Source organism: Paraburkholderia sp. BR14374 (assembly GCF_040948685.1).
GTDB classification, from domain to species: Bacteria; Pseudomonadota; Gammaproteobacteria; order Burkholderiales; family Burkholderiaceae; genus Paraburkholderia; species Paraburkholderia youngii.
Genome location: NZ_JBFPKF010000012.1, coordinates 1 through 115,077 on the forward strand (window position 1 = coordinate 1; position 115,077 = coordinate 115,077).

General features: G+C 63.6%; 103 protein-coding genes and 1 pseudogene (1 of these 104 only partly in view). 43 read left to right on the top strand and 61 right to left on the bottom strand.

Annotated features, from left to right (window positions below):
• Positions 1–91: 91 nt before the first annotated feature.
• The 6 genes and pseudogenes from AB3X86_RS24545 to AB3X86_RS24570 form a co-directional block, all read right to left on the bottom strand.
• Positions 92–928: a filamentous hemagglutinin N-terminal domain-containing protein gene (locus AB3X86_RS24545; RefSeq protein WP_368598027.1), complete on the bottom strand. Its 837-nt coding sequence runs from the start codon at positions 926–928 to the stop codon at positions 92–94.
• Between the two features lie 745 nt (positions 929–1,673).
• Complete coding sequence (locus AB3X86_RS24550; protein WP_368598028.1) at positions 1,674–3,347, bottom strand: O-antigen ligase family protein; 1,674 nt, start codon at positions 3,345–3,347, stop codon at positions 1,674–1,676.
• Between the two features lie 58 nt (positions 3,348–3,405).
• A pseudogene (locus tag AB3X86_RS24555) lies at positions 3,406–4,354 on the bottom strand (POTRA domain-containing protein).
• On the bottom strand, positions 4,351–5,127 hold the full coding sequence (locus AB3X86_RS24560; RefSeq protein ID WP_368598029.1) for a class I SAM-dependent methyltransferase: 777 nt from the start codon (positions 5,125–5,127) through the stop codon (positions 4,351–4,353). Before AB3X86_RS24560 ends, AB3X86_RS24555 begins: the two are co-directional and overlap by 4 nt.
• Before the next feature lie 543 nt (positions 5,128–5,670).
• A complete protein-coding gene (locus AB3X86_RS24565; RefSeq protein ID WP_368598030.1) occupies positions 5,671–5,949 on the bottom strand; it encodes a polymorphic toxin type 22 domain-containing protein in 279 nt (92 codons plus the stop codon).
• Positions 5,861–6,046: an ESPR domain-containing protein gene (locus AB3X86_RS24570; protein WP_368598031.1), complete on the bottom strand. Its 186-nt coding sequence runs from the start codon at positions 6,044–6,046 to the stop codon at positions 5,861–5,863. Before AB3X86_RS24570 ends, AB3X86_RS24565 begins: the two co-directional genes overlap by 89 nt.
• Before the next feature lie 341 nt (positions 6,047–6,387).
• Here AB3X86_RS24570 and AB3X86_RS24575 point away from each other — a divergent pair, with 341 nt between their 5' ends.
• Positions 6,388–7,368 carry an aldo/keto reductase gene (locus tag AB3X86_RS24575; protein ID WP_368598032.1) on the top strand — a complete coding sequence of 327 codons (981 nt, stop codon included), beginning with the start codon at positions 6,388–6,390 and terminating at the stop codon, positions 7,366–7,368.
• A gap of 82 nt (positions 7,369–7,450) precedes the next feature.
• On the opposite strand, the gene AB3X86_RS24580 is transcribed toward AB3X86_RS24575, so the two are convergent.
• From AB3X86_RS24580 to AB3X86_RS24600, 5 genes are all read right to left on the bottom strand, one after another.
• Positions 7,451–8,356 (bottom strand): cation diffusion facilitator family transporter, encoded by a 906-nt coding sequence (locus AB3X86_RS24580; protein ID WP_368598033.1) that lies wholly within the window; start codon positions 8,354–8,356, stop codon positions 7,451–7,453.
• 168 nt (positions 8,357–8,524) lie between these two features.
• A complete protein-coding gene (locus tag AB3X86_RS24585) occupies positions 8,525–13,363 on the bottom strand; it encodes an NAD-glutamate dehydrogenase (RefSeq protein ID WP_368598034.1) in 4,839 nt (1,612 codons plus the stop codon).
• A gap of 198 nt (positions 13,364–13,561) precedes the next feature.
• Complete coding sequence (locus AB3X86_RS24590) at positions 13,562–14,410, bottom strand: alpha/beta fold hydrolase (protein ID WP_368598035.1); 849 nt, start codon at positions 14,408–14,410, stop codon at positions 13,562–13,564.
• A complete protein-coding gene (locus tag AB3X86_RS24595) occupies positions 14,407–15,444 on the bottom strand; it encodes a M14 family zinc carboxypeptidase (RefSeq protein ID WP_368598036.1) in 1,038 nt (345 codons plus the stop codon). Before AB3X86_RS24595 ends, AB3X86_RS24590 begins: the two co-directional genes overlap by 4 nt.
• A gap of 395 nt (positions 15,445–15,839) precedes the next feature.
• Entirely contained in the window at positions 15,840–16,148 is a 309-nt protein-coding gene (locus AB3X86_RS24600; RefSeq protein WP_368598037.1) for a hypothetical protein, read from the bottom strand.
• 53 nt (positions 16,149–16,201) lie between these two features.
• Between AB3X86_RS24600 and AB3X86_RS24605 the strand changes: the two genes are divergently transcribed.
• Entirely contained in the window at positions 16,202–16,420 is a 219-nt protein-coding gene (locus AB3X86_RS24605) for a hypothetical protein (RefSeq protein WP_368598038.1), read from the top strand.
• 250 nt (positions 16,421–16,670) lie between these two features.
• Here the strand turns inward: AB3X86_RS24605 and AB3X86_RS24610 are convergent, their stop codons facing one another.
• From AB3X86_RS24610 to AB3X86_RS24620, 3 genes are read right to left on the bottom strand one after another with little or no spacing between them, the layout of a single operon-like run.
• Positions 16,671–17,123: a lysozyme inhibitor LprI family protein gene (locus AB3X86_RS24610; RefSeq protein WP_255208746.1), complete on the bottom strand. Its 453-nt coding sequence runs from the start codon at positions 17,121–17,123 to the stop codon at positions 16,671–16,673.
• A 16-nt stretch (positions 17,124–17,139) separates the two neighbouring features.
• Positions 17,140–17,700, bottom strand: coding sequence for a lysozyme (locus tag AB3X86_RS24615; RefSeq protein ID WP_368598039.1), 561 nt, complete (start codon positions 17,698–17,700; stop codon positions 17,140–17,142).
• 39 nt (positions 17,701–17,739) lie between these two features.
• Positions 17,740–18,204, bottom strand: a complete 465-nt coding sequence (locus tag AB3X86_RS24620; protein ID WP_368598040.1) for a hypothetical protein — start codon at positions 18,202–18,204, stop codon at positions 17,740–17,742.
• Positions 18,205–18,873: 669 nt separating this feature from the next.
• Between AB3X86_RS24620 and phnC the strand changes: the two genes are divergently transcribed.
• The 7 genes from phnC to AB3X86_RS24655 all read left to right on the top strand — a co-directional run bounded on the left by phnC (position 18,874) and on the right by AB3X86_RS24655 (position 26,921).
• On the top strand, positions 18,874–19,788 hold the full coding sequence (phnC, locus tag AB3X86_RS24625; RefSeq protein WP_368598041.1) for a phosphonate ABC transporter ATP-binding protein: 915 nt from the start codon (positions 18,874–18,876) through the stop codon (positions 19,786–19,788).
• Positions 19,789–19,846: 58 nt separating this feature from the next.
• Positions 19,847–20,824, top strand: a complete 978-nt coding sequence (phnD, locus tag AB3X86_RS24630) for a phosphonate ABC transporter substrate-binding protein (RefSeq protein WP_368598042.1) — start codon at positions 19,847–19,849, stop codon at positions 20,822–20,824.
• Positions 20,821–21,660: a phosphonate ABC transporter, permease protein PhnE gene (phnE, locus tag AB3X86_RS24635; RefSeq protein WP_368598043.1), complete on the top strand. Its 840-nt coding sequence runs from the start codon at positions 20,821–20,823 to the stop codon at positions 21,658–21,660. Before phnD ends, phnE begins: the two co-directional genes overlap by 4 nt.
• Before the next feature lie 337 nt (positions 21,661–21,997).
• A complete protein-coding gene (locus AB3X86_RS24640; protein WP_176110461.1) occupies positions 21,998–22,276 on the top strand; it encodes a hypothetical protein in 279 nt (92 codons plus the stop codon).
• Positions 22,273–23,322, top strand: coding sequence for a multidrug transporter subunit MdtN (gene mdtN / locus AB3X86_RS24645; protein ID WP_368598044.1), 1,050 nt, complete (start codon positions 22,273–22,275; stop codon positions 23,320–23,322). The genes AB3X86_RS24640 and mdtN overlap by 4 nt, the downstream gene beginning before the upstream one ends.
• Position 23,323: 1 nt before the next feature.
• A complete protein-coding gene (locus AB3X86_RS24650; protein WP_368598178.1) occupies positions 23,324–25,333 on the top strand; it encodes an FUSC family protein in 2,010 nt (669 codons plus the stop codon).
• 7 nt (positions 25,334–25,340) lie between these two features.
• Positions 25,341–26,921 (top strand): TolC family protein, encoded by a 1,581-nt coding sequence (locus tag AB3X86_RS24655; RefSeq protein ID WP_368598045.1) that lies wholly within the window; start codon positions 25,341–25,343, stop codon positions 26,919–26,921.
• A gap of 94 nt (positions 26,922–27,015) precedes the next feature.
• On the opposite strand, the gene AB3X86_RS24660 is transcribed toward AB3X86_RS24655, so the two are convergent.
• A complete protein-coding gene (locus AB3X86_RS24660) occupies positions 27,016–27,327 on the bottom strand; it encodes a hypothetical protein (protein WP_368598046.1) in 312 nt (103 codons plus the stop codon).
• A 236-nt stretch (positions 27,328–27,563) separates the two neighbouring features.
• Here AB3X86_RS24660 and AB3X86_RS24665 point away from each other — a divergent pair, with 236 nt between their 5' ends.
• Together AB3X86_RS24665 and AB3X86_RS24670 are read left to right on the top strand one after the other, a co-directional pair.
• Positions 27,564–28,100, top strand: a complete 537-nt coding sequence (locus tag AB3X86_RS24665) for a thioesterase family protein (RefSeq protein WP_368598047.1) — start codon at positions 27,564–27,566, stop codon at positions 28,098–28,100.
• A complete protein-coding gene (locus AB3X86_RS24670) occupies positions 28,093–29,085 on the top strand; it encodes an alpha/beta hydrolase (RefSeq protein WP_368598048.1) in 993 nt (330 codons plus the stop codon). The genes AB3X86_RS24665 and AB3X86_RS24670 overlap by 8 nt, the downstream gene beginning before the upstream one ends.
• Positions 29,086–29,128: 43 nt before the next feature.
• Here AB3X86_RS24670 and AB3X86_RS24675 read toward each other — a convergent pair whose 3' ends face one another.
• Positions 29,129–30,091, bottom strand: a complete 963-nt coding sequence (locus tag AB3X86_RS24675; protein ID WP_368598049.1) for a response regulator — start codon at positions 30,089–30,091, stop codon at positions 29,129–29,131.
• Positions 30,092–30,707: 616 nt separating this feature from the next.
• Here AB3X86_RS24675 and AB3X86_RS24680 point away from each other — a divergent pair.
• On the top strand, positions 30,708–31,580 hold the full coding sequence (locus AB3X86_RS24680) for a hypothetical protein (RefSeq protein ID WP_368598050.1): 873 nt from the start codon (positions 30,708–30,710) through the stop codon (positions 31,578–31,580).
• Between the two features lie 12 nt (positions 31,581–31,592).
• Here the strand turns inward: AB3X86_RS24680 and AB3X86_RS24685 are convergent, their stop codons facing one another.
• Both AB3X86_RS24685 and AB3X86_RS24690 read right to left on the bottom strand, forming a co-directional pair.
• On the bottom strand, positions 31,593–32,267 hold the full coding sequence (locus AB3X86_RS24685) for an HAD family hydrolase (RefSeq protein WP_176106585.1): 675 nt from the start codon (positions 32,265–32,267) through the stop codon (positions 31,593–31,595).
• 335 nt (positions 32,268–32,602) lie between these two features.
• On the bottom strand, positions 32,603–33,484 hold the full coding sequence (locus AB3X86_RS24690) for a LysR family transcriptional regulator (protein ID WP_176379305.1): 882 nt from the start codon (positions 33,482–33,484) through the stop codon (positions 32,603–32,605).
• 120 nt (positions 33,485–33,604) lie between these two features.
• On the opposite strand from AB3X86_RS24690, the gene AB3X86_RS24695 reads away from it, so the two are divergent.
• Complete coding sequence (locus AB3X86_RS24695) at positions 33,605–34,357, top strand: TerC family protein (RefSeq protein ID WP_368598051.1); 753 nt, start codon at positions 33,605–33,607, stop codon at positions 34,355–34,357.
• A 58-nt stretch (positions 34,358–34,415) separates the two neighbouring features.
• On the opposite strand, the gene AB3X86_RS24700 is transcribed toward AB3X86_RS24695, so the two are convergent.
• The 4 genes from AB3X86_RS24700 to AB3X86_RS24715 are packed head-to-tail and all read right to left on the bottom strand — an operon-like array spanning position 34,416 to position 39,084.
• A complete protein-coding gene (locus AB3X86_RS24700; protein ID WP_368598052.1) occupies positions 34,416–35,048 on the bottom strand; it encodes a DUF2894 domain-containing protein in 633 nt (210 codons plus the stop codon).
• Positions 35,041–35,694: an OmpA family protein gene (locus AB3X86_RS24705; RefSeq protein ID WP_368598053.1), complete on the bottom strand. Its 654-nt coding sequence runs from the start codon at positions 35,692–35,694 to the stop codon at positions 35,041–35,043. The genes AB3X86_RS24700 and AB3X86_RS24705 overlap by 8 nt, the downstream gene beginning before the upstream one ends.
• A complete protein-coding gene (locus AB3X86_RS24710; RefSeq protein ID WP_368598054.1) occupies positions 35,691–38,309 on the bottom strand; it encodes a DUF802 domain-containing protein in 2,619 nt (872 codons plus the stop codon). Before AB3X86_RS24710 ends, AB3X86_RS24705 begins: the two co-directional genes overlap by 4 nt.
• Positions 38,310–38,319: 10 nt before the next feature.
• Complete coding sequence (locus tag AB3X86_RS24715) at positions 38,320–39,084, bottom strand: DUF3348 domain-containing protein (protein ID WP_368598055.1); 765 nt, start codon at positions 39,082–39,084, stop codon at positions 38,320–38,322.
• Between the two features lie 252 nt (positions 39,085–39,336).
• Here AB3X86_RS24715 and AB3X86_RS24720 point away from each other — a divergent pair, with 252 nt between their 5' ends.
• From AB3X86_RS24720 to AB3X86_RS24735, 4 genes are all read left to right on the top strand, one after another.
• Positions 39,337–40,569, top strand: coding sequence for an NAD(P)/FAD-dependent oxidoreductase (locus tag AB3X86_RS24720; RefSeq protein WP_368598056.1), 1,233 nt, complete (start codon positions 39,337–39,339; stop codon positions 40,567–40,569).
• Between the two features lie 430 nt (positions 40,570–40,999).
• Positions 41,000–43,246, top strand: a complete 2,247-nt coding sequence (locus AB3X86_RS24725) for a TonB-dependent receptor (RefSeq protein ID WP_368598057.1) — start codon at positions 41,000–41,002, stop codon at positions 43,244–43,246.
• Positions 43,246–44,082: a tetratricopeptide repeat protein gene (locus AB3X86_RS24730; RefSeq protein ID WP_368598058.1), complete on the top strand. Its 837-nt coding sequence runs from the start codon at positions 43,246–43,248 to the stop codon at positions 44,080–44,082. Before AB3X86_RS24725 ends, AB3X86_RS24730 begins: the two co-directional genes overlap by 1 nt.
• Entirely contained in the window at positions 44,079–44,762 is a 684-nt protein-coding gene (locus AB3X86_RS24735) for a Fe2+-dependent dioxygenase (protein ID WP_368598059.1), read from the top strand. Before AB3X86_RS24730 ends, AB3X86_RS24735 begins: the two co-directional genes overlap by 4 nt.
• A 90-nt stretch (positions 44,763–44,852) precedes the next feature.
• Here the strand turns inward: AB3X86_RS24735 and mctP are convergent, their stop codons facing one another.
• Together mctP and AB3X86_RS24745 are read right to left on the bottom strand one after the other, a co-directional pair.
• Positions 44,853–46,334, bottom strand: a complete 1,482-nt coding sequence (gene mctP / locus AB3X86_RS24740; protein ID WP_176366006.1) for a monocarboxylate uptake permease MctP — start codon at positions 46,332–46,334, stop codon at positions 44,853–44,855.
• Positions 46,331–46,528, bottom strand: coding sequence for a DUF3311 domain-containing protein (locus tag AB3X86_RS24745; RefSeq protein ID WP_018434172.1), 198 nt, complete (start codon positions 46,526–46,528; stop codon positions 46,331–46,333). The genes mctP and AB3X86_RS24745 overlap by 4 nt, the downstream gene beginning before the upstream one ends.
• A 205-nt stretch (positions 46,529–46,733) precedes the next feature.
• Here AB3X86_RS24745 and AB3X86_RS24750 point away from each other — a divergent pair, with 205 nt between their 5' ends.
• From AB3X86_RS24750 to AB3X86_RS24780, 7 genes are all read left to right on the top strand, one after another.
• Positions 46,734–48,149, top strand: a complete 1,416-nt coding sequence (locus AB3X86_RS24750; RefSeq protein ID WP_368598060.1) for a cache domain-containing protein — start codon at positions 46,734–46,736, stop codon at positions 48,147–48,149.
• A complete protein-coding gene (locus AB3X86_RS24755; protein ID WP_368598061.1) occupies positions 48,146–48,799 on the top strand; it encodes a response regulator in 654 nt (217 codons plus the stop codon). Before AB3X86_RS24750 ends, AB3X86_RS24755 begins: the two co-directional genes overlap by 4 nt.
• 51 nt (positions 48,800–48,850) lie before the next feature.
• Positions 48,851–49,393, top strand: a complete 543-nt coding sequence (locus tag AB3X86_RS24760) for a hypothetical protein (RefSeq protein ID WP_368598062.1) — start codon at positions 48,851–48,853, stop codon at positions 49,391–49,393.
• Positions 49,394–49,535: 142 nt separating this feature from the next.
• Positions 49,536–51,506, top strand: coding sequence for an arylsulfatase (locus AB3X86_RS24765; RefSeq protein ID WP_368598063.1), 1,971 nt, complete (start codon positions 49,536–49,538; stop codon positions 51,504–51,506).
• A 7-nt stretch (positions 51,507–51,513) separates the two neighbouring features.
• Positions 51,514–52,605: a formylglycine-generating enzyme family protein gene (locus AB3X86_RS24770; RefSeq protein ID WP_368598064.1), complete on the top strand. Its 1,092-nt coding sequence runs from the start codon at positions 51,514–51,516 to the stop codon at positions 52,603–52,605.
• Positions 52,602–53,396, top strand: a complete 795-nt coding sequence (locus tag AB3X86_RS24775) for a MetQ/NlpA family lipoprotein (RefSeq protein ID WP_368598065.1) — start codon at positions 52,602–52,604, stop codon at positions 53,394–53,396. Before AB3X86_RS24770 ends, AB3X86_RS24775 begins: the two co-directional genes overlap by 4 nt.
• Positions 53,397–53,452: 56 nt before the next feature.
• Positions 53,453–54,343: a hypothetical protein gene (locus AB3X86_RS24780; protein WP_368598066.1), complete on the top strand. Its 891-nt coding sequence runs from the start codon at positions 53,453–53,455 to the stop codon at positions 54,341–54,343.
• A gap of 34 nt (positions 54,344–54,377) precedes the next feature.
• Here the strand turns inward: AB3X86_RS24780 and cls are convergent, their stop codons facing one another.
• The 4 genes from cls to AB3X86_RS24800 all read right to left on the bottom strand — a co-directional run bounded on the left by cls (position 54,378) and on the right by AB3X86_RS24800 (position 57,731).
• Complete coding sequence (cls, locus tag AB3X86_RS24785) at positions 54,378–55,652, bottom strand: cardiolipin synthase (protein WP_368598067.1); 1,275 nt, start codon at positions 55,650–55,652, stop codon at positions 54,378–54,380.
• Between the two features lie 151 nt (positions 55,653–55,803).
• Positions 55,804–56,310, bottom strand: a complete 507-nt coding sequence (locus tag AB3X86_RS24790) for a hypothetical protein (RefSeq protein ID WP_368598068.1) — start codon at positions 56,308–56,310, stop codon at positions 55,804–55,806.
• A 22-nt stretch (positions 56,311–56,332) separates the two neighbouring features.
• Entirely contained in the window at positions 56,333–57,184 is an 852-nt protein-coding gene (locus AB3X86_RS24795) for an H-NS family nucleoid-associated regulatory protein (protein ID WP_368598069.1), read from the bottom strand.
• Between the two features lie 208 nt (positions 57,185–57,392).
• Entirely contained in the window at positions 57,393–57,731 is a 339-nt protein-coding gene (locus tag AB3X86_RS24800) for a hypothetical protein (protein WP_368598070.1), read from the bottom strand.
• Positions 57,732–58,095: 364 nt separating this feature from the next.
• Here AB3X86_RS24800 and AB3X86_RS24805 point away from each other — a divergent pair, with 364 nt between their 5' ends.
• Entirely contained in the window at positions 58,096–58,347 is a 252-nt protein-coding gene (locus AB3X86_RS24805) for a hypothetical protein (RefSeq protein WP_176120148.1), read from the top strand.
• Positions 58,348–58,368: 21 nt separating this feature from the next.
• Here the strand turns inward: AB3X86_RS24805 and AB3X86_RS24810 are convergent, their stop codons facing one another.
• The 3 genes from AB3X86_RS24810 to AB3X86_RS24820 all read right to left on the bottom strand — a co-directional run bounded on the left by AB3X86_RS24810 (position 58,369) and on the right by AB3X86_RS24820 (position 60,588).
• Positions 58,369–59,442: a DUF6765 family protein gene (locus AB3X86_RS24810; RefSeq protein WP_368598071.1), complete on the bottom strand. Its 1,074-nt coding sequence runs from the start codon at positions 59,440–59,442 to the stop codon at positions 58,369–58,371.
• Positions 59,443–59,672: 230 nt separating this feature from the next.
• Positions 59,673–60,134 (bottom strand): DUF488 family protein, encoded by a 462-nt coding sequence (locus AB3X86_RS24815; RefSeq protein WP_368598072.1) that lies wholly within the window; start codon positions 60,132–60,134, stop codon positions 59,673–59,675.
• Between the two features lie 103 nt (positions 60,135–60,237).
• Positions 60,238–60,588 (bottom strand): FKBP-type peptidyl-prolyl cis-trans isomerase, encoded by a 351-nt coding sequence (locus AB3X86_RS24820; protein WP_368598179.1) that lies wholly within the window; start codon positions 60,586–60,588, stop codon positions 60,238–60,240.
• A 251-nt stretch (positions 60,589–60,839) separates the two neighbouring features.
• Here AB3X86_RS24820 and AB3X86_RS24825 point away from each other — a divergent pair, with 251 nt between their 5' ends.
• The 5 genes from AB3X86_RS24825 (at position 60,840) to AB3X86_RS24845 (ending at position 69,447) form a co-directional block, all read left to right on the top strand.
• On the top strand, positions 60,840–63,482 hold the full coding sequence (locus AB3X86_RS24825) for a ligase-associated DNA damage response DEXH box helicase (protein ID WP_368598073.1): 2,643 nt from the start codon (positions 60,840–60,842) through the stop codon (positions 63,480–63,482).
• Positions 63,479–64,141, top strand: coding sequence for a ligase-associated DNA damage response endonuclease PdeM (gene pdeM, locus AB3X86_RS24830; protein WP_368598074.1), 663 nt, complete (start codon positions 63,479–63,481; stop codon positions 64,139–64,141). The genes AB3X86_RS24825 and pdeM overlap by 4 nt, the downstream gene beginning before the upstream one ends.
• Positions 64,142–64,401: 260 nt before the next feature.
• Positions 64,402–66,297: a hypothetical protein gene (locus tag AB3X86_RS24835; protein ID WP_368598075.1), complete on the top strand. Its 1,896-nt coding sequence runs from the start codon at positions 64,402–64,404 to the stop codon at positions 66,295–66,297.
• An 891-nt stretch (positions 66,298–67,188) separates the two neighbouring features.
• The gene (locus AB3X86_RS24840) at positions 67,189–68,577 is read left to right on the top strand and encodes an FAD-binding oxidoreductase (RefSeq protein ID WP_368598076.1); all 1,389 of its coding nucleotides are present in this window, start codon (positions 67,189–67,191) and stop codon (positions 68,575–68,577) included.
• A 279-nt stretch (positions 68,578–68,856) separates the two neighbouring features.
• Positions 68,857–69,447, top strand: a complete 591-nt coding sequence (locus AB3X86_RS24845; RefSeq protein ID WP_176106616.1) for a YSC84-related protein — start codon at positions 68,857–68,859, stop codon at positions 69,445–69,447.
• A gap of 259 nt (positions 69,448–69,706) precedes the next feature.
• Here AB3X86_RS24845 and AB3X86_RS24850 read toward each other — a convergent pair whose 3' ends face one another.
• Positions 69,707–71,266, bottom strand: a complete 1,560-nt coding sequence (locus AB3X86_RS24850; RefSeq protein WP_368598077.1) for a methyl-accepting chemotaxis protein — start codon at positions 71,264–71,266, stop codon at positions 69,707–69,709.
• Between the two features lie 125 nt (positions 71,267–71,391).
• Complete coding sequence (locus AB3X86_RS24855) at positions 71,392–71,931, bottom strand: YbaK/EbsC family protein (protein WP_368598078.1); 540 nt, start codon at positions 71,929–71,931, stop codon at positions 71,392–71,394.
• Positions 71,932–72,104: 173 nt separating this feature from the next.
• Here AB3X86_RS24855 and AB3X86_RS24860 point away from each other — a divergent pair, with 173 nt between their 5' ends.
• Positions 72,105–73,376, top strand: coding sequence for a YhjD/YihY/BrkB family envelope integrity protein (locus AB3X86_RS24860; RefSeq protein WP_368598079.1), 1,272 nt, complete (start codon positions 72,105–72,107; stop codon positions 73,374–73,376).
• Between the two features lie 386 nt (positions 73,377–73,762).
• On the top strand, positions 73,763–74,968 hold the full coding sequence (locus AB3X86_RS24865; protein ID WP_368598080.1) for a porin: 1,206 nt from the start codon (positions 73,763–73,765) through the stop codon (positions 74,966–74,968).
• A gap of 145 nt (positions 74,969–75,113) precedes the next feature.
• Here AB3X86_RS24865 and AB3X86_RS24870 read toward each other — a convergent pair whose 3' ends face one another.
• The 6 genes from AB3X86_RS24870 to AB3X86_RS24895 all read right to left on the bottom strand — a co-directional run bounded on the left by AB3X86_RS24870 (position 75,114) and on the right by AB3X86_RS24895 (position 82,126).
• Positions 75,114–75,986, bottom strand: a complete 873-nt coding sequence (locus AB3X86_RS24870) for a peptidase (protein WP_368598081.1) — start codon at positions 75,984–75,986, stop codon at positions 75,114–75,116.
• A gap of 118 nt (positions 75,987–76,104) precedes the next feature.
• Positions 76,105–76,905: a transglutaminase domain-containing protein gene (locus AB3X86_RS24875; RefSeq protein ID WP_368598082.1), complete on the bottom strand. Its 801-nt coding sequence runs from the start codon at positions 76,903–76,905 to the stop codon at positions 76,105–76,107.
• A 12-nt stretch (positions 76,906–76,917) separates the two neighbouring features.
• A complete protein-coding gene (locus AB3X86_RS24880) occupies positions 76,918–77,868 on the bottom strand; it encodes an alpha-E domain-containing protein (protein WP_368598083.1) in 951 nt (316 codons plus the stop codon).
• A 118-nt stretch (positions 77,869–77,986) separates the two neighbouring features.
• Positions 77,987–79,396, bottom strand: a complete 1,410-nt coding sequence (locus tag AB3X86_RS24885; protein WP_368598084.1) for a circularly permuted type 2 ATP-grasp protein — start codon at positions 79,394–79,396, stop codon at positions 77,987–77,989.
• Positions 79,397–79,810: 414 nt separating this feature from the next.
• The gene (locus AB3X86_RS24890; protein WP_368598085.1) at positions 79,811–80,263 is read right to left on the bottom strand and encodes an HU family DNA-binding protein; all 453 of its coding nucleotides are present in this window, start codon (positions 80,261–80,263) and stop codon (positions 79,811–79,813) included.
• A 375-nt stretch (positions 80,264–80,638) separates the two neighbouring features.
• Positions 80,639–82,126 carry a PLP-dependent aminotransferase family protein gene (locus tag AB3X86_RS24895; RefSeq protein ID WP_368598086.1) on the bottom strand — a complete coding sequence of 496 codons (1,488 nt, stop codon included), beginning with the start codon at positions 82,124–82,126 and terminating at the stop codon, positions 80,639–80,641.
• A gap of 118 nt (positions 82,127–82,244) precedes the next feature.
• Between AB3X86_RS24895 and AB3X86_RS24900 the strand changes: the two genes are divergently transcribed.
• Positions 82,245–82,682, top strand: a complete 438-nt coding sequence (locus tag AB3X86_RS24900; RefSeq protein ID WP_368598087.1) for a carboxymuconolactone decarboxylase family protein — start codon at positions 82,245–82,247, stop codon at positions 82,680–82,682.
• 21 nt (positions 82,683–82,703) lie between these two features.
• On the opposite strand, the gene AB3X86_RS24905 is transcribed toward AB3X86_RS24900, so the two are convergent.
• The 9 genes from AB3X86_RS24905 to AB3X86_RS24945 all read right to left on the bottom strand — a co-directional run bounded on the left by AB3X86_RS24905 (position 82,704) and on the right by AB3X86_RS24945 (position 90,466).
• Entirely contained in the window at positions 82,704–83,003 is a 300-nt protein-coding gene (locus AB3X86_RS24905; protein WP_176106626.1) for a hypothetical protein, read from the bottom strand.
• A gap of 86 nt (positions 83,004–83,089) precedes the next feature.
• Positions 83,090–84,025, bottom strand: coding sequence for a 2-dehydropantoate 2-reductase (gene panE, locus AB3X86_RS24910; RefSeq protein ID WP_368598088.1), 936 nt, complete (start codon positions 84,023–84,025; stop codon positions 83,090–83,092).
• Between the two features lie 210 nt (positions 84,026–84,235).
• Positions 84,236–84,538 (bottom strand): hypothetical protein, encoded by a 303-nt coding sequence (locus AB3X86_RS24915; protein ID WP_368598089.1) that lies wholly within the window; start codon positions 84,536–84,538, stop codon positions 84,236–84,238.
• Positions 84,535–85,014, bottom strand: a complete 480-nt coding sequence (locus AB3X86_RS24920) for a DUF2778 domain-containing protein (protein ID WP_368598090.1) — start codon at positions 85,012–85,014, stop codon at positions 84,535–84,537. Before AB3X86_RS24920 ends, AB3X86_RS24915 begins: the two co-directional genes overlap by 4 nt.
• A 333-nt stretch (positions 85,015–85,347) precedes the next feature.
• Positions 85,348–86,769 (bottom strand): efflux transporter outer membrane subunit, encoded by a 1,422-nt coding sequence (locus AB3X86_RS24925; RefSeq protein ID WP_368598091.1) that lies wholly within the window; start codon positions 86,767–86,769, stop codon positions 85,348–85,350.
• Between the two features lie 9 nt (positions 86,770–86,778).
• Positions 86,779–88,350, bottom strand: a complete 1,572-nt coding sequence (locus tag AB3X86_RS24930) for a DHA2 family efflux MFS transporter permease subunit (RefSeq protein WP_368598092.1) — start codon at positions 88,348–88,350, stop codon at positions 86,779–86,781.
• Between the two features lie 7 nt (positions 88,351–88,357).
• Positions 88,358–89,458, bottom strand: coding sequence for an HlyD family secretion protein (locus tag AB3X86_RS24935; protein ID WP_368598093.1), 1,101 nt, complete (start codon positions 89,456–89,458; stop codon positions 88,358–88,360).
• 79 nt (positions 89,459–89,537) lie between these two features.
• Positions 89,538–89,960 carry a MarR family winged helix-turn-helix transcriptional regulator gene (locus tag AB3X86_RS24940; protein WP_368598094.1) on the bottom strand — a complete coding sequence of 141 codons (423 nt, stop codon included), beginning with the start codon at positions 89,958–89,960 and terminating at the stop codon, positions 89,538–89,540.
• Positions 89,961–90,043: 83 nt separating this feature from the next.
• Positions 90,044–90,466, bottom strand: a complete 423-nt coding sequence (locus AB3X86_RS24945; RefSeq protein WP_368598095.1) for a MarR family winged helix-turn-helix transcriptional regulator — start codon at positions 90,464–90,466, stop codon at positions 90,044–90,046.
• A 423-nt stretch (positions 90,467–90,889) separates the two neighbouring features.
• On the opposite strand from AB3X86_RS24945, the gene AB3X86_RS24950 reads away from it, so the two are divergent.
• The 4 genes from AB3X86_RS24950 to AB3X86_RS24965 are packed head-to-tail and all read left to right on the top strand — an operon-like array spanning position 90,890 to position 95,011.
• Complete coding sequence (locus AB3X86_RS24950) at positions 90,890–93,235, top strand: TonB-dependent receptor (protein WP_368598096.1); 2,346 nt, start codon at positions 90,890–90,892, stop codon at positions 93,233–93,235.
• Positions 93,236–93,256: 21 nt separating this feature from the next.
• The gene (locus AB3X86_RS24955) at positions 93,257–93,880 is read left to right on the top strand and encodes a MotA/TolQ/ExbB proton channel family protein (RefSeq protein WP_368598097.1); all 624 of its coding nucleotides are present in this window, start codon (positions 93,257–93,259) and stop codon (positions 93,878–93,880) included.
• Positions 93,877–94,275: an ExbD/TolR family protein gene (locus tag AB3X86_RS24960; RefSeq protein WP_368598098.1), complete on the top strand. Its 399-nt coding sequence runs from the start codon at positions 93,877–93,879 to the stop codon at positions 94,273–94,275. Before AB3X86_RS24955 ends, AB3X86_RS24960 begins: the two co-directional genes overlap by 4 nt.
• Positions 94,268–95,011, top strand: coding sequence for a TonB family protein (locus AB3X86_RS24965; protein ID WP_368598099.1), 744 nt, complete (start codon positions 94,268–94,270; stop codon positions 95,009–95,011). The genes AB3X86_RS24960 and AB3X86_RS24965 overlap by 8 nt, the downstream gene beginning before the upstream one ends.
• A 4-nt stretch (positions 95,012–95,015) precedes the next feature.
• On the opposite strand, the gene AB3X86_RS24970 is transcribed toward AB3X86_RS24965, so the two are convergent.
• Complete coding sequence (locus AB3X86_RS24970; RefSeq protein WP_176369154.1) at positions 95,016–95,981, bottom strand: GlxA family transcriptional regulator; 966 nt, start codon at positions 95,979–95,981, stop codon at positions 95,016–95,018.
• Positions 95,982–96,091: 110 nt separating this feature from the next.
• Here AB3X86_RS24970 and AB3X86_RS24975 point away from each other — a divergent pair, with 110 nt between their 5' ends.
• Positions 96,092–96,382 carry a hypothetical protein gene (locus tag AB3X86_RS24975; protein ID WP_176106638.1) on the top strand — a complete coding sequence of 97 codons (291 nt, stop codon included), beginning with the start codon at positions 96,092–96,094 and terminating at the stop codon, positions 96,380–96,382.
• 58 nt (positions 96,383–96,440) lie between these two features.
• Here AB3X86_RS24975 and AB3X86_RS24980 read toward each other — a convergent pair whose 3' ends face one another.
• Positions 96,441–97,253, bottom strand: a complete 813-nt coding sequence (locus AB3X86_RS24980; RefSeq protein WP_368598100.1) for a DUF4377 domain-containing protein — start codon at positions 97,251–97,253, stop codon at positions 96,441–96,443.
• A 275-nt stretch (positions 97,254–97,528) separates the two neighbouring features.
• A complete protein-coding gene (locus AB3X86_RS24985; RefSeq protein WP_368598101.1) occupies positions 97,529–98,062 on the bottom strand; it encodes a hypothetical protein in 534 nt (177 codons plus the stop codon).
• An 87-nt stretch (positions 98,063–98,149) separates the two neighbouring features.
• On the opposite strand from AB3X86_RS24985, the gene AB3X86_RS24990 reads away from it, so the two are divergent.
• Positions 98,150–99,079 carry a LysR family transcriptional regulator gene (locus AB3X86_RS24990; protein WP_368598102.1) on the top strand — a complete coding sequence of 310 codons (930 nt, stop codon included), beginning with the start codon at positions 98,150–98,152 and terminating at the stop codon, positions 99,077–99,079.
• Positions 99,080–99,136: 57 nt separating this feature from the next.
• Here AB3X86_RS24990 and AB3X86_RS24995 read toward each other — a convergent pair whose 3' ends face one another.
• Positions 99,137–99,706 carry a phosphatase PAP2 family protein gene (locus AB3X86_RS24995; RefSeq protein WP_368598103.1) on the bottom strand — a complete coding sequence of 190 codons (570 nt, stop codon included), beginning with the start codon at positions 99,704–99,706 and terminating at the stop codon, positions 99,137–99,139.
• A 286-nt stretch (positions 99,707–99,992) separates the two neighbouring features.
• Here AB3X86_RS24995 and AB3X86_RS25000 point away from each other — a divergent pair, with 286 nt between their 5' ends.
• The gene (locus AB3X86_RS25000; protein WP_368598104.1) at positions 99,993–100,676 is read left to right on the top strand and encodes a winged helix-turn-helix domain-containing protein; all 684 of its coding nucleotides are present in this window, start codon (positions 99,993–99,995) and stop codon (positions 100,674–100,676) included.
• Here the strand turns inward: AB3X86_RS25000 and AB3X86_RS25005 are convergent.
• The 5 genes from AB3X86_RS25005 to AB3X86_RS25025 form a co-directional block, all read right to left on the bottom strand.
• The gene (locus AB3X86_RS25005; RefSeq protein WP_368598105.1) at positions 100,673–100,972 is read right to left on the bottom strand and encodes a hypothetical protein; all 300 of its coding nucleotides are present in this window, start codon (positions 100,970–100,972) and stop codon (positions 100,673–100,675) included. The genes AB3X86_RS25000 and AB3X86_RS25005 overlap by 4 nt on opposite strands.
• A 248-nt stretch (positions 100,973–101,220) precedes the next feature.
• Positions 101,221–101,448, bottom strand: coding sequence for a hypothetical protein (locus AB3X86_RS25010; protein ID WP_368598106.1), 228 nt, complete (start codon positions 101,446–101,448; stop codon positions 101,221–101,223).
• A 75-nt stretch (positions 101,449–101,523) separates the two neighbouring features.
• On the bottom strand, positions 101,524–102,414 hold the full coding sequence (locus tag AB3X86_RS25015; protein ID WP_176125908.1) for a transglutaminase family protein: 891 nt from the start codon (positions 102,412–102,414) through the stop codon (positions 101,524–101,526).
• A complete protein-coding gene (locus AB3X86_RS25020) occupies positions 102,411–105,002 on the bottom strand; it encodes a circularly permuted type 2 ATP-grasp protein (RefSeq protein ID WP_368598107.1) in 2,592 nt (863 codons plus the stop codon). The genes AB3X86_RS25015 and AB3X86_RS25020 overlap by 4 nt, the downstream gene beginning before the upstream one ends.
• Before the next feature lie 68 nt (positions 105,003–105,070).
• The gene (locus AB3X86_RS25025) at positions 105,071–108,556 is read right to left on the bottom strand and encodes a DUF2126 domain-containing protein (RefSeq protein ID WP_368598108.1); all 3,486 of its coding nucleotides are present in this window, start codon (positions 108,554–108,556) and stop codon (positions 105,071–105,073) included.
• Between the two features lie 285 nt (positions 108,557–108,841).
• Here AB3X86_RS25025 and AB3X86_RS25030 point away from each other — a divergent pair, with 285 nt between their 5' ends.
• Positions 108,842–109,942 (top strand): putative zinc-binding metallopeptidase, encoded by a 1,101-nt coding sequence (locus tag AB3X86_RS25030; RefSeq protein WP_176106648.1) that lies wholly within the window; start codon positions 108,842–108,844, stop codon positions 109,940–109,942.
• Positions 109,943–109,996: 54 nt separating this feature from the next.
• Here AB3X86_RS25030 and AB3X86_RS25035 read toward each other — a convergent pair whose 3' ends face one another.
• From AB3X86_RS25035 to phaP, 3 genes are all read right to left on the bottom strand, one after another.
• A complete protein-coding gene (locus AB3X86_RS25035; RefSeq protein WP_368598109.1) occupies positions 109,997–111,286 on the bottom strand; it encodes a DUF3443 domain-containing protein in 1,290 nt (429 codons plus the stop codon).
• 11 nt (positions 111,287–111,297) lie between these two features.
• The gene (locus tag AB3X86_RS25040; RefSeq protein WP_368598110.1) at positions 111,298–111,756 is read right to left on the bottom strand and encodes a DUF2844 domain-containing protein; all 459 of its coding nucleotides are present in this window, start codon (positions 111,754–111,756) and stop codon (positions 111,298–111,300) included.
• A gap of 418 nt (positions 111,757–112,174) precedes the next feature.
• Positions 112,175–112,597, bottom strand: a complete 423-nt coding sequence (gene phaP, locus AB3X86_RS25045; RefSeq protein ID WP_368598111.1) for a TIGR01841 family phasin — start codon at positions 112,595–112,597, stop codon at positions 112,175–112,177.
• 344 nt (positions 112,598–112,941) lie between these two features.
• On the opposite strand from phaP, the gene AB3X86_RS25050 reads away from it, so the two are divergent.
• Together AB3X86_RS25050 and AB3X86_RS25055 are read left to right on the top strand one after the other, a co-directional pair.
• Positions 112,942–113,394: a hypothetical protein gene (locus AB3X86_RS25050; protein WP_368598112.1), complete on the top strand. Its 453-nt coding sequence runs from the start codon at positions 112,942–112,944 to the stop codon at positions 113,392–113,394.
• Between the two features lie 645 nt (positions 113,395–114,039).
• Entirely contained in the window at positions 114,040–114,831 is a 792-nt protein-coding gene (locus AB3X86_RS25055) for a DUF4410 domain-containing protein (RefSeq protein WP_368598113.1), read from the top strand.
• 110 nt (positions 114,832–114,941) lie between these two features.
• Here AB3X86_RS25055 and AB3X86_RS25060 read toward each other — a convergent pair whose 3' ends face one another.
• On the bottom strand, positions 114,942–115,077 hold the final stretch of the coding sequence (locus AB3X86_RS25060) for a response regulator (RefSeq protein ID WP_176106654.1). Its footprint extends 296 nt past the window's final position; only the last 136 of its 432 coding nucleotides appear in the window; its start codon lies beyond the right edge, outside the window; it ends in the stop codon at positions 114,942–114,944.

The following is a 115,077-nucleotide window of genomic DNA, read 5'->3' on the forward strand; positions in this document are numbered from 1 at the left end:
GTGACGCGGATACTCGGCGATGCCGACGCGATGACGGTTGGCGCCGCTACGCAGCGCCAACCGTCATCGCAAAACATTCGGAGAGTGACAATTACCCGGGAGTAACATCATCCCGTGAGGCAACACGCAGGCTCGCGTAATCGACGCTGTTCGCACCCGTGACGACGTTCAGCGTATTGGCGTAAATCGCCGCATTCGCCCGCACCGCGCGTGCGATGAGGTCCACCTGATCGATATTCGTGGCGTTCAGACCCGTGCCCTGAACCGTGATCGTGCCGCCCGTAACGTTGAACCCGCTGAGGTTGCCACTGCCGTCGATCAGCGGATTGCCGGTCGTGAGGATGCCGCGCGAGGTATTGATGAAACCGCCGCCGTCCACGACCAGCCCCGATGAATTGGCGATCACGACAGCCGCCGCTTTCTGGCCCGCGACCTCGACATAACCGCGCAGCAGCGACGGATTATTGCTATTGACCTGATTGACGATAATTTTCGCGGCGTCGTTCGGCCCGAAATTCGGATTGCCGTTAATCTGCCCCGCCAATTGTGTACCCGCTATAACGGGCGAATTGTTGAGAATCGCGCCATTCTTCTGGACGTCGAACTGTGAATAAGTGTTGATAGAAACGCCCGCACCGGACGGTTTATTGATATTAACCTGCGGCAGGCCGTTTGCCGTGCTGATTACGCCAGGCGCATGGGTCCCCGATGGGACAATCTGCGCGTCCGAAAGCGCGGGCGCGAATCCGCACAGCACCAGCACGGCAAAGGCCGCATCACGCATTGCAAAGAGTGTGAAAGACTGCAACGCGACCGATAAGCTGGTTTCACCGCGACCGGAGTTTGCGCGTCCGATCGCAGTCTCTGCAACGGCAGTGAGCATACCTCGAAGCTTGCTGAACACAAGCCGATAACAGCGATTATTCATTGCTTATACCTGTGATTCCCGATGAAGCCCTGCGCAATGCAACGGCATCAAAAGGTTATCAAGGAGAGCAAATGAAGACTACGAGACAATTCGCAATTATTCTGAATTTGTCGATATTTAACGATCGTAGTTATCCAACGCTTTTCCAGTAAGTCCAACACCTCATCAAATCCACGCCTTTGTAGACTTTTCTTAACTGTCGTTCACGGCACTCGCCATTAGCATTGAAGCGATCGAAAGCGACTGAGCTAACCTCCATGCGAGACCGTCCTCCCGAACCTTGCAAAGGCGGAGGGCTCGTGCGCGAACATCCGGACCAGCCTGTCAACCATCCCGAACCGGGACGGGTCAATATTGACCAGGCAGGGCGGTTCGTACGTCTGAAGCAATTGATGAACGCGGGTGAGTGCGCCGCGCTCAACCGTCCAAATCGTGTCTCAGACGCGCAGCCTACTTTCTTCGAACGCTCTGGGTTCGCACAGTTCGTGCCGAGACGAGCCGCAATAGATTGACAATCTGCTGCGCCCCCTTTCCGGCCCGAACCGTTGCGAACGCTAGGTGATTCTCCAGCGACAACGACCACACCTGATCAGTCGACAGCGGCGGCAACAGCATCTCTTTGATCAGGGACTTGCGATTACATTGCCTCACCACCACGACGTACGTTTTGACCGGTGCTGGCCCTGCGCCTACGGAATCGTAACAGCACCGCAAACTCTCACCCGGATCGGGAACAACAACAGGTTCAGGCTGCGACCGTTCCACTGACTGACCTACATGAACTCGCCGTCCCGCCCCTCCTGGAGGGAGCAAGCAGGATTCCGCAGAGAAAAACCAGCATGTGGCCTTCTGGAAAATCGAGCAAAAGTGAATTAGCCAGGCAAGCGACCGCAAACATCAGGACATAGCCACATGCAAAGGCACCTTCGAACCCTGCCTTTCGCAGTCCCCCAAGCCAAAGTTGCCAAAGTAGCGAAACAAAGACGGCTAAGCCGACCAATCCTAGCTGGACGGAGATCATGAAATATTCGTTATGAGGATTCGACGACACTATTCCTTGCGCACCTTGCCGTCCGGCGGCCAGGTCTTGAAACAAGGGACCAATACTTCCCACACCAGATCCCAAAACAGGTCGCCTGGAAATCAGTAAAATGGAACGCCGGTAGAATTCAAGTCGCAACCCAGCTGACGTCGATGCGTCGTGCTTTTCGTACTCGAGTATTTCGCTACCGACGCTCGCCATACGTGATGTCTTGTTATGAACGACGTAGGTGATACCCAGTGCTCCCACAGCTAGTGCGATCGCGAGGACCAGAATAGCCTTACTAATAGCAGATCGTTGCTCGCGCAAAAAGACTTGCCAGCTCCACAACATCAGCAGCGGCGGAAGCACTGCCGGCCCGGTTCGTCCTTCTTGCATCACCAACAGGTTGATAACAGCGACCATCGCGATAGTGCCGCTCATCACCCTTGCGAAAATCGGAATACTCAAAGTTTTCGAGAGATTCGAATTCCAAGGCATTGTCGCCAGAGTGAGTGTCATGTACGCAAGGAAAGCACTAAATAGCCCTTGAGTAATGTGATGCTTGAATACCCAACTGACACGAATTGGGTCGGGCGCGTACAGCGGGCCAACGTGTGTCAATCCAAGCCAGTTGCTACATGAAAGCATCAGGACTAGCGTAAGCGAAGCGCATAGCGCGAGTACTGCTAATCGGCGCCATTCAACGCTGTCAAACAGAAGAAAAAGAAACGGGAAATATAAGATCTTCCGGTACTTCGACAGCATGGACACCGAATCGGAAAATCCTGCAACGTCCCATGTAAAGCTGATACTTAGAAGAAGAAACAATAGTAATGCAGTTAGCACAACCCGGTTGCGACGCAGTTGCCCAACGGTCGTCCAGAACCGCCGACAGGTTAGCATCAGAAGCGCCATGAGCGGTGCGAGGATATTCACTGCGGCGGTGGATATCGGGATCGCGAATAGTATGCAGACGGCGCACAAGCGCGCGAGCGTCCACCGATCTAGCGTCAGGCGTGGAAAGAATGAAGTCATGAAATTCACGTCAGAGTGCCTGAAGCCACCTCTTTCACGATTCCTGTTCGAGGCTATCCCGGGTGAATGCCGACAACCGTCTGACGGCTGGGCTGATCGGGAGTTTTCTTTTTCGTCGTGCATCAAGCTTTTAGCCAGATACCGTAATGCGGCCGGAAACAGCTCGATCAGGATCTTTTGAGATCTGGGTAGTTCTACCCATCTCTGATAGCTAGTCCATGTACCAAAGGGGCGGTGAACCACGAATGCCAGCACGTACGTCCGATAGGGATCTACATATAGCGTATATTGCCCCTCGACGTCTTTCAGCACTTCAAAACCGGGCGGGTGGCGCAGGGCATTTTCTTCGAGTTCGGACATATCGGTAGTGTGCTCCGTAGCCAAGTCATCATTCATGCTCGTACTCTGATGATCCACTTCAGAATTGCTCAGTCAGTTGGAAGCCCACCGTGATGCTCGGTGCGGGAAAGCCGGACGGGGCATAGACCGGCGTACCCGCGAAAACGTCATAGCTGTACGCACCGAAGCGCGACGGGACAGTACCTTTCACGCCGATGACAGCGCCGGCGAGTTGCTTACCCGCGAGATACGTTGCCGATGGCCCCCACAGATGGCCATAGTCGAGGCCAGCGTAGAGCACCTGTCCCGCGTTTGACGGCAATTACTACATCGCTTTCGCCCGGCACGTCGCCGAAGACGATCTGCATGGTCGTATCCTGATTGCGCACGCGCTTCATCTGTTCCAGTCCGTGTTCGAGATCACGAAGCTGGAGTACATCGCCATCGAGCGCCGGGAAGGCCGTTTTCCATGTACCACGCGCCGTCTGGTCGGCGAACTTCAAATGACGCGTGACGCCGGGAAAGAGCGCGATCTTGATCGTACCGGTGGACAGGTCCTGCGTTGGCAGCATTACGCGCGTCGTGATGTAGCCACGGCTCGGAATCTCTGCCTGTAGCCCCTTCGTGATCACGTCTAGACCTTTCTGGCCGACGCATTGGCCCTGGTAGTAATCGAGCCATTCGCGCGCGAAGGCGAAGCGGTCCTGCGGCAGCGCGGATGCGCCCTGCGAGCGGACGGCTTCCGGCGGCGTGGCCGGCACGTCGAGCGCGAACGTCTCAATGCGGAAACAGCGCGTTTCGGCTGGCAGTTCAGGCCAGCCTTCGTTCGCAGGTACCGACGAACGCACAACCGGTTCGCCGACAGTTGCCGCCCGTTGCCCGGCGTCGTACTGCTGCTGGACTTGTTGTTGCTGTTCGGCGTTCGCCCGGCCCGCGGTCGCCTGTTCGGCGGGGATAGACGTCTGCGCTGCCGCGTCAAAGGCCACTACGGATGCGAAGAACAGCAGAGAATTTGTGCGCAGGGTCATTGGGAGGTGCGCAAGATCGGCTCGTCTACGCTACCGCAACGCAATGGCGCTGCGGCCGTCCGGATAGCCGGTCCGGGCAAGTCGTAACTCGTTTTTCGAAACGCGGCGATGAGGGATCGACCGGTAAAGACCCTGAAGTTGAAGTACGCCGGATGCGCCTCCTTGCGCTCGAAGAAGCGCAAGTGCAGTCGCTGGTGGATGTGTTGGGCGCTCCAGCGCGCGAACGGATAAAGAACTACCGCCAGCGGACACACGACGACCGCCTTCTTGACCCGGTCCGCGGTAGCAAAGACTAGCCCCGCTCCGCGCGCTGCCATCACATAGCCAAGGGTGTAAACGTCGATGGGTGATATATGGCCCTTGTCGAAAGTCGATTTTTCATCGCCGATCAGTTGCGCCGAGGGCTTGAATTGATAGAAGTACCCGCACATCAACAGAACGATGCGGGACCACAGGCACGAAACATTTGGGGTGCTGATATAGATCAGGCCGCCGGCTTTTGTCACACGTACCAGCTCGGAAAGCAGTTGCCGCTGCCGAAGCACGTGCTCGATGCCTTCCATGCATACCGTGACATCAAATGTTTCCCTCGGGAAGGGAAGGGGTTCCTCCATGTTGACCTTCACGAACTCGGGGTGCGCCTCGTTCAGGTCTGCACAGGTGACGTCGTATCCGAGAACGCGCAGGCGCTCCCCAAAAAGCCCGTTTCCTGCTGGTAGGTCGAGAATGCTCGAGCCTGGCGCAGCGCGCTTCACGATATCGTCGTGAATCATACGCTTGTACGCCGTGTACCCTGACACGTGGCTGAAACGCGGTCTACTCATTTGTGGCCTACTCATTGTTGATTGTGCATGGAGGTACAACCCGCGAAACTGTCCACCGATGAAAAATCACGCGTTCTCGCATGCGCCTCCAAAAGGCAAAGGAGGGTGTTTGGTACCGTTGACCGCACAACCGGTGCAGCGCCAATTGCCACTCGCCCCCTGCATCGCGCTGCTGCTCGACCTGCTGTTGCTGTTCGGCGTTCGTGCGAGCCCCTGCTGCGAAGTCGGGTGGGGTCTGCGCGTGGACTGCGAGAGGAACGAGAACCACGAGCGGTACCGGCAAAAGCCTTTTCTTGTTGTTCATTTCCACCTAGCGAAAATCAAACGCTGTTACCGAGAACGCCTTAATCTTCACCCTACGATAATTTTCACAGTAATTGCGATTGCGATAAGCACGAAAACGACGTCAACAAACGTTTCGTAAGAGCCCTTTTGCTCGGGGCATCATCTTTTCCATTCATCGTCTGTCGGACCTGGAACGGTCATAACCTCTCACTTTGAGTTAAGAATACGAGCGGAGTAACTACAAGGAGTCACTGGAACTGACATCGGGCCAGGATTTGCCACGCCGAGCTCAAGCGCCGCGGGACCGCCATAGGCATGAGTGATGGCAAAAACTGCATTGGGGCCCACGGGGGTCGGAACTGAACGCACAAACTGATTTCCATCCCCGTTCATGAAGTTATTCGTAGCTCGAGCACCTGACGCTCCAAAATCCAGCCCAATGTAAGAGTGTGAAAGACTGTAACGCGACCGATAAGCCGGTTTCACCGCGACTGGAGTTCCCGTGACCTATCGCAGTTTCTGCAACGGCAGTGAGGATACCTCGAAGCGTGCTGAAAACAAGCCGATAACAACGGTTATTCATTGCTTATACCTGTGATGCCCGATGAAGCCCTGCGCAATGCAACCGCATCAAAAGGTTATCAAGGAGAGCAAATGGCGACTACGAGACGATTCCTAATTATTCTGAATTTGTCGATATTTAACGATCGCAGTTATTCACCGCTTGTTCAGTAAGTCCAACACCTCATCAATTCCACGCCTTTTGCAGACTTTTCTTAACTGTCGTTCACGTCACTCGCCATTTGCATTGAAGCGATCGAAACCGACCGCGGCTCGCGACGACGCGCTTGCCGTCGTTTCCCTATAATCGAAAGTCCTTCCCTCGCAGCGGGTTTGTGCGCTTCACCATAGGAGAGCAACACGATGGATTATGTGAAACTCGGCCGCACCGGCCTCGATGTATCGCGTCTCTGTCTCGGCTGCATGAGTTATGGCGTGCCCTCGCGCGGCACGCACACCTGGACGCTCGACGACGAAGCCGCGCGGCCTTTGATCAAGCAGGCACTCGATCACGGCATCAACTTCTTCGATACCGCCAACGTCTATTCGGACGGCACCAGCGAGGAAATCGTCGGCCGTGCGCTGAAGGACTTTGCGAAACGCGATGAGATCGTGCTCGCTACCAAGGTCAATAGCCGCATGCATCCGGGTCCGAACGGCGCGGGGCTGTCACGCAAGGCGATCATGGCGGAAATCGATCACAGCCTGCGGCGGCTCTGTACCGACTATGTCGATCTGTATCAGATCCATCGCTGGGACTACGGCACGCCGATCGAAGAAACGATGGAAGCGCTGCACGACGTCGTGAAGGCCGGCAAGGCGCGCTATATCGGCGCGTCGTCGATGTACGCATGGCAGTTTGCCAAGGCGCTGCAGGTAGCCGAACGCAATGGCTGGACCCGCTTCGTGACGATGCAGAACTACGTGAATCTGCTGTATCGCGAGGAAGAGCGCGAAATGCTGCCGCTGTGCGAGAGCGAAGGCATCGGCGTGATTCCGTGGAGTCCGCTTGCACGCGGACGCTTGACGCGTGACTGGGACACCGAGAGCGCGCGCTCGGAAACCGATGAATTCGGCCGCACGCTGTACGCGCAGACGCAGGAAGCGGATCGGCGTATCGTCGAGCGGGTCAGCGAGATCGCGAAAGAGCGCGGCGTGCCGCGCGCGCAGGTTGCACTAGCGTGGGTGCTGCAGAAGAAGCCGATTACCGCGCCGATCGTCGGTGCAACCAAGCTGCATCATCTCGACGATGCGGTCGCGGCGCTGTCGTTGAGGCTCAGCGGTGAAGAGATTCACCGGCTCGAAGAACTGTATGTGCCGCATGCGGTGGCAGGGTTCAAATAAGCGCTTTGGCGCGTACAGGAGTCCAGTTGGCTCAGGCGGAATGGCCCGCGATTTCAGTGCGGGGCGTTTCGCCTCCTCTTCGCTAACTACGCGGCACATCCGGTTCGAAGAACACCCAGCGCACCTGAGGGAACGTGGCCTGCAAGTCGGCCTCGATAACATTGATCGCATCGACCATCGCGCGACCGCTCGCATAGTCGATCATTTCCGCCTGCACCGCCACCACCACGTGACGTCCCCACTGCAGCGTGATCATATTGATGATGCTGCGAATCTCGGGACGCGCGCGCAGATGCGCGTCGATGGCGCCGCGCACCTCCGGGCTCGCCGATTCACCGACGATCATCGACTTCACTTCACGCGCGACGAGCCACGCGATCGTCATCAGCAAGAGACCCACTCCGACCGAGCCGAGCGCGTCATACACGGGGTTGCCGGTCATCATCGTCAATAGCACCGCGACGAAGGCGATCGCGAGACCGAAGAGCGCGGCGATATCTTCGCCGGCTACGACCAGCAGGTCCGATTCGCGCGTCTCGCGAAACCACTGCCACAGGTTCTTGTCCGGATACGTCTTGCGAATCTCCTTGATCGCGCCCCACAGCGACAGCGCTTCGAGCACCACCGACACACCGAGCACCGCCAACGCAACGAACGCATACTGCAATGGCTCGCGCGCAATCAGCCGATGCACGCCCTCATACACCGAAAACGCGCCGCCGACGAAGAACAGCAGCAACGCAACCAGCAGCGAATAGAAGTTGATTTCGCGGCCGCTGCCCATCGGATGCAAAGGACTCACCGGCTTGCGCGCTTCGCGCAGCCCGAAAAGCAGCAGCAGTTGATTGCCGCAGTCGGCGGTGGAGTGAATCGCTTCGGCGAACATCGAGCCGGAGCCGGTGAACGACGCCGCGGCGAACTTGCAGACGGCGATGCCGAGGTTGGCGGCGAGCGCGTAGAAAATGGCTTTCGGCGATTCTTCTTTCATCCTGCGGGCGGACGTCCGTGAAGGTTTGGTATTGTCGGGTAATGCACGACCGAAGCGATCGGCAAGCACTCGGTATTATGGACGACAACGACACACCAGCCCGCAGGAATCAGACCCGACGTGTCGCCGTGCCGCCAGCACCCCAAGTGCCCTTTCCACCTTCGCAGCTCACGCCCGCTCGAGCGCCGCCATCTCCCGCACGACCACCAGCAGCACCGAAAGACTCGCGCCACCCGTCGCACGCAAATCGGTCAGCAGACGCGTATAACGCTCGAGCTGCGCCGCGCGTTTCTCGCGCCACGTTTGCACCAGCGAATCGGGCGCCGACGCATCGGTCGCGCCAGCCAATGCGCTCGTGGTCAGCGCGCGCTTGAGGCGGGCGAGTTCGGCGAGCGCCGATGCGCGCGCGAGCATGTCCCAATGCGTTGGCGCCGGCAACGAAGCGGCGCGCTCGCTGATCCAGCTGTAGTTCAGCAGCGTGCCGAGCGCGAAGTAGACGCCCGCGACCTGTTCGAGATTGCGCTCGCACGTCGAAGCGACTTCGGCGATATCGAGCAGCGCGGCCGACACCTCGCCGCTCGCGATCCGCACCGCGAGATCGCTGTCGACACCCGCATCGACGAACGCGCGCTGCCGCTCCGACAACGCTTCGAGATCAGCGGCCGGCAACAGCGCCGGCCATTGCGGCGCGAGACGCTGCGCGGCATCGCGACAGCGTGCGAGCAGGCCGGTCACGTCGCCGTTGGCTGCGCCCGTTTGCAGATGCCGCAGGAACCACAGCGCCGAACGTTCGACGAGCCGCGCGACCTCCGCGAACATGCGCGCCTGCACGTCGTCGGCGACGCGGTTGTCGAGCGCGTCGATGCTGCGCCAGATCTGATCGAGATCGAACACGTCGCGCGCCATGATGCACGCGCGCACGATGTCGCCGGGCTGCGCATCGGTCTCCTCCATCAGCCGATGCACGAACTCGCAGCCGACGCGATTCACGAGCGCATTGGTCAGATGCGTCGCGAGGATTTCACGGCGCAGCGGATGGCGCTGCATCGGCTCGCGGAAACGCTCCCGCAGCGGCTTCGGAAAGTACTCGATCAGCATGTCGCTGACGAGCGGGTCCTCCGGCATCGACGATTCGAGCAGCGCGTCGTAGAGCCACATCTTGCTGTACGCGAGCAGCACCGCGCGCTCGGGTGTCGTCAGTCCCTGCTTCGCGGCCGCACGCTCGGCGACGTCTTCGTCGGTAGGCAGAAACTCGATCACGCGATTGAGCCGCCCCGCCTTCTCCAGATAGCGCATCAAACGCGTTTCGGCATCGAGCAGCTCGACGCCGAAGCGGCCCGCGATCGACAAGGCCTGCGTCTGGTAGTAGTTGTCCGTCAGCACGAGCAGACCGACTTCATCGGTCATTTCTGCAAGCAGCGCATTGCGCTGCTTCTCCGTCATCTCGCCATCGGCGACGACGAGACCCAGCAGAATCTTGATGTTGACCTCGTGATCCGAGCAATCGACACCGGCCGAATTGTCGATCGCATCGGTATTGATGCGGCCGCCGTGCTGCGCGAACTCGATGCGGCCGAGTTGCGTCAAGCCGAGATTGCCGCCCTCGGCCACCACCTTGCAGCGCAGGTCGGCACCGTTCACACGGATCGCGTCGTTCGCGCGATCGCCCGCCTGCTGGTTGGTTTCGCGGCTCGCCTTCACGTAGGTGCCGATGCCGCCGTTATAAAGCAGATCGACCGGCGCCTGCAGAATCACCCGCATCAGCTCGGCCGGCGAGAGCGCCGCCGCGCTGGTGCCGAGCGCCGCCTGCACCGCCGGCGACAACGGAATCGTCTTCGCGCTGCGAGGGAACACGCCGCCGCCCGCCGAGATCAACGACGGATCGTAATCGGCCCAGCTGGAGCGGTCGAGCATGAAGAGCCGCGCACGCTCCGCCATGCTCGCGGCTGAATCGGGATTCGGATCGAGGAAGATATGGCGGTGATCGAACGCAGCGAGCAGCTTGATATGCGGAGACAGCAGCATGCCGTTGCCGAACACGTCGCCCGACATGTCGCCGACACCGACCACCGTGAAGTCCTGGCTCTGCGTGTCGACGCCCATTTCGCGGAAGTGCCGCTTGACCGACTCCCACGCGCCGCGCGCGGTGATGCCCATTTTCTTGTGGTCATAGCCGACCGAGCCGCCCGACGCGAACGCGTCGTCGAGCCAGAATCCGTATTCCTGCGAGATTGCATTCGCGTAGTCGGAGAACGTGGCCGTGCCCTTGTCGGCGGCGACGACCAGATACGGGTCGTCGGGATCGTGGCGCACCACGTCAGGCGGTGGCACGACGTCGGTGGCCGCCAGATTGTCGGTTACGTCGAGCAAGCCGCGCAGGAAGGTCTGATAGCACGCGACGCCTTCGCGCATCCACGCATCGCGCTCGCTCTGCGGCGGCGGATTCTTGACGACGAAGCCGCCCTTCGAGCCGACCGGCACGATCACGACGTTCTTCACCATCTGCGCCTTCATCAGGCCAAGCACTTCCGTGCGGAAATCCTCGCGCCGATCCGACCAGCGCAGGCCGCCGCGCGCGACGCGCCCGCCTCGCAGATGCACGCCCTCGACACGCGGCGAATAAACCCAGATCTCGAACATCGGCTTCGGTTCGGGCAGGCCGGGCACCTGCGCGGGATCGAACTTGAACGACAGGTACGGCTTCGGTTGCCCCTGAGCGTCGTGGCGGTAGTAGTTGGTGCGCTTGGTCGCCTTGATGACGCCGAGGAACTGCCGCAGGATGCGGTCTTCGTCGAGATTCGGCACCTGGTCGAGCGCGCTGTCGATCGACTCCAGACAGGCGTTGACGCGGGCTTCGCGTACCGCGCCGAGCGCCGGATCGAAGCGCGCGACGAACAGGTCTACGAGCATGCGCGCAATCGCCGGATTGCCGGTCACCGCGCGTTCGATATACGCATCGCTGAACGTCGAACCGACCTGGCGCAAGTACTTCGCGTACGCGCGCAGAATCGTCACCTCGCGCGCATTGAGCTGCGCGCGCAACACGAGGCGGTTGAAGTCGTCGCTTTCGATCGTGCCGGTCCAAACCTGCTCGAACGCCTGTTCGAACAGATCCTTGACCCGCTCGATGTCGAACTCCGCATCGTCCGCAAGTTCGAGGCCGAAGTCGTGGATCCACGCGGGCATCGCGCCCGGCGCCTCGATCAGATAAGGCCGCTCTTCGTCGACGCGCACGCCCAGATGTTCGAGCATCGGCAAGCTGCGCGACAGCGCGATCGGCATGCCCGCGCGATACACCTTGAAGCGGAACGCCCGCGGTCCCGATTCGATCGGCCGGTACAGGTTCATTGCGAGCCGCTCGCTGCCTTGCACGCGCTCGATCAGTTCGATATCGCGCACCGCCGTGCGCGCCGGATAGTCGTCGCGATAGCCGGCCGGAAACGAGTCAGTGTAGTGCTGCAGCAAACGGTTGCCCTGCTCTTCGCCGTACGCGTCGAGCAACGCGTCGGCCAGATCGTCCTGCCAGCGTCGCGCGACCTGCACGAGGCGCGCTTCGAGCTCGCGGGTATCGACGCTCGGCATGACCCCAGCTTTGGCATGGACGACGAAATGAATTCGCGCGAGCGTCGACTCCGACAGCAGCGGCGTAAATTCGACGTTCTCACCATTGAATGCGTCGGCGAGCAGGTTCGCGATGCGTTGCCGCAGATCGGTGTTGTACTTGTCGCGCGACACGAACACGAGGCACGACACGAAGCGATCGAAGCGATCTCGCCGCACGAACAGCCGCGTGCGCTGATGCTCCTGCAAACGCAGCACGCCGAGGGTGGTGTCGTACAGCTGGTCTTCGTCGGCCTGGAACAGTTCGTCACGCGGATAAGTTTCGAGCACCGTGACCAGCGATTTCGCCAGATGACCTTTCGGCAGGAATGCGGCGCGTCTGACGATATTCGCGCATTTGCGCCGCACGATCGGAATCTCCGCGGCCGACACGAAATAAGCGGTCGACGTATACAGGCCGATGAAGCGCCGTTCGCCCGTCACTTTGCCATCGGCGCCGCTCAGCTTGATGCCGACATAGTCGAGATAGCCGGGCCGGTGCACCGTCGCGCGCGAATTGGCCTTGGTCAGGAAGATCGGCGACGAGCCTGAGATGATCTCCGCAGCCGCCGGCGGCAACGGCGTAACTTCCGGCGCGCCGCCCGCACCCTGCGCATCGCGCAGAATGCCGAGACCGGAGCCCGCCACCGCCCGCAAACCATAGCCGCCGTCGAGTTGCACCAGTTCGTAATCGCGCTGGCCGAGGAACGTGAAATGATCGGCGACCATCCATTCGACGAACGCGCGCGCTTCGACACCCTCGGGACCAGTCTCGCGCGCCTTCATATCTTGAATCGTCTGCTTCGCGCGTTCGATGATCTTCGGCCAGTCCTCGACCGCCGCCCGCACGTCGCCGAGCACGCGGGCGATATCGTCGCGCAACGCGTCGAGTTTTGCGGCATCGCCACAACGATCGACTTCGAAATGGATGCACGAGGTCAGATGCGAGCGCGTATCGCCGGCTTCTTCGGCGCCCTGGCTCACGCGTGCGATGCTGCCGTCCGCCGCGCGCCAGATCCGAAACACCGGATGCACGACCGAATGCAGCGCGAGCCGATGGCGGTTGACCGTCATCGAGACCGAATCGACGAGGAACGGCATGTCGTCGTTGACGATCTCGATCACCGTGTGATCGGAATGCCAGCCATGCTGTTCGAGGATCGGGTTATATACGCGCAGCCGCTGCTCGCCCGGCACGAAGCGCTGCGCGGTCTGCCAGTGGGCGAGCGCCGCGCCGTACAGATCGGCGATTGAGCGGCTTTGCAGATCGCCTGTGTCGACGAAATCGTAATAATGCCGCAGGAAGGGTTCGACGATATTGAAGGTCGGTTCCGGCAACCGCCCCCGCGCAAATTCGACGACATCGTTCAGCAGGTGCGTGACGGCTTCTTCGTTCTTTGCTTGCATGATCGACTCCCCTGGCTGGCGGCAATGGTGAGTATCGCGTGATTCGCAGGCAACGTCTGACTTGGAATTATGCGCCTGCAGTGTGCGATGCGTCCGTTTCGCGAAGTCAGGTAATACCCGCTGACGGGTCGTCGAAGAATTGTCACAGTTGGCTTGGAAAGGGCCGCGTCGCTGCGGCGCGGCAATGCCGTGCGCGGCTCAACGTTCGGGCTTGGCCGGTGCGGGTCCCGGCGCCGCCGCATCGCTGTCCTCGGCGCGCTGAGTGAGCCATGCGCGAATCTGCGCGGCGGTCCACGCGGGATCGTCGTGCGGCAGATCATGGCCGGCCCATGGATGCTCGCGATGCGGCGCGCCCCACGCCCCCGCGAGCTTCGCCGAACAGACCGGGTTGACGAGCCCATCGGCTGCCGACGACAAAATCAGCAGTGCACACCCCGGCGCGGCGGGCGCCGCGCTAAAGCGGGCGGCCGCCCACAATTGCCGCAGCGCATTCGCGCGGCTCACCGGTGCGCTGCGGCGGATCGTGGTCCAAGCGGCGAGATCCGCGCCCAAGGTGTCGAGGTTGTTGCACGTGAGGCGATGGATGCCGCTCTCGGCATCGGCCGCATCGCCCCAGTGGGCGGCGACGCCGAGCAGACCCGGCCAGGCCGACGGCCGCAGCCGCTCGTGCATGCGGCTGAATGGCCGCATGCTCGTATTGATCAGCACGAGCCGTTCTATTTCGCCGGGATGACGCTGCGCCCAGTCGGTCGCGACCATGCCGCCGAGCGACATCGCGATCACGTTGTAAGGACCCGGCACGCCCGTTTCGCGCGCCGACTGCCGCACGAAGGCGACGATGCCCGTGACGCTCGCGGGCGCGCGCCGCCGCACGTATTCACCGTTGCCGGGCAGATCGAGCAGCAGCAAATGGAGGCCGGTCGTGGTCGTTGCGTTGGGGGTGGCGGCGTCCGGGCTCTGGCCCAGGGTTTCGCGCAACGCCGCCGGCAAGCGCCCCCAATGCCGCGTTTCGCGCGTCAGTCCGCGCAGCAGGATCCATGTGCTCATTCGCGATCCGGCCTGTACCAGTGGTCGAGCGCGCTTTGCAGCAACTGCTCGCGCTGGTTGCCTTGCGGCAGCCAGCGCCGCGACGAAAACGCCGCGCGCGCGAGGAAGTCGAACAGGTTCGCGTGGCGCCGCAGCACGCGCGCGGTGCGATGCTCCATGACCGGATTGAACATGCCCTGCCGCGAAAACAGCTGGCGCGGGTTCTTCTTGATCCACAGCCACGAGCCGAGTTCGAGCGTCATCGGCAGGAAGATGTTCGGCACCGGCGTGCGGTCGTACGCGTAGTCCCACAGATCCCCGTGCAGCAGATACTGATGGCTTTGCGGCTCGAACGTGTAGCCGTGATGCGGATGCGCGTGTTCGAACATGCTCTTCAGCATGTACATTTCGGGAAGATGCGGCATCTGCTGGCGGGTCCGCGCGTACGGAAACCAGATGCTGTCGCTCCAGCCGTAACCGGAATGGCAATCGAGCGCGATGCTCAGCGGCCGCGCGGCGAGTTGCGTTTCGACCACGTGCAGCAGCGCGGCCGCCTCGACCTCCATCGGCTCGCCCGCGCGGCCGCGATACCACGGTAGCCACGCGCCGACGCGCTGGCCGCCCGCAAGCAGGGGCACACGCGCGTCGGCGTCTTGCGGAGCGTTGCGCATCAGGTCGACACCGCGCGGATTGGCGCGGGTCGCAGCCCACATGCCGCCGGGATTCGCGATCGGCAAAAAGATCAACCGGATGGACTGCAATTCACGCACCAGCAGTTCGTCCCATTCGAGCCGCGCGAGCAGCGAGCGCATATAGTCGAGCACGAGTTGCGAGCCGATTCGCTCGAGCCCGTGAATGCCGCCAAAAAAGCCAATGGCCGGCGCGAGCGGATCGGATGAACCGATGCTCGCGGTGTAGATGGAAAAGCGCCGGCTGCGTACCTCGGTCTCGCAGATCGCGCGGATTTCGAAGCTCGCCCTGCCCTGGTCGAGGATTGACTTGAGATCTTCATATTCGGCAAAACTGTCCGGAAGGAAGCTCAAAGGTGTCGGCATGACGGCGTGACCGGGGTGTCGGGATTTTTAAGGGCGGCCGGAAAACACGCACTATAGCCTGGCTGTGTGTCAGTAGGCGGGAGCGCCCAGCGCATTGGCAGTTGCGCAAGATCGAGTCTGGCGCCGCGGCGATGAGTGGTCAGGTGTCGGGGATAGGTGGGTCGTGCCGCGATTTTTAGAAACAGATGGGCAGATGCAAACGGTAGACGCAGATGGCGAACGCTGTGGATTCTTCGACATCGACACCAAGCGTGTCGGGAAACGAAAATCGTTGAACAATCGCGCACCATTCCAGCGCGCTTGTCGGCACTCGAGAGACACGGTTAGACGGTGCGAGCCGGGTCGAAGCGGCGGAGCATCCGAGTTCTCGCTAGATCGCTGATCGCAGGATGGAATTAAGGCAGGTCCTGATCCGCTAACCGGTGGCAGTCGCGAATGAAGGTCGCGACAAGGTTGTCGAGCATGGAAAGATGCGGTTCTGACAGGGATTCAATCGCTTTGCGGCTGGTGCGCAGCGGCCATGCCGTTTCGCGCGCTGTTGCGCGCCCCAGGACGAGCAGCAAGACGTCGAGGTCCAGTGCTCTGGCAATGGCGCGCAACGTACTGATCTTCGGGTCACACATCTCGCCGCGTTCCAGCGCAGATGGTGACGTTCGCAAGATTCGCGCGTCGGGCGAGTTCGCGTTGTGACAGGCCGAGCTCATGACGGCGATTCACGACAATCTCTTTCAGTACGATTTCTCTTACGCTTTATTGATTGCGTGATCTTTGCAGCAAGGCAGCCGCGCCGGTTACTGGTGACCTCGCCATCAATCACGAACAGTCCGCGCAGTACAAGCGGACCAGCAAGCTCGCGAGATTCCAGCCATCCGGCGCGGCAGACGCACAACCCCTGCCGCCCTTGCACGATGTTGAACTAAGCTGGATGAGGCCGAACGGCTTCGTGCTGACCGGCATCGAGTTCATCGGCGACTGAAAGCCCCGCCGAAGCGGGGGGTAGTTCCCTACTTGATAACTTTTATGGAACAGGCGGATCAAGCCGGTAAGCGCGAAGAGGTGTTGCAGTTGCTGGAGAAGATCGCGACGGAACGGCACAAGTGGCATCGTGGGGGAGCACCGCACGGCGTCAATCGGTGGATGCATGCGTAACCGCGAAAGGCCCGCTCTGCCGGGCCTTTCGCAGGAAAAACCCGGCTGAAGCGGGGTTCAACACGTAGCAGCAATGTTTAGTCCTTTAATACTTCCTGCAATTCCTTGACTCTATCTTGAGTGATATTTGCCATACACTCCCAAAAGTAAATATAGCGCTCGGCAGCCGCGCCCATCATGTAGGTTTCGGTGTAGCACTCGTTATCGCGGTACTGTGCCCAAGAGTCTTGTGACTTCAAAAAGTAAGGTAGAGCTAAGGGTTCGCCTTCTGCTTTAAGTGACCTGTCATTGCCTCCAATCTTGATTTTGGCCGATCGCAGGATTTTATCGAGTGCACGGGCCGCATGATCGAACTTGCGGTGCGAGCACTGCGCCAAGTCGTCATTGGTTGCATGCTCCCCAGTGTCACACATATGCGCCACATCGGTGGCGCTATGACCTGAAAAATACTGATCCGGTGACTTGAAATAGTGATAATCGAATTTCCCAGAATACACGGTCTTAGCGGGTGCAATGATCGGAGCGATCATGAACGCGACTATTAGGCTAGTGCGATGAATCATAGACCCCTGCCTCAAACATTTCCGCCTCACGGTGCCGACGCCGCAGTAACCCTCTAAGTGGTTGACCCTTAACCGTCGCGTACTGCCTCATCCTATCACCCACTTTGTTGTAATCACCAGTATTAACGAAATCGAGCAGACTGTCGCCATGATGCTGAAGGTTGTACATAAAGCACACAAGTGCATCGTATTCAAATTGAAACAGTGGAAGCCGAACTTTTCTATTGATCGTATTCTCCGCCCACTTGACGTCCTCCTTAAGTAGCGTCTCGGCCTGTGCTTCGCTTATTCCGTTCTGAAATGGCTTTTCCGATGCGGCGCCGGATATTTTTCCCAAATGAACAAGGTGCCCATATCCAACTGTTGCATTCCCGGTTTTACTGCCGTCCTTGTCGTACATGGTCGCGCTGAACTGTTCCCAACCTTTAAGAAACTCGGTTCCCTGCGCGGAAAATTTCCACGGCTTACACAAGCGCGAAGAATATACAGTGACATTTGAATTTGGATCAGTATTGGTTATGCATTCGTGTAGCGGGTCAGTCACATTTGCTCCGTTGTATGAGTTATTTTCGCGTGAGAATTGTTAGACAGACTCCCGGTGTCCAAGATAGATACGCAACGCTTGCGCGCCATTCGTCTTGTGCCGCTGCGTACGTCCCATGGAATCAGTGACACCGCGCGTTAGGAAACCTCGCCACTCGATCGTGTAATCCGTGTCGGCGAGTGGCAATCCGTTGACATCGCGAAGCGTGAACTGTTCATCGAACGGGCCCGCAGATCGATTGCGACAGCGGCATTCGTCGTCTTGCCCTAAAGCCCGCGTCATGTCGTAACCGGTTGGGAGAGCCCTGATCGCATTAATTGAAATCCACTCTCCGGTTTTCTTGTTCGTCGTCATTGCGTGAGGCATATCAGTAAATCCTTTGTATATCTTGAATGTAATACGACAACCAAGACATTCCCGGCCATCTGATCCCTCGAACATATCCGAAAAGCCAGCCTTCATTTCTTCAATGATCTCCTTTGCGGAGCGCATTCTTTCGTACATTGGACATCCATAGGTTAATTGTCGATCTCAGACCATCAGACCTCGACCATGCGTAACACTGGCACCAGTGTCCCACGCGCTATGGTTCAGGTTGAAGCACACCCGCGAATAAACCATCCAAGATGCCGAGCCGTCAACCGCCTTAAATCGGGATAAGGGCGTTTTGACAACTATTTACGACTGTGTCCGGCATCTCGATTTCTATTGCATATTCCTGCTGGCGTAGGATGAAAGAATGGCGACATTGAGTCGCCCTTATCGTCATGCATTGAACCCGGTCAGTGCTTCGTTGAGGAAGGGTTCGTAACGGCCACTCTGTCGTTGACGCCTCGCGCCGTGTCGTCCGGTGAGAGTCGCCATGCCGGCGCGCCCCGCGTATCGGGAGCATTAAGGACGACGACAAACGACGCAATGTTGCCTCGCCAAGAGTCAACACGAGCGAGTGCGCACGTCTGCACGCAAATCATGTCATCCGTATGTCCGTTCAAATCATTGACTTCAAGCTGACTTCGTTCTGCCATCCTGACGACACATCACCCCCGCGGATAATTCGACCCGAAAACATGTAGTCGTCTAGACGTTGCGATGCCTTCACTCAACCGTCACAGTCGCTTTCTAGAATGAGCCCCACACATGCCGGCAGTGTCCGGATGCATCGAGGGAATACAGATGGAAGCGATCCGGGAAGCTATTCGAATCGAACGTTTGAGCAAAACGTTCGGCAACGGCCGTAAAGCGCTCGACGAAATCGATCTGCGCGTCGCGCCCGGTGAAATGGTCGCGCTGATCGGCGCGTCGGGCTCGGGCAAATCGACGTTGCTGCGGCATATCGCGGGCTTTACCGCGTCGGACGCGCAGCCGTCGCAGATCGAGATTCTCGGCCGGCCGATCCAGCAGAACGGCCGCATCGTGCGTGAAGTGCGCAGCATTCGCCGCGACATCGGCTTCGTGTTCCAGCAGTTCAATCTGGTGAACCGGCTGTCGGTCGAAACCAACGTGCTGATCGGCGCGCTCGCACGCCTGCCGTGGTGGCGGCGTCTCTCCGGCCGCTTCCCGCGGGCGGAGCGCGCGTTGTCGCTGGCCGCGCTGCACGAGGTCGGCATCGGCGAGCATGCGCGCGAGCGGGCCGCGAACCTGTCGGGCGGTCAGCAGCAACGGGCCGCCCTCGCGCGGGCGCTGGTGCAGCGCGCGCAAATCGTGCTCGCCGACGAGCCGATCGCGTCGCTCGATCCCGAGTCGTCGCGCCGCGTGATGGACATGCTGCAAGCGCTGAACGTCGAGCATCGGATCACGGTGCTGGTGTCGCTGCACCAGGTCGACATCGCGATGCAGTACTGCCCGCGCACGGTCGCACTGCGTCGCGGCAAGGTGGTCTATGACGGCCCTTCCAATGCGCTGACGCCGGCGCTGCTAAAGAAACTCTACGGCGACGATGCGCGCGAACTGTTCGACGACGCGACACACGACGCCGACGACACTCACGACGCGCCCGACGCCCCCGACACCGGCGCCCCCGCGCGGCCGGACACCGGCCCCGCCGCCGCGCGCTACCCGTTCGCGCTGAACGCCGCGCCGTCGAACTGAATCGCGCACGCCATCGCGCCCTCTTGTTTCTCTCCATCACTCAACCGGACCTCAACCGATGAAACTCCTGCGCTCCCTGATCACGCTCGCGGCCGGCGCTGCCGCTTTCACCTGTGTCGCCGCGGCCCACGCCGAGGACATCAACCTCGGCATCATCTCGACCGATTCGTCGGCGGTGCTCAAGCAACGCTGGGAACCGCTGATCGATGACATGAAGAAACAGACCGGCCTGGACGTAAAGGCATTCTTCGCGACCGACTACGCGGGCATCATCGAAGGCATGCGCTTCAACAAGGTGCAGGTCGGCTATTTCGGCAATGCGTCGGCGATCGAAGCCGTCGATCGTTCGAATGGCGAAGTATTTGCCAAAGTCGAGCACGCGGACGGCCAAAGCGGCTACTACTCGCTGCTGATCACCAATGTGAACAGCCGCTTCAAGACGCTCGACGACGTGTTCAAGGACACCAAGAGCGTCACGCTCGGCTTCGGCGATCCGAACTCGACCTCGGGCACGCTGGTGCCGGGCTACTACCTGTTCGCGAAGCACAACGCGCCGGTCAATACGTCGTTCAAGAGCGTGCTGCCGTCGAGCCATGAGGCGAATCTTCTGGCCGTCGTCAACAACAAGATCGACATCGCGACCAACAACAGCGAGATGATGGACACGCTCAAGCAACAGCATCCGGACAAGTACGCGCAGGTGCGCGTGCTGTGGACCTCGCCGCTGATTCCGTCGGACCCGCTGGTGTGGCGCAAGGATCTGCCTCAAGCGACGAAGGACAAGCTGCGCACATTCTTCCTGAACTACGCGAAGACCGATCCGCACGAAAAGGCGGTAATGGCCGCCATCACCGGTTACAGCGGCTTCTCGGCATCGTCGGATCAGCAACTGCTGCCGATCCGCCAGATCGTGCTGTTCCAGCAGAAGCAGAAGATCGAGAACGATACGCATCTGTCCGATAGCGACCGCAAGACGCAATTGGCCGCGCTCGACGCGAAGCTGAGCGCGCTCGGCGCCGCACAGCCGAAGCAATGAACACGACCGATCTGATCGTGTCGCCGGCGCGCGCGAGCGAAGCGGCCGCCGCGCAGGCGGCGCAATCGAAAGATCGTGCCGGCAAGCGCAGCTGGTGGTCGTTGCTCGGTTGGATCGCGGTGCTTGCGGTGCTCGGCGGCGCGTGGCACGGCGCCGACATGCGTCCGCTCGATCTGCTCGGCGACTCCGCCAACATGGGCGAGTTCGCGGCGGACTTCTTTCCGCCCGACTTCACCGAGTGGCGCACCTACTTGCACGAGATGTACGTGACGCTGGCGGTCGCGATCTGGGGTACCGCGCTTTCGCTCGTCTGCGCGGTGCCTTTTGGACTGATGTCCTCCCACAATCTCGCGCCGCAATGGGTACTGCAACCGGTGCGCCGCCTGATGGACGCGTGCCGCGCGATCAATGAAATGGTCTTCGCGATGCTGTTCATCGTCGCGGTCGGCCTCGGGCCGTTCGCCGGCGTGCTCGCGCTGTGGGTACATACGACGGGCGTGCTCGCCAAGCTGTTCGCCGAAGCGGTCGAGGCCATCGATCCGCGCCCGGCCGAAGGCGTGCGCGCCACCGGCGCGACGCGTCTCGACGAAATCGTCTACGCGGTGCTGCCGCAAGTGCTGCCGCTGTGGATCTCGTACGCGCTGTATCGCTTCGAGTCGAACGTGCGCTCGGCGATGGTGGTCGGCATGGTCGGCGCGGGCGGCATCGGGGTCGTGCTGTACGAGGCGATCCGCTCGTTCAACTATGCGCAGACGGCCGCCGTGATGATCATGGTGATCGTCGTCGTGACGGTGATCGACCTCGGCTCGGCGTGGTTGCGTGAGCGGGTGATCTGAACATCGTTGGAGCGCACCGCGCTTCAGTTCTGAAAGACAACGGGCAAAGCGTACGGCGCTTTGCCCGTTTTTCATTGTCTCCCCGGTTCACATTTGCCTTCGACTTGCCGACAGCACACTTCCCTGGAAAGTCTTCCGCCAGCCAGCAACGCCTCGTCCCCTTTTCCGCGCCGGGCTCCTGGTGTATTTATGGAGGCGAGAAAGTACATAGGACTATCCAATCGACCGTCGGCTACTGGTAAAGTCCTCTTCAGATATTCCGATTCTCGCAACGCGCGACGATCGTGTCGCTGCGGCGATGCCCTGCTCGGCCTTGGAACGTATGACAAACGTAGCTATGCGCGGCACCCAGCGTCTGGCGGTCATCGCCGCCCCGAGCCTGTTGCTGGCCGGGTGCGTGCTGCGCGGCGCGCCATCGTTCGAGATCTTCGGCGCGTACTTCCCTATCTGGCTGCTCGGCGGCGTGATAGGCCTGCTCGCGGCGCTGCTCGCCCATCGCCTGTTCGTTGCGACCGGCTGGGCATCGATCGTCCCGCTTCAGCTTTCCGTCTGCCTCGCGATCGGACTCACGGTCGCGGTGCTCGTCTGGCTTTCGGGCACAGGACACCTGCTATGAAAATGGCCGGCACATCGAGGGCTCCGCTCAAAGGCCGCCTGATCGCGGGCGCGATTATTCTGATCGGCCTCGCGGCCGCGTATTTCGCCTACGACCGCACGACGCGCTTCCCCTCCACCGACGACGCGACGATCGACGCCGAGGTCGTGCATATCGCGACGCCGGTCGGCGGACGCATCGTCAGGCTTGCGGTGCAGGAAAACCAGCGGGTCGCACAAGGCGACCTGCTGTTCGAAATCGATCCCGTGCCGTACCGCCTCATCGTCGCGCAGGCGCGGGCCGATCTCGAGCTCGCCCGCGCAGCGCTCGAAACTCGCCGCAGGACGATCACGGGCGAGCGCGCCAACGCGGCGGTCGCCGGCGATCAAGCCAACAAGGCGGCGCACACCTTCGCGCTCGCGACGCGCAACGTGGAGCGCCTCACGCCGCTGGCGGCGAAAGGCTACGTACCGGCCCAGCAGCTCGATCAGGCGCAGGTTGCGCAGCACGAAGCCGGGCTGTCGCTGAGTCAGGCGCGCGAGCAGAAGCAGGCGAGCGCCCAGACGATCGGCGACGATGCCGATGCGATCGCCGCCGTGCACGCGCGCGAAGCCGCGCTCGCGCTCGCCCAGCACAATCTCGATGAAACGGTGGTGCGCGCGCCGCACAACGGCTACGTCACCGGCCTTTTCGTGCTGGCCGGTGAAACGGTCGCACCGAATCAGTCGATCTTCACCCTCGTCCACGCGGACGAATGGTTCGCTGTCGCGAACTTTCGCGAAGGCGCACTCTCACGGATCGCGCCTGGCGATTGCGCGACCGTGTATTCGATGATCGACCGCAGCCAGCCGATTCACGGCAAGGTCGTCGGCATCAGCGCAGGGGTCTCCGATACGGATCGGCTCAACCTGCCGCGCTCGCTGCCGCTGGTGCAGTCGTCGGTGAACTGGGTGCGGGTCGCGCAGCGCTTCCCGGTGCGCGTGCTGCTCGACGAACCGGCCGAGCGACTGGTGCGCGTCGGCGCGAGTGCGATCGTCGAGGTGAGGCATGGCGCGGCGTGCCGTTGATATGGACAGCGCGGCCGCCGCCGGTTACGTCGAGCGTCCGCTGCGGCCCGCCGTCGCCGACCTGTTGAAACTCCTTGCGCCTTTTCCCGGACGCGCCGCGACCGCGGCACGCGTCGCGCTGATCTGCGCACTGACGGTATGGGTGACGAGCGCGTACGGCACGCCCGAAGCGGCATTGTCGGCCTACATCGTGTTCTTCATGATCCGGCCCGACCGGACCACCAGCTTCGTGACCGGCGTGGCGCTTCTGGTGCTCGTCAGCATGGTAATCGGCCTCGTGCTGGCCGTGGCCATCGTCGTGGTCGACTATCCGCCGTTGCGCGTCGCGGCCATGGCCTTGCTGTCGGCGAGTCTGCTGTTCGTCACGTCGGCAAGCAAACTACGGCCGGTGGGCGCCATCGTCGCGATGATCGTCGGCTTTGCGCTCGACCAACTGGGCCGCGTGCCGGTCGGCGAACTGGCGACTCGCGCGCTGCTGTATGCGTGGCTGTTCGTCGCGATTCCCGCCGGTATGTCGGTCGCAGTCAGTCTCGTGTGCGCGCCGTCGCCGCGTCGGCTCGCGTCGCGCGAACTGGCCGAACGTCTGCGCCTCGCCGCGCGTGGGCTGCGCGAACCCGCCGCCACGCGCGATGCGCTCGACGCGGCGCTGCGCAAAGGCAACGCGGAGATCGGCTCGTGGCTGAAGATGTCCGCTCTGGAAGGAACGTCGCTGCGAGCCGATGTCGTTGCGCTCCAGCGTGCCGCAGTGTCGAGCGTCATGCTGCTAGCCGCGGTCGCCCTCGCGTGCGGCGAAGCGTCGGCGCGCCTGCCGGCTTCGTTCGTCGAACCGATCGCGACTACGCTGGACGAGATGGCGCGTATGCTCGACGCTGGCGGCTACCCGGTCGACATCGAACTGACGTTGCCCTCGTCGGCGCCGCTCACTCCGCTCGCACGTGCGGTAGCCGACACGTTCCACGACACGATCACGCGGTTTGCCGAGCCCACTGTCGAATCCGAAGCCGCGCACGACGCGCCCTCGCAACCAGCGCCGCCCGCGCCGCATGCCGGGTTCTTCACCGCCGACGCTTTCACGAATCTCGACCACGTCCGCTACGCGCTGAAGACCACCGTCGCGGCGATGTTCTGCTATCTGCTGTATTCGCAGCTCGACTGGCCCGGCATCCACACCTGCTTCATCACTGTCTACGTCGTGTCACTCGGCAGCACCGCCGAGACCGTCGAGAAACTGGCGCTGCGCATCGCCGGCTGTATCGCCGGCGCGCTCGCGGGCACCGCAGCGATCGTGTTCCTGATGCCCGCGCTGACCTCGATCGGCGAGTTGATGGCGGTCGTGGCCATCGGCGCGGGCTTGTCGGCGTGGGTTGCGTTCGGCTCGCCGCGCATTGCGTATGCGGGTTTTCAGATCGCGTTCGCGTTCTTCCTCTGCGTGATCCAGGGCGCGGAGCCCGCCTTCGATCTGACGATCGCGCGGGATCGCACGATCGGCATCCTGATCGGCAACGTAGTCGTCTATCTGGTGTTCACACGGGTGTGGCCGGTCAGCATCGCCGCGCGCGTCGAACAGGCGCTGGCCGCACTGCGCGAGCAATGGGCACGCCTTGCCGCGCCCGGGTACGCCGGCACGCGACGCGCCGACGTGGTGGCTGCGCTGGCCCGCGGCCGCGCGCTGCGCGAGGATGTTGCGCTGATGCATTACGAGCCGTCGTGGGTGCGGCCTGGACCACAGTGGCTCACCGCGCACCACCGCGAATTGGCCGGCCTCGCCGCGCTCGAAGCGCCGATGCTGCTGCTCGTCGAACGGCGGCCCCCCGCCGCGACGATCGAAGGCTGGCTGCAACGGCTCGCGGCCGTCGCGCATGGGCAAACGACCCGCGTCGATGCAACGACCACGACGCAACGGCCGGCGCCCGACGTCACCGACCCGCCAAGGGCCGCGCTGCAAAGTCTCGGCGACGCACGCCTTGACGAATTCGAACGCGCGGCGTCCGCCGACGCGGCAAAGGAGTAGTCGAATCATGCGTCGACTCAACCCGCCCATCGCGCTGGCGATATTCGTCGCGGCAGGCTTGAGCGGGTGCGCGACTTCATCGCTCGACATGGCGCCCGACAGCTCCGCGACGCCGTGGCAGCCACAGACCGATGCAGCCGGCGCCATCGTGCCGGGCGCACACGCGCCGGGTGCGCCGTCGGCGTCGACCACGCCCCGCTATCAGCTGCCCGCCAATCCGGCGCTCGCCGCCGTGCCGCCGCCACCCGCGCTCGATCCCTCGCACGCGTACGAACTGCCCGAGTTGATCGACATCGCGGAGTCGGCCAATCCGTTGACCCGCATCGCGTGGAACGATGCGCGCAACGTGGCGCTCGCGGCCGGCATCGCGAAGAGTGCTTATCTGCCGCAATTGTCGGTCGCGGCGATGGCTCACTACACGGGCGGCAAAAGTTCGGACACGTCGCAGCTCGGTCAAGCGTCGATCAGCGGCGAGACGCACGGCGTGACCTCGGTGCTGTCGCTGGAGTGGCTGCTGTTCGATTTCGGCGGGCGGGCCGCACGTGTCGAGGCCGCATCGCAGGCCTCGGTGGTCGCCAACATCGGCTTCACCGCAATCCATCAGCAGGTGATCTACGACGTTAGCGTCGCGTTCTACGCGTACCAGAGCGCCCGCGCTCGCCTCGGCACCGCAAAGCAAAGTGTCGCGAACGCCGACGCGATTCTGTCCGCCGCGCAATCGCGCTATCAGCGTGGGGTGGGCACCGTGATCGAAGTGGCCCAGGCTCGTCAGAACTTCGCGCAGGCAAAACTCGGCCTCGTGCAAGCCGAGGGGGCCGAAAGCAACGGTTACCTCGCATTAATCTCCGCGATGGGCATCTCTCCACTCGCCAAACCCGCGATCGCCGACATGCCTACCCACACACTATCGCCGGCGATGAGCGAGCCGATCGACCGGATCGTGGCCACGGCGATCGCGCGGCGTCCGGACGTGCTGAGCGCCTACGCGGCGGAACGCGCGAACCTTGCGAAGATCAAGGCGGCCGAGTCCGACTTCAAGCCGAAAGTGTTCCTGTCGGCGTCGGCGGCGTACAACACGAACAGTTCGTCGATTTCGGCGGTGCCAGGGATCGGCCAGCAATTGCCGACCGTCAATCTGAGCGGCAACCGTTATGGCGGCACCGTGGTGGTCGGCGTGTCGATTCCGCTGTATGACGGTGGCTTCCGCTCGGCCGTGCTCGCACAGGCACGCAACGACGCCGACAGCGCATCGACCCGTCTCACGCACAGTCGCGAAGAGGCAGTGCGGCAGATCGTCGGCGCGCAGAACGCGCTGCAAACGAGCCTGAGCGCGCACACCGCCGCGAAGGAGCTGCTCGCCGCCGCGCAAACGACCTACGACGCCGCGTTCGACGCCTATCGCCACGGCGTAGGTTCGATCACCGATGCGCTGCTCGCGCAGAACCAGTTGCTGGCCGCGAAGAATGCCTACGCGGACAGCTATAGCGGCGCGCTGTCGGCGGCGGCGGCGCTTGCGCTCGCGACGGGTTCGATCGATGCTCCGGCCGGTGCGGGCGCGGACTCGCCGCTGGACGCGCCTGTCAACTGACGCCGCGCTGCTGCGTCGTCCCTCTTTGCCGCCGTGCATCTGCCGAAGTCACGCTGAGCGACGGTCGCGAATTCGGGCATTTGACGATGTCTAGTCAACGCGTGTAATTCACCACCGGCACGGAATAAGAAGTCGGCGCGAAATCGGTCCGGCCGCCGCGCTGCGACGAACCATTCGACGGCGCACCGTAGCCACTGTTCTGCGCAGCCTGGTTTTGCCCCGCGACCCTTGCTTCGGCCGCCTGGATATTGGCCGGATAGTCCATCGCATTCGCGTTGGACGGATCGTGCACCTGTGCGCGAGAGAGCGGCTGATTGGCCTGATTCGACTGCGCAATCGCCGCGACTGGCGCGGCAATCAGAGCGGCGATAACCCCTGCTTCGATCAGCGACCTGATGGACTTCATGATTTCCAACCTCCAGAGATGGCTTCATCCGATTGCCGCGGAGCTCGCGCGGCAGCAAAGCCAGTTTAGGAGCCGGTCAGGCCGCGCAGTAAGCCCTGAACCATGAATTCACTGTTGCCATAGCGACCACGATTCGAAGTCACCACGTTCCGGCGCGGCGTCAACGCGATGAACTACACTGATAACGCCAAACGACGCGCCACAGCCATCGCATTCGATCGAGGAGATAGACGCTCATGTCGCATCCCGTTGCCCTGCCGTCTTATCGCGACAGCGTGCGCGCCGAATGGGTCGACTACAACGGCCACATGCGCGACGCGTTCTACCTGCTGATCTTCAGTCTCGCGACCGACGAACTGATCGATCTGATCGGCCTGCCCGATGCGGTGCGCAAAGAGCGGCATCGATCGATCTACACGCTCGAAGCGCATGTCAACTATCTGCATGAAATCAAACGTGGCAGGCCGGTGCGTGTCGACATGCGCGTGCTCGGCTACGACGCGAAACGTATGCATGTCTACTTCGAAATGTTTGCGCTGGACGCGACGCAAAGCCAGCGCACCGGCCCCGTCGCCGCTGGCGAGCAGATGCTGCTGCACGTCGATACCAGCGGACCGCGCGGCGTCGCTTTCGATCCGGACGTCAAAGCGCGCGTTCACGAACTCGCGCAATCTCATGCGGCATTGCCGCCGGCGCGTTTCGCGGGACGTGTGATCGCATTGCCCTGCGCAACGCAACGGGAAACGCAATCCGAACGGAGTGACCATGCTTGAGCCGGAAATCGCCGCGTTTATCGAACGAGCCAGTGCGCTCTATCCGTCGCATCACACGGCGATGACGACGCGCGAGCAGCGCGAACTGTACGACCGTTACGCTGCCACGCTGACGCCGCCGCTGCCCAGCGAACTCACCACACAGGACGCAGGCTTTCGCACCGACGCGGGCCATGCGATCCCGCTTCGGCTCTACCGGCATCGAGCGAAGGCAAGCGAACACGGCACGAACCGCGGCACGGTGCTGTATTTTCATGGCGGCGGATTCGTGCTCGGCTCGCTGAACAGTCATCAGATGGTGACAGCGCGCCTCGCCGCGGACACCGGCCTCGACGTGATCGCGGTCGACTACCGGCTCGCGCCTGAGCATCGCGCGCCGGCCGCGCACGACGACTGCCTCGAGATCACGCGTGCCGCGTTGACCAACCGCCTGCCATTCGATCTGCCTGACCACGCCGGATTGCAACTCGCCGGCGATAGCGCCGGCGGCACGCTCGCGGCAAGCGTCGCGCTGCGCTTGCGCGACAACGGCGTGAGCGGGGTGCGCGGCATCGCGCTGGTTTATCCGATGCTCGGCACCGAGCCGCAACTACCCGCGCGCGACACCGAGGCCAATGCGCCGATGCTGACGCTCGCGGACGTGCATAAGTTTCGCAACGCGTACTGGGGGACAGGCGGGGAAAACAGCGGAGCAAGAGACGAAGAGAAAGGCGACCGCACGCCCGGCCCCGCATGGACGATCCCGCTCGCCGCAAGCCGCTTCGACGGACTGCCGCCGACGCTGGCCATCGGCGCCGAGCACGACCCGCTACGCGACGACGCGCGCGTGTTCGTCGAGCGGATTCGCGAGGCTGGTGGAGATGCCCGGCTGCTGATCGGCACGGGGCTCGTGCATGGATGCTGGCGCGCGCTCGAAACGAGCCCAGGCGTGCAGGCCATGCACAGGGCTGTATGCGATTTTCTCCGCGAACACGCGGGCCATTAGCGCGGCGACACTGACCGCCGCGCCCAGTGCGCTACCGCGCGGGTCAGCGATTGCGCTCAGCGCGCCACTGCGCGAACGTGACCAGATCGAGGCCGACCTCGCCCGGCTCGATGCGGGTCCAGCCGAAGAACGCGTCGTCCCAGCCGGGAATGCTTTGCGGCGTCAGCGGCCGGAACTTCATGCCGGAACGATACGCGAGGTCCGGCCAGAACAGCGGCATCACCTCGCGGGTGGCGAGCTGGCGCAGCAGGTCGGACGGGCCACCCTCGTCGGCGACGATTTCGCCCTGCGAGATCCAGTCGTTCTCGGCCCACGCGACGAATACGCTCGGGTTGCCCGCGGCGTCGAACATCAGGATCACGTTCTGCTCGGGCCGCCAGTAGTACTCGACGATGCCCTGCGCGGCCACCACTTCGTCGATCACCTTGCGGGTGCGCGGATCGCAGTAGGTCATGCCGTTTTCACCGAGCGCGAGCCAGCCCGACTCCCCGCAATGGCGGCTCTTTGCGTCCTTCAGGAAATGGGTGAGGCGATTGGCCGAATCCGCATCGGTCTTGCGCAAGTACAGATCGACGATGCCGGCGTTGAACGCTTTCACCGCGACGGTTTCATCGGCGACGCCGGTGAGCAACACCTTCGCGCAACGCAGATGCGAGATCGACGACAGGAATTCGACGCCGCCGATGCCCGGCATGTCGTAGTCGACGACGACCGCCGCCACTTCCTCGAAGCGCGACGGCCGCGCGACGATGTCGCGTTCAGCCGAGGTCTCGACGAAGCGCTCGACACCCGGCTCGCTCAGACACGCCGACGCCGCTGCGAATTCGAGCGAATTCTCGCGCGCATGCTGGCGGATATAGTTGAGGGCCGCTTGCGGCCGCGTGAAAAACAGGTTCGTGTAGGTGCCCGGAAAAAACCGGCGAAGCGCGTCGAGGTAGCTGTCGTTGTCGTCGACGAAAACCACCGTGGACGGATAAAAAACGGGAGGTCGAATAAAGTTGTTCATATCTTCACGTGTTTCCCACGCCGCCGCGAACGCGCCAGACCGACCGGTCGGTTGATCTGGCGTTTCGCAAAGCGACTTCCCAAGGTATGCCGGGCAATGTGTCGCCCGCGGGTCCGCATGATCAATGGGTTCTTGTCGCTACTTCCGGTCACCGCCTGCCGTCGCCGCTATCGACGCTGTTCGTGCATCTCGGATCGCCCCATTCTGGCGGCCCTGCCGGCATGTGCACTGCGAGCCAGTCGCTGCAAGTCACATTTACACGCCGGATAATCGAACTGTGGCAGCCGGTCGTCTGCAATGGTTCGTATAGTACAGGCTCCGGGCATTGGCGGCACAACTTAAATCGCTTTCCTACAAGCGCCTACCGCGCAAATGCGGCGCGACTGATCGATCGAAAAGAAAACCGCGGAACACGGAAAAAATGCCCGCTTCGCTCGCGTCGGCCAAGCCTATCGCGGCAGGCGTGCGCCGTTCCGGTGCCAGGTCCGATCAGACATCTACATCATGACGCGTCGCAATATGCCGACGAGAAGCGTCGATGGCGAAATGGTCGTTTATCATCAGTCAATCGCAGTTGCTTAATGGTTGTTGCTTAGATATGACGAATACCGGGAAGATGATGATAGTTGGGCTGCTCGTGATCGATGCGGGCGTCGCCGGTTATCTGCTGTACCCCAGGGACGATCAGGTGCCGGCCGTGACCGGCTCGGTGACTCGCAGCGTCACCGGCACGGTGGAATCGCAACCGCAGACGGACACGGCACGTGCCATGGGCGGCAGCATGAGGCCGGCGCAACCGGTGAGCCCGCCCGCGCCGCGGGCGGACATCGCGAACAACGCCCCGATCACGCCGCAATCGGCGGCCCCGCGGACGGAGTCGGCTGCTCCAGCGCCACCCGCTCCGGCCCAGGCTCAGGCACTCGCCCCGGCACCGCCTCCAGCTCAGGCGCAAGCTCCGGCACCCGCTCCCGCACAGTCCCTCCCCGCAACAGCGGCCGCCCCCGCGCCGAGCGTCACGCCCGATGCCGGCCAGACCGCCAGCGGCCGCATCGACAACGCAGCGCCGGCTGCGGGCAATCCGGCCGCGGTCGCGCGCGAGCGCTCGAAACCGCAGTCGTACGCACAGCAAAAAGCCCAATCGAGGCCACAGTACGGGCCGCGCATCGACCAGACGACCCAAGGCCGCCGGCGCGACGACACGCACCCGAACGGCGCCAACCCCGTCGCCGCGATGCTGACGGATCAGCTGGTCAAGGAATCGGCGAAACCCGACCCGTCGCTGCCGATGCCGTCTGGCGTCACCGTGCCGATGCCGTCTGACAATGGCCCCGGACCTGGCCCGGGTGTCGGCCGCGGCAGCACGAATCCGGTCGCGTCGGCGATGACCGATAAGCTCGTGCGCGAATCGTCGAAAGTGGGACCCACTCAGGGGTCCACTCAGGGGCCCACTCAGCCCCCGGCTGAGCCGCCGATCCTCAACAAACCCTGAGCGACGCCGGGCTCACGGCCGCGACGCCACCTCGTCGAGATGCGCGAGCAGATCGGCCGGATCGTCGTAGACGCGCAGCGCGCCCGCGCGCTCCAGTTCCTCGGTGCCGTAGCCACCCGACAGTACGCCGACGCCGAGCGAGCGGCAGCGGCGCGCGGCGAGCATGTCCCAGATGCTGTCGCCCACCACGACCGTGTGCTCGATCGGCACGCCGAGCCGCTCGGCCGCGGCGAGGAACAGATCGGGATCGGGCTTCGCGTATTTGACGTCGTCGCGCGTGACGACGACCGCCTTGGCCGGATCGACGCCGAGCGCCGCCAGATTCAGCGACGCGGTTTCCATCCGCCCGCTCGTCGCGACGGCCCACGGCGTGCCGGCTTGCGTCAGCGCGGCGAGCAATTCGCGCGCGCCCGGCAGCGGGCAGACCTGCGCGCGCATCCGCTGATAGGCGGCCGCATGCGCATGCCGAAGCCGTTCGGCGCGTTCGACGCTGATCTCGCCGTGGGTCTCACGCAGCAACTGGTCCGTGAACAGCCCACCGCTCATGCCGATCTTGCGATGGATACGCCAGACGGACAGCGGGATACCCTCGCTGTCGAGCGCCTCTTTCCACGCCAGCACGTGCTGATAGACGCTGTCGACGAGCGTGCCGTCGAGGTCGAAAAGAAAGGATGTCTGGATACGCATGCCGGCCTCCGGTGATGATGGGTTCAGTCACTATGCCATGTGTCGATGAAGCGGCCAGGGCGGGCCGCCGCCTTTCAGCACGTTCCGGCACTAACGGATTTGCGCGAATTACCACGGATTCGCGCGTATTTCCCCCGATTTCGCCGTCCCCTCGCCCGGCGCACACCCGAGCACGGTAAGCTTCGCCCCTTCGTTGTTTGGCCGGCGACGCCACCGGCACGCTCAGCGGCTCGCTGCGCCTCGACAACTACGAGGTCGACGAATTCGCAGGTCGCGGTCACGGTGGGCATGCGCCCCGCGTTCTAATGCGCGCGCGCCGCGACGGTGAGATGCCCTCACGACTGCGCCGCCGCGATCACCTGCGACGCGAGCGCATGATGCTGGCCGCGTCGCGAGCGGATCGCGTGAATCTCCTCGATTACGCCGTCCGCGCGGCCGAGCCAGCGCAAGCCCCGCAATAACGTGAGATCGTCGGCGCCGAGCTCCGCCAGTGGAAACACGCCGAGCCCGCGCGCCGCGAACACCGCCATCAACGCGCTGTCCTCGAATTCGCCGACGACGCGCGGCCTGATTCCCTGCGCCTCGAACCAGCGGTCGAGCCGCGCGCGCAGTGCGCCGTGGCGGGTCGGCAGCAGCACGGGCAGGTCCGCGAGACAGTGCGGAAAGCCGTCGCGCGCCGGCTTGCGCACGATCTGCGCGGGCCCGTACCAGTCGACCGGCGAGCCCGCGACGCGCTGGCTCAGCACGCGCAGGTCCGCGCCGTGCGGCGCAGGCTGACAGGCGAGCACCAGATCGAGCCGATGCAGCGCGAGCTCCGACAACAGTTGCGCGGGCTCCCCCTCGTGACACAGCAGCCTTAGCGACGGCGTGGCTAGCACCGGCGCGAGCAACGCATGCGCGGCGAGCTTCGAAATCCCGTCCGACAAACCGACCGCGAGCCGCACCGACTCCGCGCCGCTCGTCTCGCGCATCTCGTCGAGCAACGCCTCGCCCAGCTGAAATATCTGCTCCGCGCGGTTGAACGCCTGCTCACCGGCTTCGGTCATCGCGACGCCGCGACCGGCGGGCTTCAATAGCTGGCGCCCGAGCGCTTTCTCGAGTTCGCGAACCTGCGCGCTGATCGTCTGCACGGCCATGTCGAGTCTCGCGGCCGCGCGCGCGAAGCCGCCCTCCTTCACGACGATCCAGAAGTAGTACAGGTGACGATAGTTGAGCATGCGGATCCGATACTTCGAAAAAACCGAAACGTCGTTCAGATTAGCACTGGTTCATTCGAACCGTGAACAGGCCGATGATGGCGGTTCCGCCGCTCGCGGCGCACTCGCTCGCCCCACCTCATGGACTCCCTGTTTGCACTCGTTGCCGATCCCGCCGCCTGGGCCGCACTGGTTACGCTGATCGTGATGGAAATCGTGCTCGGCATCGACAACCTGATCTTCATTTCGATCCTCAGCAACCGCTTGCCGGAAGCGCAACGCGCACGTACGCAGCGCATCGGGCTGCTGCTCGCGCTGGTGTTGCGGCTGATTCTGCTCAGCACCGTCGCGTGGATCGCGAAGCTGACCGCGGTCGCGTTCACGCTGTTCGATCATGGTTTTTCGTGGCGCGATCTGATCCTCGTCGCTGGCGGCCTGTTCCTCGTGTGGAAAGCGACCACGGAAATCCGTCAGCACATGATCCCCGATGACGAAGTCACCGCGAAATCGACCTCGACCGTACAGCTGACCGTGGCCGCCGCAATCGGTCAGATCATCCTGCTCGACATCGTGTTTTCGGTCGACAGCATCATCACCGCGGTCGGCATGACCGAGCACCTGCCGATCATGTTCGTCGCGGTGATCGTATCGATCATGGTGATGCTGTTCGCGGCGCAGCCGCTCGCGCGTTTCATCGATCGCAATCCGACCATCGTGATGCTGGCGCTGAGCTTCCTGCTCGTGATCGGCATGACGCTGATCGCCGATGGTTTCGGCTCGCACGTGCCAAAGGCCTATATCTACGCGGCGATGGCGTTCTCCGCGTTCGTCGAGGGGATGAACATGCTCGCGCGGCGCGCGAAGACGAAACGGCTGGCAAGCAACGAGGAGTAATGCCGTGATGAAATGCCCGGCGGCTTGGCGCAAGCAGCTTCCAGCCGCCGTTGGCGCGTTAGCGCGCCTTCCTGCGGGCGCCCTTGGCGGTCGTCGCGGCGCGCGGCGCTTCCTTCTCGACCGGTGCGCCGCCGTTCATCTGCTCGAGCCACGACAGCGTATCGACATACGACAGAAACTGCTTCAGATACCCCGGCGACAGCTCGCGCATCAACGACAGCGCACGATGCACGAGGCTGCTCGAATTGAGCGGCCCCGCGTTGCCGGGCACCTGCGCGAGCGACTGGCGCAACTGCTTTTCGGTGCGGACTTTCGACCAGACTTCGCGGAAGTAGTCGAGCGCGGGGAGTTCGGGATAGGCGGCGGCGTGCGGAGCATCGGCCCGCGCGTGGTGGCGGGCAAGCCGTTCGATCAGCGCCGCGAGCGTGGCGTCGCTGGCCGCGCCGGCTTCAACGGGAGTGGCTTGCAACGCGCTCCCGGCCGCGGCCGCATGCTCGACCTCGGCCGTATATTCGGCCAGTAATGCTGCCAACCGTTGCTCGATCACACGTCGCGTCTCGCCGCTGTGCCGCGCCGCGCGCCGCGCAAGCGCGTCGAGCAGATGAAAGCGCAGCGGATCGAGCCGATCCGCACCGCTCGCGCGCCATGCATCGAGCGTCGCGCGAGCCGCGTCGATTGCGTCGTCAAGCACCGGACTTCTCCGCCGTCGCCGCGCTCGACGGCCGCGGCACCGGCGCGATTTCGACGCGGCGGTTTTTCGCGCGGCCGGATTCGTCGGCATTCGAACTGACCGGCTGCTCGGCGCCGAACGCCGCCGCAAACACCGACGACGCCGGCACGCCCTCGTCGATCAGCGTGCGCGTGACCGTCAACGCGCGCTGCGCCGACAGCTCCCAGTTATCGGCAAAGCGTCGATTGCCTTCGCGCAGGCGTTGATCGTCGGTGAAGCCGCTGACCATCAGGATCTGATCGCTCGCGCGCAGATACGCGGACAGCGGACCGGCGAGGCTCTTCAGCAGCGCGCGGCCCTCGGGCTGCAGCTGGGCGGAGTTCAGCGCGAACAGCACGTTGCCGCTAATGCCGATGCGGCCATTGACGAGCGTCACGCGCCCCGCCGCGAGCGGTCCCGCGAGCGCCTGCTCGAGCGTCTTGCGCCGCTGCGTTTCGGCCTGGCGCTGCTTGACCTCCTGCTCGAGCTGGTTCGATAGCACGAGCTGCATGCCGATCACGCTTACGAGAATCAGCACGAACGCGCCAACCAGCACCGACATCAGATCGCCGAACGAAGCCCAAACCGGCGCGGCCGTTTCCACGCCGCCGTCGATGTCCTCGCTCATACCGCGTCGGCTCCGGCGGTCGCGCGCTGCGCGGCCAGCAACTGCAGGTCTTCGACGATCTGCTTCTGCGACATCACGCTGAGATCGACCACATCGCGCGCCTGTGCGACGTAGTAGGCGAGCTGTTCGTCGCTACGGGCAAGCGATTTGTCGAGCGCCGCTTCGATGCGTTCGAGATGCGCGACGAGCTTGTCGTTCGCTTCGCCGAACATGCCGACGGCCGCGCCGAACGCTTCGCCGAGACTCGCGACTTCGGCCGCGCTGCCGGTGACCTGCGCGGCGACCGTGCCGAGCTTGCCGGTTTCGTGCTCGAGGTGCTCGGTGAAGCGATTGCCGACGCGTTCGAGCAGATCCGCCGACGTCGAGACCAAGGCATCGACGGCGGTGCGCTGTTCGGTCGACGCGTGGTTGACCCCGTCCAGCAGCGTTTCCAGCGTGGCGAGCAGCCGGCTGCGCTCTTCCAGCATCGCGGTGTCGCGGACCATGCTGTCGGAGAGCTTCTGGCGCAGCTCCGCGACGACTTCGGCGGCGGCCTTCGGCGCTTCCGATGCCGCCTGCACGAGGCGTTCGATCTCGGCGATCGTTGCGCTGGCGTGGGTTTGCGTCTGCGCGGAGATATCGCGCGCGGTTTGCGCGAGTGCGTCGCAGATCTGCTGCTGACGGGTCGCCGTTTGCGAACCCGTCTGCTGCCATTGTTCGCTGAGCTTTGCGGTCATCGCACCGAGCGCTTCGGTCCATGCGGCGAAGCGCTGTTCGTCGCGCGCGGCGAGTACGGCTTGCAGATTTGCTGCGGCCTTCGGTGCTTCGGCCGCGGCCTGCACCAGTCGATCGATTTCGGCGATCGTCGCGCTCGCATGCGTTTGAGTCTGCGCGGAGATCTCGCGTGCCGTTTGCGCGAGCGCGTCGCAGATTTGCTGCTGATGGCTTGCAGCTTGCGAACCCGTTTGCTGCCATTGCTCGTTGAGTTTCGCCGTCATCGCACCGAGTGCTTCGGTCCATGCGGCGAAGCGCTGTTCGTCGCGCGCGGCGAGTTCGGCTTGCAGATTTGCTGCCGCCTTCGGTGCTTCCGCCGCTGCTTGCACCAGTCGATCGATTTCGGCGATCGTCGCGCTGGCGTGCGTTTGCGTCTGCGCAGAAATTTCGCGCGCCGTCTGCGCAAGCGCGTCGCAGATTTGCTGCTGATGGCTGGCGGCCTGCGCACCCGTCTGCCGCCATTGCTCGCCGAGCTTCGCGCCCATCGCGTCGAGCGCCTCCGCCCATGCGCTCAAACGCTGCTCGTCGCGCGCAGTCAGTTCCGTCTGCAACTTCGTATGCGAGCTACCGACAGCGTTCAGCAACGCCGCGGCATGCTGTTCGAACGTCGCGGCGGCGCGCGCCAACGCCTGCTCGTTGTTGGCGGCGAGCTTGTCGCCCGCGCTTTGCTGCTTTGCCAACGCGTCACCCCACGCCTGCGAGATGCCGCTGGCCGTCGCTTCGAGCCGCGCGGACACGCCGTCGAGCAACGCGGCCGAGCGCTGTTCGAACGCTTCGGCAACGCGTTCGACCGAAGCGCGCTGTTGCGCGGCCAACTCGTCGCTCGCCTGCCGATGCCCGGCGAGCGCGCTGCTGCAAATCTCGGCGAGGTTCGCGCTGGTCGCCGCAAAACCGCTCGACATGCCGTCGAGCTGGCGCTGCACGGCCTGGGTCACCGCGTCGCGCAACGCGGCGGTTTCGCGCGAAAGACCGGCCATAGTCGCTTCGACGACCGGCTGCAGGGCCCGGCCCGCAGCCTGCGCGCTGCCGGCCACACTGTCTTTCAGCGACTGCTCGATCACACCGGCAAGACGCAGATAAGCCGCTTCGGTGCGTCCGTAAAACGCGTCGAGACTCGCGATCTGCCGCTCGTTCGACGCGGCGCTTTGCTGTTCGAGCGCGCTCATCATCGTCTGCAGACGTTCGACCAGCAGCGGCGTCGCTTCGGCCTGGCGTTGCAGTAGCCGGAAGCTTTCGTCGCGCTGATGGCTCTGCGAGTACACACGCAAAGTCGTCGCGATCTTCACGTCGAGCTGTTGCGCCGCTTCGAGCCGCTCGCGGCGGCATAGCGCCGACAGCAGCCCGAGCATCGCCGAGGTCGCGACACCCGCGATCGAGGTGCCGAACGCGAAGCTCAGCCCCTTGACCGGCGCCGCCAGCGATGCGCGGATCGCCTGCAGGTCGCTTGCGCTCTCCAGCGCGAGGCCGGTGCCGCGCAGCGTCATCACCATGCCGAGCAGCGTGCCGAGCATGCCGAGCAACACCAGCAGGCCGACCAGATACGGCGTCAACGCAGGTCCCGGCAACGCGACGCGCTCGCCTTCGACGCGCAGCCGCACGCTATTGCGCAGACTCGGATGGACGGGTTCGAGAAACGCGGCAAGGCTCGGCGGTGGTCCGGACAGAGCAGCAAGCGCGCCCGTCAGCGTAGTGGTTGCCTGACTATAGCGGCGCAATTCGAGCGCGCCCAGCACATAGAACACGCCGATCAGCAGCGTAACGGCGAACGCGAGCGCATTGGAGACGGCGTAACCGACGGCGATCCAGCACGCCGCGGCGAGCCCCGCGAGAAATACAACGAGATCGATACGATATCTGGACATGGGGTCCCAGTTAGCAGGCGCGAAGAGCCGCGAGCAGCCCTTCGACCGGTTGAAAACGAACGTCCAGCTCGGCCAGCAAAACGCTTTGCATGTCCTTGCGGAAGGCGTCGAGCCATGCGTCGGACGCGAGCGGCGCGGCAGCGTTGCTGGCGTCGGTCGCTTCCGCCTCCGCGACCCTCCGGGCCTCCCCCTCTTTCAAGCGCTCGAAGTGCCCGCCGAGCAGGCCGGGCACCGCGCCCAGCAAAGTCCGCTCGCGCTCGCCGAGCGCACGCTCCATCACCGCATCGACGATCGCGAGCCGCGCAAGCGCCGGCGCTTGCGTCGCCAGCAGCGCGCGCAGCCGCCCGCGTAACGTGCCGATCGCAGTTTCCATCGACTGCTGAAGCGCGAGATAGCGCTGCCTGAAGACCGCGTAGTCGGTCTGCGTGTCGACGGCCACGCGCGGTGCCGACATCCGGGCAGACAAAGACGACGAGCCACGCCGCCGTGAGCCCGCGAGCACGCTATCGCTGGCGATTGCGCTCACCAGCGAGCGGCGCACACGCGTGCACTCTTCCTCTTCCGCGCGACCGAACGCGCGCGCGCCACCAGCGACGGCCGGCGGCTTGCCGTCGAGCGCCGATGACAACGCGATAGCGTCGGTCCAGCCGAGCCACTGGCTCAGCCGATCCGCCAGCGATTGGCGCGATTCGGCGACGTCGGCCTCGGCGAGACGGGCCAGTAAGCGAACGAGCGCGGGCCCGCTGAGGGCGCTGCGCAGAGGGGCTTGCAACATACCACCGGACGCAAAAAAGTCAGCAGTTTACACGCTGGGGCCAACGAGTCCGAAGTCGCTTACTCGATCGTGCGTCGAAAGACCCGGTTTTGCCCGATCGAACCTGGCATTCGCGCGTTTTCTCGAGCGCGGTTTTTTGCCAATAGCGAACCGAGCCTATCCCTGTATAAGATGAAAGCTGGCGCATCGCCTCGCACTGAACACTGCGGAGCGTCGACAACACACAGAACACACGCAAGGCGGACAGGCAGCATGAAATTCGATACCGTGGTGCTCGGCGCCGGCATTGTCGGGGTATGCGTCGCCGTGCATCTGCAGAAGCGCGGGCGCGCGGTTGCACTGATCGACCGCAAGCAGCCGGGCAACGAGACGTCGTTCGGCAACGCCGGGCTGATCCAGCGCGAAGGCGTCTATCCGTACGCGTTTCCGCGCGGGCTCGGCACGCTGCTGCGCTACGCGCGCAACCAGTCGCCTGACGTGCGCTATCACGCCGACGCGATGCTCCAGGTTGCACCGTTTCTATGGCGCTACTGGCGCAACTCACATCCGGCGAAGCACGCGGAAATCGCGAAGTCGTACGCGACATTGATCGAGCATTGCGTCAGCGAACATCGCGCGCTCGCCGCGGACGCCGGTGCGAGCGCGCTGCTGCGGCCCATCGGCTGGATCAAGGTGTTTCGCCACACTGCCGCGCGCGATGCCGAAATCACGCTTGCCGAACGGTGGCATCGCGAATACGGCGTCGAGTTCGAAACGCTCGACGCCCCGCGCCTGCAACAGCTCGAACCCGATCTCGACAAGCGCCTGCAAGGCGGCCTGCGCTATCCGCAATCCGATTCCGTCAGCGATCCGAACGCGCTCGTCACCGCGTACGCGCGGTACTTCGAAGCGCTCGGCGGACGGTTCTTCATCGGCGATGCCGATACGCTGCGCGAAGGCTGGCAGGTCGATACGCGGGACGGGCCGATCTCGGCCGCAGCGGCGGTGATCGCGCTCGGGCCGTGGTCCGATCGCGCGAGCACGCGGCTCGGGTATCGGCTGCCGCTCGCGGTCAAGCGTGGCTATCACATGCACTACGCAGCGCGTCGGACCGCGCACCTCAACCATCCGATTCTCGACGTCGACCACGGCTATGTGCTCGCACCGATGGCGCGCGGCATCCGATTGACCACGGGCGTCGAAATCGCGCGCCCCGAAGCGGTCAAGACGCCGGTGCAGCTCGATGCGGCCGAACCCATCGCGCGCACGCTGTTTCCGCTCGGCGAACGTCTGGACCCTGAACCGTGGATGGGACGGCGCCCGTGCACGCCGGACATGATGCCGATCATCGGGCCCGCGACGAAACATCAGGGGCTGTGGTTCGCGTTTGGCCATGCGCATCATGGTGTGACTCTCGGACCGGTGACGGGGCGGCTGATCGCCGAGATGATGACCGGCGAGCAGACGCTGGTCGATCCGCGGCCGTTTCGCGTCGAGCGGTTTTAGCCGGATGGTCCGAGGCGGCTCGATCGAGCGCCTGATTTTGTTACTTCCGTGAAAGAAACGACGGACAAGAGTGCCCGCAATGGGCCTCTTGAACGACCGGTTTTCGCCCTCTTCCGCAACCAAGGCGAGGACAGCGATTCTCAAAACCGCTCCTCGCCACGCCCTTCGGGCCATCCCTTCCACAGATAGGCTATGCGGGTACAGCCGCCAAACGCCCGCCTTCATACAGCAATTCTCGCCGATCTCACTCTCAACCCACATTCGCCGCACATCTTCCCAGGCAGCTCCCGCCAAAATTCTATTGAGAACGCTTCTCAATTACGTGGCAATTGAATACAATCCGCCACGAAATCACTTTGTAATAAACATGGAATGCCCGGGTAAGGAAACTAGCACCGGCCCCGGCTTCCCGAACTCGACGGGGATAAACATGAAGTTGCGGTCCGACGATCCGACGCTCGGCAAAATCAGCACGACACTATGCGGCGTACTGGCCGCCGGCCCCGCCCTCGCGCAGGGCACCACGGCCGCCGCGCCGCCCGAGCGCGAGGGCCAGCTCGCGCCGATTTCCGTGCAAGGCCAGTCGGACGATGGCTTCAAGACCGATCACTCCGCATCGGTCAAATTCACCGCACCGCTCGTCGATACGCCGAAGTCGGTTACCGTGATTCCCGAGGAGCTGATTCGCAGCACCGGCGCATCGACGCTGACCGAAGCGCTGCGCACCGTGCCCGGCATCACGTTCGGTGCCGGCGAAGGCGGCAACCCGCTCGGCGATCGGCCGTTCATTCGCGGCTACGACGCGCAGGGCAGTACGTTCGTCGATGGCATGCGCGATATCGGCGCGACCACGCGCGAAGTGTTCAACATCGAAAGCATCGAAGTGACGAAGGGTTCGGACGGCGCGTTCGGCGGCCGCGGCGGCGCGGGTGGCAGCATCAACCTGATCACGAAGACACCGCATCTGGGCACGACCGCCGACGGCAGCGTCGGCCTCGGCACCGACCGCTATCGCCGCTTCACCGCCGACGGCAACTGGCAGATGGCCGACCACGCGGCGTTCCGCCTGAACGTGATGAGCCACAACAACGACGTGGCCGGCCGCGACGCGGTCAACAACGAGCGCTGGGGCATCGCGCCGTCGTTCACGTACGGTCTCGGCACGCCGACCCGCGTGACTGCAAGCTACTACCACCTCACCACGGACGATCTGCCCGACAGCGGCATCCCGTACTTCTACACGACGACCAACAAGCCGGCGAACGTCAGCACGATCTTCCCGGCGCCGGTGGACCGCCACAACTTTTACGGCCTGATCGACCGCGACTTCCGCAAGACGAGTTCGGATATCGGCACCGTGCGCATCGAACACGACATCAACGGCGACCTGACGATCCGCAACACGACGCGCTACACGAAGTCGACCCAGGACTACATCTGGACCCAGCCCGACGACAGCCAGGGCAACGTCGTCAACGGCAAGGTGTGGCGCCGCGCGAACACGCGCGCGAGCAACGTGTACAGCCTCGCGAACCAGACCGAACTGTTCGGCGAATTCAAGACGGGCTTCCTGAAGCACAGCTTCACGACCGGTATCGAGTTGTCGCGCGAAACCAGCGTCAACGATTCGTACACGGTGGCGGCCGCGACCGGCGCGATCTGCGCAACCCAAGGCATTGGCGCGGCGTCGGTCTATAACTGCACGAGTCTCTGGACGCCGAATCCGAACGATCCGTGGGCCGGATCGATCAGGCAAACCAACGACCCGAGCCAGCAACGCACCACCACCAAATCGATCTACGCGTTCGATACGATCGAGTTGACCCGGCGCTGGCAGGCCAACGTCGGCCTGCGCGTCGACGATTACTCGACCGAACTACGCAATACCGTCGCCAACGGCGCGACGCGTGTGTCGCGCGACGACACGCTGTTCAACTACCAGTTCGGCCTCGTGTTCAAGCCGGCCTCGAACGGCAGCATCTACGCGTCGATCTCCACGTCGTCGACGCCGGCTGGCGCACTGCTCGGCCAGGGCAGCGAAACGCAGTCGCTGATACCGTCCAGAGGCGTCGGTCCGAACGCGGCGCTGTTGTCGCCGGAAAAGAACCGCAGCGTCGAAGTGGGCAGCAAGTGGAACGTGCTCGACAACAAGCTATCGCTGACCGGCGCGCTGTTCCAGATCGACACGACCAATGCGCGCGTCACGCTGCCGGACAACACCTACGCGATGGTCGGCAACAAGCGCGTGCAGGGGTTCGAGTTCGGCGTGGCGGGTCAACTGACCAACAAGTGGCAGGTGTTCGGCGGCTACACGTATCTGAAGAGCGAGTTGCGCAACAACGGCAAGACCACGTCGGATAACGGCCATCAGTTCCCGAACACGCCGAAGAACAGCATCAGCCTGTGGACCAACTACGACGTGCTGCCGAAGTTCACGATCGGCGGAGGCGCGTTCTATATGTCGCAGGTGTATGGCGATACCGCGAATCTGCGGGCGGTGCCGTCGTACTGGCGCTTCGACGGCATGGCGACGTATCGCGTGAACAAGCACGTCGATCTGCAACTGAACGTGCAGAACATCTTCAACCGCACGTATTACGACCAGGCGTACGCCTCGCACTACGCGTCGATCGCACCGGCACGCTCCGCGTTCCTGACGCTCAACGCGCACTACTGATGCCGCGCGCGCAGAACGAAGTCTCGGTGCGGGCGCTCGCGAGCGTGTCGCGCGATGAACTCGCCGCCATCCTCGCGGGGCCGTCCGAGCGTGCCGCCGCGTGGGTCGGGGCGGCCGCGCGCAACGGCATCGTCGAGGCGCAGGCCGTGTACGGCCAGTACCTGCTCGACGGTCACGGCGTCGAGCGCGACGTCGACGCAGCGTTCGTCTGGTTCCGGCACGCGGCCCGGCGCGATCATCCGATGGCGATGAACATGCTCGGCCGCTGCTACGAACATGGTTGGGGCACGGCCGCCTGCGCGCCGGTCGCCGTGTACTGGTATCGGCTCACGGCACACGCCGGGCTCGCCTGGGGCATGTACAACTATGCGTCGGCGTTGGCGCTCGGTCAGGGCATCGAATGCGATCGCGCGCAGGCATTGCAGTGGTTCTTGCGTGCGGCCGAACTCGGGCACGCGAAGTCGTTGAACTTCGTCGGCAGCTTTTACGAGGACGGCTGGAGCGTCGATGCCGATGCGGATATCGCGCTGGACTTCTATCGACGCGCCGCCCAAGGCGGCGATTTTCGCGGGCAGTTCAATTACGCGCGGCTGCTCGCCGAGCGTGGCGAAATCGCCGAAGCATTGCAATGGTTGCAACGTGTGCCGCACACCGCGACCGGCGCTTTCGTCGCGAAGATGCGCGCATGGCTGGCCGCTTCTCCCGTTAGTGCGTTTCGCGCACTCGAACGCAGCCTTGGCGCAAACGCCAATGCGAATGCCAATGCGAATGCGAACCTCAACATGAACACGCAAATCAGCGCTACGCCAAACCTGACGCAGGAGCCGCGCACATGATGTTGCATTTACCCGCCGTACTCGGCAAACAGCAGGTCGCGCAATGCCGCGAAATGCTCGACGCGGCGCAATGGATCGACGGTAATGCGACTTCGGGCCAGCAATCGGCGCAAGCCAAGCGCAACCAGCAGCTGCCCGAAGGCTCACCCGCCGCGCGTGCGATCGGCGATGCGATTCAGGACGCGCTCGGCCGCAACGCGCGCTTCTTTTCCGCCGCGCTGCCGCTGAAAGTCTTCCCGCCGCTCTTCAATCGTTATACCGGCGGCGACGGCTTCGGCACGCACATCGACAATGCGATCCGCCAGTTGCGCGGCACTGACTTCCGCATCCGCAGCGACCTGTCGGCTACGCTGTTCCTCGCCGAACCGGACGCCTACGACGGCGGCGAGCTTTGCATCGAGGACACCTACGGCGTGCATCGCGCGAAACTGCCGGCCGGCGACATGGTGCTCTACCCCGCTTCGAGCCTGCATCACGTGAGCCCGGTCACGCGCGGCGTGCGCGTCGCGTCATTCTTCTGGATTCAGAGCATGGTGCGCGACGACGGCCAGCGCGCGACACTGTTCCAGCTCGACAACGACGTGCAGACGCTCGCGGCTGAACGAGGCTCGAACGACGCGACCGTCGTGAGCCTCACGGGCATCTATCACAATCTGCTACGTCGCTGGGCCGACGCCTGATCGGCGCCAGGTCACCGGCCGTCGATGCAATAAAAAACGCCGCGGGCCAACTGCCCCGCGGCGTTTTTCATCGAGCCGGACAAACGTCGATCAGGCCGTCACGGCAGCCCGACGCGGCGACACTGCCGACACCACGAAGCTCACGACGATGTTCGCGACCAGCGCGATCAGGCCGATATACAGCGGATAGTTCTCGTGGCCGAAATGCAGGCCATACACCGGCTTGAGCCCTTGCGAAATCGCGAGGCCGGTGCCGAGCAGGATACCTACCAGCCAGCCGAGGAACAGACCCGGCGTGTTCAGACGGCGCGTGTACAGCGTGAACACGATGGCCGGGAAAATCTGCAGAATCCACACACCGCCGAGCAGTTGCAGATCGATCGCGTACTGCGTCGGCAGGAACACGATGAACAGCAGCGCGCCGAACTTGACGACCAGCGAGACGATCTTCGCGTTGGCCGCTTCCGCTTGAGGCGAGAGGTTGGGCGACACCAGCGGACGCCACAGATTACGCGTGAACAGATTCGCCGCGCCGATCGACATGATCGCGGCCGGCACCAGCGCGCTGATCGCAATCGCGGCGGCCGCGAAGCCGACGAACCACGACGGGAACAGCGTACCGAACAGCGCCGGCACCACGTCGCTCGCCGACTTCACGTTCACGCCCGCGGCGATCGCCATATAGCCGAGCAGCGCGATCAGGCCGAGCAGCACCGTGTAAGCCGGCAGGAAGATCGCGTTCTTGCGAACCGTCTTTGCCGACGACGACGACAGCACCGCCGTCATCGTATGCGGATACATGAACGCGGCAAGCGCCGAGCCGAGTGCGAGCGATGCGAACGCGGTGTACTGGTTCGGCTTCAGCAGAATGCCGGTCGCGCCGCCCTTCGCCTGGAAGTGCGCATCGGCCAGTTCGAACACGTGCCCATAGCCGCCGAGCTTCACCGGGATCAGCCATATCGCCGCGATCACGACGATATAGATCATGATGTCCTTGACGAACGCGATCATCGCCGGCGCGCGCAGGCCGCTCGCATACGTATAGAGCGCGAGGATCACGAACGCGACGATCAACGGCAATTCGCCGCTGACGCCGAGACCCTTGATCACGACCTGCATGCCGACCAGTTGCAGCGCGATATACGGCATCGTCGCGACGATGCCGGTCAGCGCGATGGCTGCCGGGAACCACTTGCCGCCGTATTCGCCGTGCACGTAGTCGGCCGCGGTGATGTGGTTCTTCGCGTGCGCAACCCTCCACAGCTTCGGCATCACCGCGAACACGAACGGATAAACGATGATCGTGTACGGCAATGCGAAGAAGCCGTACGCGCCCACCGAAAAAACGAGCGCGGGCACTGCGATCACCGTATAAGCGGTGTAGAAATCGCCGCCGACGAGGAACCACGAAATGATCGTGCCGAACTGCCGGCCGCCGAGGCCCCACTCGTGCAACTGCGTCAGATCGCCACGCTTCCAGCGCGCCGCGAAAAAGCCGATCACCGTGACGAGCACGAAGAATGCGATGAATACCGTCATCGCAACCGGGTTCACAGGATTCAGATCGCTCATTTGAGACCTCGATACACGATGTAAATCAGCAGCGAGGTCAACGGCACCCACAGAAACTGATACCAGTAGAAGAACGGAAAGCCCGCGAGCGACGGATGCGTGTCGTTATAGAACGGCAGCCACAGCAGCGCGATATAAGGGATCAGCAAAATGAGCCAGAGCCATGAACGGCCGGCCGGCGGGGAGGTCTCCACGAACGTCTCCTTGAGTATTATCGACAGCACGCGCGATGGCTCGTGCGGGGAAATCGGGAACGCCGCACACTCGCCCGCCAGGTCTGGCGCAGCGCAGGATGCGACGGGCATGTAGTATTCGCCTTCGCGCCTTTCCTTACAAGCGCGCAACTACGTAAGCCGTCTACGTAATAATACGTAGCCCGTTGACCGGCTTTTTTCAACGATGAAACTCAAAGCAAAGATTGTGCTGCTTGCGATCGTGCCCTTTCTGGCGGCGATCGCGAGCATCGAGACCGGCGTGCGCCGCGAAGCGACGGCGCTCGCCGAGCGGCAGCACGCGACTACCCAGTCCGCCTACATGGCCAGCAAGGAGGTCGAGCTCAAGCACTATGTCGAACTCGCGACCACCGCGATCGCGCCGCTCTACGAAGCCGGCGGCGCCAACGCGCGCGACGACGCGCTGCTGCGCACGCGCGCGCTCGCGGTGCTCGAGAAGATGAATTTCGGCGAGGACGGCTACTTCTTCGTGTACGACCTGCACGGCCGCACGCTGATGCATCCGCGCGAGCCGGATCTGGTGGGCCGGGATCTGTGGTCGTTGCGCGATAGCCACGGCGCGCCGACGATCCAGCAGCTACTCGCCGCGGCCGCGCGCGGCGGCGGCTACGTGCGCTATCTGTGGCACCGGCCGTCGACCGGCAAGGAGGAGTCGAAACTCGGCTACGTGGTGCCGCTCGAACGCTGGGGCTGGATGCTCGGCACCGGCATCTATCTCGACGACGTCGACACGGCGCTCGCGCATATCGACGAGGAGGCCGCGGCCAATATCGATCGCACGATGAAGTGGATCGACGCGATCGCCGTGGCCGGCCTCGCGGTCATTGCGCTATGCGCCCTCGTGCTGAACGTGACCGAATATCGCAGCGCCGACGCGAAGCTGAAGCGGCTCGCGCAGCAGGTCGTCGAGTCGCAGGAAAACGAGCGCGCACGCCTGTCGCGCGAACTGCACGACGGCATCAGCCAGATGATGGTGTCCGTGAAGCTGCTGCTCGAATCGGCGCTCGCGCGGCTCGAACGCGGCGACGCGCGCGTGCCCGCCGCCGAGGCCGCGCTGTCCACCGGACTCACGCGGCTCGGCGATACGCTGCGCGAAGTCCGGCGCATTTCTCATGCGCTGCGTCCGTCGATGCTCGACGATCTCGGCGTCGCCGCCGCGCTCGAACAACTGACGCGCGAACTCGGCGACGAGTCCGGCATCGCGATCGGCTTCACGCAGATCGCGCACACGCATGCGGCCACGCTGCCCGATACGGTCAACACCGTGCTGTTTCGTATCGCTCAGGAAGCGCTGACGAACATCGTGCGGCACGCGCAGGCGTCGAGCGCGGCGCTTGCGCTCGAAGTGTCGCGCGATACGGTCACGCTGACGATCTCCGACAACGGCCGCGGCTTCGACGTGGCCGACGCATTCGTCGGCGGACTCGAAGGCGTCGGTCTGCGCAACATGCGCGAACGGCTCGAAGCGCTCGGCGGCACGCTGTCGCTGAACTCGCAGCCGGGACACACCGTCGTCACCGCGCGCGTGCCGCTGCCAACGACGCACGCCACGGTGCCGCCCCTGCAGGAATTCTCATCATGAACGACACGACCTCTCCTTCCATCGCGCGTCTGCTGCTCGTCGACGATCATCCGCTCGTGCGCGACGGTCTGCGCGCACGGCTCGAAGCAGTGCGCCACTTCGAAGTGGTCGGCGAAGCGGGCGACGCGCAGGAAGCGCTCGCTGTGGCCGAACGACAGGCGCCGCATCTGGCGCTGATGGATGTCGGCATGAAAAGCGGCATGAACGGTATTGCGTTGGCAGGCCTGTTTCACGAGCGCTTTCCGGCGATTCGCGTGCTGATGCTGTCGATGCACGACAACCTCGAATACGTGACCCAGGCGGTGCGCGCGGGCGCGAGCGGCTATGTGCTGAAAGATTCGCCGGCGCTCGAGATCATTCAGGCAATTGGCGCGGTACTTGACGGCAAGACGTTCTTCAGCGCGGAGATTAGCGCCCGACTGATCCAGGCGTCGGCGACGCAATCGCCAGTCGAACGTTTGACGCCGCGCGAGCGCGATATTCTCGATGCGCTTGCCGAGGGACTGTCGAGCAAGCAGATCGCGCTGCGCAACGATCTGTCGGTGCGAACCGTGGAGACGCACCGGCTGAATCTGAAGCGCAAGCTCGATATCGAAGGGCAGGCGGAGTTGATCAAGTTCGCGGTCGAGAATCGGCGCAACAAGCGTTGAGGTTCGCTGGCGCGCGATAATGAGCCGGTCCACACCTGGGGCAGCCACAGCATGAAACGCGTGTTCGAACTGAGTCTCGCCAGCCTGATGCTTTGCGTGGCCGCGGCTCGCGTTTATGGCGAACCGGCGCGCGTCAATCGCGGCCACGATCCATTTCTGCAGATCTCCAAAGCTGTCGCCGATTGCCCGACACCGCTCGGCCCGTTCGAAACCGAAAAGGAATGGCTCGACGATAGCCATTACCGGATCGAACGCGGCAATAGCTGCTGGATCGAAGGCCGTTGCCGTTTGCCGAACGCGTATCTGTACGACGCGGAAATCGCGGACAGCGTGCAACGGCGTCTCGCGAATCTGAACGTCGCGACGCACTGGCGCGAGCAATCGACGCTATGGCTGACGCTGCAACGCCGCTTCATCTACGTCGAAGGTTGCGTCGCGCCGGGCTTCGACAAAAAGACCTTCCTGAACGAACTGGCCAAAACGGCGGACGTCGAGCGCGTAATCGACAATACGATCACCGATCCTCACGCCACTGAGTTGCCGTACCGCACGCAGGCGGACCCGGATAAGCCCGTGCTCAATCCTGGCAATTAGCAGGCAACTGGCGATGTTTTCGCCTCTGGCATCTGTCGTCTGCTATATCGGCAAACGTCGATAGCAACGCAGAAATCGTTCGTTTGGCCTCTATAACGTCATTGCTAACATCAGCGGCCCTACCCTACGGTCCGCAATAACAATGACAACACCTCGATTTCGCCGTACCAGCTATCGCCCTTCATTGCGTCTCGGCGTGATCGGCGCCGCTGTCGCGAGCCTCGTCACGCTCGCCTCGTGCGGCGAAGACAACCTGCCGGCCGCGTCCGCCGCGTCGAATGCCGCGCCGGTCGTCGCGCAGAAGCGGCCGAACATCCTGTACATCATGGCCGATGACCTCGGCTACTCCGACATCCACGCGTTCGGCGGCGAAATCAACACACCCAATCTCGATGCGCTGGTGCAAAGCGGCCGCATCCTGACGAACCACCACACGGGCACCGTCTGCGCGATCACGCGTTCGATGCTGATCTCGGGCACCGATCACCATCTGGTCGGCGAGGGCACGATGGGCGTGCCGACCGACGAGCGCAAAGGACTGCCGGGATACGAAGGCTATCTGAACGATCGCGCGCTATCGGTTGCGCAGTTGCTGAAGGACGGCGGCTATCACACGTACATGGCCGGCAAGTGGCACATCGGCTCGGGCATCGTCGGCAGCGCGACGGGCAGCGGGCAGACGCCAGACCAATGGGGCTTCGAGCACAGCTACGCGCTGCTCGGCGGCGCCGCGTCCAATCACTTCGCGCACGAACTGGCCGGCTCGCAGAACTACACCGAAGACGGCAAGTACGTGCAGCCGGGCCAGCCTGGGCAACCGGGCGGCGCGGGCGGCAGCCCAGCCGTGTTCTACTCGACCGACTTCTACACGCAGCGGCTGATCTCCTATATCGATTCGAACAAGGGCGACGGCAAGCCGTTCTTCGCGTACGCGGCCTATACGTCACCACACTGGCCGCTGCAAGTGCCCGATCCTTATCTGCACAACTACGTCGGCAAATACGATGCCGGTTATGACGCGATCCGCGATGCACGGATCGCCCGGCAGAAAGCGCTCGGCATCATTCCGCAGGACTTCGTGCCGTACGGCGGCGCATCGGAGACGCTGGCCGCGAGCCCGGCCACGGCGAACAACGGCACCACGAACGCGAAATACGTGAGCGCCGTGCACAGCGCCGTGCAGGGCTACACCGACTACGGCCCCGGCTATGTGAACAAGAAGTGGGACAGCCTGTCGCCGGCCGAGAAGAAAGCGCAGGCCCGGTACATGGAAATCTACGCGGGCATGGTCGAGAACCTCGATCACAACATCGGCCTCTTGATCCAGCATCTGAAGGACATCGGCGAATACGACAACACGTTCATCGCGTTCCAGTCGGATAACGGCGCGGAGGGTTGGCCGATCGATTCCGGCGCGGACCCGACCGCCACCGACACCGCGAACGCGGCCGATCCGACCTACTCGCAACTCGGCACCGACAACGGCAAGCAGAACGCGCAACGTCTGCAATACGGCTTGCGTTGGGCCGAAGTCAGCGCGACGCCGTTCCGCCTGACCAAGGGTTATTCGGGTGAAGGCGGCGTGTCGACACCGTTGATCGTGCATCTGCCGGGCCAGACTTCGCAAAAGCCGACGCTGCGCGAATTCACGCACGTGACGGACAACACCGCGACGTTCCTCGCGGTCGCGCAAATCGCGTCGCCGACCACGCCCGCGCCCGCGCTGATCAACACGCTGACCGGCGTCGATCAGAACAAGGGCAAGGTGATCTACAACAACCGCTATGTGTATCCGATCACCGGAAGATCTCTGCTGCCGCAGCTCGAAGATCAGAGCACGGCGCCCGTGCATAGCGCGTCGTTCGGCGACGAGGCCTACGGCCGCGGTTATCTGCGCAGCGCCGACGGCCGCTGGAAAGCTCTGTGGACCGAACCGCCGCTCGGCCCCGTCGACGGTCACTGGCAGCTGTACGACATGAGCGCCGATCGCGGCGAAACGCAGGACGTGTCTGCGCAGAACCCGTCGATCATCGATGGTCTCGTGCAGCAGTGGAACGACTATATGACTGGCGTCGGCGGCGTCGAGCTGTTGCGTCCGCGCGGCTACTACTGAGCACACGATGGCGTTTTCATTCAAGCTCAAAGGCGGCGTGGCGCTGTATGGCGCGTACGCCGCGATCGCGGCGGCCGCATTCGCCGCCGCGTTTGCCGCGCCGTCCATCGGTGTGGCGAGCGCGGCGGTATTCGGCGGCGGCCCGTCCAGCGGATTCGACAGCCTCAACCGCTCGCGCCCGCTCGCCGCGCTCGGCTCCGAGCAGCAATGCGAGCGATACTCTGGCCTGCCTGCACGCTGGCGCGACGACCCGCAAGCCGGCATGGTGCATCTGCATGGTGGCGACTTCGTGTTCGGCAGCAAGCTCGGTTACGAAGACGAGCGCCCGGCCGGCAACGGCAAGACGCACGTTGCCGGCTTCTGGATCGACCAGACCGACGTCACGAATGCGCAGTTCGCCGCGTTCGTGCGCGCGACCGGCTACGTCAGCGATGCGGAGCGCCAGGGCGGTGCGGTCGTTTTTCACACGCCGACACGCGAGGAAATGAACGCGCGCGATCTCGCGTGGTGGAGTTGGGTCAAGGGGGCCGCGTGGAATCATCCGAGCGGCCCCGGCAGCAATCTCGACGGCCTCATGAATCAACCGGTGACGATGGTCACGCAGGCCGATGCGCTCGCCTACGCACACTGGCTCGGCCGCGATCTGCCGACCGAAGCCGAATGGGAATACGCGGGCAAAGCCGGCCATGATGGCGCGGATCTCGACACTGCGCCGCGCGACGCGCACGGCAAGCCGAGCGCAAACTACTGGCAAGGCGTGTTTCCTGTGCTCAACACCAGTGAGGATGGTCATGCCGGCCTGTCACCGGTCGGCTGCTATGCGGCGAACGACTTCAGGCTTTACGACATGATCGGCAATGCGTGGGAATGGACCAAGGACGTGTACAGCGGTCCGCACCAATCGCATACGAACGGCGATACCGCGGCCGTGGCGCCGCTCAGTCGCCGACACGATACGCCGATGGTCATCAAGGGCGGCTCGTTCCTGTGCTCGCGCGACTATTGCGTCAGGTATCGCGCGGCGTCGCGCGAGCAGCAGGAAGCCGATTTGCCGGCTTCGCATATCGGCTTTCGCACGGTGTCGAGGGATCGGTCATGAAGCGATATGCGATTGCCGCGCTTGCGTTCGCGGTGTTGACTGCCTGGCTGCCCGAACCCGCGCACGCCGCCGCGCAGACCATCAAAGTCGGGGTGAGTTCGGGCGCGCAAGCGGAAATCATGAACGAAGTGCGCCGCGTCGCGGCGACCGAGGGCCTCGCGCTCGACATCGTGGTGTTCGATCAGCCGTCGCGGATCGACGCGGCGCTCGTCGCGAAACAGATCGACGTCGCGAGCTTCGAAGACGAACCCGCGCTCGACGCGCAGCGCAAACAGCATAGCTATGCACTGACGAGCGTGGCCACGACCGTCACGTTTCCGGTCGCGCTCTACTCGCGCAAGCTGACGAATCTCGTGCAATTGCAGCGCGGCGCGACGATTGCGATACCTGACGATCCCGCCGGCACCGCACGCGCGCTGATCCTTCTGCAAAACGAAACGCTGCTGACGTTCCGCGACAGCGCGGGCCTGCACGCGACGCTCGCCGACCTCACGAGCAACCGCCTCCATCTGAAGATTCGCCAGCTGCCGCGCGCGCGCCTGTACGACTCGTTGGACAGCGTCGCGTTCGCCGTGATCGACAGCGACACAGCGGCGCGCTCGGGTCTTCGCCCCGCTCGCGACGGCCTCAGTCTCGAAGACGCGCGCTCGCCGTATGCGAACGTGCTGACCGTGCGCGACAGCGATCGCCAGCACCCATGGGTCGCGCAACTGGTCGCCGCCTATCATTCGAACGACGTCGCGCATTTCATCCTCACGCGCTATCAGGACTCGGTGCGTCGGCCGTGGTGAACACGTTTTCGTTTTCCTGCTCCGCGTGCGGTCGATGCTGCAACAGTCCACCGACGATGACGCTGGCGGAGTTGTTTCGCCATCCCGACCGGTTTATCGGCTGCATCGCGATCGGACGCGTGGCGCGCAGGCGGCCCGGCCAACGGCTGCATGTCGGCCGGCATGAAGCCGTGCTCGACGAAGCCGACTGCGCGGCGTTCGAAGTGCTCGCCGATACGCTGCTGTACCGCGCGGGCGATACCTTCAGCATCGTCGCGCAGGGCTTCGACTATCCGTCGCTCGCGCGCTGCCCTGCTCTCGCGGACGACGGACGCTGCGCGATTCATCTGCAAGGCAAGCCGCTGACCTGCGAAGTGGTGCCGCTCGACCCGCTCGTGCCGGACACCCTGCAACATCTGGTGCTGGCCGAACGCGGCTCCAGCGCCATCTATGTCGGCAGCGCATGCATACAGGAAGGCAAACGCGACGATGCGGCGTTGCTGGTCGACAAAGGCCGCATTGCGGATCCGCACGCTAAAAATGCGCTCGCGCAGCGGCGTCGCGCGTTAGAACAGGAGCGCGCAATCTGGACGCAAGCCGTATTCGAAGCATTGCACGCCGACCTGTTCGATTCACCCGCCGCGCTTGCACGCATCCCCGCGGGCGGTTTTCTGACAATCTCGCTCGTGCCGGCACTGCTAAGCGTCGCGGCGGCATCGTCGCGCTGTCGCGAACTGTGCATCGACTACATCGACAGCCAGTTGGCGTTGATCGAACGCAGCATCGTGCAAGCGCTCACACGACGCCGGCTCGACGATCGTCCGGTCACGCAGCAACTGCGCGGCTTTGCCAATGCGTATCGACATGCGAAAGCGCGCCTCGTCGATGCGGCTGCCATCGAGCAACACAATGGCACGCAGGCTTTACGCCCCGACATCGAAGCGTATCTGAGCGGCGCCGTTCACTGATCCGTCGGCGCGTCGACACTTTCTATTCAGTTATTCAAAGCTGCGTGTCCAGCAGCCGTACGAACTTTTCGACGACCTTCTCGGCAAACGAACGTCGCGTCCATGCTTCGAGTGTGATGCGCTTCGACTTCGCGATATCGTCGTTGAACGCGGCGGTCTGCTGTCTGGCGAAAGCGCGGTCGTAGATATTCAGGTTTGCTTCGTCGTTCAGCTTGAACGAGCGGTTATCGAAGTTCGTCGAGCCGACCGACACCAGGTACTCGTCGACCACCAGCAACTTGCAATGGAACATGGTCGGATGGTACTCGTAGATTTCGACGCCCGCTTTCAATAGATCGCCCCAGCATGCCCGCGACGCTTCGCGCACCGTGTGCGTATCGATGCGTTTGCCCGGCGTGACGATCTGGACTTTGACGCCGCGTTTCGCGGCTTCGACGATCGCGTTGATGGTGAGCTTGTCGGGCACGAAGTACGCGCTCGCAAGCTGCAAATTGCGCGTCGCGGCAGTGATGGCCATCAGATACATCAACTGCATGTCGTCGCTGCCGCCCGACGGCGAACTGCTGAACATATGCGCAAAACTCTCGCCCTCTCCTTTCGGCTCGGCGTCGATGTGCGGGAAATACCTGGGACCGTGCAAGACGTTGCCGGTCGCCTTGATCCAGTTATCCATGAAGACGGCCTGCATATGGGCGACCGCCGGACCGGTCAAGCGGAAATGCGTATCGCGCCAATGCTTTTCGTCCTGCGCGTGGCCGGTCCACTCCGGTGCAATGCCGACCCCGCCCGTAAAACCGATCCGGCCGTCGATCACCAATAGTTTCCGGTGCGTACGATCGTTCATGCGACCGAGTCCGGTCCAATGCGGTTTGTGAAATTTGACCACTTCGGCGCCCGCCTCGCGCAGCAGTTGCAGATAGCGCCGATCCATTTTCGAACAACCGACCCAGTCGAGCAGCACATGCACGGCGATGCCTTCATGCGCCTTATCGGCAAGCGCACGCGCAATCTGCTCGCCGATCTCGCCAGACCAGTAAATGAACGTTTCAAATGTGATGGTTTCGCGCGCCGACCGAATGCCTTCGAGCATCGACGGAAAGATCTGGTCGCCGTTGAGCAGCATCTCGAAGCGATTACCCGGCACCACGGGCGGACCGAGCAATAGACCCATCGAGCGGAGGAATTGCGGATCTTCGCTCTTATAGAGCCGCTCGATCTTATGTTCTATTTTCTTCTCGCCGCTCGACAGATTGGCGATCACGAGAACGATCACCAGCGTGACGAACGCGGTAATAGCAATGGTCAGCATGCATGGCCTCGATGGCAGGCGGCGGGACACGGCATGCGCATCCCTCGTCCGACGGGAAAAAGCCGGACTCGTGCCCGGCTTTCACGGTCCTCAGGTCATGCACGGCGCGTGCCCGCATCGGGACCGCGCCTTGCTTTCCGGTTCCAACGCGTTATCTGACCAAAGCAAATGCCTCGCGACTGGCTATTTCGCCCGCGCCGAAAACGCCGATGACCGTATAGTCCGAAGCCACGCATTCGAACGTCGATGCCTGAAACGTAATGACGAAATGCCGCCGCGCCGGTGACTCGGCAGCAATGGAGATCGGGTCCGTCGTCACGGCCGCAATCTCCGCGCACAACGACGAATTGACGATTTCATGCACCGCGTAGCCAGTGAGACCTTGCGCCGCGAGCGGATGAATGGCGAGAGCGTCATCGCCCGGCGGCCCGAGACGATGAAATACGGCGTCGGCGAACAATACCGCGCAAAAAGGATCGTCGTCGGGATCGAATGGCCCGAACCGTTCAAAGTCCGACTCCGCGATCGGATAAGTGAGGATTACACGGCGATCGCTGGCGACGATGAATGGTTCGGAGGCATCGGCTGCCGGATGAGGAACGGAGTCCAGCAGGAAGACCTGATCTTCCTGCCGGGATGCATCGAACGTGCTAACCATCTACTTCACGACTCCGCGGCTATTACGCGCCTGCTTGCGTCTCGGGCGTTTGGGGAGCCGCCGCGACAGGCGCGGCCGTGCTCTTTGCGGCAGCCTTGCGGGCCGGTGCTTTTCTTGCCATCTTCACAGCGCTTTGGCGGCCAGCGGTTTTCTTCACCGCGGCTTTCCGGCTTGCCGGGGTTGCCTTTCTGGCCGCGGTCTTTTTCACGGCCGTCTTGCGCGTGGCTTTTTTCGCCACTGCTTTTTTCGCCGTAGTCTTCTTGCCTACCGCGCTTGCGGTCGCTTTCGCCTGGCCGCTTTTTGCCGCCGTTTTCACCGCTTTCGGAGCGGCAGCCGCGCTCGCGCCATCGATCAGGAATTTGCTGCGATCCTTAACGGAAGCAAGCCATGCCGGCGCCGGACCGCGTCCGCTCCACGTCGCACCGGTTTTCGGATCCAGGTACTTCGGCGGCTGGGCGCCTTTCGGCTGACCTTTGCCGCGCTTCGCGGCGGGAGTAGCCGCGGCTTTGCTTGCGCTCGCAGCGTCGATCAGGAACACCGTGCGGTCCTTCGCGCCGGCGATCCAGCCAGGTGCGCGGCCGTGCCCCGTCCAGGTCGCGCCGGTTTTAGGGTCGCGGTACTTCGCCGGCGTTGCCGACCTGGCGGCTTTGCTCACGCCAGCAGGTCTTCCCCGGCCCGTACCCGTATTGCCATTCAGACCTCGCGCGGAGCGTCGTGCCTTTGCCTGTGCTTCGATATCCGCAGTCGTCAGACCGTGCTTGAGCATCAACTCGCGAATCTGATCGACCGCGGCCTGTGCTTTTCTGGCAATGAGAACGTCAGCTTGCGCCTGGAGCTTCTTAAGTTTTGCTTGGATTTGCTCTAACGAAGGCATTTGATTGCTCCTTATGTGGTAATCGTCGAACTATGCCATGAATGACGGAAGAAAGGCAGTCTATTGACCTATCCTGAGCTTCAATGCATCGATACCAGCGCCGATGCAGCTTTCAAATAACAAAGCTTTCAGGTTTTCTAGCGGGTCATCGAAGCTTTCTTCCTTTTCCTTCCCTCGTGATTCTTCTTTTTCATTTCGGTTCCACCGCTCAGATCGGTGTAAAAACGACGACCTGGCGATCGGCAATGTACCTCATACTCCGTATAAAGCGGTAGTGTTGACCGTCCGCCGTTATCCGGTTCAGGCCCACGCAGGTAAGTAGCAGCATTTCATCTGCCTGGAAAGCATCGACGACACCGGAATCCGTTAAATCCTCCAATGCACCGGATGGATTTCCGACATAAACGCTGCGCGCCTGCTTGCCGATCCGCATAACGACCACGCTTTTTCCCTCGTCGAGCGCCAATTCGAGAAAGCTCGCGAGCGTACGCAACGACTCCGGTGTGCAAGTCCTGGTCTGATAGATCGCTGCATTCGATGGCGTCATTTGTGTTTCCCCGTCATCGGCATCGACGGCAAAAGCGCGCCGTCATGCTTTCTGGCTTTAGTCGCTTCTACTATAGCCCGGCATTTGGATATTCAAAGGAGAGTAGCCCACTTTTTATTTGAAAACGGTCTTTTTTTGGTGAACCGCTATAGTGAACCGATTCAAGCGTGTGCGAAACATCAGTGACGATGCCTGCAAAGCCCCCGGCTCCGGTAACTTGCCGTTACCGATCTTGCAGCACTTGTTGCTCCTGCTCTGCGCAGGTCCATTTACACTTCGTATCCGTGCCCATGCTCGCGGCGGCTATTGAAAATGACGCCGGGCCACCCTAACTTCGATCCACTCAAACACGATGGTACTTACAATGAAAGCTGACTTTATTCGGACCGCCCTCGGGGCATTGGCAGTCTCTTTGGTAATGGCAAGCACCGCGAACGCGGCCGGTTGCCTGAAAGGAGCGGTAGTGGGCGGCGTCGCCGGACATTATGCGGGACATCATGCGGTGGTCGGCGCGGTCGGCGGCTGTATCGTCGGACGGCATGTGGCCAAAAAGCACGCCGAAGAACAGCAGGCGGCGGCTCAGGCCGCGCCACATCAGCAAGCCAAAATGCAGTAACTGGCGCCCCGCTCCATTCACTCAGGCAATGCGCAATCCGCGCGCGGGCAAGATCTCCTGGGTAGTCACGAAACGATGCTGTTTGACCGCGTCGTGAAAGAGGCGGTAGTCGCTCTTCTCGAAGGCGGTCGTCCACTCCGGTCTGTCCCCGGTGTCGTCATCGCACAACAAACCGGTGGCCTGGTACTTCCACGAACCGTGTCCTTTCGCGATATAGCCGGGCACGGGTTCTTTCAAACCCGGAATACGGCCGGCATTCACCCATTCGCAAACGGTTCTCAGTCGCAGGTTGTCGTCGGGTTCGCGGTTCGTATCGAGCAGTCGGGTCAGTGCGTCTTTGACGTCGTCCGGCATACCGGGCTGGTTTTCGAAATCTTCGCGTCCGGCCAGATAAGCTCGCACGACACGACAACTCATGTCCGCCGCCTGCACGAAATCCGGCAAATTGTGTCGTGAGATGAAGTGATTGCAGCCGTCGATGTAATGCCAGCGTGCCCACGGCTGGTCGGGATAATGCAACGCGGCGCCGTGGCCGACCGGCAACGCGATCGTCAGAACGTCCGTCTCGACGCGCTCGATCAGATGCGCAACCGCCAGTTCCAGGCTCGCGAGCCAGCCTTTGCGCGTGCAATCCTGCGCTTCGAGAAGATGCACGCGATTCCACGGACTTTCGATGCCCGCGAATCCCTGGTGCGCCCACGTATCGACATACGTATGAAGCGTCACGCCGAGCCGGTGCAACGCGGTCTCCGAATCGCGCTGCCGGATCGCGCGCCGCACGACTTCGCGCGCGACTTCACTGTCGGGCCGGCAAATCGCCTTTTCCTCGAGACTGTCACCCACCCCAGCCGGCAGAAAATGGAACGGTGCCCACACGAGCCGATTCTGGTCGTTCTCGGTATTGGCGTAATCGAATAACTTGTGCGCGGTCGCGAATCGCTCGAATGTCTCGCCGCCTTTGAACCGCAGTATTCCGTTCGTCGTTGCGTCGTCGACGTATTGGCAGGCATGCGCGACGGTTTGCGCATCGCCGGCCGTCATGCCGCCGACGCGCGCGGCAATGTAGACCACGCCGTAATGGAAGTCGATGTTCATGGCAGGCGCTCCTGGCGCGCATAGTGACGGCCGGTCTGTGGCCGGCGATAGGGCGAGACGAATACAGGGAGCTGCGCGTGAGTAGATAGTAGACGAGCGAGCGGCACTCGCCTTGAAATAACATGCGTATTGGGCGTGTTCTTCGACGTTTCGCGCCACGCTACTATTCGGGCTACTGAAGGAAAACGCCGGCGGCGCCAGAAAGCGTAACCCGGCCAAACCGGCGCCGGTCAGGTCAAATGTGTAACGGAAAGACGATTGTTCCAGTGCTGGTTCAGATACTCGAGCGCGAACATCCGGTGACAATGATGTGGTAAATGTTCACTGCAAAGCAGGCAGCCCGATTCAAATAGCGCGATATCCAGATTGCTTTCCACACGGCGGCGCGCGATGAGGTCGAGATATTCCTCGCGAAAGTTCTCCCAGCTCAGCTGCTTGCCCTGGTAGCGTTTGAGCAGTTCCGGCTCGGGAGCCAACTCCGGAATTTCCACGTACGCCGCATTGCACAACTGCTCGAGAAAGAAAGGCAGATCCTGCCTTTTCGCAAAGCCCGCCAGCTGCGACGTGTTGTTGAGGCGAATGTCGAGCACCGTGCGCACTTGGGCCTCTTTCAACAAACCGAAGAACTTCTGGGCGCTCTTGCCGGTAAAACCAATGCTCGCCACCTTTACGGTACCTTTGTCACGTTTCATCGTGAATCCCCTTGGCGGGCCATTCGGCGCCCATAAAAAAGCCTCGCTGCGATTGGCGCAGCGAGGCTCGGTGGCAGTGCATCTTTAGCGCCGCTCGCGCGCTTTACTTGACGATGTCGACCAGTTCGACTTCGAAGGTCAGATCGGTATTCGGCGGAATCGGGCCGACGCCGCGATCGCCATATGCGGTCGCCGCCGGGCAAGTGAGTCGCGCCTTGCCGCCAACTTTCATCTTCTGCACGCCTTGCGTCCAGCACGGAATCACGCGATTGAGCGGGAACGTGGCCGGGCCGCCATGCTTGGCCGAGCTATCGAATTCGGTGCCGTTGGGCAGCGTGCCGCGGTAGTTGACTTTTACCACGTCGGTCCCGGACGGCTGCGGGCCCGTGCCTTGCGTCAGATGTTCGACGATGACGCCGGACGGCAGCTTCTCCGTGGTCGGCGCGGTAGCCATCGCGGTCGAGGACAGCACGGCTGCGGCCAGCAAAGCAACGAGTGATTTCAAAGCAAATCTCCAGTGGGGTAGTCCGTTTGATTGTAACGGATCGGGTGTCGGCCGAGGCTCCCAAATACTGCCGGATGCCGCGGGTCGTTGCGCGCCTGTCACGAACTTCGCTGAACCGCCGCGCGAGCCCGCGGTCCACATGAACATCCGGCGCGAGTCGCCGGCACGCGAATCCGCCGCACCCGTTGAGAGCGCTTCCGATGACCGAGCCGGCCCCTTCCGACAACCCCGCTGAAGACCCGACCGCCGCGCCCGCGCCGGCCGACGAGCGCGTTCGCGCGCCAAGGCCGCGCCGGATTCCGCGCAGCCGTGCCCAACAGGCGCGGCTCAATGCGCGCGAAGCCGCTTTCGAGCCGCTGCCGTTCCCCTCGTATTCACCCGACGACGCGCGTCGCCCGTTCGCGGACAAACTCGACGCATGGTTCGCCGCGCGCCGTTGGCAGCCGTTCGATTTTCAGCGCGAGGTTTGGCGCAACATCGCCGCTGGCGCGAGCGGCGTACTGCACGCAAGCACCGGGGCCGGCAAAACCTGGGCCGTGTGGTTCGGCGCGCTCGCCGCGTTCGCGAGTGCGGCGTCGACGCCGCGCAAGCACCCCGAACCGCTGACGGTGCTCTGGATTACACCAATGCGCGCGCTCGCGGCCGATACCGCGCGCGCGTTGCAAAGCTCCGCGGCCGAACTCGCGGTACCCTGGAGCGTCGGTCTGCGCACCGGCGATACGTCGGCCGCCGAACGCGAGCGCCAGAACCGGCGCATGCCGTCCGCGCTCGTCACGACGCCCGAGAGTCTGACGCTGATCCTGACGCGCGCCGATGCGCGCGAAGTACTGTCTCAGGTGCGGCTCGTGATCGTCGATGAATGGCACGAACTGCTCGGCAACAAACGCGGCACACAGACGCAACTCGCGCTCGCGCGTCTCACGCATTGGCGGCCCGGCTTGCAGGTATGGGGGCTGTCGGCGACGCTGGGCAATCTGTCGTTCGCGACCGAGGTCCTGCTCGCGCCGGTCGCGACGCCGCGCGTCAGTGTGCACGGCGCGCTGCCGAAGGCACTGATCGTCGACACGATCATTCCCGACACGATCGAGCGCTTTCCGTGGGGCGGTCACATGGGCATGCGTCAGGTCGATGCGGTCGCGCGCGCGATCGACGAAGCGCGCACGTCGCTCGTATTCACGAACACGCGCTCGCAATGCGAGGTGTGGTATCAGGCGCTGCTCGACGCGCGCCCCGAATGGGCCGGCGTGATCGCGCTGCATCACGGCTCGCTCGATCAGCAGGTACGCGAGTGGGTCGAACGCGGATTGAAGGACGGCTTGCTAAAGGCCGTGGTGTGTACGTCGAGTCTCGATCTCGGCGTCGATTTTCTGCCGGTGGAGCGCGTGTTCCAGATCGGCTCGCCAAAAGGCGTCGCGCGTTTGATGCAGCGCGCGGGCCGCTCGGGACACGCACCCGGTTTGCCGTCGCGGGTGACGATCGTGCCGACGCATGCGCTCGAATTGATCGAAGCGGCGGCCGCGCGTGAAGCCGTCGACAAACGGCAGATCGAAAGCCGCGATACGCCGCAAAAGCCGTTCGACGTGCTGGTACAACATCTCGTCACCGTCGCGATCGGCGGTGGTTTCGACGTGCGCGAGTTGTACGATGAACTTCTGCATACCTATGCATATCGCGATCTGACGCAGCAGGAGTTCGACTGGGCTCTGGGTTTCGTCGAAGGCGGCGGCGCGACGCTGCGCGCGTATCCCGACTACCATCGCGTCGCGCGCGATAGCGACGGTCTGTACCGCGTGCCGCGCGACGATCTCGCGCGCCGGCATCGCAACAACATCGGCACGATCGTCGCGAATGGGACGTTGAACGTGGCGTATCTATCGGGCGGTCGCATTGGCGCGATCGAGGAATCGTTCATCTCGCGGCTCAGACCCGGCGATGTATTCACGTTCGGCGGCCGCGCGCTGGAATTGATCCGCGTGCAGGATATGACGGCGTGGGTGCGGCGTGCGAGCTCATCGCGTGGGGCAATGCCGCAATGGGCCGGCAGCCGCATGCCGCTATCGTCCGAGCTCGCCGACGCGACACTGACGATGCTCGCGCGCGCCGCCGACGGCATCTACGACGAGCCGGAAATGCGCGCGGTACGGCCGCTGCTCGAATTGCAGCAGAAGTGGTCGGCATTGCCCGAGCCGGGCGTGCTGGTCGTCGAGCTGCTGAAATCGCGCGAGGGTTACCACTTCTTCTGCTATCCGTTCGCCGGGCGCACCGCGCATATAGGGCTTGGCGCTCTGCTCGCGTGGCGGGTCGCGCGCGACGAGCCCGGCACGTTTTCCATTTCGATGAACGACTACGGTTTCGAATTGCTGTGCGCGCAGGCGTTCGATTGGGACGCGCACTTGCGCAATGGCCTGCTTTCACCTGACGAACTCGATCACGACATTCTTGCAAGCCTCAATTCGTCCGAACTCTCTTTGCGACGTTTTCGTGAGATTGCGCGGGTGTCGGGCCTCGTGTTTCAGGCGCATCCTGGACAGCAGAAAAGCGCGCGGCAATTACAGGCCTCGAGCGGGCTTTTCTACGAGATCTTTCGTCAGCACGATCGCGGCAATCTGCTGTTGGGCCAGGCCGATACCGAAGTGCTGCTACAGGAACTCGACGTGCGGCGCATCCGTATTGCGCTCGAACGAATGAACGCGAGCCGCGTCGTGCTCACGCGGCCCAGCAAGCCGACGCCGTTCGCGTTTCCGTTGATCGTCGGACGCCTGCGCGAAAAAGTCAGCACCGAGAAGCTCGCCGATCGCGTCGAGCGAATGCTGGCCGAACTCGAAAGGGCGGCGCAACGATGACGGCGACCTCGCTTGCGATCGACGTCGGCGGACGGCCTCTCGTGCTATCGAGTTTGCGCGCGTGTTTCGATCCGGTGCTGCGCGCGCTTTTTATCGCCGATGCGCATTTCGGCAAGGATGCGGTGTTTCGCGCGCGTGGCATTCCGGTGCCGACAGGTTCGACCGCGGAGAATCTGCTGCGAATCGATCGTCTGATCACCGAGTTCGAGCCGGCGATGCTGGTGTTTCTCGGCGATCTGCTGCATGCGCGCGAGTCGCTGTCGACGCTCACGCTCGATGCGTTGCATGTGTGGCGCGCGCGGCATGCGTCGATGCGCGTGGTGCTAGTCGAAGGCAATCACGATCGGCATGCCGGTGCGTTGCCGCCTTCGTTGGATGTCGAGTCTGTGCGCGAGCCGTGGCATTTCGGGGCGTGGGCGCTGTGTCATCACCCGCATGCGGTCGATCACGCGTATGTGCTCGCGGGGCATGTGCATCCGGTCTATCGGATCGCGACGGGGATCGATTCAGTGCGCGTGCCGTGCTTTCGCTTCGGGATCGATCGGGGGGTGCTGCCGGCGTTCGGGAGTTTTACTGGAGGGGCGCGTGAGACGGCGCGCGTTTTGGGGGAGAGGGTTTTTCTGGTCGTGCAGGAGAGGGTGATCGAGTTGGGGGGTTGAGCGGACGGCGGGGGCCGTCCACTTTGTTCCTGATTGCGTTTTTGTTTGCGGGTTGGTTTGCTGATTCGCTAGCGTGGTTTTTTGCTGGCCTTTTCGCTGCAAATTCCCCGCGGTGCTCGAGCGCGGTCGGTTTGGAGGCCGGGCGGCGCCGGCCTCTCTTCCTTGAGGGAGCCCCGCAAGGTTCGCGGGACCCTTGCCACTGCTTAATGGTTGCTGCCGCCGTGGCCACCACTGCCGGAGCCACCGCCGCCGTAGCCGCCATGGCCTCCGTGGCCACCGTTGCTGAAGCCGCCGTTGCCGGAGCCGCCACCGTTGCTGCCGTTGCCTTGGCCGCCGCCGTTGCCGCCGTTGCCGCCGTTGCCGCCGTTGCCACCGTGACCTCCGTTGCCGGAACCACCGCTGCCTTGGCCACCACCGTTGCCGCCGTTTCCGCCCTGGCCGCTGCCGGTGCCACCGCCACCACCGTTCCCTCCGTGGCCACCGTGTCCGGAACCGCCGCCGCCCTGGCCGCCGCCTTCGCCGCCATGGCCACCGTGTCCGGAGCCTCCGTTGCCCTGGCCGCCACCGCCTTCACCGCCATGGCCACCGTTGCTCGAGCCGCCGTTACCCTGGCCGCCGCCTTCACCACCATGGCCACCGTGTCCAGAACCGCCGTTGCCCTGGCCACCGCCTTCACCGCCATGACCACCGTTGCCCGAGCCGCCGTTGCCTTGGCCGCCACTGCCTTCACCACCATGGCCACCGTGTCCGGAACCGCCGCCGCCTTGGCCGCCACCGCCTTCACCACCATGGCCACCGTGTCCGGAACCGCCGTTGCCTTGGCCGCCACCTTCACCGCCACGGCCACCGTCGGCAGAACCGCCCTTGCCTTCGCCACCGCTGCTACCGTGGCCGCTGTCACCATGACCGCTGCCGCCGTGGCCGCCGTCGCCGTGGCCGCTTTCGCCGTGACCGCTTTCGCCACGGCCGCCGTCACCATGGCCGCCGTCACCGTGGCCGCTTTCGCCGTGACCGCCATCGCCGTGACCGCCCTCGCCATGGCCGCCGTCACCGTGACCGCCCTCGCCGTGACCGCCGTCGCCATGGCCGCCGTCACCGTGGCCGCTTTCGCCGTGACCGCCATCGCCATGGCCGCCGTCACCGTGACCGCTTTCGCCATGACCGCCATCGCCGTGGCCGCTGTCACCGTGACCATGACCCGCATCTCCATCACCACCGTGGCCGTGACCATGACCGCCATCGCCGTCACCATCGCCACCGTGACCATGTCCATCACCACCGTCGCCATCACCATCACCGCCATGGCCGTGGCCATGACCGCCATCGCCGTCACCATCGCCACCGTGGCCGTGGCCATGACCGCCATCGCCGTCACCCTCGCCACCGTGGCCATGACCATGACCGCCATCGCCATCGCCATCACCATCACCACCGTGGCCATGGCCATTACCGCCATCGCCATCGCCATCACCACCATGACCATGACCATGACCATGGCCATGACCATGCCCCCCACCACCGTCCCCACCATCCCCGCCGCTATCACCGCCACCGTTGTTGCCGCCATCGCCGCCCGTGCCGCCATTCCCCGAGCCATCGCCACCGCTTCCAGCGCCGCCATTACCGTTGCCGCCGGAACCGCCATTACCATTGTTGCCGCCGGTATTTCCCGAGCCCACCCCGCCCGTGCCGGAATTGGCCGAACTATTTCCGCCACTGCTGCCCGCGCCCGCCGACGACGTCCCGCTGCCCGGCGACGAGCCGGTGGACGACGTCGGACCGAGCCCCGCCGCCGCGATGCCGAGGGCACCCGCCCCGAGTTGCCCGAATCCCTGCGAGGTGCAGCCCGGCCCGCCGCCCGACGGACATCCGCCGTGCACGCTCGCCTCGGCGAGCACCATTACTCCAGGATTGGTTGCTGGCGCGGCGGTGCTCCCCGAATTCGTCTGCGCACCCGCCATCGCCACATAAAGACTGACCGCGACCGCCAAAGCCGCCCGCCGCGTGCCAAGTATCCACGCGTCCCCGTTTTGCTTTTTCATTTCATCCTCCTAATTATTTCCCCTGAGCGACCGGTCCAATTAACGAGTGAATCTCCGCTCGTCAAAAAAAACGAAAGTCAAAGCCTTGGCGCAGCTTCGCCTTATGCGAATTAAAATGCGCTCGCACTAAATACTTCTCTCACGGAAAATCCCCGGTCCGATTTGGCGTGCTTCGAGAGAATGGGCTGGCCGTGCGCGCACGTGATCGTGAGAGCCGCACAGCGAGGCTTGATGGACGTTGAAGTTATTCGCAGTGCAATCGCGCGACCGTGCGCTAGACCACGCAATGCGATATGGCCGATACGGCGTGCTAGGCGGGGGAAAACGACGATGCGTCCGCCAAATCCGCTAATCCATATTCCTCATACGGGAAGTTAAAACTATCACGCTCGATGTAATTTGAGCGACATAAAGAAAATTAACATTTGGCTTTATCGGATGAATTCGGATCACTTACACATCATCCGTTTTATTCATGTGGCCATTCGCACATAAACATGAAAATTGGAAAAGCCGAATGAGAGAAATCCAATAGACAAAACCATGAAAATCACCGAAATGCGCGCGCGAAAACATTACGCGTCGTTGCATAACGCCTGTGCGTCGCAAAGAGCGATGTCGCGATGTGCGCTGCCGCGCACAGTCGCCGAACGTGCGGCTCAGCCGTACGCGATCGCCAGCCACTCATCTGCAAAGTGTCGTGGCACAACCACCAGCGCGTCAGATAACCAACACATCGGCACGCAGGCTTTTTCCGGAGCATTCCCACCATCTTCCGCGCTACCGTCGCGTATCGTCGTTGCGCTGCCCGCAAACGCCCGTCCCCGCGAGCTACTGCGCGGGATCATCCCCATACGCGGGTAAACCTTTGTTTGACTTCGTCGCGCCGCCCCGTTTACTGCACGCAGCCGAACCTCTCAATCCGCTTTCATTCACCGCCCGCATTTTGTTTGGTCTGCTGAGCAGTGTTCTGCGAGCGCCCTCCCCTCTCCGACGAGGTACAACATGGTTACTATCTCCAGCAGCGCCGTCGACGAATTCAAATCCACACTGCGCGGCCAGCTTCTGCTGCCCGACACACCGGGCTTCGACACGGCGCGCAGCATCTGGAACGCGATGATCGACCGTACTCCCGCGATGATCCTGCGCTGTGCGGGTGTGGCCGACGTGCGCAGCGGCGTCGCCTTCGCGCGCGACAACGGCCTGCCGCTCGCCATTCGCGGCGGCGGCCACAATATCGGCGGCAGCGCTGTGTGCGACGATGGCCTCGTGCTCGATCTGTCCACGATGAAATCGGTGCGTATCGACCCGCAAGCGCGGCGCGCGTATGTCGAGCCCGGCGCGACGCTGCATGATTTCGATCACGAAGCGCAGGCATTCGGACTCGCGACACCACTCGGCATCAACTCGACGACCGGCGTCGCAGGTCTCGCGCTCGGCGGCGGCTTCGGCTGGCTGAGCCGCCGCTACGGCATGACGATCGACAACCTCGTCGCGGCCGACATCGTCACCGCCGACGGTGAGTTCCGCCACGTGAGCGCCACTTCGCACGACGATCTGTTCTGGGCGATTCGCGGCGGCGGCGGCAATTTCGGCGTCGTTACGCTATTCGAGTTCGCACTTCATGAGGTCGGCCCGCTCGTGTATGGCGGCCTCGTCGTGTTGCCGCTCGCCGACGCGAAGGAAGCACTGATCAAATACCGCGATGCCGCGCCGGCAATGCCCGACGAGCTGGCCGTCTGGGCGGTCGCGCGGCTCGCGCCGCCGCTGCCGTTCCTGCCGCCCGACGTGCACGGCAAACCCGTGCTGGTGTTCGCGATGTGCTACAACGGCCCGGTCGACAAAGGCCCGGACGCGGTGGAAGCCGCGCGCGGCTTCGGCAAGCCGCTCGGCGAACATCTTGGTCCGATGCCCCTCGAAGTCTGGCAACAGGCCTTCGATCCGCTGCTCACACCGGGCGCGCGCAACTACTGGAAGTCGCACAACCTCGCCACCATCGACGATGGTCTGATCGACGCACTGATCCGCGCGATCGACACGCTGCCGTCCACGCAATGCGAAATTTTCTTCGGGCTGATCGGTGCGCAAACGCAGCGCGTGGCGGTCGACGCAACCGCTTACCCGGCTCGCGAGACGCTATACGCGATGAACGTGCACGGCCGCTGGGACGATGCGCGCGACGACGAGCGCTGCGTCGCATGGGCGCGCGACTTTTTCGACGCGGCGCGCCCGTTTGCGCTAGGCAGCGTGTACGTCAACTTCATGACCGAGGAAGAAGGCGGCCGTATCGCGGATGCCTATGGGCCCAACTATGAGCGGCTCGTCGCCGTGAAGAACCGCTACGATCCGCACAACCTGTTCCGCCATAACCAGAACATTCGCCCAACGCTGTAGCGACGACGCGCAACGGCAAGCAGCGCAAATCCGCGAACTGCAAATTGCCGCGCCGCCCTCGCGCAAGGCGGCGCGGCCCTTGGGCACGCTCCCTGCTAATTTGTCGGCCGTGGATGCCCGCGATGCGTGCTTCGCGCGTCGCGGCACGCCCGCTCAACGACAATCATCGCGCGCACGGAACCTCTCGTGCGCAAATGAGAACAAAGCAAAGCAAGGCGGGCAATTCGCCGCACTCTTCCATAACGTACAACATGCGTGAGAAACGCAAAGGAAACAGTCATGCGCAGACGACAATTCATCATGACCGGCAGCGCTGCATTGGCCGTCGCAGGCCTGAGCCTCACCGGTTGCACGACGACTTCGCCGTCCTCGAACGCATCGCCGTCGGCCAATGCTGGCAAGCGCGACACGATCAACGCCGGCGTCGACTCGACGCTCGCGCGTCTCTACGAAAACGTCGACGGTTCGCGCGAGCTCGTTGCGAAAGCGCGCGGCGTGCTGGTGTTTCCGTCGGTGATCTCGGCCGGCTTCTGGGTCGGCGCACAGTATGGTGAAGGGGCGATGCGCATCGGCGGCCGCACGGTCGGCTACTTCAGCACGGTCGCGGGCTCGTTCGGGTTGCAGATCGGCGCGCAGTCGAAGGCGCTCGTGTTTCTGTTCATGACGCAGGAAGCGCTCGACGAATTCATGCACAGCCAGGGCTGGGCGGTCGGCGCGAATGCGACCGTCGCCGTGCTGAAGGTCGGCGCGAACGGCGCGGTCGATTCCTCGACCGCAACCAGTCCGGTGCAAGCTTTCGTGTTGACCAACGGCGGTTTGATGGCCGGCGTGTCGCTCGAAGGCACGAAGGTGTCCCGGCTGATTATTTGAGTATCTGAGCGGAGTGCCCAGCAGACGCATCCCTCGCGCAGCCGCGCGCGTTGCCAAGCCCGTTCAGCGCCGCTCATGCAAGCCTCAGCATTGCGCTCGCGCGCGACCTCGTAAAACATGATCACCGCTGGTCCCGCTTCCGGTGATGCTCGTCCTCGTCAACGGACTCGCGCGACGCGCCTTCACGAGCTGTTCGATCCCGCGCGCGACCCGGTGAGCGTGACCGTCGACATGAGCGCCGGCAACGCGGCCTGGCGGTTTAGCGCTGCTCCGGCAACTTGAACACCGAGATCGCCGCCGACAATTGCCCGGTCTGCGTCTTCAGCACATCGGCCGCAGCGCTCGCTTCCTCGACGAGCGCCGCATTCTGCTGCGTCGTCTGATCCATGCTCGCGACCGCGATGTTGACCTGCTCGATGCCCGAGGTCTGCTCGGCCGACGCCGCGCTGATCTCGCCCATGATGTCGTTGACGCGACGTACCGCCTGCACGACTTCCTGCATCGTGTCGCCCGCGCGTCCGACGTGCTCCGAACCGCCCGCGATCTGCGCGGCCGATTCCTCGATCAGCGCCTTGATCTCCTTCGCGGCCGCCGCGCTGCGTTGCGCGAGCGTACGCACTTCACCCGCGACCACCGCGAAACCGCGGCCTTCCTCGCCCGCGCGCGCCGCCTCGACGGCCGCGTTCAACGCGAGGATGTTGGTCTGAAACGCAATCCCTTCGATCACGCCGATGATGTCGCCGATCCGGTGCGACGACTGTGAAATCCCGCGCATCGTGTCGATCACCTGGCCAACCACCGCGCCGCCGCGCGCCGCGGTCTCCGAAGCGTTGTGCGCGAGCTGGCTCGCCTGCTTCGCGTTGTCGGCGTTCTGACGCACGGTCGCGGTGATCTGCTCCATGCTCGACGCGGTCTCGCCGAGCGCGGCCGCCTGCTGCTCGGTGCGGCGCGATAGATCCGAATTGCCCGCGGCGATCTCGTTCGATACCGACGAAATCAGCGTCGCGCCGCCGCGAATCTGCTCGATCGCCTGCGCGAGACGCTGCTGCATCCGTTTCATCGCGGCGAGCAGGCTGGTACTGTCGCCGGTCTTCGTGTCGACGATCACGTCGAGGTCGCCGTCCGCGATTCGCGACGCAATCTGCACCGCGTACGCCGGTTCGCCGCCAAGCTGACGCAGAATGCTGCGCAGAATCACGCCGATCACCAGCGACACGAGCGCGCAAAGCACTAGCGCCGCGATCACGTATTGCACGAGGGTGCGGTAGAACATCGCGTCGATGTCGTCCGTGAACACGCCGGTGACAATGGTCCAGTCCCACGGCTTGTAAAGCCGCATGTAGTTGCTCTTCGGCGCGAGCTGGTCGGTGCCGGGCTTCGGGAACATCAGATGAACGAATGCCTCGCCTTCGCGCTGGGTTTGCTCGGAACCCTCCTTGAACACATGACGGCCGTCCGGATCGGTGACGGTGGTCATGTCCTTGCCGACGAGGTCGGCGCGCGTGGCATGCATCAGCACGTGCGCGTGGCTGTCTTCGAGCACCAGGTAGCCGCCGGCGCCGTCGTAGCGCATCGCGCGCAGGTCGTCCATCGCGGCGCGCTGCGCGTCGGCGAGCGGCATCGTGCCGGCCGCGGCGAGCGCGTTGTAGCGATCCAGCACGCTGTACGCGATGCTGACGACGTTTTTCAGCTCGTCCTCGCGATCGGCGATCATCGTGTCGCGCGTTTTGTACGCTCCCCACAGGCCGATCGCCAGAATGCCCATGCACATCACCGCGAGCGCGAGCCACAGCCGCACTTTCAGGCGAAACCGTTCCATCTTCCGTATCCCTTGTCGTGGTTTGCGGCGGTTCGCGCAGGCGGACGCCGCAAACGTTTCATGTCGTTGTCGGGATTAACGGCGCGACGGCGGAAAACTTCAGTGCTACTTCAAGGTTGGGGGTTTCAGTCCGCCGGCAGCGTCAGCGCCGCCACTTCGCAGCGCGGCCATTGCCGCAGCACGTCGGGTGACATCAGCAGCTTGGCCGCGCGCACGCCGGCGCCCATCACGATCTGCGCACGGTCCATCACCGCGGCGTCGACCAGCACGCGCCATTCGGCCGGCAGACCAAAGGCGGTGATGCCGCCGAACTCCATCTGGCTATGCTCGACCGCCACCTCGCGCTTCGCGAATGACAGCCGCTGCGCGCCGAGCGCGACCTTCACCGCGCCGTTGACGTCGAGCCGCCGGGAGCCCAGCGACACCAGCGCCGCATAGTGCTCGCCACCGTCTTTCTTGTAGCGGATCACGATCGTGTTCGCGCAGTCTTCGAGGCCGAAGCCATAGTGCGCGCTGAATGCGGCGGTGTCGGAGGCGTCGTCGGTAACCGCGAACACCGTGATTCCGTGCGCCGGCAATTGTTCGATGACATGAGCGGGCAGATGCGCGCTCCACTGGTCGCGCTCGATGACGTCCAGTTGCCGTACGAGTTCGTGCGAATGCATGATGAGCGGAAAGGTGACATTAACCCGCTGCATTCTAGCGGTACGCGCGGGCGGCCGCGGAATGGGCCATGCAAGCAGGCCATGAAGCCCACCGCTTAACTTGTATAGTGATGGGCACGAGGTTTGCGACGAAGCAAACACCGTGAAAGCGCCGTCACGATTCAGACACGATCATGGACATCGACACCCTTTCTCGCGAGAACCTCCAGCAGGCCGCGCGTCACCAGGCCAATTGGGCGATGGGCGCACTTCGGCAGTTCACGGAGAACCGCTGTCTGGAGATGGCGGCGAGCATCGCGTTCTATGCGGCGTTCTCGCTCGCGCCGACGCTCGTGATGGTGATCGCGGTGGCCGGCTGGTTCTTCGGACCGGCGGCCGCGCGCGGCGAGCTGTTTGGCCACATCAACGGCCTGATCGGCGACCAGGCGGCCGCCGGCGTGCAGACGATCGTCGAAAACGCGCACCACGCGGGCGCCAAAGGCGGCATCGCGACGATCATTTCCTTTTCACTGCTGGCGATCGGCGCGTCGGCGACGTTCTCGTCGCTGAACAGCGCGCTCAATATAGTGTGGCCGTACAGCGGGCCGCGCACGGCCAGCTGGCTCGCGCTGGTGCGGGTGCGGCTGATTTCGTTCGGGCTCGTGCTCGGCGTCGCGTTCCTGCTGATCGTGTCGCTGGTGCTCGATACGGTCATCGCCTTTATCGGCGAATGGCTGTGGGGCGACTCGCCGTATGTCGTGATCGGCAATCTGCTACAGCTCGGCGTCGGTCTGCTCGTGTTGGTCTTCGCGTTCGCCGGACTGCTGAAGTTCCTGCCCGACGCCCGGGTGCTATGGCGCGATGCGCTGGTGGGCGGCATCGTCGCGGCCGTGTTGTTTACGGCCGGGAGAAAGCTGTTCGCGCTCTATCTCGCGCATGCGGGAATGGCCAGCGCGTTCGGCGCGGCCGGCTCGCTCGCGGTCCTGCTGATGTGGCTGTACTTCTCGGCGCTGGTGCTGCTGCTCGGCGCGGAGTTCTCGGCGGCGCGCGGCAGGCTGCACGATCCGCGCGGCGGCTGGGGCATGCAGGCGGAAGCGCCGCCGGGCAGCCGCGCGAAGCTCGCGTCGGTGCTGGCGGCATCGACCGTCGCGGCAAATGCGGTTTCTTCGGCTCGCTCGGCTGTGCCCGTCGCCGGCCACAGGACCGCGCCGCTGCCTCCGTCGGGGATCGACGCGGCGGTGCAAAAGCGCTCCGCGCATGAAACGGCGGTCGACGTGACGCGCAAGGTGCTCGACGTCGAAGCGCAAGCCACCCGTCTCGCGGCGTCGGCCATCGTCGAAGCGCGCCGCAAGGCCACGGCCGCCGACCGTTACGTGCGACGCAACCCATGGACCTCGGTGCTTCTCGCGGCCGCCGCGGGGCTCACGGCCGCGGCCGTGGCGCGCCGTGGCGCCGAAAGGCGCTGAAACGTGTTGCGCCGTCAAACCGCTTGATCGCGCTTGGACACAACGCACCTTTTCTGTCCAGCCTGTCTAGTCATTTCTCCAGCTATTTCTTTTATCTTTTCACTACAAAGTCGAGCAAACGTGTAGACGACTAGATTACGTTTAGCATGCAAATCGACGCCAAAAGTGCGTTAAATCGCCCCGTCACTATCAACAAATCAACAATAATGCGCATCAGACCAATAAATGTTGCGCAAATAGAAATAATCGTTGAGGGCTTTAAATACAAGGGTTTGCGTCGATTGTCAGTTTTTGGCGACACTCTTTTTTTTCCGTTTCTACCCGGCGGATGCGCTGAGCTATTCTGCTTTCCGCAACAACGAACAATCATCTGCGTGGAGAAATGGATGAAACGAATCGCACTGTCTACCCTCTCGCTGGCGCTCCTGGGCGTCGCCGGTATCGCACACGCGCAAAGCAGCGTGACCCTGTATGGCGTGCTGGATGAGTCGATCCAGTATGTGAATAACGCTACGCCCAAGGGCGGCGCGCTCGTTCAAACCTTCGCCGGCAACCTGCAAGGTAACCGTTTCGGCCTGAAGGGCACGGAAGACCTCGGCGGCGGCCTGAAGGCGATTTTCCAGTTGGAAAACGGCTTTGACCTGAACACCGGCAAGCTGCAGCAAGGTGGCGCGATGTTCGGTCGTCAGGCTTACGTCGGTTTGACGGGCGACGCATGGGGCACGTTCACGGCCGGTCGTCAGTACGACCCGCTGGTCGACATGATCCAGCCGCTGACGGGCGACAACTACTTCGGTAGCACGTTCGCTACGCCGGGCGACGTCGACAACAACGACAACAGCTTCCGCGTCATCAACTCGCTCAAGTACGTGTCGCCGGTCTGGTCGGGCTTCCAGATCGAAGGTCTGTATGCTCTGGGCGGCGTCGCAGGTGCGACGGGTTCGGGCCAGACGTGGTCGGGCGCGGCAACGTATGCAACGGGTCCGTTCAGCGTCGCTGCAGGCTACCTGCACGCAAGCAATGCCAATTCGCCGGCTACGCGTGCGACTGCAGGCGGCTGGGCAGGTACGGCAGCGCCGGGCGCCACGTTTGACACCAACTTCCCGAACAACGCCGGCATCAACCAGGCATATGCGTTCTCGAAGTCGATCGGCATCGCTTCGGTAGCGGTTCAGTACGTGACGGGTCCGTGGACGGGCAACCTGTCGTACAGCAACGCACAGTACCGCCCGGACGCAAACTCGGGCTTCGCGACGACGCAGAAGTACAACGTCGGCCGCGCATACTTGGGCTACCAGCTCACGCCGGCAGCGCTGCTCGGTATCGGCTATGCGTACACGCACGGCTCGGGCGACGCAACCGCGACCTACAACCAGGTTTCGCTGGGTGGCGATTACAACCTCTCGAAGCGCACGGACTTCTACCTGGTCGGCGCATGGCAGCACGCAAGCGGCAACCAGCGCGTTCCGGCTACGGCTACTACGGGTGCCGGTACCCTCGTGCCGTCGACGGCTTCGATCGGTTCGTACGGCAACCAGTCGAGCACCAACAACCAGGTCATGGTCAGCCTGGGTATCCGCCACAAGTTCTAATCGAACTTCAAGTCGGACCTGCTACGCAGCTGACGAGCTGCGTAGCCAAAAAACCAGCCACAGGCGATGCCGATGGCTGGTTTTTTTCGTCCCGAGGTTTTGGTGTGATTCGACGAGCGCGACACGCGCTGCGAATCCGACGCAGCTAGCGCCGCTGCGCCTTGCCCTTGTCGGCCTGCGCGAGAATTTGCGCGGGCGACACGTCCTGCTCATGCTCGACGCCATCCGCGCCGACCGGCGCGCGATGTAGCACCAGCGCCCGCTCCGGATGCGGCGATGGCGCATCCAGCGACTGCTGCCAGTCCGGATCGGGAATCTCGGCGAACACCTGGCGCAAACGCTCGCCCCACGTGCGGTGAATCATGTCGAAGTACGCGTTGTCGCGATCGATCGACACGAATCGCGTGACGCGCAGCGCATCCTTCTCGTACACCAGCAGATCGAGCGGCAAGCCCACCGACAGGTTCGAGCGCAGCGTCGAGTCCATCGAGATCAGCGCGCACTTCGCGGCCTCGTCGAGCGGTGTGGACGGCGTCAGCACACGGTCGATGATCGGCTTGCCATACTTCGCCTCGCCGATCTGAAAGTACGGATTCACCGCCGACGCCTCGATGAAATTGCCCGCCGCGTAGATCATGAAAAGCCGCATGCGGTTGCCCGCGATCTGGCCGCCGAGAATGAAGCTGCAATTGAAGTCGACGCCGAACTTCTGCAGCGCCGCGGCTTCGCGCTCGTGCACGCGGCGCACCGCGCTGCCGACCACGCGCGCGGCGTCGGCCATCGTCGGCACGCTCCACAGCGTCGGCTCGCTGGCATCGGCGGGCTCGGACAGCTCGTGCAGCACCGCCTGCGTGATCGACAGATTGCCGGCGCCGAGCAGCACCAGCACGCGTTCGCCGGGCTGCTCGAACACCGACATCTTGCGCGCGGTACTGATGTGATCCACGCCCGCATTGGTACGCGTATCGGATAGGAAAACGAGGCCGTCGTTGACGGCCATCGCTACGCAGTAAGTCATAACGAATCCGCAGAACGCGAGGGAACCGGGCTATTGTAATGCGGCGCACTGGCGCCTTTTATCGGTGTTTACGGCCTTTTTTATGGCCTTTTTCGCAGCCTTTAGCGTTGCGACGCGGCTACTGCGACATCTGCGCGCTGACCGCCACCGCCACGTTAAGCTCCTCTTCGAGGCCGCCGATGCGTCGGCCGCGCACCGGTGCCGCCGCCTCATAGTCGCGCGCGACCGCGAGCCGGCAATAGATCTCGCTGGCAAACCCGGCATGCGTGACGTCGAGCGAAATCCAGCCCTTGTCTTCGAGCCAAACGTCGACCCATGCATGACTCGCGCCATGCGGCACGTCGCCGGGTTCGATATAACCGCTGACGTAGCGCGCCGGCACGCCGCGCGCGCGGCAGCACGCGAGCATCAGATGCGCATGGTCCTGGCACACGCCGTTGCCGAGCGCGAGCGCCTCGGCGGCCGTGCTCGTGACCTCGGTCACGCCGGGCCGGTATTGCACCCGGTGCACGATCTGCTCGGCAAGCGCAATCAGGCTTGCGGGACTCGCCAGATTCGCCACCGATTCCGCCAGTTCGCGGATCGCGCCATCGGCTTCGGTCAGACGCGTCGCGCAGGTGAAATGCTCGAGCGGAACCGGACCGGGCGGATCGCGCAGCACGCCGTCGACGAGCGGCATCGTATCCACCTCGCCCGACACGCGCAGATGAATCTCATCGTGCGGCTTGTTGATGACGAGCGTATGCAGCACGTTGCCGTAGGCGTCGAGTGTGGCGTCGAGCTTGCCCGGCGCGTCGATGCTCCAGCGCCGCACGGTCTGCCCGGCGCCGCTCGAGGGCGTCAGGCGCAACTGCTGGATCGAATAATGAACCGTCGCTTCGTAGCGGTAAGAGGTGTCGTGGCGGATCGTCAGGTACATGAGAAAACTCCGTCAGGCCACTGGCAGCATCAGATAAGTACGCGCCACCAGATTGCCCAGCTCGAACACGCGAGCGAGGAACTGCGTCAGATAGCCATGCAAACCGCTCTCGAAAATCTGCCGGATGTCGGCATACAGCAGCTCGGCGCGCAGCTTGCCGGCGAAGCGCTCGCACTGGTTCGAGCCCGACGTGCGCAGCATCGCGAGATTGCTGCACACGCCGTCGAGCGAGGCGAGCAGCGAGCGCGGCATCTGCTGATTGAGGATCATCAGCTCGACGACGCGCGCGGGCGTCACGACGTCGCGATACACCTTGCGATAGATCTCGAGCGCGGACACCGAACTCAGGATCGAGGTCCAGTAATAGAAGTCCTCGAGCTGGCGCGCGGCGTCGCGCGAGTTCGGCTCGACGTTCGCGAAACGCACATCGAGAATCCGCGCGGTGTTGTCGGCGCGCTCCAGATACGTGCCGAGCTGCGTGAAAAAGAACGCGTCGTCCTGCAACGCAGTGCCGATCGTCACGCCGCGCGACAGATGCGAGCGGAATTTGACCCACTCGAACAACGAGCCCGGATTGCTCGCGGCCTGCCCGCTCGCGAGCCGCTCGTTGAATTCGAGCCACGTGTCGTTGATGGTTTCCCACCACTCGGTCGTCAGCGTGCCGCGCACCGCGCGGGCGTTTTCGCGCGCGGCCTGCAGGCACGAATGAATGCTCGACGGATTGCTCGCGTCGGCGACCATGAAGTCGAGCATGTGCTCGCGCGTCGGTTCGTCGTAACGCTGCGCGAAGGCGCTTTCGAGCTCGGAAATGCGCAGCACTGAGCGCTGCGCGCGAGCCTCCTGTTCGGGCGTCTGCGGCAGCAGTTGCGCCTTCAGGTTGATGTCGAGCATGCGCGCGGTATTCTCCGCGCGCTCCATATAGCGGGCCATCCAGAAGAGGTGATCGGCGGTTCGGCTAAGCATGACGGCGTTCCATGTCTGTGATCTGAGCGCGCGAGGCCTTCGTCAGCGACGAAAGTCCGCGCTGGTTATCCGTTGAGCGACGGCGGCGCATCGCGCATTGCGTGCCGCTTGCGGCGCATCAGTCGACCATCCAGGTATCCTTGGTCCCGCCTCCCTGCGATGAATTGACGACGAGCGAGCCCTGCTGCAGCGCGACGCGCGTGAGGCCGCCGGCCACCATCGTGGTGGTCTTGCCCGACAGCACGAACGGCCGCAGATCGATATGGCGCGGCGCGATGCCTGTTTCGACGAAGGTCGGACACGCGGACAGCGCAAGAGTGGGCTGTGCGATATAGCCGGCCGGACGCGCGATCAGCCGCTCGCGGAAGGCCTCGACCTCGGCCTTCGTCGAGGCTGGGCCGACCAGCATCCCGTAGCCGCCCGCGCCGTGCACTTCCTTGACCACCAGCTCCGGCAGATGCGCGAGCGTATAGGCGAGATCCTCGGGCTTGCGGCACTGATAGGTCGGCACGTTGTTCAGAATCGGCTGTTCGCCGAGATAGAACTGGATCATGTCGGGCACGTATGGGTAGATCGATTTGTCGTCGGCGATGCCGGTGCCCATCGCATTCGCGAGCGCGACACGGCCGGCGCGATACGCGGTCAGCAGACCCGGCACGCCAAGCGCGGAGTCGGGGCGAAACGCGAGAGGATCGAGAAAGTCGTCGTCGACGCGCCGGTAGATCACGTCGACGCGCTTCGGTCCCTGGGTGGTGCGCATGAACACGTAGTTGTCGTCGACGAACAGATCCTTGCCTTCGACGAGCTCGACGCCCATCTGCTGCGCGAGGAACGTATGCTCGAAGTACGCGGAGTTGTACATGCCCGGCGTCAGCACGACGACGACCGGATCGTCGACGCCTTCCGGCGCGACCGAGCGCAGCGTATCGAGCAGCAGATCGGGGTAATGCGCGACTGGGGCGATGCGGTTCTGCACGAACAGCTCGGGGAAGAGCCGCATCATCATCTTGCGGTTTTCGAGCATGTACGACACGCCCGACGGCACACGCAGATTGTCTTCGAGCACGTAGAACTCGCCTTCGTCGCCGGCGCGCACCACGTCGACGCCCGCGATATGCGCGTAAACACCGAGCGGCACGTCGACGCCCTGCATCTCCGGACGATACTGCGCGTTGGTATAGACCTGCTCGGCCGGCACGATGCCCGCGCGCACGATTTTGCGATCGTGATAGACGTCGTGGATAAACAGATTGAGAGCCTGCACGCGCTGTCGCAAACCCGCTTCGAGCGTCTGCCATTCGCCCCGCGGGATGATGCGCGGAATCAGATCGAAGGGGATCAGCCGCTCGGTGCCGGACAGGTCGCCGTTCACCGCGAACGTGATGCCGACGCGCCTGAACAGCAGGTCCGCTTCCGCGCGCTTGCGTGCGATCGCTTCGTTGCCCTGGCTGTCCAACCATCGCTCGAAGCGCGCGTAATGCGGCCGTACGCCATCGTCGTGATAGCGCATCTCGTCATAGCATCGCATGTCAGCCCCAGTCTTGTTGTCAAATAGAAGGCGAATGCGCTGCGCATTCGGTATTCGACCTTCGATCAAGCAAGCGTTATGCCATTGAATATGTCGTGATGATGCGCGTTGACGTGCACGGTAGCGGCGCATCCGCAGGGCGTCGAATTGCGTTGATCGTACTGTCGTGGATCATGATGCGCCAGTCAGGTGCGCGCGCGCCATCAGGGAGCACACTATGAGAGAGCCGCACCCGCCGTTTCGCCAATGGATGCAATGAGCGCTACGAAGCGAGCGCATAAAAAAAGTCCCCGCGGATTCTCATCCACGGGGACTTCGATCACCTGCATGCAGGCGCTTCTTCACGCACTCAAACGTCAGGCATGATTAAACCCAACCGCGCCATGCCGACGCCCGAGCGTGAGAACAACGCGCTTAGGCAGCCGCTGCGTCCTTCAGCTTCTTCAGCGCGCGTGCCTTGATGCGCACGCTTGCCGGCTTGGCCGGGAACCAGCGCTCTTCACCCGTGAACGGGTCCTTGCCGAAGCGCTTCTTCTTCGCCGGCACAGCCTGCACGACGATCTTCAGCAGACCCGACAGCGTGAATTCGCCAGCGCCTTTCTTATGCACCGTGCCGAGGATCGTGTCTTCGAGCGCGGCCAGCACAGCCTTGGCGGTCTTCGGTTCCACTGCAGCACGCTCAGCGATGTGAGCTGCCAACGAGGCCTTCGTGAAGGTGTCCTTGATCGGCGTCGGTGCGCCAGACGCCTTCACGGCGACCTTCTTGGCTGCGACGGCTTTCTTCGCAGGGACTTTCTTTGCAGCAACCTTCTTGCTCGGTACCGGGGCAGCAGCCTTCTTGGCCACCTTTTTTGCGGAAGTCGGCATGTTTCTCCTACCTGTTGTGGTCAGTGAATTGCTCGAAGCGCACACGGTATGTGCACGCTTCAACGCCGGATTCTACAAGCGCTAAAGCGATTTGCGCGACTCTTTTATGTATTGCGATGAAGTTTTTTGCGTGGCGCCAACGGTCCAACACGTTTTAGTACCTGTTTTAGCGGCTAAAACGTGCGCGGCAAGGTCTTTAACAGGCATGAGTAACGCTCGTTACAGTTCGTTTCTGCGGCGGTTTCGAGGTGGTCGCGGCGAGGCGAGCTGGTGTTTTCGTCCCTTGAATCAGGGCATTTTCTTCGTTTGACACGTCAAGCAACGCAACCCCGACGCTTCGACGATGCCTACGCCGCGCTTGCGCCGAGTTCCGGTTCAGCGAGCGATGCGCGGCAGGATGCCGGCGAGCTTCGTCAGCGCCGTGTCGATATGCTCGGCCGCGATGCTGCCATAGCCGAACATCAGCCCAGGCTGCGGTGTCACGCGATGGTGAAATGGCGCGAGTCCATAGAGGCCGATCGACGCTTCACGCGCGGCGGTGACGAGCGCCTCTTCGCCGAGCGACGCCAACGGCCCCTTCAGCCGCGCCGCCAGATGGATGCCGGCAGTCGGCACGATCGGTTCGAACCAGCGCGCGAGGTCGCCTTGCAGATGCTCGAGCAGCATCGCGCGGCGCGCCGCATAAGCCTTGTGCATGCGCCGCAGATGGCGCGCGAAGTCGCCATTGAGCATGAACGCCGCGAGCGCCGTTTGCGTCAGCGTGCAGCCGTGACAATCAGCGATCTGCCGCGCCTTCAGCAGCGGGCCGAGCAACGACGCCGGCGGCACCAGGTAGCCGATGCGCAGCTCGGGAAAGATCGTCTTCGAAAACGTGCCGACATAGGCGACGAGACCGGCGCGATCGAGGCTCTTCAGCGGCTCCATCGGCCGGCCTTCGAAACGGTACTCGCAGTCGTAGTCGTCCTCGATGATGACCGCGCCGCGTTTTTGCGCCCATTCGAGCAGTTCGACGCGACGCTCGAGGCTCATCGGCATGCCGAGCGGAAACTGATGCGAAGGCGTCACGTAGACCAGTCGTGCCTTGTCCGGCAGCTTGCCGACGATCAGGCCTTCGCTATCGACCGGAACCGGCACCACGCGCGCGCCCGTCACCGTGAAGCAGGCATGCGCGGGCGGGTAGCCGGGGTCTTCGATGGCCGCGATTTCGCCGGGCCGCAGCGTGATGCGCGCGATCAGATCGAGCGCGTGCTGCGCGCCCTGCGTGACGATCACGTCGTCCCAGTTGCTCGACACCGCGCGGTTGAAGGCGAGGTAGCGCGAAATTGCGAGCCGCAGCTGCTGCTCACCGGCGGCCTCGCGATAGGTGCCGGGGCTGCGCGCCTGGCTGCGTAGCGCGTGATTCACGCAGCGGCGCCAGACGTCGAAGGGAAACAGCGTCTTGTCGGTCGCTCCGCCGATGAAGTCGAGCGGCGACGGCACCGACGGCCGCGGCAACGGCAGACTGTCGGGCAACTGCTGCCACAGCGGCTGCGCGCGTGCGGCGGCGTTCGCTTGCGCGGCGTCGCGCTCGCGCGAACGAGCCGCCGCGCGCGCCTGCGCGGAGCGCTCGGCGGGCAGCCGTTCGAGCCCGTCGGCGACGAAGGTGCCCGAACCGGCGCGGGCGCTCAGATAGCCTTCGGACAGCAGCCGCTCGAAAACATCGAGCGTAGTCTTGCGCGATACACCGAGCTGCGTCGCGAGATCGCGCGTGGACGGCAGACGCGTGCCGCCGGCGAGACGCCCTTCGAGAATGCCCGCGCGCAACTGCCGATAAATCTGTCCGGACAGATCGTGATGGCCTTCGACCGCGATGTGAATGTCCATTCGGGTGGTTACCTCAAATAACGGCGAAATGGTTATTTCGAACGACCAGTGGCGAACGTAAGCTTACCTCCACGGACGCCCATTTGGACGCCCCTCGCACGTTCACGAGGACTCTCTGATGCAAGCACGTCTCGACTTTTACAAGGCCAGCCCGAGCGGCACGCGCGCGATGCTCGCGCTCGAGGAAACGATCGGCAAGAGCACGATCGACAAGACGCTCGCCGAACTCGTGCGGATTCGCGCGTCGCAATTGAACGGCTGCGCGTTCTGCCTCGACATGCACGTGAGCGACGCGCGCAAGCATGGCGAAACCGAACGGCGTCTGGCGACGGTGGCCGCGTGGCGCGAAGCGCCGTTTTTCACGACGCGCGAACGCGCGGCGCTCGAATGGACCGAGGCGGTGACGCTGGTCGCGCAAACGCGCGTACCGGATACGGTATGGGAAGCAGTGAAGCCGCATTTCAGCGAGCAGGAAATCAGCGACCTGACGCTGCTGATCGTTGCGATCAACGGCTGGAATCGGATTGCGGTGTCGTTCAGGAAGATGCCCGAGTAAGCGGCGCGCCTTCGCGGGGCCTCAGAAGATCACGGAAACCGCCACCGCGAGCCAGATCGCGGTCACGCCCGTGAGAAACAGATGCCGCGCGATGCGCACGCGCGAGTCGCTGTTCTCCGGCTCGACGGGACTCGTCGCCATCCAAGGCACGAGCCCGAGGCATGCGAAGCCGGCCAGCGCGAGCACGAAGACCACGATGTCGGCCTTATGCCAGGCGGTCGGCTCATACATGCCCCAGTAGCCGAGAAACACGATGCCGATCGAGAACACGGTCGCGGAAGCGGCGCTGAGCGCGGGCACCGAGCCAGTGGGAGTCGGCATGCTTGACCTCCGATCGTCAGGTTGCGGCGGCGCTCGAGCGCGGCGCCGTTCGCCCGATCCGCGTTCGCGCCGACCGCGGCGAGCCGTCAGGAAGTGCGGGTCTGGCGCGCTTCGTACGTCTTCAGATGACTATAGGCGATGCGCAGCAGCGACAGGCCGTGATCGCCCTTTTGCGCGTCGCCGCCGCGCGTGATCAGGTCGCCGAGAATATGATCCGCCTCGGTGTGCGAGCGGTTTTCGACGTCGCGCAACATCGACGCGGTCAACGGCGACGGCGCCAGCAGCACCTGGACGGCGCGCGCGTCGAAGTCCGCGTCCATCATGAAGCCGTTGTGTTCGGCTACCGCGCGGCATTCGCCGAGCAGCTTCTCGATCACGCGCTTGCCGTCGGGCGCAGCCAGAATATCGCCGACCGAGCCGCGCATCAAGCAGGTGCTTCCGGCTAAGGTGGCGAGGAACACCCATTTCTCCCACATGCGCAGCAGGATATTGTCGCTGACCGCGACCTCGAATTTGGCGCCCGACATCGCATCGGCGATTGCCTGGGTGCGCTCCGACGTGCCGCCCACGAGTTCGCCGAACGTAATCGCCTGCATGTCGTTCAGATGCATGATGTGCTGCTCCGCATTGAGCGTCGCGGCGATCACGCACTGGCCGCCGAGCACGCGCTCCTTGCCGAAGCGCGCGCTCAGCACCTCGATATGGCGCATGCCGTTGAGCATCGGCAGGATCAGCGTGTCTTCGCCGACGAATGGCGTGAACGAATCGATTGCGTCATCGAGACTGTAGGCTTTGCAGCTCAGCAGCACGAGGTCGAACGGCTCGCTGGCGACACCGGCCAGTATCGTCTTCACGTCGCGCAACTGGAGATTGCCCCGTGGGCTGTTGATGACAAGGCCGTCGCGCCGCAGCTTTTCCGCGCGACCGGCGCGGACGAGGAAGGTCACGTCCTGCCCCGCCGCCGCCAGACGTCCGCCGAAATAACCGCCTACCGCGCCCGCCCCTACTACCAGAATTCGCATCGTGAGCCTCTTGAAAGATTTCGGTTTGCCGATCATGCGCGTCGCTGGTGGACGCATCCCGATAGTGCCGCGTGTGTGCTTCTTGTGCAGAATGTAGCAAAGATTGGGAATCGGTTCCGGGGAGCGTTGCCCGTGGGTCCACGGTGCCCGTTGCATGGCGTGCGCGCAGCAGCCCGAACAGACCGGCGCGCCGCGCGAATCCAACAAGTTTTACGACGGAACGGACGCTTTGCGATAACGCCGCCAAGCGATGAGGCTGCCAATGGCGATGACGGTCGCAATGACCAGGGTTGATGCGAGGAACATGAGCAACGTACATGTGTCCTCGACGTCCAACGCGTCAGGGCTGTAATCGGGGTCCAGCCAGAGTAGCGCCTGTCGAATGGCGATTGACAGCCAGATCGGTATGTCGAAGACGAAATGCGCCAACAGGAAGCGGGTCATATGCAATCCTCCCAAGCAGGACAACGCAAACCCGGCAATACACCAAGCAAAGATTGCAATGCGCTTCATCGGACTTCCACCCGCCCGTACGCTTTCATGTTGCTGCCTGGAATGGTCAAATCAGGTTTTCGTGAGCGGATGTAGCGCTGTAGCCGCTCGAAGTCATCGCCGCTCTGTACGGTGATGCAACCATCGCTTTCGCGCAACGGGCCCTCAGGGTGCAGGCGGAAGTTACCGCGACGGACACCATGAATCAGGGTGCTGTCGCCGCCTTGAGCATTCCAGAGCATGAACCATTTCCTTCGGTCCGTACTGCCAAAGTGCCCGTTGTTCAGATCGCGTAACCAACCCAATCGGCCACCCGATTGGCGATCTACGAGATAGTAAGTCCCACGCGGGATAGCGCCGACCATGGGCATCGAAGCAGCATCAGGATTATCGCGCCCCACGCCGCGACCGGAATACGCTTCGACCTTACCAAATCCAGGACAATCGAAACTCGACATCTCGCGCTTATTGAGCGTGAAAGTACAGAAAACAGGCATTGTTCTTCTCCCCTTCAGCACTGATGTCCGCGCACATAAATCAAATCACTACTGTCTGCGCCGCGATCGCACTTGAACCAAAGATGCAGGGCTATCTTCATGATTGTGGATTCCTTGAATCGTGAGTAGGACTACCCTTTTACCATCGCTTGCCGGCCGAATACATGACCTCGGCCGCTTGCTTCTCACATTTGACGATCCGTCACATTCAAGCGTCGCTCGAACGAGTACACGAATGCATGCACCATGCACCGCTCTAGTCACATCAGAAGTCTTTCACGTGAATCCCCTACTTGACGCGCGGATGCGTCAGCGTCACGCGTCCCGCCGCCTTCACTGCGCCGCCACCGTTTCGCCCTGCTGCCACCCGCCCCCCAGCGACCGGTACAGCGCGATCGCCGAAAGCGCGTGCTCGCGCCGGGCCTGGTTCAGCGACTCGGAGTCGCGCAGATACGCTTGCTGCGCGTCGAGCACATCGAGGAAGCTCGACGCGCCGCCCTTGTACAACTCGGTAGACAGACGCAGCGCATGACTCGATGCATCGAGCGCACCGGCCAGGCGCTGCACCTGCGCCGCGCCGCTGACGAGATCGCTGCGATTGTCCTCGACTTCCTTCAGCGCCTGCAGCATCGTCTGTTGCAAGCCGAGCTGCGATTCGCGCATGCGGCTCTCGCTCGCGTCGATGTTCGCGGTGATTCGCCCAGCGTTGAAGATCGGGCTCGTTGCATTCAACGCGGCGCTGAACAGATTGTCGGTCAGCGTCGGCAAGCCGAGGTACGACGATGCGAGCAGCCCATTCGTCAGGTTGATCTTGAACTGCGGATAGCGCTGGGCTTTCGATACTCCCACTTCCGCCGCACGCTGTTCGACGAGCGCATAAGCGGTGCGCACGTCGGGCCGATGCAGCAACGCGTCGGACGGCAATTCCTGCGGCGCGCTTTGCGCAGGCACCGGAATCTCGCGCGCGCTGGAAAGCAGCAGCGTATCGAGACTTTCCGGCGTACGCCCCGAATACACGGCGATCAGGCTCAGCTGATGCTGGACCGTCGATTGCATGCGCGGAATCTGTGCCTGCAAGTCCTGCAACTGATTTTGCGCGCGGGCGACGTCGAGCTGAGTCGACAGTCCGTAATGCAGACGCGCCTGCGTGAGCTTCAGCGCGCGGCTGCGAATCTGCTCGTTGTCGTCGAGGATCTGCAATTGAGCCTGCGCCCAGCGCAGATCGATGTACGCAGCCGCCGTGTTCGCCGCGAGCGCGAGCCGCACCTGGTTCAGCGCCGCAACGCTACCCGACACCTGCGCCTGCGACGCGAGCACCGCGAGCCGTTCGCCGCCGAACACGTCAGGCGTCCAGCTCGCGGCGAGGCCGAAGCCGGCCTGGCGCACATAGCCGAGCGGCGGCGGCGTATTCTGCCGCTCGGTCGATGCGCCCGCGTTCGCATTCAGCTCCGGCAGCAGCGCCGCGCGATTCTGCGTCACCAAGTCCTGCGATTGCTTCACACGCTCGGCCGCGGCCTGCACGTCGAGGTTGCCGGTCAACACCGATTCGATCAGCTGATGCATGACCGGGTCGCCGAATTGCGCCCACCAGGCATCGGTGTTCACGCTGTCTTGCGGTGCGTCGACGCTCCAGGCGGCCGGAGCCAGCGTCTGCACCGCATGCGGCAAATCCGCGTGCGTGGCCGGTTGCACCGCGCAGGCCGCGAGCGTCAAAAATGCCGCGCCCGCCACTAACTTCATCACCATCCGTTTCATGTTGGACTCCTAGTGGGCATCGGGCGGGGGCGCGGTGTTGCCGAACGGGCGTGAGAACAGCACGCTCAGCAAGGCGACCACGAAGCACAGCGCAACCGCCAGAAAGGCGTCGGAGAACGCGAGCACCAGCGCTTCGCGCATCAATGCCTCGTGCAATTCGGCCAGCCCCGCATTCGCGGCATTCAATACGTTGCCGCCGACTGCCGACAGATACTCGGCCTGCTTCTGCAAGATCGATTCGACCACCGGACGGCCCGCGTTCAGATGTTCGTCGAGCCGTTCGTAATGAAGATTCAGACGGTCGTTCAACATCGTGCTGCTGACCGCGATGCCGATCGCGCCGCCGAGATTACGCATCAGATTGAACAGCCCGCTCGCGGAGCGCAGCCGCGACGGCGGCAGCGCGCCGAGCGCCATCGTCACGATCGGCGGAATACAGAACTGCTGGCCAATTCCGCGCAATGCTTGCGGGATCAGCAACTGCTGCCAGCCCCATTGGTTCGTCAACGGCACGTACAGATAGCAGCCGATGCCGAACAGCGCGAGGCCGAACACCATCAGCAAGCGCATGTCGACGAAGCGCGCGAGCGTCGAGTACGCGCCAAGCGCGAGCAACTGAAAACAACCGACCGACAGCAACGCGAGACCGATCTGCAACGAATCGAAGCCGCGCACGCGGGCAAGAAACACCGGCGTCAGAAACACGGTGCAGAAGATGCCGACCCCGGTGATGAACGACAGCAGACTGCCGATGCCGAAGTTGCGCAACGCCAGCGCGCGCAGGTCGACGATCGGTTCCTTCGCGGTGAACGCATGCACGAGGAACAGAAACCCGCAGATCGCCGCGACCCACGCGCACAGCACGATCACGTCGTCGCCGAACCAGTTCTTGCGCGGCCCTTCTTCGAGCACGTATTCGAGGCAGCCGAGAAAACCCGACATCAGCAGGATGCCGATGTAGTCGCCCTTCTTCAGCAGCGACAGATCGACCCTGTCGATATGCACGTACTTCGGCACCAGCAGCGTGACGGCGACGCCCGGCACCAGGTTCAGATAGAACAGCCAGTGCCACGACCATTGCGACGTGATCCAGCCGCCGATCACCGGGCCGATCGTCGGTGCCAGCGACGCGAGCGCGCCGATCGTCGTCGAAGCGATCAAACGCTGCTTGCCGGGAAACAGTACGAACGCGGTCGTAAACACGGTCGGGATCATTGCGGCGCCGAGCGCGCCTTGCAGACCGCGAAACAGGATCATCGAGTTGATGTCCCATGCGAGGCCGCACAGCATGCTGGTCACCGTGAAGCCGAACGCGGAGAACGTGAAGAGCCACCGCGTCGAAAACACGCGCGTGAGCCACCCCGACATCGGAATCACGATGATCTCCGCGATCAGATACGAGGTCTGCACCCACGACAGTTCGTCCTGACTCGCGGACAGCCCGCCACCGATATCGCGCAGCGACGAGGCGACGATCTGGATATCGAGGGTCGCCATGAAAAAGCCCACGCACATCAGCGCGAATGCGAAGACCTTGGTGCGGGTCGGCTGGTCGGCGGGGTTGTCGAGAACGTCGGTCATGATCGGTTCATCCTTGCGCGGCCGGATGGCCCGCATCGACGTGCACTTTCACGGTCGCGGAGAGGCCGGGACGCAACACGCCTTGCATGTTCTTCGGCACGTCGAGGCGCACGCGCACCGGCACGCGCTGCACGATCTTCGTGAAGTTGCCGGTCGCGTTTTCCGCGGGCAATACGCTGAAAGTCGCGCCGGTCGCCGGCGCAAGACTTTCGACCACGCCGTGCAGCGCGGTATTCGACGCGTCGAGCTGGACCTCGACGCTGTCGCCCGCGCGCATCTTGCGCAGCTGGTCTTCCTTGAAGTTCGCATCGATCCACAGGCCGCTCGCGGGTACGACGGTCAGCAGCGACACGCCGGTGTTCGCGAGCAGCCCGACGCGCGCGGTCCGATTGCCGACATAGCCGTCGATCGGACTGCGGATCGTCGTGTATTCCACGTTCAACGCGGCGACGCGCTGCGCGGCCTGCGCGGTCGCGATGCGCGCTTTCGCGTCGCCGATCTGCGCGTCGAGCACCGCGATCTGGCGTTGCGCCGCGAGCAGCGCCGCGCCGCTGCGATCGACCGCGGCGCGCGCTTTGGTCAGATCGGCATCGGCTTTCTCGACGACCTGGTTCGACACCGCGTCGTCCTTCACGAGCTCGCGGTAGCGTATCTGGTCGGCCGCGCTGCGCGTCAGTTCGGCGCCCGACGCGCGGACCTCCGCGGCCTGCTCGTTGATCGCCGCGAGCTGCAGCGATTTCTTTGCTTCGAGCTCGGTGACGGCGGCCTGCGCGCTTTCCACTTCCGCGTTGGCCTGCGCGAGACGCGCGTCGTAATCGCGGGCGTCGAGACGCACCAGCACCTGGTTCGCATGCACGAACTCGTTGTCGCGCACCAGCACGTCGGTGACGAAGCCGTTGACCTTCGGCGCCATCACCGTGACATCGCCGCCGACGTAGGCATCATCGGTCGTCTCGATGAAGCGGCCGACGAAGAACCAGTGCGACGTGGCCAGCGCCAGCACGACGAGAACGGACAGAATCGCGAGCAGCATCCACGGGATACGCCGTGCCGCTCGGGCGGGTTGTACCGCGCTCGGGGGCGCGACGGTCGAGGGAGTTGTGGACATGATGTCGATATGTGCGTATGCACTGTTCAGGTTAAAAAAAACGGCGCAGTGCGCCGGCCTGCTACCTTCAGCGTTTATGTCAAAGCGGATCTTTGGTGATGGCAAATAGCTCGCTGCGCAGCGCGGCCGCGCGCTTCACGCCGAAGCGGTGCTCGAACTCGGCCTGCGCGGCGTACCAGTACGCGCGGGCCGAGGCTAGCCGCTGTTCGCCCTCGGGTGTCAGCGAGATCAGCAGCGTGCGCGCATCCGCGCCCAGTGCCTCGCTCGACACGAGCCCGTCGCGGCGCAGCGGCTGAATCGTGCGGACCAGCGTAGTGCGCTGCATGCGCATGGCTTCGGCGATCTGCTTCATCGTCATCGGGCCGGTGCGCTTCAGACGCCCCAGCAGCGAAAACTGCGTGATGGTCAGGCCGACATTCGACAGATGCCGATCATAGATCTGCGATACGTGACGCGCAGCCTGGCGGATCGCAAAGCAGTCGTCGTCTAGGAGCGCTTCCATTCGCTGCACTTCCTTTTGTTCGTTAGTGCATATGCACACAAAGCGGCGTTACAAAACCCGCCGAGGCGGGTTCCGGTGCCGATCTAGTCGGTGATGCTGAACAGCTCCGCGCGCAGCGTCTTCGCGCGGGCGCGACCGAACTTCTTTTCGAATTCGTCCTGCGCGGCGCGCCATGCGACCGAGGCCTGATCGAAGGTGGTTTCGCCCTTTTCCGTCAGGCTGAACAGCAGCGTGCGGCTGTCGTGGTCCGCCGCTTCGGCCAGCACGAGGCCGTCGCGCTGCAGCGGCTTCATTGCGCGGACCAGCGTGGTGCGCTCCATGACCATCGCGTCCGCGAGCTCCGCCATCGGCAGGTTCGGGGTGCGCGCGAGCTTTGCGAGGATCGTGAACTGCGCAGCAGTCAGCCCGACGCTGCCGAGATGGCGCTCGTAGATTTGCGTGACGTGCCGCGCCGCTTGGCGCAGCGCAAAGCAGTTGCATTCGTCGTAGGAGACAGGGCGGTTCATGCAAGCAAGTCTATGTGTGCATATGCACGGTGTCAAGTTTTTCTGTGAGCGGCTGGCAAATGCCTTGTCGGCAGCGCGACGGCGCCCGTTGAGTTTGCGACTTGCCAGCCTCAGTTGTTATGTTATAACATTTCTGGAGATCGGTGCTCCGGCGCTGTCGTTGTCTCAGACGCGCCCCACCGCGACGCTCAACAAAATCCGTCCGACCTATGAGCGGACTGTCCATACTCAATAGCCGCTTATGACCAAGTTGCCTCCCGTTCCCACCGAAACGTCGTCCTGATTGATCGACGGGCTTGCCGTCGCCCGTCGTCCACCTCCAGTTCGCCTGTCCTTCCCTTGCCAGCCAGGGGCGAGGTGGGTGAGCTATTGCCGAACACTTTCGATTCATCAATCGCATCGTCCATAGAGCGAGCAACAACAATGAAAAAACGCACAACGACCGCGCAGGCGGCGATCGTGTTCTGTGCCGTCGTCTCAGGCGCATGGGGCGCTCCGGGCAACGCCGTACTGATGGGCACTGTCTCCGATCCTCTGGGACATCCCGTCGCTCACGCGAAAGTCGAGTTACAGGACGCGAGCGGCGCCTCCGTCAACGTGTCCAGCTCGGACACGTCGGGCCATTTCTCGATCGAGGGGGTGGCACCCGGCACGTATGCGGTCGTCGTCACCGCTACCGGCTTTGCGAGCGGCAGCAGCATCGCGACGACCCGGTCCGGCGCCCCGGCGAGCGTCAGCGTGCAACTGCAAAAGAGCGACACACTCGACGTGCAGGTCAACGCTCGACGTCTGAACGCCGTGCGCAACGGCTTGCTGCCCGAGACAGGCAGCAGCATCTACCGCTTCACTCAGGCCGATATCGACACGATGCCGGCGGGCGCGAACACGCCGCTCAATCAGGTGTTGCTGCAAGCGCCCGGCGTCGCCAACGACTCGTATGGCCAGGTGCATGTGCGCGGCGAGCACGCCAACCTGCAATACCGGATCAACGGCATCACTATTCCGGAACCGATTAGCGGCTTCGGCCAGTCGCTCGACACGCGCATCATCGATCAGATGAACCTGCTGACGGGCGCCCTGCCCGCGCAATACGGCTACCGCACGGCTGGAATCGTCGACATCCGCACCAAATCGGGTGACACAGGCAACGGCGGCTCCATCGACGTATTCGGCGGCAGCCATCAGACCGTCAGAACGAGTGCCGACGTGTTCGGCAGCGAGGGGCCGTTCAGCTACTACCTGAGCGGCTCGCTCGGCATGAACAATCTCGGCATCGAGAATCCGACTGCAAGCGCCAATGCGATTCACGATCACACGCGCGAGGGCAATGCGTTCGGCTATCTGTCGTATCTGATCAACCCGCTCACGCGCGTGAGCCTGCTGTTCGGCGCGACCAGCAACCAGTTCGAGATTCCGAACACGCCGGGGTTGACGCCGAACTTCGCGCTCGCCGGCCACACCACGTTCGATTCGTCGCAACTTAACGAAACGCAATCGGAGCTGAACAACTTCGCGGCGCTGGCGCTTCAGGGCACCAACGGCGGCGCGCTCGACTACCAGGTCGCCTTCTTCACGCGCTATACGCGCACGAAGTTCAATCCCGATCCAATCGGCGACCTGATGTTCAACGGCGTGGCATCGGAGGACTTTCATAGCAACACGGCCAATGGTGTACAGGTCGACACGACCTGGCGAATCAACGACAGTCACACGGTTCGCGCGGGTGTCTTCTTGCAGCAGGAGCACGCGGTATTCGACAACAGCGTGTCGGTTTTCCCAGCCGATGCGGACGGCAACCAGCTTTCTGACGTACCCTTCAACATCCAGGACAGCAGCAGCAAGACCGGCTATCTGTACAGCCTGTACGCCCAGGACGAATGGAAGCTGACCGATCGGCTCACGCTGAACTATGGCTTGCGCTACGACCGCATGGACGAGTACACGAGCGCGAGCCAGTTGAGTCCGCGCGTTGGCCTCGTCTACACGCTCACGCCGTCCACTACGCTGCACGCCGGCTACGCGCGCTACTTCACGCCACCGCCGTTCGAACTCGTGTCCGGCTCGACGATATCGAAGTTCAACGGTACGACCAATCAGAGTCCGACAACCCAGAACGATCCCGTACAGCCGGAACGCAGCCACTACTTCGACCTCGGTATCACGCAGAAACTCGGCCCTGCTGTCACACTCGGACTCGACGCGTACTACAAGAAATCGACCGACTTGCTCGACGAAGGACAGTTCGGCTCCGCGCTGATCTTCACGCCGTTCAACTATCAATACGGCAAAACGTATGGTGTGGAATTCACCGCCAACTACAAACAGGACAACCTCTCTGCGTATCTGAACCTCGCTTATAGCCGCGCGCAAGGTAAGAACATCAACTCCGCGCAGTTCAACTTCGGCGCGGACGAGCTGGCATTCATCTCGAACCACTGGGTGTTTCTCGATCACGACCAGCGCGTGACGGCATCGTTCGGCGCGGCATACGACTTCCACCAAACCACCTTCACGTTCGACGGCATCGTCGGCTCGGGTCTGCGCAGCGGCTTTGCGAACACCGATCGCCTGCCCGTCTATGCGCAGTTCAACCTCGGCGCGATCCAGCACTTCAACGAGCCGATGATCGGCAAGTTCGATGCACGTGTGGTGGTAATCAACGCACTCAATCGCGTGTATCAGTTGCGCGACGGTTCGGGCATCGGCGTCGGCGCGCCGCAGTACGGTCCGCATTTCGCCGTCTATGCGGGCGTGACGAAGTACTTCTGAACGACCGTTAGGAGAACCATCATGCAGGAATGGACAGGCTTTATCGCGGCGATGCGTAGTGGCGGATGGATCATGTATCCGCTCAGCGTGCTCGGCGTGCTCGCGTTGACGATCATCATCGAGCGGGCCTATGTGTTTGCCCGCTTCGCAAGCGCACCGGCGCGTCTTCTGCAACCCGCGTCAGCCGATGACCACCGGCTCGACGGCCTCGCCCCGTACCACGCGTTTCGGCGCATGGCCGCGCCATGGCAGCCAGAAACGAATGCGCCGCTGTGGCTGCGCGAGGCGTCGGCGCAATCGATCGCGTCGCAGATCGAGCGCGACATGGGGCGAGGTCTGTGGCTGCTCGAAACGATCGTCACGGCGGCGCCGCTGCTCGGCCTGCTCGGCACGATCGTCGGGATGATGAAATCGTTCCAGCTGTTCGGCGGTAATGGGCTCGTCGATCCGGGCGGTGTCACGGGCGGGGTCGCACAGTCGCTGGTGGCGACCGCGATCGGCTTGATCGTCGCGGTCTTCGCGCTGTTCGCGTTCAACTATTTTTCACGGCGGCTCGAGCGTCTGATGGATGAGCTCGAACTGTTCGCCAACGCGCGACTCAGCGCACTGCGCCTGCAGCACGAGACGCGCGGAGAGCGAGGATGAAACTCAAACGCTCGCGCGCCTCGCGGCGCGGCCGCATCGAAATCATTCCGATGATCGACGTGATGTTCTTTCTGCTCGCGACCTTCATGCTCGCCTCGCTCACAATGCAGCGTCTCGATGCGGTGCGAATCAATCTGCCTTCGGGACACGCGCAGCCGATCAGCGCGAGCGAGCCGCTGACGATATCGGTGAGCGGCAACGACGAGGTCTCAGTCAATCGCCATGTCGTTCGCGCGGATCAGATCGAGCCCGAAGTAAAGCGCCTGCTGCGCGCGGACGGTAACGTCGTGATCGCGGCCGACGATCACGCGGGTCACGGCGCGGTCGTGCAGGCGATGCTCGCGGCGCGTCGCGCGGGCGCCGAACACTTTCTGATCGCCGTGCATCGTGATTGAAGGTCGCCGCGATTGGTTCGAGAGACGCGCCGCGAGGACGCTGCGTACTGCCATCGCGACTCTGATCGCGCTCGGTATCTGGCTGCTGGTGCTGGTCACACTGTCTGCCGGATTGCCCAGACCGGCCCGGCCAGTCCCGCCGCCTGCTCCGCTGGATATGCACGTCGTCGTGCTCGACGAACCCGCGGCGTCAGAATCCCGCACGCCGCAACCTGCTACCCCGGTTCCGGCGAAACCGGCACCAACGCATCTGCAGACGCAATCGCGCACACCGATGCGTCGCGCGATGCCGCCTGCGCCAGGCGAGCCCCGAACGCAGACGACGACCTCCGCCGCAACGCCGTCTGCACCGGTTGCAAGTCCAGCGCAACACCCGCCGCAAGATGAGCGGCCGGAACAAACGGCTGCCGCGGGATCTCGGCAATCATCCGCACAGCACGACGCGGCGCCGAGCGCCTCAGCAAGCTCCGACACTGCCGCCCGCTCCATTTCGCAACCATTGCCGTCGCTGCCCGACGATCTGCGCGAACAGGCCTATCAAACAACGGCGACAGCCCGCTTCACGATCCACGCCGATGGCTCGGTCGATGTCGAGCTCGTTCGGGCAACGCCAAACCCACGTCTCAATCAGCTGCTGCTCGATACGTTGCGGCGCTGGCGCTTTTTTCCCGCGCTGCGCGACGGCCGGCCCGTCGAAAGCACGCAGGACGTCCGCGTGCATTTCAACGTCAGCTGAGCCCTCACCGCAGATCCGCACGCAGCTCACGCACACCTTTGCCGAGTCGTTGGCGCAACAGCGTGCGTAACGTGGCACCGTCGACATAACCGACCTCGGCCGCGATCGCGTCGATGCCGAGGCCGCTGCCATGCAGCAGCGACTGCGCATGCTCGACACGCAGATCCTGAAAGTACGCCAACGGCGATTTGCCGAGCACGTCCTGGCAACGACGCTGCAGCGTGCGCGCGCTCGTCGCCAGTGCGGCCGCCGCGTGCTGCAGCGAGAACCCTTCCTTCAGATGATCGCGCGCCCATCGCTCGAAGCGCTGAATCAGCGGATCGGCCTGCGCCAGGTGGTTGGGAATGATGTACGGTGCCTGCGATGAGCGCAGATCCGCGAGCAGATAGCGCGACACGAGCGCGGCCAGTTCGGGGCTCGCGCGACGGATCAGCCACAGCGCGAGATCGAGATGCCCCATCGCCGCGCCCGCCGTCACCCCGACCTCCGTTGGCACCAGCATGCGCGACTCGTCGAGCAGCACCGCCGGATAGCGTTGCCGGAACAATGGACTCAGCCACCAGGTCGTGGTCGCTTCGCGATGATCGAGGAGTCCGGTTTCCGCGACGAGGAACGTGCCGATGCACGACGCGGCGAGCAACGTGCCCTGTGCATGCCACGCAAGCAATTGCTCCGTGGCGTCGCGCACGTCCGGCCGTTCGAGCGCCGGCACCAGTTGCTCCGGTGTGCCGGTGCCGAGCGCGGGAATGATCACCCAGTCCGGTCTCAGGTCGGCGGTGATCGCTTGCACGGGGATGGCGAACCCCTGCCCCGACTGGACCTTCCTGCGCACGCCGACGATCGACAGATCGAAGTGCGGCCGCCCGCCCATTTTCGCGGCCGCGAACCGGTTCGCGAGCGAGAACGCGTCGAGCATGACGGTGAGGCCGGTGTCGAACAGCCCCTGCAGGGCGAGGATCGCGATGCGCATGGCGTAAATGACCCTAAAGTTGTCATTTGCGACGATACAGCTTTTTCCGGCCGAGGGCTACAGTGAACTCCGTTGTACACCGCAACGAACGTCGACCACGGAGGTCACTGATGAAAGTTTTCGCCATCGCATCCGCACAACCGACCCTCACGCCGGACAAGCTGCAGCAGCATTTGCCTCACGAGGTGCCGGCCACTTTGCAGTTCTATCTGGACGGCAAGATCGAGCAGTTCTGGTTCCGCGACAAGGCCGGGCCGATCTTCCTGATGAACGTCGCATCGGTCGACGAGGCCAGGTCGATACTCGACGCGTTGCCGCTCGTGGCCGACGGGCTGATGAAGTATGAGTATTTGCCGGTGGGACCGCTCGCGCCGCTCGGGCGGCTGATTCAGAAGGGTTGATGTTGCTGGCGGGATGAACGGTGCCGCCGGCCTGGCCGGTGGCACGCTTGCAGATGCATCACTGCCCGACCTTCTCGGATTCAACCACGAGGTCCAGTACATAAGCCACCGACGGCCCGTCGGCAGGCGGGTTCCTGATCGTAAAACGCTTGACGCGCACCACGTTACGGATGCCCGGCGTGTGCGTATAGCCTTCGATATTCTGATTGAACGGCTGCCACGGACCGGGCGTGCCGGTGGCCAGCCCCTGCTCGTCGAAGAAGCGTTCGCGCACGAGCAGGCATTGCCCGTCCGGTATCAACGGATGGGTGCACGGCACCGACTGCGGCGCCACCTCCAGGAACGCAATTTGACCGGGGCCGCCGTAGCGCGTCTCGGCCGTCGGCACGCCGGTAAAGCTCAGCGTATCGCCGTTATCCGTGACGAGTTGCAGGCGCGGCCCGTTGTCGCGCGCGAGCAGGTTCACGTTGACGCTGCCGCGCACTCGCTGCGAGATCGCATCGTCGAGTGCGGCAAGCGCGGGGTCGTTGCAGGCCATCATCGTGGTGACCATCGGGCCGATCTGCAGATATCCCTTCCTCACCGTGTAACCCGCTCCCATGTTGTTGCAGCTATTGACGACGGTGATCCGATACGGACTGAAGTCCAGTTGCACCGGTTTGTCCGGGCGCGCGAACAGCGCATCGATGCGGTTGCCGTGGCTGTCGATCGCGTTGCTCAGCTGCCAGTGGTAGCGGGTCAGCTGATCGGTGCCGGTCGGCGCCGCCGGGTTCGCCGCGGCCGTGGTCGGCGCGGGAGCCGGCGCTGTCACTTCGGGTGTCTGCGCGCACGCGGCGAGAACGAGCGGCAGCAGGAGCAAGCGGTATTTCACGTCGGCACCTCGGTGAGTTCAGTGGTTGTTCCGGGCGTTGGCCCGCGTCGCCTGGCGAAGGGACGCGAGCATCAGGTCGCATGCCCGAAAGCCGGAAAAGCCAGTGAAGGTCACCACCCGGCCACATTACGCCGGGTTTGCGCACCTGCGTCGCTCAGGCCGCGAGCAATCGACTCGACGACCGACAGCATAACGCAGGTAGATGGCGGAAATATGCTGTTCGATGTTTGCCTGGATTGTTGGTTAGGTTACCGAACTGCGGCAGGTAACGCGGGCTACGCCTTGGAGATGTCGCGACGCACGGCAGGCGCGGCGTGAAGTCTCCTGAGCCGGGGACGGAGCATCAGATAAAAGGCGGCAACGTGCGTGATCGCCAGCGTCGGCACATAGATGATCGGGATCGCGTACAGCGCGCCCAGTTCTCCTGAATGCGCGGGTAGATCGGCCGCTGTCGCGTGGTAGTAGTCGACAAGCAGATCGGCCATACCGACCACATTGAAAGCAACCACGAACGACCAGAAAAGCGGCCGTATCCGCGCCGTCAGCAAGGCCAGCATCGCGAGCACGCCCGTGGCGAAATCCCCATAAGCGGCGAACGCGGCGAAGCTCGCGGACAGTTGCGGACTGACGACGCCAGGCAGCAGGAACGCGAGTCCGAAGAAACGGAAGCTGTGCAAAGTGGCGATCGCGCGTTGCGCGTCGAACGGCGCCATCGACCTGAGCTTCGGCCACACGTAGGTGCCGAAGCACAACAACCAGGCAACGTAGCCCAGAACGAGATGCATCTGAAAGAGAAGCCGCGCTGACATGGTGCCTCCTGTCGAATGTTGGATGCGCAGGTGATAGGTGTACCATCGTCTCGCGCGAGCGACTATTCCTCACAATGTTGACAGGCTATGAAGCAGAACTTCACAGTCAGGCAGGGTGCACTCGACGGCGTCGAAGTCTTCCTCAGCGTGGCCGAGCATCGCAGTTTTCGCGGGGCCGCCGCGGCGCTCGGCGTGACGCCGTCGGCAGTCAGCCAGGCGGTGCGTGTGCTCGAAGCGCGCATCGGCGCGACGCTTTTCATTCGCACGACGCGCAGCGTCGGCTTGACCGAAGCCGGCGAGCGCTTTCTGGCGCGCGCCAAACCCGCTTTCGAGGAACTCGTCGCCGCCAGCGAGGTCGCGCGCGGACTCGGCGAGCGGCCGTCCGGCCTGTTGCGTCTTTCGGTGCCGCGCGCGGTCGTGCCGATCCTGCTGGAGCCGCTGATCGCGTCGTTCTGCGAGGCCAATCCAGAGGTCGAGGTGGAGATTGCGGCCAGCAAGGAGCTGATCGATCTTGCGGCGGAAGGCTTCGACGCCGGCATCCGACTGGGCCAGTTCGTTGCCGCCGACATGGTCGCGGTGCCGTTGACGGCACCATTCCGCTTGGTCGTGGTGGGGAGTCCCGGCTATTTCGCGGCGCGCGGCCGCCCAGAACACATCGACGATCTGCGTACGCATGCCTGCATTCGCTGGCGGCGCTCCAGCGGCGCGCTCGCGTCGTGGTCGTTCAACGACAACGGCCAGCCGCTCGAAATCGCCGTTTCCGGTCCTTTCATCGCCAGCGATTTTCTGGGCATGCTGGGTGCGGCGAACGCAGGCATCGGCCTTGCCCAGCTACCCGAGCCGATGGCCGCCGAGGGGTTGCGAACCGGAAAGCTCGTACGCGTTCTGGATGCGTATGCGCCGATGATCCCTGGCGTGTTTCTCTACTATCCGAGCCGCCGGCAGATCATGCCGAAGCTGCGTGCGTTCATCGATCATGTGAAGCGCCGCACGGCAAGTACCCAGAATGGACACTGATTGCCTGATCTCACAGCACCTCGCCCATGGACTGGCCTCGGAGCAGATTCCAACGCATTAGCCCTGTAATATCGACCGCCCCAGAAATATCAGCTCGTTGAACTGCGTGACCAGTTCAAAACACAAAGCAAACGACAGCGTGTAGGAGGGCCCGGGAAATCTGTGCATCCACCTCAGAATCGGCGCCGCAATAGGTGTCCTAACGGCGTCCCGAGTCATTATCCATGTGATGGTCGCTCCGATCGCCGCACCCGCGATTATGTCGGTCGGATAGTGCCATCCGAGATAAACGCGGGGCAGACATATGAAGATCGTGGTGTATAAAAGCGCGAGCACACCGACGCCGCGCGACACCAGAAAGATCCCGGTTGCGACCGAAATCCACAGCATCGCGTGGTCACTCGGGAAGGAACTCCAGGCTGGCAGCACGGCCGCATCTAGACCACCCGATGGAAAATTCAGGTGTAGCTCAGGATTAAAAAGAGGCCGCGTACGGAATGGCAAATAATGGGAGATAAGTCTGAATATCGCGAGCGCAAGAAGGCCGCTCGCGATCGTCGCGACGACCATTTCACGCTCCCAATCGCCACGCTGGCTGGGTTTGCACGCCGGTTCGTTGGCGTGCATCGAAGCTTGAAAACAACCGTCATCCTAGTGTCCGCAATAATTTTCGAACAATCGGCGCGATAGCGAACGTTTGCGCTTAACGGAACCTGTCGCGCTGCAGCGATGCCTTGATTTCGGGTTTCAACCCGTGCTGAAAACCTTCCTCGCCAAACACGACAAACAGCGACGTCAAACCTCGCGACCCGCCAGTCTGCTTCTCTTAAGCAATTCTTCAGCATGATTACATTACGATCGCGCCGAACCGGACAAGACGAACAACCGACGCGCATTCAAGGGATCTGTTGCCATGCAGTTGCTGTTGATGGGAAAGGATGAGTTGATCGCTCTGCCGGCCGTGGATACGTTGCGACGTGCGGGCCATATCGTCGACTGGATGAGTGTCGTTGGCGAGCCCATGAGTTGGCCGGACTGCAGCTTGTACGACCTCGTCATGCTCGACCCCGACCTGTCTGGAATCGACGTTATTGACGCGTTAAAGCGTTATCGAGAGTGCGGTGGCGATGCCTTCGTCATCATCGTGACGGCACAGAGAGAACTGGAAACTTGTATTGCCGCACTCGACGCAGGCGCGGACGATTACCTGGTCAAACCGTTCGACGTCGATGAGCTTGCGGCGCGCGTACGCGCGTTGACGCGTCGCAGAGTGGTGCGGACGGTTCCCGTTCTGGCGTACGACGGCCTCATGCTGGATGCAGCCTCTCATCGAGTCACCCTGCATGGAGAGCTGCTCACGCTGGCGCCGCGCGGGTTCGCTCTGCTACAGGCGCTGATCGAAGACCCGACGCGCGTTTTCACGCGCTCAGAACTTGAAGCGAGGATATGCGATCCACGCGAGGAAATCGCCAGCAATGCCATCGAAGTGCAGGTGTGTGGCTTGCGACGAAAAATCGGAGCAGGACGGATCGTGACGGTACGCGGCGCAGGCTATTGTCTGAGAACACCCGACTCGAAAGTCCGCTTCGCTGGCTAGCGGACGTTGCCGTTTCGAGCTCGGTTACCCACCTCGTTGCGAGGAACCATCGTGAGCGCGAGTCCGGCCAGCACGAGAGCCACGCCGCCCACGAGGGATGGACCGGCCCTGTCGCCGAACATCAACGATGCAGCGGCGATGCCGAAGACCGGCTGAAGGAACTGAACGCCCTCGGACGCAGTGCCCTGGTAGGCGATGACATCGCGGCTGGACTCCTCGTCGCGCCGTTTCCCGACATTCGCCTGAAAGTCGAGCGCGGCTATGATCTGGTCTATCGCGTCGGCAATCGCGATCATCCCAAGGTCTGCGCGCTGCGCGACTGGTTAGCCGCCGAAGTGCGGCGATTTCTGGCAGACACGAGATGAGTGCTGGCTTCGGCCAGGAGCGGCACCGTGGGCTATGGCGCTAATCCCGGTGCGTCGTCATCCAGGGTCGAGTTGAAGCGAAGAGCGCTATTTGGAACGCCGCTTTCCGTCGGAATACCTGGCCTACAAGGCGTCTGTGCGTCGCTGGCTGTGACCGCTCTCTGGAAAAGAGTTTCAGACTAGCGATAGTTCACGAAGTTGATAATATCGTTGAGGAACCACGGCAGTATCAGTTGCGTGTCGGAATAGCTGGTGCCGACGGTAAGTCGCGGTGGTCTCGCAGCGGCGTCGGGAGCGTGCAGTATGTAGGCGTTCGTATCATGCGCCGCCTGAGGATTCGCCGGCGGCGAGGTCGACGTGCAGCCGGCAGCGAAAACGAGAAATGCTGCGAAGCAAAGAGGCTTCATGAGCGGGCGAACTCCGGCGACGTTTTCTCCATTATGGCCGAACTCAGTCGAATACCGGCAACGAGCGCGCCCGCTTCACAACGCCAGCACCGTCACGCCGACTTCCATCCGATGCGCGCCGCCGCCGAGAATCGTCCCGCGCAGCAACGACACATCGCTGTAATCGCGCCCGATCGCGAGCGTCACATGATCGAGGTCGGCGAGCACGTCATTGGTCGGATCGAGATCGATCCAGCCGCTGGCCGGACAATGCACCGACACCCACGCGTGTGAAGCATCCGCGCCAATCAGACGCGGATGGCCTGGCGGCGGATCGTTGCGCAGATAGCCGCTGACGTAGCGCGCGGGCAAACCGAGCGAGCGCAGGCAGCCGATCATCACCTGCGCGAAATCCTGGCACACCCCGCTCTTCAGTTCGAATGCGCGTTCGGCCGGCGTATCGAACAGTGTCGCCGACGGCTTGTACGCGAAGTCCTCGTGAATGCGATGCATCAGATCGATCGCACCTACAACGAGCGGCCGGCCGGGCGTGAAGCTCGGCAACGCATAGGCGCGCAAAGAAGGTCGCAGCGCGATATTGGGCGACGCGAAGCAATACTCCGCCTCTGGACGGAACGCGCCGCCCACGCGAAACCGTAGCGCCTCGGCCACCGTCTCCCAAGGCGGGGTGGCCTCGGCGTCGAGGTCGGTCCAGCGCGGCGTCAGCGCAACCGTGGTCTCGCTGACGAGTTGCAGACACTCGTGCGGTGTATCGAGCGCGAAATACAGCACGTCGTTGCCGAACGCGTCGATGCGGCTATGCCGATACGACGGCTCCGGCTCGATCCGCTCGCTGCGCGAGATCACGCGCTGCCACGGACACGCGAGCGGCCGGATCGTCGCCAGATGCTGCGCGGTTTCGACATACGTCGAGTAATGGTAGGTAGTGCGATGCGAAACCGACAGCACCGTCGACGCGTGCTTCATACCCACACCTGCGAGGCGACCGTGGTCGCGTGACTGAAATAGCGCGCGCTGATTTCATGCGCGGCCGCATTGGCGAAGCCGCCGATCTGATCGCACAGCGCAATCAGCTTGCCATACGAGCCGTGTTCGTCGACCTCGCACAGCGATCCGAGCGACGGCAGCATCTCGAGCGGCGGCAGCAGCTCCGCGAACGGCCGATGCCGCACGCTGCCCGCCGCGATGGCGATCTCGTCGAGCTTGTTGCGCAGCCGCTCGTACACGCCGTAAATGCCGCGCGGATTGTGCGGTTCGATCACGAGCAGATCGAGCAGCGCGGGCACTTCGAAACGCCCCGGGTACAGCGAGCGATACGTGAGCGTGCTGTCGAACATTTGCAGCAGCAGATCGAAGCCGGCCGGCGTCGCGAGTTGGCCGTTCGCGGCGACGCCGCGCATGAACGCGGCCATCGTCGCGACGCGTTCGATATGACGCCCGACGAACAGCAGCCGCCATGCTTCATCGCGCGTCATGCGGTCGCCCTGCGCGCCGCTGATCGCCGAAAGCTGCACCGACAGATGTTCGAGCGCGTTCGCGAGCGTCACGCGATCGTAGCGATCGAACGCACTGCCGCTGCTCGCGGCGCCCGCGCCGCCGTTGCCTGCGCCCACGGCAGGCAGCAACACCTGCAACGCATCCTGAAAGTCGTTGCGCGCCGCGAGGATCATGCGCCAATGATCGTTCGACAACCGCCCACGCACCTCGCCGTTCGCGCGCGCCTGGCAGTTGAGGTTCTGGCTGATGCTGACACTGCCCGCGCTCTCGCCGAGATTCGCGACGAGCGCGCGCTCGAAGGTCTGCGGCGAGGCCGGCCCGTGCGGCGACGCCAGGTCGCCAGGCTGCACGAGGCCGCACCATGTCGCGAGTTCGACCAGCGTCGCGAACATCGCGTCGGCGTCGTTGCCTTCGAGCGAGCCGAGAATCAGCCGCAGCAACCGCACATTGTTTTCCGCGCGCTCGCCGTAGCGGCCCGCCCAGAACAGGTTCTCGGCGGCGCGGCTCGATACCGTGCGATGCTTGCGCGTGAGGTCGGCGGGCTGCATCGGCGAAGGCAGCAGCGTGAACGTAGAGCTTGGCTGGCTCGACAGCACCCAGGTATCGACGCTGCTGCCGCCATGCTGCATGGACACCGTGGTCTGACGCCCGGCGGCCATGCGGGTGAAGCCGCCCGGCATCACGTGCCAGCCGCCGTCGACGTCGGCGATCGCATAGACGCGCAGCACCGACGGCCGCCCGCCGATCGTGCCCTCCTCGTAGCGCGGCGTGCAGGAAAAGCGCTGCTCCTGCTGGATCGTGAACGCGTCGGGCAACGCGTCGATGCGCTCGCGCCATGCCGCGAGCGGCTGTCGGCCCCGTTCGACGCCGGGCGGCGCATCGCGTCCCGCGAGCGGCCAGGTCGGCACGATCAACGCGTCGTCGAGATGCGCGAACGCATGCTCGCGCGCGGCCTGTTCGCCGCACCACCAGGTCGGCACGCCGGGCAGCAGCAGCTCTTCGCCGAGCAACGCTTCGGCGATACCGGGCATGAAACCGTGCAACGCCGGCGACTCGGCGAACCCCGAGCCCGGCACGTTCGACACGATCACGTTGCCCGCGCGCATCACCTGCAACAGCCCGGGCACGCCGATCGTCGAATCGGCGCGCAGCTCGACCGGGTCGCAGAACGCGTCGTCGAGACGGCGCAGCACGACGTGCACGCGTTCGAGGCCTGCCAGGGTCTTCAGATAGAGCCGGTCGCCGCGCACGGTCAGATCCTTGCCTTCGACTAGCGTGACGCCGAGATAGCGCGCGAGAAACACATGCTCGAAATAGGTTTCGCTGTACGGCCCCGGCGTGAGCAGCGCGATATGCGGTGAAGCGTCGGTGCTTTCCTCGTCGCGCATCGTCGCTTGCGCGGCCTGCACGAGCGTCGCGATCAGTTGCGAATAGAGCGGCGCGAGCCGGCTCACGCGCAGCGAGCGGAACGGCTCGGCGAGCAGCGTCGACACGATCAGGCGGTTTTCGAGCGCGTAGCCGAGACCGGACGGCGCCTCGGTGCGATGCGCGATCACGCTCCACTCGCCGCCCGGCGTGCGCGCGAGATCGAGCGCGACGACCTGCAGATACTGGCCACCGGCCGGCGTGAAGCCCTTCACCGAACGCAGATAGCCGGGATGGCCGAACACCAGCGCGGGCGGCAGTTGCCCATGCTCGAGCAGCGTCCGCGGTCCGTAGATATCGGCGACGATCGCGTTGAGCAGACGCGCGCGCTGCGCGACGCCGCGCTCGAGCTGCGCCCACTCGGCCTCGCTGATCAGGAACGGCAGCAGATCGAGCGCCCAGGGCCGCGACTTGCCGTTGTCCGCGTAGACGTTGTAGCTGATGTCGTTGTCGCGGATCTGCCGCGCGATCGACGCGTGATGGTCCGCGAGCCGCGCCACCCCGTCCTCGTCGAGCAGCGCGAAGAACTGCCGCCACGGCTCGCGCAGCGCGCCCGACGCGTCGCGCAGCTCGTCCCAATGTCCGTCATGACCCGGCAGCAACCGCAACAGGGACGAAGCGTCCGCCGGCATCGCGGACGCTTCGAAGGGCAAGGTCGATTGAAAGGCCAAGGTCGTGTGGTGTCAGCGATGCGTATTGTTCAACTGTGGCGCAGATCGAGCGTGAATGGAAACTCGAGGCTGCGTTGCGGTCGGCCCACGGCGAGCGGTCCCGGCGTATGACCCGACGGGAAGAAACGCGCGCGTCGCCGGCTTTCCGCCTCGTAGGCGTTGACCGGGAAGGTCTGATAGTTGCGCCCGCCCGGATGAGCGACATGATACTGGCATCCGCCGAGTGAGCGGCCGCTCCAGGTGTCGACGAGGTCGAACGTGAGCGGCGCGTGCACGCCGATCGTCGGATGCAGCGCCGACGATTGCGCCCAAGCGCGAAAACGCACGCCGGCCACGTACTCGCTGACGCGGCCGGTCGGCTGCAGCGGCACCGGCACGCCGTTGACGCTCAGCACGTGACGATTGCCGTTCAACCCGAGCGCGCGCACTTCGAGCCGCTCGACCGACGAATCGACATAGCGCACCGTGCCGCCGGCGGAGCCCTCCTCGCCCATCACGTGCCACGGTTCGAGCGCGTTGCGGATCGTCAGGTCGATGCCGCTCAGCGTCATCTCGCCGACGAGCGGAAAGCGGAATTCGAAGTGCGGCGCGAACCACGCGCTATCGAAGGCGAAGCCCGCTTCGCCGAGTTCGGCGAGCACGTCGTCGAAATCCATCTTTACGAAGGTGCCGAGCAGGAAGCGGTCGTGCAGCTCGGTGCCCCAGCGCGTGAGCCGCCGCGTGTACGGCATGCGCCAGAATCGCGCGACCAGTGCGCGCAGCAGCAATTGCTGCACCAGACTCATGCGCGCGTGCGGCGGCATCTCGAAGCCGCGCAGCTCCAGCAGACCGAGGCGGCCTGCGGGTCCGTCGGGCGAATACAGCTTGTCGATGCAGAACTCGGCGCGGTGCGTGTTGCCGGTCACGTCGATCAGGATGTTGCGCAGCGCGCGATCGATCATCCACGGCGGCAGGTTGCCGCTGTCGCGGCCGCCGAGCAGATCGACCTGCCGTTGCAACTCGGCGAACGCGATTTCGAGTTCGTAGACCTGGTCGTTGCGCGCTTCGTCGACGCGCGGTGCCTGGCTCGTCGGTCCGATGAACAGCCCCGAAAACAGATACGACAGCGACGGATGGTTGTGCCAGTACGCGATCAGGCTCGCGAGCAGGTCGGGCCGGCGCAGGAACGGGCTGTCGGCCGGCGTCGCACCTCCGAGCACGAAGTGATTGCCGCCGCCGGTGCCGGTGTGGCGCCCGTCGAGCATGAACTTCTCGCTGCTCAGATAGCTGTGCGCGGCCGACTGATACAGGTACTCGGTGTGATCGACGAGCTCGTCCCAGTTCGCGGCCGGATGAATGTTGACTTCGATCACGCCGGGGTCCGGCGTCACTTGCAGCACCTTCAGGCGCGGATCGCGCGGCGGCGGATAGCCTTCGAGCACGATCTGCATCTTCAGCTCCTCGGCCGTCGCTTCGACCGCGGCAAGCAGGTCGAGATAGTCGTCGAGATCGGTCAGCGGCGGCATGAACACGTGCAGCAGCGTGCGGCCGCTGCCGAAGGAATCGGCTTCGGCTTTCGGGCCGGCCGCGCGCTTCGGGTCGCGTGCCTCGACGCACACCGCGGTGCGCAGCGTGTCCTTCGACGATTCGCCACGCGCCGGCAGCGCTTCGTCATGGAGCGGCGGCGCATACGCGAGCACGCCGCCTTGCGGCATGCCGCTCAGCAGATCGGCCGCCGACAGCGACAGCGCGGCCGCCTGCCGCGCGCGGGTCTGTTCCTCGGCGATCTGCCGGCTCTCGCGCCCGTCTTCGTACTGCACGCGCAACTGCGCAGCCGTGCGCAACGGCTGCGGCGGCGCGAACGGATCGTGCGCGTGCTGATACGGATAGTCGGTCTTCGACACCCACGGCAGCGAATCGAGCGGCAGCCGGTAGCCCATCGGTGAATCGCCGGGGATCAGATACATGCGTTCGTCGCGGAAGAACCAGCGGCCCGTGATCCACCTCGCCGCGATGCCCGGCGCGCCGCGCTCGCGGCCGAGCGGCAACACGTAGCCGGCCGGACTCGCGAGCCCGGCGTCGAACACGCGGCGCAGCCGCACGCGTTCGAGTTCGTCGTCGAGGCGCGCGTCGAATGGATCGACGTTGACCGGCAGGCGACGCTCGCGCCACAGGTAGTACCAGGTGTCCTCGTAGCCGGGCTGGATGCAGTCCGCGTCGAGCGATAGCTTCGCCGCCAGATGCGCGATGAAGCGTTGCGCGTCGCCGGCCGTGTAGCGGCCAGGCTCCCGTTCATCGGCGAACAGGGCCGGGTTGCGCCAGCATGGTTCGCCGTCGGCGCGCCAGTACAGGGACATCGCCCAGCGCGGCAGCTGCTCGCCCGGATACCACTTGCCCTGGCCGATATGCAGGAAGCCGTTCGCGCCGTAGCGTTCGCGCAATCGGTCCATCAGCGCGACCGCGTAGCCGCGCTTGGTGGGTCCAAGCGCGTCGGTGTTCCATTCGGCGGCATCGCGATCGCGCACCGACACGAAGGTCGGCTCGCCGCCCATCGTCAGTCGCACGTCCATGTCGGCGAGTTCATAGTCGACCCGCGCGCCCATCTTCAGCACGTCGCGCCAAGCGGCTTCGCTGTACGGCTTCGTGACGCGCGGCGACTCCAGCACGCGTTCGATCGACATCGTGTGTCCGAATTCGACCTCGCATTCGTCGACCGCGCCCGAGATCGGCGCCGCGCTGCCCGGCTCCGGCGTGCAGGCGACCGGAATATGGCCTTCGCCGGCGAGCAGCCCCGAGGTCGGATCGAGCCCGATCCAGCCCGCGCCCGGCAGATAGACCTCGCACCACGCGTGCAGGTCAGTGAAGTCGACCTCGGTGCCGCTCGGGCCGTCGATCGATTTGACGTCGGGCGCGAGCTGCAGCAGATAGCCGGACACGAAGCGCGCCGCGAAGCCCAGTTGCCGCAGCGTCTCGACGAGCAGCCAGCCCGTATCGCGGCACGAGCCCGACGCGTTGACCAAGGTTTCCTCGGGCGACTGAACGCCCGGCTCCATCCGGATCAGATAGCGAATTTCGCGTTGCACCCGCTGGTTCAGCGCCACCAGGAAGTTCGCGGTGCCGGCCGGCGTGCGGTCGATGCTCGCGACGAACTCGGCGAAGCGCGGCGTCATCGGCCGTTTCACGCAGTAGGGCGCGAGTTCGGCTGCGAGTTCCGGTGCGTAGTCGAACGGAAACCGCTCGGCCGATGGTTCGAGGAAGAAGTCGAACGGGTTGTAGACGGCCATCTCGGCGACCAGGTCGACGCTTACCTTGAACTCGCGCGTCTGCTCGGGAAACACCAGCCGCGCCTGATAGTTCGCGAACGCGTCCTGCTGCCAGTTGATGAAGTGCCTCGCGGGTTCGACGCGCATCGAGTACGACAGGATCGGCGTACGGCAATGCGGCGCGGGCCGCAGCCTCACCACTTGGGGCGACAGCGTAACCAGTCTGTCGTAGCGGTAATGAGTAACGTGATGCAAGGCGACGCGTATGGACACTCCGGACTCCTCGACGAAAGGTGCAGCCCGCCAAAAAAGCAAGCTCTATGCCGTTGCTGGTCAAACTCGTGTGAATCGTTTGGTGTTGCCTGAATTGCGTGTGCGTTTTGCGTATCTGTTGTCTTGCCGTTGGGCTACGTCGGACCGTGCACCAAAGCGGCGCAGCACCGATGCACGATCATGACCGTACTGTGCGTTAAAGCGGTGACGTCTGGCAATCGCGGCATGAAGATTGCGATCGTTCGTCACCGCAACCGACATCGCACTGATCACAAGGCCGGCCCGATGAAAACCTTCCACTGCAATCGCTGCGCGCAACTGCTGTTCTACGAGAACGTCCGCTGCGAGCGCTGCGAGTCGCTGCTCGGCTATCTCCCCGAACTGCGCGAAATCAGCGCGTTCGAAGACGCTGGCGACGGCCGCTGGCGCAGCCTGCATCCGGAGGCCAACGGCGCGCTGTTCCGGCAATGCCACAACTACGCGGTCGAAAACGTCTGCAACTGGATGATCCCCGCCGATTCGCCCGACACGCTGTGCCGCGCCTGTCAGTTGACTCGCACGATTCCGAACCTGAGCGAACCGGAAAACCGGCTCTACTGGTACCGGCTCGAAGTCGCGAAACGGCGCCTGCTGTACACACTGGGCGAACTTGGCCTCGATGTGCAATCGCGCGACGCGGACCCCGAGCGCGGTCTCGCCTTCGAATTTCTCGCCGACGGCGGCGATGGCGAGCCGGTGATGACCGGTCACGACAACGGGCTGATCACGCTGAACATCGCCGAGGCCGACGACGCGCATCGCGAGAAAGTGCGCACCGCGATGGGCGAGCCGTACCGCACGCTGCTCGGCCACTTCCGCCACGAGACCGGCCACTACTTCTTCAGCCAGCTGATCGAAAACGAGCCGCGCTGGCTCGAACCGTTTCGCAAGCTGTTCGGCGACGAGCAGGCCGACTACGGCGAAGCGCTGAACGACTACTATCGCGACGGTGCGCCGGCCGACTGGCAGGCGTCGTACATCAGCGCGTACGCAACGATGCATCCGTGGGAAGACTGGGCGGAGACGTGGGCGCACTATCTGCTGATCGTCGATGTGCTCGATACCTCGACGTCGTACGGACTCGCGCTGCTGCCCGACGATCCGAGCGAGCCGACGCTGACCGACCGCACGCCGGTCGAGGATGCGAGCTTCGGCAATCTGATGAAGCGCTGGTTTCCACTCACGTACGCGCTGAACAGCCTGAACCGCAGTCTGGGCATGCCCGACGGCTATCCGTTCACGCTCGCCGCGCCGGTGGTCGACAAGCTGCGCTTCGTGCATCGCGTGATCGCGGCGGCGGGCGGCAAGCGCGACAACCGGAGCGACCGCGAGCACATGAGCGCATAAAAGAGCCCGCTGTCGGATCAACCGGCAGCGGGCTTTCATCACACGGTCATCGCTTCAGTACGCCACATAAGGCCCCTTCCCACCCGGCGTCGACTGCTGCTCGATCGCCGCATAGACGTTGCGGCCATAAAAGAACGGCAGCCCCCAATCGAACACCGTCGATGTCACGAACGCCGGTCCCGCGAGCAGCGGCAATGCCGAGTCGCCGCTATAAGTCTGTGCGATCGACATCGCATTGCCGACGTTGAACGTCACCGCGCTCGTCGTGCCGTTCACGCCTTCGATCATCGCGCTCAACTGCTGCGTCGAGCTCGGGCAGTAATACGCGCTGTTCGGACTCGCGCAGGCTGGCAGCAAGGTGGTCTGGAAGAAGAGTCCCGTCGAGCCGCTGTCCACAATGCTGCGCGTGTACGTGGTGCCGTTCTGCACCGTCGTGAACGTGCCGTTCGACGGACTCACGCCGATCACCTGCGCCGCGCCGAGCGCATTGTTGCCCTGCGTGCCGATGCCGAACACGAGTTGCCCCGACACCGATGGCGCACCGCCCGACACGGTCGGCAGACTGAGCATCGAGCCGTTGTTGTCGGTCGCGAAGTACGGCACCGGATTGGCGACCTGATACGTCTCCGCGAGCGGTATCGACGTGCAGTTGGCGCCGCTGCAACCGTAGTAGGTCGCGGGAATCGCCTGCTGCACGCAGCTCGCGCCGCAGTCGTGCTTGAACACGCCGATGCCGAGAATGCCGTTCGCCTGCAAGCTGGCCGGCGTATTGCGCGGCGCGCCGACGGCCGCGCAATCGCTTGGCAGGGATGCGTAGCCCGGATCGATCAGCTGGATCGGCAGCGACGCGGCTTTCTCGCCGGCGATCTGCACATCGGCGAGCTTCACCGCGCCCCACGTATAGCCGTCGAAGAACTGCATGCATTCGGCGACGGAATTGCCCGCGCCGTCCTTCTGCTGCGGCAGGCTCATCGACGCGGGCAGTTGCGATGCGAACACGCGCACGCCCCACGAGCCGGTATCGACGAGCACGTGATCGATCGTCTGGCAATTACCGGTGCCGGGCGCGCAGATCGTGATGCTGACGAACGGCATGTTCGGCACGTTGCTGATGCCCGAGTCGACCGTCACGCGCACCGCGTTGGCGGCCAGCACCTGCGGCGACGGCGACGTATTGGTCACGGTCGAACCCGATGAGCCGGTCGAACTCCCGGACGTGCTCGAATTGGCCGTGGTGCTCGCGCTGCCGCCATCACCACCGCCGCCGCACGCGCTCAGCAGCAGCGCCAGAACCACGACGGGCGTCGCGCCCAGCCGAGTCATCCACGAAGACCTGAATCGCATGATTCGCTCCGTTATTGAATGACGCTGACATCGACGCCGCCCGGCACCGCCTGCGGCAGATACGCGTAGCCGGTGAAGGCGCGCAGATGGCCGCTCGAGAACGCTACGAGATCGCTGTTCGACACCGCGAGCGGCACGCCGCGACGCGTCGCGCTGGCGGCGACGTAGGCGTCGAACGATGCGCCGAGCATCGCCTTCAGATCGGGCAGCGTCGGGCCATCCCACGCGACGCCGAACACGATGCCGTTGGCCGCCACGAATTCGCGCACGTGGGTGCCGGACGGCAGCGTCAGCGCGTGCACCGAATAGGCGCCCTGTGCGCTGGCCGCATGAGCGACTGCGTGCAGGCGCGTCTGATCGGCGTCGACGGTGCTGGCGTTCTGGCCGAGCGTCGCGTGCGCGGCGAACGGCAACGCGCAGCATGCCCCGAGCACTGCGCAGGCAATGCGGGTAACAAGCTTCGGATTCAAGAGATTTCCTTCCCAGGTGAAAACGCGAAACGAGGGGCGCACACCTGACCGGCTAGGCCGGGCTGCCTTCACGCCGGTTGGGCTGCGTGAATGCGTCTACGGAAAGGCGGGGCGAAACTTTAAGTCAGGGGAATGGCGCGCGGCAATCGTTTGCTGCGCGATTCGAGCCTTTGGAGGCTGCTGGATCGTTCGACTACGCTCGATCAGTGCGGACAAAGTCTTTTGGCGACAATGCCTTGGTTTTCTTCTGATATTTAGAAGCAGCAGGCTGCGGAAATTTCGGTCGTCGCGCGTAGAAGCTGTGAATGAGGGGAGCGTTTTTTTATCGATGTAAGCGTCTACCGAATAACGGGCGAAAAAATCGCGGAGGGCTTGACGGACCTCCGCGACATAGATGGTTCGGAACTCGCGGCGTGCGCTACTTCTTCTGCTCAAGAAGCGACTTCAGCTCCTGCACATTCTCCTCTACGCGTTTCGCGATCACCGCATACGACTCCGCCTGCGTCTGATACGCGGCTTGCGCAAGCTGCTGCATATCGGCGAGCGATTTGTGCAGGCTCTGCTGGATCAGCTCCGCGGTTTTGCTCGACGGCGCGGCGCCGGCCGCGGTGAGTTGCGCAGTCAGTGCCTGCAACTCGCCCAGCGTGCTGCGCAGCATCTCGGCCTGTTTCTGCGCGAGCGACTGCATCCCCTGGAATGCTGTCTGATTCGCCTGAACCAGCGCTTCCATGTCCTTGCGGCGTGCTTCCATGATGGCGGGTACGTCGAAGCCGGGGAGCTTGAACTGTTCCAGCATTTTGGTCAGATCGCCAAACGGATTGGCTGCATCGGGTCGGTCCATGCGAAATCCTCCTTGCGGTTGAAGACTCATCGCCTCTGCGCCGCCCGCACCAGGCGCGACGCCGATGCCGGCGGCTGCGTGTGCCGCGCGTGCCGCCACGGCGACGTGCTTTTGGGGGTCGCACGGCACATCGCAGCAATCATGCGCTATCCGGCTGCGTTGCGCCAGCGGCGCTCACCCTGACGCAAATTCGTGCGCGGTGACGTGCGTCGCGTCGCGCGTGCTTCGAAAGGCTCGGAAAGTTACTGAATGGCTTTCGTAACCCGGCGGATCAGCGTGTCGACTATCGTTGCGAGGAGCCGGTCCATCGTGGCGCCGGCGCTGTTTTCGCTGGGAGCGACATCATGAGAAAAGCAATCCTCAGCGCGGCCGTGGCCGCGGTTCTTGGCATCATCGCGACGAACGCGCTTGCCGACGACGGCATGCCACCGCCCCCGCCCGCCGCGATGCACGACGGCGGTCCGCGCGGCGACGGGCCGCCGGGGCATGGTCCGATGATGGGTCATCCGAGTCCAGCTTTCGCGGTGATCAACGATCTCGAACAACTGCGCCGTCTGTATGCGCTGAGCGGCCGTCAAGGCGAGATCGTCGCGGTCTACCACGACGTGTTGAACAAGACCCAGGACCCGATGCTGCGCCACTACGTGTACGACTCGCTGGCGCGCGAGCAGCTGAAGCCCGCCAATCCCGAGCAAGCTATTGCGACACTGCGCACGACTCTCGCCGAAGATCTCGCTGCGGTGAACAAGGCGCCGCATGGCACGCCGCCGGGTCTGCCAGCCGCGCAAGCGCAATAAATCTTCGTCGCGAATTGCGAATGGAGCGCCGCGCCACGCGGCGCTTTTTTTGCGCCGAAGCATGCGAGCGCAATCGAGCGATCGGTGCGTCGCCGCCTCTCGCCGATGGGTGGAAGCGCTCCCGCAGCCCGCTCTGCGCGGCTTTGCGGGTCTTCGTTGCCTGTCCCACATTGGCGCTTCACTGGCGCTTTCCATCTTCCGTCAGGTGATTACGATAGGAGCTCCGCAACGTCAGGACAGGGTGAAGGAATGCGCTATCCAATGGACATGGCCATTGCCGCCGCCCTGCTCGTGTTCGTGCTTTGCTGCATCGTCAAACTCGCTTTGAACTGATCGGCGGCTCGATCTCCGCGCCCTCTCTTCTTGGTGTTGCTCTTCCGCCGTTTCGTGTCGCGCTTCGCCGCGGCTCCCCGCGCTTCGCGCCTTCATGTCGCCGTGACATCGCTCGAAATAATTGTTGAATGGAGTTCGGCGGGCCGCTCGCCCATACTTCGTTCGCTGCCGGTGCGTGACGAATCACAGACGCATGAGATCGAAAGGCTTCACGTGCGAATCCCTTCGCCGATGATCGACGATCCCACGGTTGCCCGATCATCGGCGATGGACTCGAACCCACTGGCACCGCGTGCCGACGACAGGATCATCATGTTGACTTCAGTGAATTTCATCAAAAAGAACGCCGCCCGTTTCACCTGCATGGCACTCGTGTGCGGCAGCGCGCTGCTGAGCGGCTGCGCCGGCGCCAGCGTCACGAATCTGAGCGCGACGAGCACGTCCGCGACGGCCGACGCAGGCACGCAGTCGACGATGCATCCGGACACGATCTACGTGTACACGTTCGATGCCGATCCGCAGCAGGTCAAGCTCGATAACAGCGGCATGCTGCAGAAACTGAAGACGCAGATGTCGGGTTCGTCGGACGCGCAAAAGCAGGTTGCCGATGCCACCAAGGTGCGCGAGCAGGTCGCCGACGAGATCGTCCATCAGCTGCAGGCGATGGGTCTGCACGCGGTGCGCGCCGACGCGCCGGTGCCCGCCGGCCAGAACGTGCTGCTCGTGCAAGGCAGCTTCGAGACGATCGACGCCGGCAATCGCCGCCGCCGCACGCTGATCGGGCTCGGCGCGGGCAAGAGCGAGGTGAGCAGCGCGGTGCAGATCGTCTACCAACCCGCTGTGGGCGCGCCGCGCGTCGTGCAGAGCTTCACGGCCAACGCGGACAGCGGCAAGATGCCGGGCATGGTCGAAACCGCCGGGGTCGGCGCGGCGGCCGGCACCGTCGCGACCGCGGCAGCAGCCGGCGCAGGCCTGCACGGCGTGACCGAAACGAAGCGCGCGGGCGTGTCGGACGATGCAAAGCGCCTAGCCGATGCGGTCGCGAAACAGATCGCGCAGTTCGGTGTCGAAGCCGGCTGGATGCCGGCCGCGCGCAAGAGCTGAGCGGTTGAGCGCGGCCGGTTGCGCGCCCGACTGAAAAGCGCGGTTGACAAGCCCGGCGGTGTGGAGAGATGTCCACGCCGCCGCGTTTTTTATCGACGCGGGCGCCGTCTTCATCCGCGCCACAGCCCTCGCAACAATGCGAGCAGCGCGGCAGGCGCAGTGCCCTTCTGGCAATAGCCGTCGAAATTGTGACGCTCGCGGCCGGTTTCCCTCACATGATCTTCGTCCAGCGACGTGAACGCGACG

Bases quoted from the DNA above. Each gene is read 5' to 3' on its own strand.
- AB3X86_RS24675 (WP_368598049.1), bottom strand. From the start codon at position 30,091: ATGAACAACTTTATTCGACCTCCCGTTTTTTATCCGTCCACGGTGGTT.
- AB3X86_RS24890 (WP_368598085.1), bottom strand. From the start codon at position 80,263: ATGCCGACTTCCGCAAAAAAGGTGGCCAAGAAGGCTGCTGCCCCGGTA.
- AB3X86_RS24585 (WP_368598034.1), bottom strand. From the start codon at position 13,363: ATGCAAGCAAAGAACGAAGAAGCCGTCACGCACCTGCTGAACGATGTC.
- AB3X86_RS24850 (WP_368598077.1), bottom strand. From the start codon at position 71,266: ATGGAACGGTTTCGCCTGAAAGTGCGGCTGTGGCTCGCGCTCGCGGTG.
- AB3X86_RS25015 (WP_176125908.1), bottom strand. From the start codon at position 102,414: ATGAAGCACGCGTCGACGGTGCTGTCGGTTTCGCATCGCACTACCTAC.
- AB3X86_RS24650 (WP_368598178.1), top strand. From the start codon at position 23,324: ATGGACAGCGCGGCCGCCGCCGGTTACGTCGAGCGTCCGCTGCGGCCC.
- AB3X86_RS25005 (WP_368598105.1), bottom strand. From the start codon at position 100,972: ATGATCGCGATTGCCGACGCGATAGACCAGATCATAGCCGCGCTCGAC.
- AB3X86_RS24860 (WP_368598079.1), top strand. From the start codon at position 72,105: ATGGACATCGACACCCTTTCTCGCGAGAACCTCCAGCAGGCCGCGCGT.
- AB3X86_RS25035 (WP_368598109.1), bottom strand. From the start codon at position 111,286: ATGCGATTCAGGTCTTCGTGGATGACTCGGCTGGGCGCGACGCCCGTC.
- cls (WP_368598067.1), bottom strand. From the start codon at position 55,652: ATGCTGACCATTGCTATTACCGCGTTCGTCACGCTGGTGATCGTTCTC.
- AB3X86_RS25020 (WP_368598107.1), bottom strand. From the start codon at position 105,002: ATGCCGGCGGACGCTTCGTCCCTGTTGCGGTTGCTGCCGGGTCATGAC.
- AB3X86_RS24730 (WP_368598058.1), top strand. From the start codon at position 43,246: ATGCCGCGCGCGCAGAACGAAGTCTCGGTGCGGGCGCTCGCGAGCGTG.
- AB3X86_RS24940 (WP_368598094.1), bottom strand. From the start codon at position 89,960: ATGGAAGCGCTCCTAGACGACGACTGCTTTGCGATCCGCCAGGCTGCG.
- AB3X86_RS24835 (WP_368598075.1), top strand. From the start codon at position 64,402: ATGGCCTCCGTGGCCACCGTTGCTGAAGCCGCCGTTGCCGGAGCCGCC.
- AB3X86_RS24750 (WP_368598060.1), top strand. From the start codon at position 46,734: ATGAAACTCAAAGCAAAGATTGTGCTGCTTGCGATCGTGCCCTTTCTG.
- AB3X86_RS24570 (WP_368598031.1), bottom strand. From the start codon at position 6,046: ATGAATAACCGTTGTTATCGGCTTGTTTTCAGCACGCTTCGAGGTATC.
- AB3X86_RS24800 (WP_368598070.1), bottom strand. From the start codon at position 57,731: ATGACGCCATCGAATGCAGCGATCTATCAGACCAGGACTTGCACACCG.
- AB3X86_RS24560 (WP_368598029.1), bottom strand. From the start codon at position 5,127: ATGATTCACGACGATATCGTGAAGCGCGCTGCGCCAGGCTCGAGCATT.
- AB3X86_RS24715 (WP_368598055.1), bottom strand. From the start codon at position 39,084: ATGTTGCAAGCCCCTCTGCGCAGCGCCCTCAGCGGGCCCGCGCTCGTT.
- AB3X86_RS24680 (WP_368598050.1), top strand. From the start codon at position 30,708: ATGATGATAGTTGGGCTGCTCGTGATCGATGCGGGCGTCGCCGGTTAT.
- AB3X86_RS24620 (WP_368598040.1), bottom strand. From the start codon at position 18,204: ATGTACGAAAGAATGCGCTCCGCAAAGGAGATCATTGAAGAAATGAAG.
- AB3X86_RS24845 (WP_176106616.1), top strand. From the start codon at position 68,857: ATGCGCAGACGACAATTCATCATGACCGGCAGCGCTGCATTGGCCGTC.
- AB3X86_RS24655 (WP_368598045.1), top strand. From the start codon at position 25,341: ATGCGTCGACTCAACCCGCCCATCGCGCTGGCGATATTCGTCGCGGCA.
- AB3X86_RS24905 (WP_176106626.1), bottom strand. From the start codon at position 83,003: ATGCCGACTCCCACTGGCTCGGTGCCCGCGCTCAGCGCCGCTTCCGCG.
- AB3X86_RS24710 (WP_368598054.1), bottom strand. From the start codon at position 38,309: ATGTCCAGATATCGTATCGATCTCGTTGTATTTCTCGCGGGGCTCGCC.
- AB3X86_RS24915 (WP_368598089.1), bottom strand. From the start codon at position 84,538: ATGAAGCGCATTGCAATCTTTGCTTGGTGTATTGCCGGGTTTGCGTTG.
- AB3X86_RS24595 (WP_368598036.1), bottom strand. From the start codon at position 15,444: ATGCCGACACCTTTGAGCTTCCTTCCGGACAGTTTTGCCGAATATGAA.
- AB3X86_RS24735 (WP_368598059.1), top strand. From the start codon at position 44,079: ATGATGTTGCATTTACCCGCCGTACTCGGCAAACAGCAGGTCGCGCAA.
- AB3X86_RS24600 (WP_368598037.1), bottom strand. From the start codon at position 16,148: ATGAGCTCGGCCTGTCACAACGCGAACTCGCCCGACGCGCGAATCTTG.
- phnD (WP_368598042.1), top strand. From the start codon at position 19,847: ATGAAACTCCTGCGCTCCCTGATCACGCTCGCGGCCGGCGCTGCCGCT.
- AB3X86_RS24775 (WP_368598065.1), top strand. From the start codon at position 52,602: ATGAAGCGATATGCGATTGCCGCGCTTGCGTTCGCGGTGTTGACTGCC.
- mctP (WP_176366006.1), bottom strand. From the start codon at position 46,334: ATGAGCGATCTGAATCCTGTGAACCCGGTTGCGATGACGGTATTCATC.
- AB3X86_RS24690 (WP_176379305.1), bottom strand. From the start codon at position 33,484: ATGCTCAACTATCGTCACCTGTACTACTTCTGGATCGTCGTGAAGGAG.
- AB3X86_RS24720 (WP_368598056.1), top strand. From the start codon at position 39,337: ATGAAATTCGATACCGTGGTGCTCGGCGCCGGCATTGTCGGGGTATGC.
- AB3X86_RS24760 (WP_368598062.1), top strand. From the start codon at position 48,851: ATGAAACGCGTGTTCGAACTGAGTCTCGCCAGCCTGATGCTTTGCGTG.
- AB3X86_RS24925 (WP_368598091.1), bottom strand. From the start codon at position 86,769: ATGAAACGGATGGTGATGAAGTTAGTGGCGGGCGCGGCATTTTTGACG.
- AB3X86_RS24820 (WP_368598179.1), bottom strand. From the start codon at position 60,588: ATGGCTACCGCGCCGACCACGGAGAAGCTGCCGTCCGGCGTCATCGTC.
- mdtN (WP_368598044.1), top strand. From the start codon at position 22,273: ATGAAAATGGCCGGCACATCGAGGGCTCCGCTCAAAGGCCGCCTGATC.
- AB3X86_RS24660 (WP_368598046.1), bottom strand. From the start codon at position 27,327: ATGAAGTCCATCAGGTCGCTGATCGAAGCAGGGGTTATCGCCGCTCTG.
- AB3X86_RS25050 (WP_368598112.1), top strand. From the start codon at position 112,942: ATGAGAAAAGCAATCCTCAGCGCGGCCGTGGCCGCGGTTCTTGGCATC.
- AB3X86_RS24935 (WP_368598093.1), bottom strand. From the start codon at position 89,458: ATGTCCACAACTCCCTCGACCGTCGCGCCCCCGAGCGCGGTACAACCC.
- AB3X86_RS24930 (WP_368598092.1), bottom strand. From the start codon at position 88,350: ATGACCGACGTTCTCGACAACCCCGCCGACCAGCCGACCCGCACCAAG.
- AB3X86_RS24865 (WP_368598080.1), top strand. From the start codon at position 73,763: ATGAAACGAATCGCACTGTCTACCCTCTCGCTGGCGCTCCTGGGCGTC.
- AB3X86_RS24725 (WP_368598057.1), top strand. From the start codon at position 41,000: ATGAAGTTGCGGTCCGACGATCCGACGCTCGGCAAAATCAGCACGACA.
- AB3X86_RS24670 (WP_368598048.1), top strand. From the start codon at position 28,093: ATGCTTGAGCCGGAAATCGCCGCGTTTATCGAACGAGCCAGTGCGCTC.
- AB3X86_RS24810 (WP_368598071.1), bottom strand. From the start codon at position 59,442: ATGAACATCGACTTCCATTACGGCGTGGTCTACATTGCCGCGCGCGTC.
- AB3X86_RS24795 (WP_368598069.1), bottom strand. From the start codon at position 57,184: ATGCCTTCGTTAGAGCAAATCCAAGCAAAACTTAAGAAGCTCCAGGCG.
- AB3X86_RS25010 (WP_368598106.1), bottom strand. From the start codon at position 101,448: ATGAAGCCTCTTTGCTTCGCAGCATTTCTCGTTTTCGCTGCCGGCTGC.
- AB3X86_RS24765 (WP_368598063.1), top strand. From the start codon at position 49,536: ATGACAACACCTCGATTTCGCCGTACCAGCTATCGCCCTTCATTGCGT.
- AB3X86_RS24870 (WP_368598081.1), bottom strand. From the start codon at position 75,986: ATGACTTACTGCGTAGCGATGGCCGTCAACGACGGCCTCGTTTTCCTA.
- AB3X86_RS24955 (WP_368598097.1), top strand. From the start codon at position 93,257: ATGCAGGAATGGACAGGCTTTATCGCGGCGATGCGTAGTGGCGGATGG.
- AB3X86_RS24945 (WP_368598095.1), bottom strand. From the start codon at position 90,466: ATGAACCGCCCTGTCTCCTACGACGAATGCAACTGCTTTGCGCTGCGC.
- AB3X86_RS24695 (WP_368598051.1), top strand. From the start codon at position 33,605: ATGGACTCCCTGTTTGCACTCGTTGCCGATCCCGCCGCCTGGGCCGCA.
- AB3X86_RS24705 (WP_368598053.1), bottom strand. From the start codon at position 35,694: ATGAGCGAGGACATCGACGGCGGCGTGGAAACGGCCGCGCCGGTTTGG.
- AB3X86_RS24875 (WP_368598082.1), bottom strand. From the start codon at position 76,905: ATGTACCTGACGATCCGCCACGACACCTCTTACCGCTACGAAGCGACG.
- AB3X86_RS24780 (WP_368598066.1), top strand. From the start codon at position 53,453: ATGACGCTGGCGGAGTTGTTTCGCCATCCCGACCGGTTTATCGGCTGC.
- AB3X86_RS24790 (WP_368598068.1), bottom strand. From the start codon at position 56,310: ATGGTTAGCACGTTCGATGCATCCCGGCAGGAAGATCAGGTCTTCCTG.
- AB3X86_RS24880 (WP_368598083.1), bottom strand. From the start codon at position 77,868: ATGCTTAGCCGAACCGCCGATCACCTCTTCTGGATGGCCCGCTATATG.
- AB3X86_RS24610 (WP_255208746.1), bottom strand. From the start codon at position 17,123: ATGATCGCTCCGATCATTGCACCCGCTAAGACCGTGTATTCTGGGAAA.
- AB3X86_RS24665 (WP_368598047.1), top strand. From the start codon at position 27,564: ATGTCGCATCCCGTTGCCCTGCCGTCTTATCGCGACAGCGTGCGCGCC.
- AB3X86_RS24985 (WP_368598101.1), bottom strand. From the start codon at position 98,062: ATGTCAGCGCGGCTTCTCTTTCAGATGCATCTCGTTCTGGGCTACGTT.
- AB3X86_RS24545 (WP_368598027.1), bottom strand. From the start codon at position 928: ATGAATAATCGCTGTTATCGGCTTGTGTTCAGCAAGCTTCGAGGTATG.
- AB3X86_RS24920 (WP_368598090.1), bottom strand. From the start codon at position 85,014: ATGCCTGTTTTCTGTACTTTCACGCTCAATAAGCGCGAGATGTCGAGT.
- pdeM (WP_368598074.1), top strand. From the start codon at position 63,479: ATGACGGCGACCTCGCTTGCGATCGACGTCGGCGGACGGCCTCTCGTG.
- AB3X86_RS24995 (WP_368598103.1), bottom strand. From the start codon at position 99,706: ATGCACGCCAACGAACCGGCGTGCAAACCCAGCCAGCGTGGCGATTGG.
- phnE (WP_368598043.1), top strand. From the start codon at position 20,821: ATGAACACGACCGATCTGATCGTGTCGCCGGCGCGCGCGAGCGAAGCG.
- AB3X86_RS24970 (WP_176369154.1), bottom strand. From the start codon at position 95,981: ATGCGCATCGCGATCCTCGCCCTGCAGGGGCTGTTCGACACCGGCCTC.
- AB3X86_RS24900 (WP_368598087.1), top strand. From the start codon at position 82,245: ATGCAAGCACGTCTCGACTTTTACAAGGCCAGCCCGAGCGGCACGCGC.
- AB3X86_RS24895 (WP_368598086.1), bottom strand. From the start codon at position 82,126: ATGGACATTCACATCGCGGTCGAAGGCCATCACGATCTGTCCGGACAG.
- panE (WP_368598088.1), bottom strand. From the start codon at position 84,025: ATGCGAATTCTGGTAGTAGGGGCGGGCGCGGTAGGCGGTTATTTCGGC.
- AB3X86_RS24815 (WP_368598072.1), bottom strand. From the start codon at position 60,134: ATGAAACGTGACAAAGGTACCGTAAAGGTGGCGAGCATTGGTTTTACC.
- AB3X86_RS25030 (WP_176106648.1), top strand. From the start codon at position 108,842: ATGAAAACCTTCCACTGCAATCGCTGCGCGCAACTGCTGTTCTACGAG.
- AB3X86_RS25055 (WP_368598113.1), top strand. From the start codon at position 114,040: ATGTTGACTTCAGTGAATTTCATCAAAAAGAACGCCGCCCGTTTCACC.
- AB3X86_RS24580 (WP_368598033.1), bottom strand. From the start codon at position 8,356: ATGAAAGAAGAATCGCCGAAAGCCATTTTCTACGCGCTCGCCGCCAAC.
- AB3X86_RS24550 (WP_368598028.1), bottom strand. From the start codon at position 3,347: ATGTCCGAACTCGAAGAAAATGCCCTGCGCCACCCGCCCGGTTTTGAA.
- AB3X86_RS24770 (WP_368598064.1), top strand. From the start codon at position 51,514: ATGGCGTTTTCATTCAAGCTCAAAGGCGGCGTGGCGCTGTATGGCGCG.
- AB3X86_RS24855 (WP_368598078.1), bottom strand. From the start codon at position 71,931: ATGCATTCGCACGAACTCGTACGGCAACTGGACGTCATCGAGCGCGAC.
- AB3X86_RS24990 (WP_368598102.1), top strand. From the start codon at position 98,150: ATGAAGCAGAACTTCACAGTCAGGCAGGGTGCACTCGACGGCGTCGAA.
- AB3X86_RS24885 (WP_368598084.1), bottom strand. From the start codon at position 79,396: ATGCGATGCTATGACGAGATGCGCTATCACGACGATGGCGTACGGCCG.
- AB3X86_RS24960 (WP_368598098.1), top strand. From the start codon at position 93,877: ATGAAACTCAAACGCTCGCGCGCCTCGCGGCGCGGCCGCATCGAAATC.
- AB3X86_RS24640 (WP_176110461.1), top strand. From the start codon at position 21,998: ATGCGCGGCACCCAGCGTCTGGCGGTCATCGCCGCCCCGAGCCTGTTG.
- AB3X86_RS24755 (WP_368598061.1), top strand. From the start codon at position 48,146: ATGAACGACACGACCTCTCCTTCCATCGCGCGTCTGCTGCTCGTCGAC.
- phaP (WP_368598111.1), bottom strand. From the start codon at position 112,597: ATGGACCGACCCGATGCAGCCAATCCGTTTGGCGATCTGACCAAAATG.
- AB3X86_RS24975 (WP_176106638.1), top strand. From the start codon at position 96,092: ATGAAAGTTTTCGCCATCGCATCCGCACAACCGACCCTCACGCCGGAC.
- AB3X86_RS24825 (WP_368598073.1), top strand. From the start codon at position 60,840: ATGACCGAGCCGGCCCCTTCCGACAACCCCGCTGAAGACCCGACCGCC.
- AB3X86_RS24685 (WP_176106585.1), bottom strand. From the start codon at position 32,267: ATGCGTATCCAGACATCCTTTCTTTTCGACCTCGACGGCACGCTCGTC.
- AB3X86_RS24950 (WP_368598096.1), top strand. From the start codon at position 90,890: ATGAAAAAACGCACAACGACCGCGCAGGCGGCGATCGTGTTCTGTGCC.
- AB3X86_RS24590 (WP_368598035.1), bottom strand. From the start codon at position 14,410: ATGAGCACATGGATCCTGCTGCGCGGACTGACGCGCGAAACGCGGCAT.
- AB3X86_RS25000 (WP_368598104.1), top strand. From the start codon at position 99,993: ATGCAGTTGCTGTTGATGGGAAAGGATGAGTTGATCGCTCTGCCGGCC.
- AB3X86_RS24840 (WP_368598076.1), top strand. From the start codon at position 67,189: ATGGTTACTATCTCCAGCAGCGCCGTCGACGAATTCAAATCCACACTG.
- AB3X86_RS24575 (WP_368598032.1), top strand. From the start codon at position 6,388: ATGGATTATGTGAAACTCGGCCGCACCGGCCTCGATGTATCGCGTCTC.
- phnC (WP_368598041.1), top strand. From the start codon at position 18,874: ATGGAAGCGATCCGGGAAGCTATTCGAATCGAACGTTTGAGCAAAACG.
- AB3X86_RS24805 (WP_176120148.1), top strand. From the start codon at position 58,096: ATGAAAGCTGACTTTATTCGGACCGCCCTCGGGGCATTGGCAGTCTCT.